The sequence below is a fragment of the Pantoea sp. MBD-2R genome (genome assembly GCF_039134845.1).
Classification (GTDB): Bacteria; Pseudomonadota; Gammaproteobacteria; order Enterobacterales; family Enterobacteriaceae; genus Erwinia.
Window position 1 is genome coordinate 3,099,925 of sequence record NZ_CP152417.1, and the last position, 115,343, is coordinate 3,215,267.

Annotated in this window: 76 protein-coding genes, 3 tRNA genes and 1 pseudogene (2 of these 80 only partly in view); 32 read left to right on the plus strand and 48 right to left on the minus strand. The window is 54.7% G+C overall.

The window, feature by feature from the left end:
* The 3 genes from AAGQ96_RS14330 to AAGQ96_RS14340 all read right to left on the minus strand — a co-directional run.
* On the minus strand, window positions 1–793 hold the 5' portion of the coding sequence (locus AAGQ96_RS14330) for an amino acid permease (protein ID WP_147198870.1). 674 nt of this gene lie to the left of the window's left edge; only the first 793 of its 1,467 coding nucleotides appear in the window; it begins with the start codon at window positions 791–793; its stop codon lies off the left edge, out of view.
* 199 nt (window positions 794–992) lie between these two features.
* Window positions 993–1,859 (minus strand): DNA-binding transcriptional regulator YeiE, encoded by an 867-nt coding sequence (yieE, locus tag AAGQ96_RS14335; RefSeq protein ID WP_147198871.1) that lies wholly within the window; start codon window positions 1,857–1,859, stop codon window positions 993–995.
* 9 nt (window positions 1,860–1,868) lie between these two features.
* Window positions 1,869–2,240: a YkvA family protein gene (locus AAGQ96_RS14340; protein ID WP_147198872.1), complete on the minus strand. Its 372-nt coding sequence runs from the start codon at window positions 2,238–2,240 to the stop codon at window positions 1,869–1,871.
* A gap of 101 nt (window positions 2,241–2,341) precedes the next feature.
* On the opposite strand from AAGQ96_RS14340, the gene AAGQ96_RS14345 reads away from it, so the two are divergent.
* Both AAGQ96_RS14345 and nfo read left to right on the plus strand, forming a co-directional pair.
* Complete coding sequence (locus AAGQ96_RS14345; protein ID WP_342753888.1) at window positions 2,342–3,382, plus strand: YeiH family putative sulfate export transporter; 1,041 nt, start codon at window positions 2,342–2,344, stop codon at window positions 3,380–3,382.
* Between the two features lie 60 nt (window positions 3,383–3,442).
* Window positions 3,443–4,285 (plus strand): deoxyribonuclease IV, encoded by an 843-nt coding sequence (gene nfo, locus AAGQ96_RS14350; protein WP_147198874.1) that lies wholly within the window; start codon window positions 3,443–3,445, stop codon window positions 4,283–4,285.
* 221 nt (window positions 4,286–4,506) lie between these two features.
* On the opposite strand, the gene fruA is transcribed toward nfo, so the two are convergent.
* From fruA to AAGQ96_RS14370, 4 genes are all read right to left on the minus strand, one after another.
* Complete coding sequence (gene fruA, locus AAGQ96_RS14355) at window positions 4,507–6,201, minus strand: PTS fructose transporter subunit IIBC (protein WP_342753889.1); 1,695 nt, start codon at window positions 6,199–6,201, stop codon at window positions 4,507–4,509.
* Between the two features lie 16 nt (window positions 6,202–6,217).
* Window positions 6,218–7,156 (minus strand): 1-phosphofructokinase, encoded by a 939-nt coding sequence (fruK, locus tag AAGQ96_RS14360; RefSeq protein ID WP_147198876.1) that lies wholly within the window; start codon window positions 7,154–7,156, stop codon window positions 6,218–6,220.
* Window positions 7,153–8,286, minus strand: coding sequence for a fused PTS fructose transporter subunit IIA/HPr protein (fruB, locus tag AAGQ96_RS14365; protein ID WP_147198877.1), 1,134 nt, complete (start codon window positions 8,284–8,286; stop codon window positions 7,153–7,155). The genes fruK and fruB overlap by 4 nt, the downstream gene beginning before the upstream one ends.
* Before the next feature lie 454 nt (window positions 8,287–8,740).
* Complete coding sequence (locus AAGQ96_RS14370; protein WP_147198878.1) at window positions 8,741–8,995, minus strand: YkgJ family cysteine cluster protein; 255 nt, start codon at window positions 8,993–8,995, stop codon at window positions 8,741–8,743.
* Between the two features lie 185 nt (window positions 8,996–9,180).
* Between AAGQ96_RS14370 and yeiP the strand changes: the two genes are divergently transcribed.
* On the plus strand, window positions 9,181–9,753 hold the full coding sequence (yeiP, locus tag AAGQ96_RS14375; RefSeq protein WP_147198879.1) for an elongation factor P-like protein YeiP: 573 nt from the start codon (window positions 9,181–9,183) through the stop codon (window positions 9,751–9,753).
* 68 nt (window positions 9,754–9,821) lie between these two features.
* Here the strand turns inward: yeiP and AAGQ96_RS14380 are convergent, their stop codons facing one another.
* Entirely contained in the window at window positions 9,822–10,127 is a 306-nt protein-coding gene (locus AAGQ96_RS14380; protein ID WP_342753890.1) for a hypothetical protein, read from the minus strand.
* A 122-nt stretch (window positions 10,128–10,249) separates the two neighbouring features.
* Here AAGQ96_RS14380 and AAGQ96_RS14385 point away from each other — a divergent pair, with 122 nt between their 5' ends.
* The 8 genes from AAGQ96_RS14385 (at window position 10,250) to yejF (ending at window position 20,543) form a co-directional block, all read left to right on the plus strand.
* Window positions 10,250–11,230, plus strand: a complete 981-nt coding sequence (locus tag AAGQ96_RS14385) for a GTP-binding protein (RefSeq protein WP_342753891.1) — start codon at window positions 10,250–10,252, stop codon at window positions 11,228–11,230.
* A 40-nt stretch (window positions 11,231–11,270) separates the two neighbouring features.
* The gene (locus AAGQ96_RS14390) at window positions 11,271–11,978 is read left to right on the plus strand and encodes a phosphatase PAP2 family protein (protein ID WP_147198882.1); all 708 of its coding nucleotides are present in this window, start codon (window positions 11,271–11,273) and stop codon (window positions 11,976–11,978) included.
* A 515-nt stretch (window positions 11,979–12,493) separates the two neighbouring features.
* The gene (gene mepS, locus AAGQ96_RS14395) at window positions 12,494–13,069 is read left to right on the plus strand and encodes a bifunctional murein DD-endopeptidase/murein LD-carboxypeptidase (protein WP_147198883.1); all 576 of its coding nucleotides are present in this window, start codon (window positions 12,494–12,496) and stop codon (window positions 13,067–13,069) included.
* Between the two features lie 254 nt (window positions 13,070–13,323).
* Window positions 13,324–14,928 carry a cyclic di-GMP phosphodiesterase gene (locus AAGQ96_RS14400; protein WP_342753892.1) on the plus strand — a complete coding sequence of 535 codons (1,605 nt, stop codon included), beginning with the start codon at window positions 13,324–13,326 and terminating at the stop codon, window positions 14,926–14,928.
* A gap of 95 nt (window positions 14,929–15,023) precedes the next feature.
* Window positions 15,024–16,832, plus strand: a complete 1,809-nt coding sequence (locus AAGQ96_RS14405) for an extracellular solute-binding protein (RefSeq protein WP_342753893.1) — start codon at window positions 15,024–15,026, stop codon at window positions 16,830–16,832.
* A gap of 11 nt (window positions 16,833–16,843) precedes the next feature.
* On the plus strand, window positions 16,844–17,938 hold the full coding sequence (locus tag AAGQ96_RS14410; RefSeq protein WP_147198886.1) for a microcin C ABC transporter permease YejB: 1,095 nt from the start codon (window positions 16,844–16,846) through the stop codon (window positions 17,936–17,938).
* Window positions 17,935–18,960 (plus strand): microcin C ABC transporter permease, encoded by a 1,026-nt coding sequence (locus tag AAGQ96_RS14415; RefSeq protein ID WP_147198887.1) that lies wholly within the window; start codon window positions 17,935–17,937, stop codon window positions 18,958–18,960. Before AAGQ96_RS14410 ends, AAGQ96_RS14415 begins: the two co-directional genes overlap by 4 nt.
* Window positions 18,960–20,543, plus strand: coding sequence for a microcin C ABC transporter ATP-binding protein YejF (yejF, locus tag AAGQ96_RS14420; RefSeq protein ID WP_342753894.1), 1,584 nt, complete (start codon window positions 18,960–18,962; stop codon window positions 20,541–20,543). Before AAGQ96_RS14415 ends, yejF begins: the two co-directional genes overlap by 1 nt.
* Window positions 20,544–20,566: 23 nt before the next feature.
* Here yejF and AAGQ96_RS14425 read toward each other — a convergent pair whose 3' ends face one another.
* From AAGQ96_RS14425 to rsuA, 3 genes are all read right to left on the minus strand, one after another.
* On the minus strand, window positions 20,567–20,908 hold the full coding sequence (locus tag AAGQ96_RS14425) for a YejG family protein (RefSeq protein WP_147198889.1): 342 nt from the start codon (window positions 20,906–20,908) through the stop codon (window positions 20,567–20,569).
* Between the two features lie 288 nt (window positions 20,909–21,196).
* On the minus strand, window positions 21,197–22,396 hold the full coding sequence (locus tag AAGQ96_RS14430) for a Bcr/CflA family multidrug efflux MFS transporter (protein ID WP_147200645.1): 1,200 nt from the start codon (window positions 22,394–22,396) through the stop codon (window positions 21,197–21,199).
* A gap of 18 nt (window positions 22,397–22,414) precedes the next feature.
* The gene (gene rsuA, locus AAGQ96_RS14435) at window positions 22,415–23,131 is read right to left on the minus strand and encodes a 16S rRNA pseudouridine(516) synthase RsuA (RefSeq protein WP_147198890.1); all 717 of its coding nucleotides are present in this window, start codon (window positions 23,129–23,131) and stop codon (window positions 22,415–22,417) included.
* A 164-nt stretch (window positions 23,132–23,295) separates the two neighbouring features.
* Between rsuA and AAGQ96_RS14440 the strand changes: the two genes are divergently transcribed.
* Window positions 23,296–25,050 carry a DEAD/DEAH box helicase gene (locus AAGQ96_RS14440; protein WP_342753895.1) on the plus strand — a complete coding sequence of 585 codons (1,755 nt, stop codon included), beginning with the start codon at window positions 23,296–23,298 and terminating at the stop codon, window positions 25,048–25,050.
* 140 nt (window positions 25,051–25,190) lie between these two features.
* Window positions 25,191–25,475, plus strand: coding sequence for a 50S ribosomal protein L25 (gene rplY / locus AAGQ96_RS14445; RefSeq protein WP_147198892.1), 285 nt, complete (start codon window positions 25,191–25,193; stop codon window positions 25,473–25,475).
* Between the two features lie 55 nt (window positions 25,476–25,530).
* On the opposite strand, the gene yejK is transcribed toward rplY, so the two are convergent.
* The gene (yejK, locus tag AAGQ96_RS14450) at window positions 25,531–26,535 is read right to left on the minus strand and encodes a nucleoid-associated protein YejK (protein ID WP_147198893.1); all 1,005 of its coding nucleotides are present in this window, start codon (window positions 26,533–26,535) and stop codon (window positions 25,531–25,533) included.
* 158 nt (window positions 26,536–26,693) lie between these two features.
* Between yejK and AAGQ96_RS14455 the strand changes: the two genes are divergently transcribed.
* From AAGQ96_RS14455 to AAGQ96_RS14475, 5 genes are all read left to right on the plus strand, one after another.
* Window positions 26,694–26,921, plus strand: coding sequence for a YejL family protein (locus AAGQ96_RS14455; protein ID WP_147198894.1), 228 nt, complete (start codon window positions 26,694–26,696; stop codon window positions 26,919–26,921).
* A gap of 21 nt (window positions 26,922–26,942) precedes the next feature.
* Entirely contained in the window at window positions 26,943–28,697 is a 1,755-nt protein-coding gene (yejM, locus tag AAGQ96_RS14460; protein WP_147198895.1) for an LPS biosynthesis-modulating metalloenzyme YejM, read from the plus strand.
* 98 nt (window positions 28,698–28,795) lie between these two features.
* Window positions 28,796–28,872, plus strand: a tRNA-Pro gene (locus AAGQ96_RS14465).
* Window positions 28,873–29,068: 196 nt separating this feature from the next.
* Entirely contained in the window at window positions 29,069–29,233 is a 165-nt protein-coding gene (locus tag AAGQ96_RS14470) for a DUF3289 family protein (RefSeq protein ID WP_342755571.1), read from the plus strand.
* Between the two features lie 346 nt (window positions 29,234–29,579).
* Window positions 29,580–30,794 carry a sugar transporter gene (locus AAGQ96_RS14475; RefSeq protein WP_147198917.1) on the plus strand — a complete coding sequence of 405 codons (1,215 nt, stop codon included), beginning with the start codon at window positions 29,580–29,582 and terminating at the stop codon, window positions 30,792–30,794.
* Between the two features lie 82 nt (window positions 30,795–30,876).
* Here the strand turns inward: AAGQ96_RS14475 and AAGQ96_RS14480 are convergent, their stop codons facing one another.
* On the minus strand, window positions 30,877–31,950 hold the full coding sequence (locus AAGQ96_RS14480) for an acyltransferase (protein ID WP_147198918.1): 1,074 nt from the start codon (window positions 31,948–31,950) through the stop codon (window positions 30,877–30,879).
* A 371-nt stretch (window positions 31,951–32,321) separates the two neighbouring features.
* On the opposite strand from AAGQ96_RS14480, the gene AAGQ96_RS14485 reads away from it, so the two are divergent.
* The 4 genes from AAGQ96_RS14485 to AAGQ96_RS14500 all read left to right on the plus strand — a co-directional run bounded on the left by AAGQ96_RS14485 (window position 32,322) and on the right by AAGQ96_RS14500 (window position 33,707).
* Window positions 32,322–32,396: transfer RNA gene (locus AAGQ96_RS14485), tRNA-Lys, on the plus strand.
* Window position 32,397: 1 nt separating this feature from the next.
* Window positions 32,398–32,471, plus strand: a tRNA-Gly gene (locus tag AAGQ96_RS14490).
* Window positions 32,472–32,654: 183 nt separating this feature from the next.
* The gene (locus tag AAGQ96_RS14495; protein ID WP_147198919.1) at window positions 32,655–32,861 is read left to right on the plus strand and encodes a hypothetical protein; all 207 of its coding nucleotides are present in this window, start codon (window positions 32,655–32,657) and stop codon (window positions 32,859–32,861) included.
* A gap of 72 nt (window positions 32,862–32,933) precedes the next feature.
* Window positions 32,934–33,707 carry a 4'-phosphopantetheinyl transferase superfamily protein gene (locus tag AAGQ96_RS14500; RefSeq protein WP_342753896.1) on the plus strand — a complete coding sequence of 258 codons (774 nt, stop codon included), beginning with the start codon at window positions 32,934–32,936 and terminating at the stop codon, window positions 33,705–33,707.
* Between the two features lie 146 nt (window positions 33,708–33,853).
* Here AAGQ96_RS14500 and AAGQ96_RS14505 read toward each other — a convergent pair whose 3' ends face one another.
* The 9 genes from AAGQ96_RS14505 to AAGQ96_RS14545 all read right to left on the minus strand — a co-directional run bounded on the left by AAGQ96_RS14505 (window position 33,854) and on the right by AAGQ96_RS14545 (window position 69,264).
* A complete protein-coding gene (locus tag AAGQ96_RS14505; protein ID WP_147198921.1) occupies window positions 33,854–35,503 on the minus strand; it encodes a multidrug ABC transporter permease/ATP-binding protein in 1,650 nt (549 codons plus the stop codon).
* A 79-nt stretch (window positions 35,504–35,582) separates the two neighbouring features.
* Window positions 35,583–36,227 carry a DNA oxidative demethylase AlkB gene (gene alkB / locus AAGQ96_RS14510; protein WP_147198922.1) on the minus strand — a complete coding sequence of 215 codons (645 nt, stop codon included), beginning with the start codon at window positions 36,225–36,227 and terminating at the stop codon, window positions 35,583–35,585.
* Window positions 36,228–36,259: 32 nt separating this feature from the next.
* Window positions 36,260–37,294: an FAD:protein FMN transferase ApbE gene (gene apbE / locus AAGQ96_RS14515; protein ID WP_342753897.1), complete on the minus strand. Its 1,035-nt coding sequence runs from the start codon at window positions 37,292–37,294 to the stop codon at window positions 36,260–36,262.
* Window positions 37,295–37,645: 351 nt separating this feature from the next.
* Complete coding sequence (gene ompC / locus AAGQ96_RS14520; RefSeq protein WP_147198924.1) at window positions 37,646–38,761, minus strand: porin OmpC; 1,116 nt, start codon at window positions 38,759–38,761, stop codon at window positions 37,646–37,648.
* A 542-nt stretch (window positions 38,762–39,303) separates the two neighbouring features.
* Window positions 39,304–40,473 (minus strand): HlyD family efflux transporter periplasmic adaptor subunit, encoded by a 1,170-nt coding sequence (locus tag AAGQ96_RS14525; protein WP_147198925.1) that lies wholly within the window; start codon window positions 40,471–40,473, stop codon window positions 39,304–39,306.
* On the minus strand, window positions 40,470–42,620 hold the full coding sequence (locus AAGQ96_RS14530) for a type I secretion system permease/ATPase (RefSeq protein ID WP_342753898.1): 2,151 nt from the start codon (window positions 42,618–42,620) through the stop codon (window positions 40,470–40,472). Before AAGQ96_RS14530 ends, AAGQ96_RS14525 begins: the two co-directional genes overlap by 4 nt.
* Window positions 42,621–42,655: 35 nt before the next feature.
* On the minus strand, window positions 42,656–44,011 hold the full coding sequence (locus AAGQ96_RS14535; RefSeq protein ID WP_342753899.1) for a TolC family outer membrane protein: 1,356 nt from the start codon (window positions 44,009–44,011) through the stop codon (window positions 42,656–42,658).
* A 68-nt stretch (window positions 44,012–44,079) separates the two neighbouring features.
* The gene (locus AAGQ96_RS14540) at window positions 44,080–49,956 is read right to left on the minus strand and encodes an Ig-like domain-containing protein (protein WP_342753900.1); all 5,877 of its coding nucleotides are present in this window, start codon (window positions 49,954–49,956) and stop codon (window positions 44,080–44,082) included.
* 561 nt (window positions 49,957–50,517) lie between these two features.
* Window positions 50,518–69,264 (minus strand): Ig-like domain-containing protein, encoded by an 18,747-nt coding sequence (locus AAGQ96_RS14545; protein WP_342753901.1) that lies wholly within the window; start codon window positions 69,262–69,264, stop codon window positions 50,518–50,520.
* 1,111 nt (window positions 69,265–70,375) lie between these two features.
* On the opposite strand from AAGQ96_RS14545, the gene rcsD reads away from it, so the two are divergent.
* Complete coding sequence (gene rcsD, locus AAGQ96_RS14550; protein ID WP_147198930.1) at window positions 70,376–73,024, plus strand: phosphotransferase RcsD; 2,649 nt, start codon at window positions 70,376–70,378, stop codon at window positions 73,022–73,024.
* 1 nt (window position 73,025) lies between these two features.
* Complete coding sequence (gene rcsB / locus AAGQ96_RS14555) at window positions 73,026–73,676, plus strand: response regulator transcription factor RcsB (RefSeq protein WP_124231344.1); 651 nt, start codon at window positions 73,026–73,028, stop codon at window positions 73,674–73,676.
* A gap of 47 nt (window positions 73,677–73,723) precedes the next feature.
* Here the strand turns inward: rcsB and AAGQ96_RS14560 are convergent, their stop codons facing one another.
* The 4 genes from AAGQ96_RS14560 to gyrA form a co-directional block, all read right to left on the minus strand.
* Window positions 73,724–74,173 carry a hypothetical protein gene (locus AAGQ96_RS14560; RefSeq protein WP_342753902.1) on the minus strand — a complete coding sequence of 150 codons (450 nt, stop codon included), beginning with the start codon at window positions 74,171–74,173 and terminating at the stop codon, window positions 73,724–73,726.
* A gap of 56 nt (window positions 74,174–74,229) precedes the next feature.
* Window positions 74,230–77,085: a two-component system sensor histidine kinase RcsC gene (gene rcsC / locus AAGQ96_RS14565; RefSeq protein WP_147198932.1), complete on the minus strand. Its 2,856-nt coding sequence runs from the start codon at window positions 77,083–77,085 to the stop codon at window positions 74,230–74,232.
* Between the two features lie 303 nt (window positions 77,086–77,388).
* On the minus strand, window positions 77,389–77,955 hold the full coding sequence (locus AAGQ96_RS14570) for a hypothetical protein (RefSeq protein WP_342753903.1): 567 nt from the start codon (window positions 77,953–77,955) through the stop codon (window positions 77,389–77,391).
* Window positions 77,956–78,120: 165 nt separating this feature from the next.
* Window positions 78,121–80,760 carry a DNA topoisomerase (ATP-hydrolyzing) subunit A gene (gene gyrA, locus AAGQ96_RS14575; protein ID WP_147198934.1) on the minus strand — a complete coding sequence of 880 codons (2,640 nt, stop codon included), beginning with the start codon at window positions 80,758–80,760 and terminating at the stop codon, window positions 78,121–78,123.
* 191 nt (window positions 80,761–80,951) lie between these two features.
* On the opposite strand from gyrA, the gene ubiG reads away from it, so the two are divergent.
* The 4 genes from ubiG (at window position 80,952) to yfaE (ending at window position 85,956) form a co-directional block, all read left to right on the plus strand.
* A complete protein-coding gene (gene ubiG / locus AAGQ96_RS14580) occupies window positions 80,952–81,680 on the plus strand; it encodes a bifunctional 2-polyprenyl-6-hydroxyphenol methylase/3-demethylubiquinol 3-O-methyltransferase UbiG (protein ID WP_147198935.1) in 729 nt (242 codons plus the stop codon).
* A 518-nt stretch (window positions 81,681–82,198) separates the two neighbouring features.
* A complete protein-coding gene (gene nrdA, locus AAGQ96_RS14585) occupies window positions 82,199–84,484 on the plus strand; it encodes a class 1a ribonucleoside-diphosphate reductase subunit alpha (protein ID WP_342753904.1) in 2,286 nt (761 codons plus the stop codon).
* Window positions 84,485–84,565: 81 nt separating this feature from the next.
* The gene (gene nrdB / locus AAGQ96_RS14590) at window positions 84,566–85,696 is read left to right on the plus strand and encodes a class Ia ribonucleoside-diphosphate reductase subunit beta (RefSeq protein WP_147198937.1); all 1,131 of its coding nucleotides are present in this window, start codon (window positions 84,566–84,568) and stop codon (window positions 85,694–85,696) included.
* A 2-nt stretch (window positions 85,697–85,698) separates the two neighbouring features.
* Entirely contained in the window at window positions 85,699–85,956 is a 258-nt protein-coding gene (gene yfaE / locus AAGQ96_RS14595; protein WP_147198938.1) for a class I ribonucleotide reductase maintenance protein YfaE, read from the plus strand.
* 50 nt (window positions 85,957–86,006) lie between these two features.
* On the opposite strand, the gene AAGQ96_RS14600 is transcribed toward yfaE, so the two are convergent.
* Window positions 86,007–87,203 carry a nicotinamide mononucleotide deamidase-related protein YfaY gene (locus tag AAGQ96_RS14600; protein WP_342753907.1) on the minus strand — a complete coding sequence of 399 codons (1,197 nt, stop codon included), beginning with the start codon at window positions 87,201–87,203 and terminating at the stop codon, window positions 86,007–86,009.
* Window positions 87,204–87,422: 219 nt separating this feature from the next.
* Here AAGQ96_RS14600 and AAGQ96_RS14605 point away from each other — a divergent pair, with 219 nt between their 5' ends.
* Entirely contained in the window at window positions 87,423–88,862 is a 1,440-nt protein-coding gene (locus AAGQ96_RS14605; RefSeq protein ID WP_147198940.1) for a catalase, read from the plus strand.
* Window positions 88,863–88,877: 15 nt separating this feature from the next.
* On the opposite strand, the gene menE is transcribed toward AAGQ96_RS14605, so the two are convergent.
* The 6 genes from menE to elaB form a co-directional block, all read right to left on the minus strand.
* A complete protein-coding gene (menE, locus tag AAGQ96_RS14610; protein ID WP_342755572.1) occupies window positions 88,878–90,242 on the minus strand; it encodes an o-succinylbenzoate--CoA ligase in 1,365 nt (454 codons plus the stop codon).
* Window positions 90,243–90,265: 23 nt separating this feature from the next.
* The gene (gene menC / locus AAGQ96_RS14615) at window positions 90,266–91,234 is read right to left on the minus strand and encodes an o-succinylbenzoate synthase (protein ID WP_342753908.1); all 969 of its coding nucleotides are present in this window, start codon (window positions 91,232–91,234) and stop codon (window positions 90,266–90,268) included.
* Window positions 91,234–92,091 (minus strand): 1,4-dihydroxy-2-naphthoyl-CoA synthase, encoded by an 858-nt coding sequence (menB, locus tag AAGQ96_RS14620; RefSeq protein WP_147198943.1) that lies wholly within the window; start codon window positions 92,089–92,091, stop codon window positions 91,234–91,236. Before menB ends, menC begins: the two co-directional genes overlap by 1 nt.
* Entirely contained in the window at window positions 92,088–92,861 is a 774-nt protein-coding gene (gene menH / locus AAGQ96_RS14625) for a 2-succinyl-6-hydroxy-2,4-cyclohexadiene-1-carboxylate synthase (RefSeq protein WP_342753909.1), read from the minus strand. The genes menB and menH overlap by 4 nt, the downstream gene beginning before the upstream one ends.
* The gene (menD, locus tag AAGQ96_RS14630; protein WP_342753910.1) at window positions 92,858–94,516 is read right to left on the minus strand and encodes a 2-succinyl-5-enolpyruvyl-6-hydroxy-3-cyclohexene-1-carboxylic-acid synthase; all 1,659 of its coding nucleotides are present in this window, start codon (window positions 94,514–94,516) and stop codon (window positions 92,858–92,860) included. Before menD ends, menH begins: the two co-directional genes overlap by 4 nt.
* A 195-nt stretch (window positions 94,517–94,711) precedes the next feature.
* Window positions 94,712–95,029 (minus strand): stress response protein ElaB, encoded by a 318-nt coding sequence (gene elaB, locus AAGQ96_RS14635; RefSeq protein WP_147198946.1) that lies wholly within the window; start codon window positions 95,027–95,029, stop codon window positions 94,712–94,714.
* A gap of 402 nt (window positions 95,030–95,431) precedes the next feature.
* On the opposite strand from elaB, the gene AAGQ96_RS14640 reads away from it, so the two are divergent.
* Both AAGQ96_RS14640 and AAGQ96_RS14645 read left to right on the plus strand, forming a co-directional pair.
* A complete protein-coding gene (locus AAGQ96_RS14640; RefSeq protein ID WP_168199641.1) occupies window positions 95,432–97,084 on the plus strand; it encodes a glucan biosynthesis protein D in 1,653 nt (550 codons plus the stop codon).
* Between the two features lie 248 nt (window positions 97,085–97,332).
* Window positions 97,333–97,860 carry a hypothetical protein gene (locus AAGQ96_RS14645; RefSeq protein WP_342753911.1) on the plus strand — a complete coding sequence of 176 codons (528 nt, stop codon included), beginning with the start codon at window positions 97,333–97,335 and terminating at the stop codon, window positions 97,858–97,860.
* A gap of 19 nt (window positions 97,861–97,879) precedes the next feature.
* Here the strand turns inward: AAGQ96_RS14645 and AAGQ96_RS14650 are convergent, their stop codons facing one another.
* Window positions 97,880–98,329, minus strand: a complete 450-nt coding sequence (locus AAGQ96_RS14650) for a GNAT family N-acetyltransferase (RefSeq protein ID WP_147198949.1) — start codon at window positions 98,327–98,329, stop codon at window positions 97,880–97,882.
* A gap of 116 nt (window positions 98,330–98,445) precedes the next feature.
* On the opposite strand from AAGQ96_RS14650, the gene AAGQ96_RS14655 reads away from it, so the two are divergent.
* Window positions 98,446–99,045, plus strand: coding sequence for a pentapeptide repeat-containing protein (locus AAGQ96_RS14655; protein WP_342753912.1), 600 nt, complete (start codon window positions 98,446–98,448; stop codon window positions 99,043–99,045).
* Between the two features lie 61 nt (window positions 99,046–99,106).
* Here the strand turns inward: AAGQ96_RS14655 and nuoN are convergent, their stop codons facing one another.
* From nuoN to lrhA, 14 genes and pseudogenes are all read right to left on the minus strand, one after another.
* Window positions 99,107–100,564 carry an NADH-quinone oxidoreductase subunit NuoN gene (gene nuoN, locus AAGQ96_RS14660; protein ID WP_147198951.1) on the minus strand — a complete coding sequence of 486 codons (1,458 nt, stop codon included), beginning with the start codon at window positions 100,562–100,564 and terminating at the stop codon, window positions 99,107–99,109.
* Window positions 100,565–100,570: 6 nt separating this feature from the next.
* The gene (gene nuoM, locus AAGQ96_RS14665) at window positions 100,571–102,091 is read right to left on the minus strand and encodes an NADH-quinone oxidoreductase subunit M (RefSeq protein ID WP_147198952.1); all 1,521 of its coding nucleotides are present in this window, start codon (window positions 102,089–102,091) and stop codon (window positions 100,571–100,573) included.
* Between the two features lie 221 nt (window positions 102,092–102,312).
* Window positions 102,313–104,151, minus strand: a complete 1,839-nt coding sequence (gene nuoL, locus AAGQ96_RS14670) for an NADH-quinone oxidoreductase subunit L (RefSeq protein ID WP_342753913.1) — start codon at window positions 104,149–104,151, stop codon at window positions 102,313–102,315.
* Entirely contained in the window at window positions 104,148–104,450 is a 303-nt protein-coding gene (gene nuoK / locus AAGQ96_RS14675; RefSeq protein ID WP_034916091.1) for an NADH-quinone oxidoreductase subunit NuoK, read from the minus strand. The genes nuoL and nuoK overlap by 4 nt, the downstream gene beginning before the upstream one ends.
* Entirely contained in the window at window positions 104,447–105,001 is a 555-nt protein-coding gene (nuoJ, locus tag AAGQ96_RS14680) for an NADH-quinone oxidoreductase subunit J (RefSeq protein ID WP_147198954.1), read from the minus strand. The genes nuoK and nuoJ overlap by 4 nt, the downstream gene beginning before the upstream one ends.
* Before the next feature lie 10 nt (window positions 105,002–105,011).
* Complete coding sequence (nuoI, locus tag AAGQ96_RS14685; RefSeq protein ID WP_147198955.1) at window positions 105,012–105,554, minus strand: NADH-quinone oxidoreductase subunit NuoI; 543 nt, start codon at window positions 105,552–105,554, stop codon at window positions 105,012–105,014.
* Window positions 105,555–105,569: 15 nt separating this feature from the next.
* Complete coding sequence (gene nuoH, locus AAGQ96_RS14690; RefSeq protein ID WP_147198956.1) at window positions 105,570–106,544, minus strand: NADH-quinone oxidoreductase subunit NuoH; 975 nt, start codon at window positions 106,542–106,544, stop codon at window positions 105,570–105,572.
* The gene (gene nuoG / locus AAGQ96_RS14695; protein ID WP_342753914.1) at window positions 106,541–109,267 is read right to left on the minus strand and encodes an NADH-quinone oxidoreductase subunit NuoG; all 2,727 of its coding nucleotides are present in this window, start codon (window positions 109,265–109,267) and stop codon (window positions 106,541–106,543) included. The genes nuoH and nuoG overlap by 4 nt, the downstream gene beginning before the upstream one ends.
* 75 nt (window positions 109,268–109,342) lie before the next feature.
* Complete coding sequence (gene nuoF / locus AAGQ96_RS14700) at window positions 109,343–110,689, minus strand: NADH-quinone oxidoreductase subunit NuoF (protein WP_147198958.1); 1,347 nt, start codon at window positions 110,687–110,689, stop codon at window positions 109,343–109,345.
* Window positions 110,686–111,201 carry an NADH-quinone oxidoreductase subunit NuoE gene (gene nuoE / locus AAGQ96_RS14705; RefSeq protein ID WP_147198959.1) on the minus strand — a complete coding sequence of 172 codons (516 nt, stop codon included), beginning with the start codon at window positions 111,199–111,201 and terminating at the stop codon, window positions 110,686–110,688. The genes nuoF and nuoE overlap by 4 nt, the downstream gene beginning before the upstream one ends.
* 2 nt (window positions 111,202–111,203) lie before the next feature.
* Window positions 111,204–113,017 (minus strand): annotated as a pseudogene (gene nuoC, locus AAGQ96_RS14710) (NADH-quinone oxidoreductase subunit C/D).
* Between the two features lie 92 nt (window positions 113,018–113,109).
* Window positions 113,110–113,784, minus strand: coding sequence for an NADH-quinone oxidoreductase subunit B (locus tag AAGQ96_RS14715; protein ID WP_147198961.1), 675 nt, complete (start codon window positions 113,782–113,784; stop codon window positions 113,110–113,112).
* Between the two features lie 15 nt (window positions 113,785–113,799).
* The gene (locus AAGQ96_RS14720) at window positions 113,800–114,237 is read right to left on the minus strand and encodes an NADH-quinone oxidoreductase subunit A (RefSeq protein WP_147198962.1); all 438 of its coding nucleotides are present in this window, start codon (window positions 114,235–114,237) and stop codon (window positions 113,800–113,802) included.
* Window positions 114,238–114,897: 660 nt separating this feature from the next.
* Window positions 114,898–115,343 carry the 3' portion of a transcriptional regulator LrhA gene (gene lrhA / locus AAGQ96_RS14725; protein ID WP_147198963.1) on the minus strand. Its footprint extends 481 nt past the window's final position, so the window shows 446 of its 927 coding nt (coding positions 482–927); its start codon lies beyond the right edge, outside the window; the stop codon is at window positions 114,898–114,900.

A 115,343-nucleotide genomic window follows, 5' to 3' on the forward strand; every position in this document is an offset into this window, starting at 1 on the left:
TAATTAAACTGATTACCAGAATCGCCAGCACGTAGAACAGCAGGATCCGCCAGAAGACCTGACGTACGGAACGCGGAATATTTTTTGCCGGATCTTCCGACTCGCCTGCCGCCACGCCAATCAGCTCGGTTCCCTGGAAAGAGAAGCCGACTATCATTGCCACGCCGATCATTGCCGAAAAGCCACCGGCAAAAGGCGCATCGCCAATCTGCCAGTTCTGCCAGCCTGCAACGTGCTCACCGCCGTGCAGAATGCCCAGGATCATCAGCACGCCAACGACAATAAAGATGACAACGGTGACAACTTTAATTAATGAGAACCAGTATTCCGCCTCGCCAAACCCTTTCACTGAAATGAAGTTAAGCAGGACGATCACGCACATAAACAAGGCGCTCCAGATCCAGCCTGGCGTGTCCGGGAACCAATAGTTCATCACCAGCTGAGACGCGACCAGGTCAACCGCGATGGTTACCGCCCAGTTGTACCAGTAGTTCCAGCCCAGCGCGAAGCCGAAGCCTTCCTCAACATAGTTAGAGCCGTAGGTGGAGAACGAACCCGAGACCGGCATAAAGGCAGCCAGTTCGCCAAGGCTGGTCATCAGGAAATAAACCATCAGACCAATCAATGCGTAGGAGAGAAGCGCGCCGCCCGGGCCCGCCTGCGAAATTGTTGCGCCTGAGGCAACAAATAAACCCGTGCCAATAGAACCGCCAATGGCAATCATCGTCAGATGACGTGCCTTTAACTCACGCCTTAAAGCAGGTTGTTGTGTTGTTTTTGTGTCCTGATCCATCTTGAAATGCTGTGCTCTGACTGAAAGAGACGCGATTGTAACAAACTCCTTCGTCAGAGATACTACTTCCGCGACGTTATAAGATAGCTTCATGATCGGCGGCCGATTATTAGCAGCAGAAGATTTTAAGCTAGTTATAAGCGGTACGGCTTATAGCATGACGAGAAGGCGGCCGACGGCTGCATGCCGCATTGGTAGATTATTCAGTGCAATAGCTCAGAAAACGCAGCAGCGCCTTGGACAGATGCTTTTGCCGGTGATGAATACGATGCAGCGTGCGCTTCAGCTTTGGCAGAGGAACCGGCACCTCTTTCAGCGTGCCTGCCGCCAGCTGCTCATCGATAACCCGGCGTGACAGGCAGCTAATCCCCATCCCGTGGCGTACTGCATGTTTAATCGCTTCAGAATTGCCCAATTCCAATGCCAGCCTGAACTGGGGCAAATGCGACAGCAGCAAATAATCAACGATTTCACGCGTGCCTGAACCGTGCTCGCGTAAAATCCACGGCGCGGCGGCAAGGCTTTCCAGCGTGATCGGCTGCTGAAAAATATCGGCATCTGCCGCAGCAAATACCACCAGTTCGTCTTCCAGCCAGGGTTCACTAACGATATCAGACACATGGCAAGGCCCTTCAATCAAGCCTATATCCACACGGAAATCCGCCACGGCATTGATCACATCCAGGCTGTTGCCCACGCTCAGTTCGAGCGGCAAGTCAGGGTAATCCCTGCGCCAGCCTGCCAGCATGCCCGGCAGCAGATAGTTACCGATAGTGCTGCTGGCAAACACTCTCAGCGCGCCGTTATCTTCCCGAAACAGCTGCTCGATTTCCGTTGCCTGTTCCAGCAGAGCAACGGTACGCGGATAGAGCAAACGGCCATGTTCATTGACCACCAGCCGCTTACCTACCCGATCAAAAAGCTGCACGCCGAGCTGGCCTTCCAGATCGGCCAGCGCTGCGCTGACCGCTGACTGAGAAAGCGACAACCCCTGTGAGGCCTGCGTGGTGGAGCCGCTTTTCAGAACTTCAGCAAAGACCTCAAGCTGCCTTAATGTAATATGCATCGCTTTTCCTTATGCGCTGTAATGCCCGATCAAAAAGACCATAATGCCTGCCCAGATCAGCAGGATTAACCCTGTCCAGCGGGTAATTTTTTTTCTGTTGGTGGATTGCTGCGTCGCCTTTTGCTGGCTGGCGAGTCGCACCTGTTGCGGCAACAAACGTAGCAGTAGCATGATGCCTGACGGCACGATGACCGCATCATCCAGCAAGCCGACAACCGGGATCACGTCCGGAATCAGATCGATTGGGCTGAAGGCATAACATACCAGACCTGCGGCCAGCGCTTTTATCCAGACGGGCGTACGCGGATCGCGACAGGCAAACCACAGCATCAGCCCGTCTTTCTTCATCACGCGCGCCCAGCGCCTTATCAGTCTGAACATTTCCGCCTCCTTATTACTTATTCAGGTTGATTATAAATATATAATCAATTTCTCTTTTAAGCCACTCTGTTTCATGCTGCCTGTAACAAAGGAGAGGCCGTATGAGTACATTATCACTTAACCTTCAAGCGCAACCGCTGCGCTATACCTGCGGCGTTGCGCTGGCTTTACTGTTGGCGGTTATGGCACTGCGACTCGGTACGCTGCCAGCGGTCGTCGCATCGGGTTTCGGCACGCTGACGCTGGCGATGGTTATGGGTATTGTGGTGGGCAACACGGTTTATCCGCGCCTTGCAGACTCGTGCGCGCCCGGCGTGCAGATAGCAAAACAACATCTGCTGCGGCTGGGCATTATGCTGTATGGTTTCCGGCTGACTTTCCAGCAAATTGCCGACGTAGGGATAAGTGGAGTGGCGATCGACCTTGCCACGCTCAGCTCAACCTTTTTTATCGCCTGCTGGCTGGGCCGGCGCGTTCTCAAGCTCGATCGCGATACTGTCTGGCTGATCGGCGCGGGCAGCAGCATTTGTGGCGCAGCGGCGATTCTGGCAACGGAACCGGTTATTAAGGCTGAAGCGCAAAAAGTTACCGTTGCTATCGCGACCGTCGTGATTTTCGGCACCGTGGCGATTTTCCTTTATCCCCTGCTCTGGCACGAATTCAGTACGTTGTTTCCGGCGATGACACCTGAAGCCTGGGGCGTTTTTACCGGTTCAACTATGCACGAAGTGGCGCAGGTTGTCGCCGCAGGGCATGCCGTTGGCCCGCAGGTGGAAAACAATGCGGTGATTACCAAAATGCTACGGGTCATGATGCTTGCGCCTTTCCTGCTGCTACTGAATGCCCGCGCCGGAAAAAGCCCTCAGCGCGGAAAAGTGCAGTTTCCCTGGTTTGCGCTGATTTTTATTGCTGTCGCATTGTTTAACTCTTTGCATCTGCTGCCACAGGCCTGGGTTTCGGCGATCGGCGAGCTGGACAATCTTTTGCTGGCAACGGCGATGGCGGCGCTGGGATTGACGACGCGTCTCAGCCAGCTCGGGCGTACCGGCTTCAAACCGATATTGCTGGGCCTGCTGCTGTTTATCTGGCTGATTGCAGGCGGTGGTGCGATAAACCTGGCAGCTCACTATTTGCTGGCGTGATTTCTGACGGTTTTTGGTTATCATGACCGGCCCGTAATACAGATATTCAGGAGAAAAGGCATGAAATATATCGGCGCCCACGTTAGCGCAGCCGGCGGCGTGGATCAGGCGGTCCTTCGCGCCCATGAGATTGAAGCCACGGCCTTTGCGCTCTTTACCAAGAATCAGCGCCAGTGGCGTGCTGCCCCGCTCAGTAAAGAAACTATTTCCGCCTTTCGTCATGCCTGTGAGAAATACCATTACCGCAGCGATCAGATTTTGCCGCACGACAGCTTTCTGATTAATCTGGGTCATCCGCTGGAAGAGGCGCTGGAAAAATCACGTCACGCGTTTATTGATGAGCTGGAGCGCTGCGAACAGCTCGGCCTGTCACTGCTGAATTTTCATCCGGGAAGCCATCTGCATCAAATCGATGAAGAAGCCTGCCTGAAACGCATTGCCGAGTCGGTGAATATCGCGCTGGACAAAACCAAAGGCGTGACTGCCGTCATTGAAAATACGGCCGGTCAGGGTAGCAATCTCGGTTTTCGCTTCGAGCATCTGGCGGCCATTATTGACGGCGTGGAAGATAAATCGCGCGTGGGCGTCTGCATTGATACCTGCCACGCTTTCGCGGGCGGCTACGATTTGCGCACGGAAGAAGACTGTGTGAAAACCTTTGCCGACTTCGATCGCATCGTCGGTTTCCAGTATCTGAAAGGGATGCACCTGAACGATGCTAAAAGCGCTTTTGCCAGCCGTGTTGACCGCCATCACAGCCTTGGCGAAGGCAACATCGGTAAAACGGTGTTTAGCTGGTTAATGAAAGACAGCCGCTTTGACGGTATTCCGTTGATTCTGGAAACCATTAATCCGGATATCTGGAAAGATGAAATCGCCTGGCTAAAGTCGGAACAGCAGTAATCTTCAGACGTAAAAAAGCGCGGTTGCCCGCGCTGTTGTTGTAAATATAGTGCTGGCACGAAGAACATGTGCCTTCCACAAAGACGCAAACAGCGGCGTCCTTGCCGGCTCGACCTGGACCGTCCATGGCCCAGGACGCTTTGTTACAGGCCCATGTTCCTCGCGCTTTACGTTTTTGCGTCGTTTAAGCGCGGTTGCCCACGCTTATTGCCTTCAGGAAATTATGCTTTCGCCATTTCCGCTTCAGGACGTTTCAGAATGGCATAGCCCAGACCCGCAACGACTGTACCCGCAATGATTGCCAGCAGATAACCCAGCACCGGGGTAATAGCGCCAGGGATTAGCAGCACGAACAGGCCACCGTGCGGCGCCATCAGCTTCGCGCCAACCCACATGGAGATTGCACCGGTCAGCGCGCCGCCAACGATACAGCATGGCAGAACGCGCATCGGGTCACGGGCAGCGAACGGGATCGCGCCTTCAGAGATAAAGCACAGACCCAGAACCAGCGCCGCTTTGCCCCCTTCCTGCTGACCTTTGTTGAACTTTTTGCGTGCAACCAGCGTCGCCAGCCCCATTGCCAGCGGTGGTACCATGCCGCCCGCCATAATCGCCGCCATCGGCGCATAGGTTTGCGAACTCAACAGGCCAACCCCGAACGCATAGGCTACTTTGTTCACCGGACCGCCCATATCGGTACACATCATACCGCCCAGGATTGCGCCCAGCAGAACCGCGTTTGCCGTGCCCATGTTAGCCAGCCAGTGCGTTAAGGCCTCCATGATTTTGGACACCGGGCCACCGACCACATAAATCATTAACAGGCCGGTGATTAAACTGGCGACCAGCGGAATGATCAGGATCGGTTTCAGCGCTTCCATACTCTGCGGCAGCTTAAGCTTCGCGCTGATAAATTTCGCCGCGTAACCGGCAATAAAGCCCGCGATTATCCCGCCGAGGAAGCCAGCGTTAATGCTGGTTGCCAGCATACCGCCGATCAAACCAGGCGTCAGGCCCGGACGGTCGGCGATGGAGAAGGCGATAAAGCCAGCCAGTACCGGCACCATCAGCGCAAAGGCGCTGCCGCCACCAATCTGCATCAGCGCGGCGGCCAGCGTGCCCTGCTCTTTAAACGCGGTAATACCAAACGCAAAGGAAAGCGCAATGCTTAAGCCCCCTGCAACAACCATTGGCAGCATGTAGGAAACGCCGGTCAGAAGGTGACGATACGCGCCCGCACTTTCTTTTTTCTCGCCCTGTTGAGAAGACTGGCTTCCGCCCTGCGGCTGGTAAGGTTTAGCTTGCGCTAAGGCCTTATCGAATTCCTGAGCGGTTTTCTTCAGCGCCAGACCGGTAGAGGTGCGATACATCGGTTTACCGGCAAATTTAGCCAGATCCACTTCAATATCTGCCGCAACGATCACCAGGTCGGCCTGCGCCACTTCTTCTGGCGTAATCGCATTTCCTGCACCCACTGAACCACGGGTTTCAACTTTGACCCACCAGCCGCGTTTTTTCGCTTCAGCGTCAATCGCTTCAGCCGCCATAAAGGTATGGGCAACGCCGGTCGGACAGGCCGTGATCGCAACAATGCGTTTCGGACCGCTGGCCGCGGCTTCGGCTGCCGGCGCGGCTTCGGTAGCGGGCGCATGCCAGGTCGTCGCTTCCGTTTGCGCGTTGGTCAGCACATCTTCAGGCTGACGCAGCAGTTCAGCAATATCAGTCTGGTAAACCGCTTTCCCCTCCAGCGCGATGCCGGCCGGCGGGTTTTTACCGGCTAAAATAATCAGATCGCTTTCAGCCGGGTTATCCGTCAGCGTCAGGCCTTTTGCGGCTGCCGCAGCTCGGGTGATATTTTTTGCCAGATGGCTGGTTGCCAGCCCCAGCGAAGGATCAATAATCAGCAGCGTTTTCATTATGCCTCTCCTGCTGTCAGTTAAAAGGTTTCAGGTCGACACGCGCCATCATCGCGGCCAACTGGGTACGATCGCTCACGCCTACGTTGCTCTGGCTAACGGCTAATGCCGCTACTGCCGTGGCAAGACGCAGCGTGTGCTCGCTGGATTCACGCATCAGCAGGCCGTAAATCAGGCCGCCGACCATAGAATCTCCTGCACCCACGGTGCTCACCACTTCACAAGCTGGTGGTTTGGCGATCCATTCGCCTGACGCATTGACCCACAGCGCCCCTTCGGCACCAAGAGAGATCACAACGTGTGCAATGCCCTGCTCGCGTAACGCATGCGCGGCAGTAATGACATCCTGTAGCGTCGGCAGCTTACGACCCGCCCAGATCTCCAGCTCGCGACGATTGGGTTTTACCAGCCATGGCGCGGCCTTAAGACCGGCCACCAGCGCTTCGCGGCTGCTGTCGAAAATGATGCACGGGCAGTGGGTGCGCAATGCACTCATCCACTCGGTGAACGCATCGGGATCGACGCCTGACGGTAAGCTTCCGCTAACGCAAACCATATCGAACTGGCCCAGCCAGGTCAGTGAATCCGTGGTAAAGCGCTCCCAGTCCTGGCCGGTAACTTCAAAACCGGAGAAATTCAGATCGGTAACTTCGCCATCTTTTTCAGTAAGCTTAACGTTGATACGGGTGCGCCCTTCTACCACCTGAAAGCGATTGGCAATGCCCAGCTCGCTAAACAGATGCTGAAAGCCATCCTGGTTTTCTTTACCGAGGAAACCGCCAACGGTAACGTCAATCCCCAGGTCTTTTAATACTTTCGCGACGTTGATGCCTTTACCGGCCGCATGCAGCCCGGTAGTTTTCACCAGGTTCACTTCGCCACGCTCAACTTCCGGCGTATAACCGACCAGGTCATAAGCAGGATTGAGGGTAATTGTTGCTACACGTCTGCTCATGATGCGCCCTCGCCCAGACCGGCTGCGATCGCTTCACCAACCGCATCCAGTGCGGCTCGTGCATCTTCACCGCTGGCGGTAAAGCGCAGGCGGTGGCCTTTTTTCACGCCCAGCGCCACAACCTTCATCAGGCTGCGCCCGTTGGCAGGTTTACCGCTGCCGTCCAGATTCGTTACGGTCATATCGCAGTTATACTGTTTGATCACGCTGACCAGAGCGGTGCCCGGACGAGCGTGCAGACCATGTTCGTTACGAATGGTGAACTCTTCGGTCAGCACATCTGCCTGCTCTGAGACTTCACTGGTCAATAATGCCAGCACGCCAGCGGCATCAGCGCTCAGCAGACGTTCGGCTTTCTGCTTAATCAGCAGGTCGCTGAGGTAGTTCAGCACGTCCAGCGGCCGATCGTCTGCAACGGCGACCGTAACCAGTAACGCGGCCTTTTCGCCCGCTACGTCAAAAGGCGCTGCGGCGCGACTGACCGCAACGGCGCTGGTCAGGTTGCCTTCGGTGCTGTCGCTCAGCCAGATGCCCTGCCCCAGGTTCAGCGGCTGAGAAGCGATAACGCGGCTGACAAAGGTACTGTCTACTGCGCCAGCCTGTTGCAGGCGGCCCGCGTTCAGCGCCTGTAACGTCATCAGATCGCCCGTGGCCACATCAAGGGTAATCAGCGAGGTGTCGAATTTGAACTCTTTGCCCTGTTTTTCGCCCATCAGCAGGCTGCGCAGCGTCTCGGCCGAGTCAGTGGTTTTCAGCTCTTCCGCCACGCTGTCATCACTCAGCACGTGAGTAAGCTGACGCAGCAAGGCCAGATGTTCGTCCGATTTGGCGGCGATACCGATGACCACATAGGCAGTTTGATCTTCGCCCCAGGCGATACCCTGCGGAAACTGATAAACCTGCACGCCGGTTTTCAACACCAGATCGCGCGTATCGGTCGTACCATGTGGGATAGCAATGCCGTTGCCCAGGTAGGTTGAGGTCTGCTGCTCTCGGGCAAGCATGCCGTTGACATACCCTTCTCCAACGTTGCCCGCAGAGGTCAACGCGGCCGCAACCTGGCGAATAGCTTCTTCTTTACTCCCGGCCGTGGCGCCGGGATGAATGGCGGTCAGTTCAAGCTGGAACATAGTTCTCCTCGCTGCTTCGTTTGAATCGTTTCAGCTAATTTTCGCGAAAAAAGGTTATCCCTGAGGTAACAAGCTGTTCAAACAACGCTGAAACGTTTCAATGAGTTTGGTCCTGAAGCCCATATGGTTGCAAGTTTTACCGTTAACGGCGTAGCAGATTTTTGAAGCCACGCACACTTCGACGGCGCATTTCAGAAAATAGCTGGCTTCCCGCTTCGTTTACTGACAATCTGATGGCACCTTACGCTTTTCTTTATCCCCGTTCAGCACCCGCCTTCCAGAATCGACAAAGCAGCCCAAACTCACGTTCAGTACCATGATTTTAAAGAAGATTATATTTTCAGTCTTTACCAAAAACCTGACATTCAGTGCCGGTATTTTTTCGACGGACACCGCGTTATAAAGCGTTAATCAGCAGGCGTCAGCTTTCAGAAAACAGAAGGACACAGAGGGATCAGGGTGCGGTTTGTCTTTCCAGCTCAAGCAGCCAGATCATCGCTTCGCTGCGGTTACTGCGACACATTTCCGCATCAGGCTTTAAGCCTGCACAGACAGCCGGCCGAAGAGGTGAAGCAAAAATTTTACAGCGCTGCTGGTCGTCCAGCTGAATACAGGGCGTATTTGCCGGTTTACCGTCAGGCATGCCAGGAATGGGAGTTGAGATAGAAGGCGCAGTGCAGCAAGCACCACATAATGAACGGCACTGCATTTTGGATTCACCTGAACTGAAAACGCGACAATAGCAGCCGCCTGAAAGAAATACTATTCTTTCCTGATAGCCCACAAATAGCGCTGGCAGGCTCGCTTTTGCGTCCTTCAGCACTTGCCTCAATCGGTGAGCAAGAGTAATTTGTCGCGAGAATTTTCACTGCCCCTTTCTATTGGAAAATCAGAATGCCAAGAGCTAACGAAATAAAAAAAGGTATGGCCGTAAATTATAACGGTAAACTGCTGTTAGTAAAAGATATTGACGTACAAAGCCCCAGCGCTCGCGGTGCGTCCACGCTCTATAAGATGCGCTTTACTGATATCCGCACCGGCCTTAAAGTCGAAGAACGTTTTAAAGGCGACGACATTATTGAGGCGATCTCGCTGAGCCGCCGTCAGGTAACGTTCTCTTATATCGATGGCGATGAATATGTCTTTATGGATGACGAAGACTATACCCCTTACGTGTTTAAAAAAGAGCAGATTGAAGAAGAACTGCTGTTTATTCCTGAAGGGGGAATTCCGGGCATTCAGGTGCTGACAATGGATGGTCAGATTCTTGCGCTGGAACTGCCGCAAACGCTGGATATGGAAATTGTGGAAACCACGCCGGGTATTAAAGGGGCTTCTGCCAGCGCCAGAACCAAGCCTGCGACGATGAGCACCGGTCTGGTTATTCAGGTGCCCGAGTATCTGAGCAGCGGCGACAAAATCCGCATCCATATTCCTGAACGCCGCTACATGGGCCGTTCTGAATAACCTGCCTTTCTGAAACGGCGTATGCAGGCTGCATCGCCGCTTTTGTTATGTTATAACAACTCAAGCGGTTACTGATAGGTTACCGTCATAATGCCCTGCTGATGCGCATCGTCCAGCCAACGAACCTCCGTACTGGCAAATTCCGGCACTGCTGTCTCGCGCTTATTAAGTGAAAGACGTGAAAGCTGGTATTGACCGTCGCGGTAACAGGTTGCGTTCACCTGATCTTGTTCTGAAGAGAGTTCACAGCTGTTTGTCACCAACGCGCCGCGGAAATAGATCGTACCTGAAGTGGCAGACGAATCCGCTGCCAGAGCATTGCTCATCCATGAGGCGAAAAGCAGGGCAGCAAGCGTAGCCTGTTTGCTAATCATAAAACACCTCATTTTTAACTAAAAGATCACCCAGTATACACAAAAAATAAACATTTAATAACCAAATCGCATAATTTGCAAAATATCCTTATCATCAGCCTTAACGTTATTAAGGAGTCACTATGACCCGGGTAAACCTGATTACCGGCTTTTTGGGCAGCGGGAAAACGACGACGCTGCTTCATTTATTGGCGAATAAGCCCGAGGGTGAAAAATGGGCTGTATTGGTCAATGAGTTTGGTGAAATAGGGATTGATGGCGCGTTGCTGGCCGAAAGCGGAGCTGTACTGAAAGAGATCCCCGGCGGCTGCATGTGCTGTGTTAACGGACTTCCGATGCAGGTCGGCCTGAATATGTTATTAAAGCAGGCTAAACCAGACCGGCTGCTGATTGAACCCACCGGCCTTGGGCATCCAAAACAAATTCTGGATATGCTCTCTTCACCGGTTTATCAGCCCTGGCTAACGCTGAATGCTTCCTTATGCCTGCTCGATCCTCGCCAGCTTAATGAGACCCGCATTCGGGAAAACGAGAACTTTCGCGATCAGCTGGCCGCAGCTGACTTCATTATTGCGAATAAAGAAGACCGCTGGGACAATAGCGCGCGTATGGCGCTGCAACAGTGGCAGACTCAGGACGCCTTATCCCGGCCCGTGGTCGTCGCCCGCTTTGGTCAGATTGCTCAGGAACTGTTGGATCAACCGCGGAAAAACGTCACGAAACTGCCGCAAAGCCCTCATCATCATTTGCACCCCGAGTCGCAGCTTTCCAAACTCGCCCTTACCTCTGCTTCGCGCTGGCGTCGTTCGATGAATCAGGGTCAAGGCTACTATTCCTGTGGCTGGATATTTGATGCCGAAACCTGCTTTGACACTATCGGGCTGCTGGAGTGGGTTCGTCTTGCGCCGGTAACGCGGATCAAAGGTGTTATGCGCACTCAGGAAGGCTTAGTCAGTGTGAACCGTCAGGGGCAAGATTTTAACATTGAGACTCGACAGGCGACGCCGCCAGACAGCCGTATCGAAATTATTCACGAAGAAGAGGCAGACTGGAACCTGCTTCAGGCATCTTTGTTGAAACTTCGTTTAACTTTGCAGGTATAATCTCCGCCGTCACGATTTCTTAAACTGTATTTAACATACAATGAATACTAAACGCTTAATGAGTATCCTGGTACTGAACGTACTGGGACTGGCGCTGTTTTTTTCCTGGTACCTGCCAGAAAACCATGGTTTCTGGTTTACCGTCGATAAAACGATTTTTTACTGGTTTAACGAACGGCTGGTCACGAACAAGGCGCTGCTATGGCTGGTTGCTATTACCAATTTTCGCCCTTTTGACGGTGTTTCACTGCTGGCGATGGGCGGCCTGTATTACAGTTTCTGGCGGCGAGAAACGCCACAGGGACGGCGACGCCTGTTCGCTATTGGCATTGCAATGCTGCTGAGTGCCGTAGTGCTTAATCAGCTGGGACATTTAATTCCGGTCTCTCACGTCAGCCCGACGAAATTTTTCCCGGATGTGAATCACGTCACAAAGCTGACCGGTATTCCCACCAAGGATGCCTCTTCCGACAGCTTCCCGGGCGACCACGGCATGATGCTAATGGTCTTTGCCTGTTTTATGCTGCGTTATTTTGGCCGGGGTGCTTTTTTAATCGCCGTCGCTATCGTGCTGGTATTTGCCACGCCGCGTATCATGATTGGCGCGCACTGGTTTACCGATGTGATGGTGGGTTCACTTTCCATTGTGCTGGTGGGACTGAGCTGGTGGTTAATTACGCCAGGCAGCGATATGTTGGTCAATGCATTATATCGTTATCTGCCAGGAAAATATAAGCCAGCTAAGTAATTTCCCTGATTACGTTAAAAGAATACCCGGGCAATGCAAAGTTCCTGATGCTTTCATTGCCCTTTTTTTTTAATTCGTATTCCGGTTAGTCGCTAACTAAAAGGTTTGGTTATGTTTGACAGCCAGCGGAATCTGCTGAACTTTGACGCTCCGCAATAAGATTAATCTGAGGGCGTGATTAACTGCCGGATTTTCAGCCTTTTTTACCTTTTTTTACTCATGTTTTTAGGGCGTTTGCCGATAAAGTGGCCATGTTACGACCTCACTGTTTCTTATCATAAAAAGCGATAAAAAAGTCGCTAAAACCCCTCGCCATGGGGCTGTTAATCGGGTAATCTCATTTTCGATTAGGCCAACCAGTAAGATATTTCCGCCATTTACACTTTTTATCGTGATCGCTGATGCGTTTTACGTTTTCAGGAATGGTCTTACCCTGTAGCGCTAATTAATCTCGTTCTGTTTCGCAATTTAGCTAGCGACTTTGTCGTTAAGGACTTCAAGGGATCACAAACATAATGGTCAAGTCTCAACCGATTCTGAGATATATTTGGCGGGTATTACCCGCAGTGGCGCTAGCCACTCTGCTTTCAGCCTGTAGCTCGACGAATACCAACAACAATGCACAAACTGATACTCATGCAGTTAAAGGCCAAAACGGTTTTTTACTGCAAGCGTCTCAGGATGAATTCGAACAGATGGTCCAGAACGTGGATATCAAATCCCGTCTGATGGATCAGTATTCGGACTGGAAAGGCGTTCGCTACCGCATGGGCGGTACCAGTAAACGCGGCATTGACTGCTCTGCCTTTGTTCAGACCACCTTCCGCGAGCAGTTTGGTCTGGATTTACCCCGTTCGACTTACGAACAGGAAGATACGGGAAAAAGTATTCAGCGTGGCAAGTTACGACCGGGTGATTTAGTGCTGTTCCGTTCAGGCTCTACCGGGCGCCATGTCGGAATTTATCTTGGCAACGATAACTTCGTTCATGCCTCTACCAGTAGCGGCGTAATGATTTCGAATCTGAACGAAGCTTACTGGAAAAATCGCTATCGCGATGCGCGTCGGGTACTAAGCCGAACGCAAAGCTGACTTTCCCTTGAGTCTGCGAAAAACGAGATAAGAAACGCTGCTTCCGCAGCGTTTTTTTTTGCGCCTGTTTAGCGCAGCAATGGGCGCCGCCATCAGGTTTGATTTCTTGAAAGAAAACAGTAAAAAATCTATCCATATCATAATAATATGAAGACAAAAGACGCTTTACCGGTATATCCTGCCGATCTGAAAACTGGAGCACTGTTGGGCAGGACAGCGCAGAAAAAAAACGGCACTCACGGGAGACACACCCAATGCCACTTTCAACCACTCTCACGCGCCATGCCCTCAACCGGCGCAGGATTGTTTATCTAAGTGCAACAGTAGGTCTGCTTTTTCTTCTGCTGTTTACCCTCACCGCCTGGGTTTTTGTCTGGCACCGACGTGCGGAAAGTCATGACAAACTGGCCCAGAATACCCAGCAGTATGTTTTAAACCTTTTTGACGAACTGCAAAAAAATCTCTTCCCGTTGCAGGGAATGACGCGTTTTAGCTGCGCCAGTATACGCAATGAGCTGACTCAGCGTGCCGCATTCACGACCAATATCCGTAATATCTTATTGGTGAGTGATAATCATGTTTATTGTTCTTCCGCGTCGGCTGAAGGTGGCCTGGAGACGACAGCGCTATTCGCTGAACTTGATACCCGCAAATCCATTGATATCAAATTGGCCTCCATTACGACCGCGGGAACTAACAAACCGGCGATCTTAATGTGGCTGGCAAACAAGCAGACGCCCGGCAGCGGTATCATTGTTACGCTAAACATTAATTTAACCCCCTGGCTACTGTTTACTGCCCGGCAGCAGGAAATCAGCGGAATGGCGATTATCACCGGTGATAAAGCGCTGACCAGCTGGGAACAGCGTGTTGTTGAGCTTGCCACGCTGCCGGACCCGCCTCTACGCACAATTACACTGCCACATTACCCGTTAAGCATGCAGCTTTATGGCGAAGAGATACCCGTACAGGATATTAATGTGCTGCTGTTAGCCGGTCTGCTATTAGGATTATTTAGCGGCGGCGGCTGTTATCTGCTGCTGATGTTGCGAATACAGCCCGGTAAAGAAATTTTGCTGGGGATCAGACGCGGCGAGTTTCACGTGCAATACCAGCCGGTTATCGAAGCGGCAACCGGTAAAGTTTATGCGCTTGAAGCCCTGATGCGCTGGACGCATCCGACTGAAGGCCCGATTCCCCCAGATACGTTTATTCGCTACGCGGAATATAAAAAACTGATTGTTCCGCTGACCCGCCACCTCTTTGAGTTGGTGGCGCGAGATTGCGAAACCTTATGCCAGACGGTGCCTGCGGGAACCGGGCTAAACCTCAATATTTCACCTGCTCATCTTACCGATCCCGAATTTTACCAGGATGTGACACGGTGGCTGGAAGGGATGCCGCAAGGGCATTTTCGCTACGTTTTTGAAATAACCGAGCGAGCGATGGTCGAGGAAAATACGGCCTTTACCATTTTTAACTGGCTGCACAATAACAATATCAGCATTGCCATAGATGATTTTGGAACAGGCCATAGCGCTTTGATTTATCTGGAAAAATACAATTTTGATTATTTAAAAATCGACCGTGGTTTTGTGCAAAATATTGCTCGTGAAACCTTGTCTTCGCCGGTACTGGACGCCGTGCTGACGCTGGCAAAGAAACTGGATCTGCATACCGTGGCCGAAGGCGTGGAAACAAGCGAACAGGCGCGCTGGCTGACGGATCGCGGTGTTCACCATATGCAGGGTTTTCTTTTTAGCCGCCCTTGTACCGTTTCGCAGCTGATTGATTATTTCGGCCGTGACAGCAAGTTGCCGCCGCTTGCCGGAAAAGAGATCGCCACTGATAATGTCTGAAAGCGTAAATACCTGTCTTAGCGCATTGCTCCATCCTTTATCTGACTGTTAGTCTGGTTATAATTGCGTTTTTTCCCTGGGAGCCTGATAACGCCATGATACTGCGCTGGTTTGCTTTGATTGTGTTCAGCCTGACTATTCAGGCAGCGCAGGCTGAGAAAATTAATGAGAGTTATGCTTTTGCCCAGTTGGGCGAGCCTAAATACGCCACTGATTTCAGCCACTATGACTATGCGAATCCCGCTGCGCCAAAAGGTGGGAGTATTACGCTTTCTGCTATTGGTACCTACGACAATTTTAACCGCTTCTCTTCGCGTGGTAACCCCGGCGTAGGCACAGATACGCTTTATGATAGCCTGTTTGTTAATTCCGAAGATGAAGTCGGCAGTTACTATCCCTTAATCGCAGAGTTTGCCCGCTACCCGGACAGTTACCGCTGGGTGGAAGTGACGCTAAACCCACAGGCACGTTTTCAGGACGGCTCGCCGATTACGGCTGAAGATGTGGCGTTTACTTTTTCTAAGTTCATGACCGAGGGCGTTCCACAATTTCGGGTATTTTATAAAGGCGTCACCGCCAGGGCTATTTCGCGACTCACCGTGCGGTTTGAGCAACCTGCATCCGATCGCGACAAAATGCTCTCACTATTAAGCCTGCCCGTTTTTCCTGAAAAATTCTGGAAAAACCATAACCTGGGCGAGCCGCTCCCTTCCCCGCCCCCTGCCAGCGGTCCGTGGCGCATCACCCGTTATAAAGTTGGTCAGTCTATTACCTATTCGCGTGTAAAAGATTACTGGGCCGCTAATTTGCCCGTCAATAAAGGGCGTTTTAACTTCGATACCCTGCGCTATGACTATTATCTGGATGACAACGTTGCTTTCGAAGCCTTCAAAGCGGGTGCGTTTGATTTTCGTTCTGAGAGCTCAGCTAAAAAATGGGCGACGCAGTATCAGGGACAGAATTTTGATAAAGGCTTTATCGTGCAGGATGAGAAGCCAAATACCGTCACAACAGCCAGCAGCTGGCTGGCCTTTAACGTGCAGAAACCCCAGTTTAGCGATCGCCGCATACGTGAAGCGATATCGTTGGTATTCGATTTTGAGTGGATGAATAAAGCATTATTTTACGGTGCTTATAAACGGACCGGCAGTTATTTCCAGAACACAGAATATGCGGCGACTGGCTATCCTGAAGCTAAAGAGCTGGAGATTCTCGCGCCCTTCAAGGGAAAAATTCCGGATGAGGTTTTCTCGCAAATCTATCGTCCTTCTCATACCGACGGTAGCGGTTACGACCGAACGCATCTTCTGAACGCCCTGAATTTATTAAAACAGGCGGGTTGGGAGTTGAAAAATCAGCAGCTGGTTAATGTGAAAACAGGCGCCGCTTTCAACTTCGAATTAATGATGCGAAGCGGGGGGAACGATCAGTGGGTACTGCCTTTCCAACACAATCTTGCCCGACTGGGGATCAAACTGAATATCCGTCAGGTCGACAGTTCACAGTATCTGGCACGGCTGCGCAAAAGCGATTTTGATATGGTGGTATCGCCCTATCCGGCGATGCCGTTCCCCGATAGCAACCTGCAAATTTACTGGGCAACGGCCTATATTAATTCCAGCTATAACCGCCCACATGTATCGAATCCGGTTATCGACGAGCTGGTTAATCAAATTAATCAGCATCAGGGCGATCAAAAGGCCTTGCTGCCGCTGGGCCGCGCGCTGGACCGGGTACTGCTGTGGAACTATTACATGATCCCAATGTGGTACAACGCCAACGATCGCTACGCTTACTGGAACAAATTCTCCATGCCAACCACGCGTCCAACCTATTCTCTGGGCTTCGACAGCTGGTGGTATGATGTTAACAAAGCCGCGCAGCTGCCGGCCCAACGTCGTTAAAGGGGGCAACTTTGGGCGCTTATCTGCTACGCCGACTTTTGTTAGTGATCCCCACTCTGTGGGCGATTATTACCATCAACTTTTTTATCGTTCAGATTGCGCCGGGCGGCCCGGTCGATCAGGCATTAGCGAATATCGAATTTGGTCAGTCCACCGGCATGCCGGGTTCGGGCGGCGCACCGCAAACGCAGGGGCGCAGCCAGCTGAATGCACAACCCGGCGATAATCAGTATCGTGGCTCGCGAGGGCTGGATCCGGAAGTCGTAGCCGAAATCACTAAACGCTACGGCTTTGACAAACCGCTTTATGAGCGCTATTTCACCATGCTGTGGAACTATGTTCGTTTCGATTTTGGCGACAGCCTGTTCCGCAGCAGCTCGGTGATCCAGCTGATAAAAGAGAGCCTGCCGGTTTCGGTCTCGCTCGGTCTGTGGAGTACGCTGATTATTTATCTGGTGTCGATTCCGCTAGGCATTAAGAAAGCGGTCAAAAACGGCAGCGCTTTTGATATCTGGAGCAGCTCAATCATCATTGTTGGTTACGCTATTCCTTCTTTCCTGTTCGGGACAATGCTGATTGTACTGTTTGCTGGCGGCAGCTATCTCGACTGGTTCCCGTTACGCGGGCTGGTTTCCGCCCAGTTTGATTCTCTGCCGTGGTACGACAAAATTACGGATTACCTGTGGCATATCACTTTACCGGTCACGGCCACGGTGATAGGCGGCTTCGCTACGCTGACGATGTTGACCAAAAACTCTTTTCTGGACGAGATCCGCAAACAGTATGTTGTCACCGCACGGGCTAAAGGGCTGGATGAGAAAAAAATTCTTTACCGTCACGTTTTCCGTAACGCCATGCTGCTGGTGATAGCCGGCTTCCCGGCCACCTTTATCAGTATGTTTTTCACCGGTTCACTGCTGATTGAAGTGATGTTCTCGCTGAACGGCCTGGGCCTGTTAGGCTATGACGCCACAATTCAGCGCGATTATCCGGTGATGTTTGGCACGCTGTATATTTTTACCCTGATCGGCCTGCTGCTGAATATTCTCAGCGATATCACCTATACGCTGGTCGATCCGCGCATTGATTTTGAGGGACGCCAATGAGCCGATTAAGCCCCGTTAATCAGGCCCGCTGGGCAAGATTTCGCCGTAACCGCCGTGGTTACTGGTCGCTGTGGATTTTTGTCGTGCTGTTTGTGCTTTGTCTGGCTTCCGAGCTACTGGCCAACGACAAGCCGTTGCTGGTGCACTACAACGATCGCTTCTATTTTCCGCTGGTTGTGAACTACAGTGAAACAGATTTTGGCGGAGAGTTAGCCACCGCCGCCGATTATCAGGATCCGTGGCTAAAATCGCGTCTCGATCGGCAAGGCTGGGCTGTCTGGGCACCGATTCGCTTCGGCGATGGCACGCTCAATTTCGCGTCAAACGTCCCCTTCCCTTCTCCACCTTCGGCACAAAACTGGCTGGGCACTGATGCGAATGGCGGTGATGTGCTGGCGCGCATTCTTTACGGCATGCGAATTTCGCTGCTGTTTGGCCTGGTGCTGACGCTGGTTTCCAGCGTAATAGGCGTGGTCGTCGGCGCCTGCCAGGGCTATTACGGCGGGCGCGTGGATTTATGGGGCCAGCGCTTTATCGAGGTCTGGTCCGGCATGCCGACGCTGTTTCTGATCATCCTGCTTTCCAGCGTGGTGCAGCCAGGCTTCTGGTGGCTGCTGGTGATTACCGTGCTGTTTGGCTGGATGCAGCTGGTTGGCGTCGTGCGTGCTGAATTTCTGCGAACCCGTAATTTTGATTATATCCGCGCGGCTCAGGCGCTTGGCGTTGGCGATCGCACTATTATGCTGCGCCATATGCTGCCCAACGCAATGGTCGCCACGCTTACCTATCTGCCTTTTATTTTGTGCGGTTCAATCACCACGCTAACCTCGCTTGATTTTCTGGGCTTTGGCTTACCGCTCGGTTCCCCCTCGCTTGGCGAACTGCTGTTACAGGGGAAAAATAACCTACAGGCACCGTGGCTGGGGATTACCGCCTTTTTCTCTCTGGCGATCCTGCTGTCGCTGCTTATATTTATCGGCGAGGCGGTTCGCGACGCCTTCGATCCCAGTAAGGTGCACTAATGTCGCTGCTCTCTGTCAAAAATTTAAGCATCGCCTTCCGTCAGGCGGGTATCGATCGCCTGGTGGTGGACAATCTTTCGCTGTCCGTCGAGGCGGGCGAAACGCTGGCGCTGGTCGGCGAGTCCGGCTCTGGCAAAAGCGTTACCGCACTGTCCCTGATGCGCCTGTTGCCTGGGCCGCCAGCCATTTATCCTCAGGGCGAGATCCTGTTCGACGGCCAGGACGTGCTGAAAGCCGATGAACGAACGTTGCGTGGCCTGCGCGGCAACCAGATGGCGATGATTTTTCAGGAACCGATGGTGTCGCTCAATCCGCTGCACAGCATTGAAAAGCAGCTGTACGAGGTGCTTTCACTCCATCGTGGCATGCGCGCGGCGGCGGCCAGGGCAGAAATTTTAAGCTGTCTGGACCGCGTAGGGATCCGTCAGGCTGCAAAACGGCTTGGCGATTTCCCACACCAGCTGTCCGGCGGTGAACGTCAGCGGGTAATGATCGCCATGGCGCTGCTCACGCAGCCTAAGTTATTGATTGCCGATGAGCCTACAACCGCGCTGGACGTCACGGTTCAGGCACAAATTCTTACCCTGCTGAAAGAGCTAAAGCAGGAGATGAATATGGGGCTGCTGTTTATTACCCATAACCTGAACATCGTGCGCCGACTGGCTGATAACGTACTGGTGATGCGCAATGGCCAGCGCGTGGAATATAATTCGACGCATCAGCTCTTTAGCGCGCCTCAGGAGATTTACACCCAAACGCTGCTCAATTCTGAGCCAGAAGGCAAGCCCGACCCCGCTGACACGCAGGCTGCGCCTCTGTTACGTGTTGAGGATCTCAGCGTCGCATTTCCCATCAAAAAAGGGTTTATGAAGCGCGTTGTTGGCCACCATCATGCGTTGAAGTCGCTTAGCTTTGAGCTTCGTCCTGGAGAAAGCCTGGGCCTGGTAGGCGAGTCTGGCTCGGGAAAAAGCACCACCGGGCTGGCTTTGCTGCGCCTGATTGCGTCACAGGGTGAGATCTGGTTTGGTGAACATCCGCTTCATCAGTGGGATCGGCGAAAAATGCTGCCGGTGCGCCGCCAGATGCAGGTTGTGTTTCAGGACCCTAATTCATCGCTGAACCCGCGACTTAACGTGCTGCAAATCATTGCGGAAGGATTACAGGTTCATCAACCTGATTTAACGGCGACACAGCGTGAAGAAAAGGTCATTGCAGCGATGCAGGAAGTCGGTTTGGATCCCGATACGCGCCAGCGCTATCCGGCTGAATTCTCCGGCGGTCAGCGCCAGCGCATTGCCATTGCCCGGGCATTGATCCTTCAGCCGCAGGTGATCGTGCTTGATGAACCCACCTCGTCACTGGATCGTACCGTACAAAAACAGATCCTGGCGCTGCTGAAAAAGCTGCAACAGGATCATCGTCTGGCCTACATTTTTATCAGCCACGATTTACAGGTGGTGCGATCGTTATGTCACCAGGTCGTGGTATTACGGCAGGGAGAAGTGGTGGAACAGGGAGAGTGTGAAACGATTTTTGCCACGCCGAAGGAAGATTATACCCGGCAGTTGATTGCGCTGGCCTGAGCAGCGCTTCCGCCTCACGGAAATCAGGCGGAAGCGTTTTTAAACGGCTCAGCAATCCCGACGCCAAAGTTTTTCAGCCGACAGGTCGTCGCGCATTCATCATGGCGTGCAACGAACAAACACGGTTCCCCTTCCCACTCCACGATAGAGCAATCGAGCTGAATTTCAGCCAGCGCTTCTTTAATGATCTTCATAATATCCCACGCCTGCATGCCCTGATGACTGAGCAGGGTAAGCCCAATCAGGTCATCTTCTGCATCCATACTGCTTAGCAGCAATGGCTCCACGCTGGCACCGATTGTGCCTGCGCCCCAACGATAGCTTTGCGGTAAACGGTGTACCACGGAATGTTGTAACGTATTCACCTGAACTCCCCAGATCGGTATCAGACGCCATCGCCTTTACTGACGATTCTTTTGCTGGTTTTGTTGGGCCAGTGAGTTGACCTGCCAACAATTTTTACCAGAGCATGGCTGTTTTTATGAGAGCTTGCTCTCAATAAAATTATATTTACCGCGTTCGCGGCGGGATAACAACCACTTTTGTTGCATAAAGGTAACTTAACGTCGAGTTATCTTTACATTAATACAACATTATAGCGAATAAAACGGAGAAGCTGAGGAAACCATGTTCCTCAGCTTTGGGGAGATAATTTAACGGGTGGCTTTTCTTCGTGGGCGGGTGGCGTAAATAAACAGCAGTACTGACAGCGTGGCACAGACAAAAATCGATCCCACCATGGGCCATGCGCTGGTAAATGTTACGGTGGAAAGCAGTGCGCCAACCAGTGCGCCAACGCCAAAGCGCAGCGTGCCGGCCAGCGATGAGGCCGTTCCCGCCATGTGGGGGAACTCTTCCAGGATGACCGCCATTGCGTTGGAGGAGACCATAGCCACACAGCCGATAAACATCGCTACGCCAAACACCAGCGGTAAAAATCCAAGGTTCAGCGCGCTAACAACCACCAGCCATACGCCCATGGTAAATTGAATCAGCAGCCCTAAACGGAACATCGCCAGCGGGCCAAAGCGCCGCACCGAGCGGCTGTTTATCAGCGTCATCAAAAACAGGAAAACCACGTTAAGCGCAAAGTAGTAACCAAAATCCTGCGGCGAAATGTGATTAAGCTCGATATAAACAAACGGCCCGGCATTGAGAAAAGAGAACAGGCCGGCAAAGGAGAAGCCGCTCGCCAGCATGTAGCTGAACACGCGTTTATGACGAAACAGCGACAGAAAATTCCCAAGCGTGGTTCGCAGATGGAATTTCTGCCGACGGTCGCGCGGCAGCGTCTCTTTGATTTGCGTCACTACCAGCACGGTAGTCACTACCGCAGCCAGTGAAATCGCCCAGAATATGGCATGCCAGCTCCACAGCAGCAGCAGCCAGCCACCGACAATCGGTGCCAACAGCGGGGCAATCGTTGTTACCAGCATGACGAAAGACATCATGCGGGAAAACTCTTCTTTTGAATAACTGTCCCGCATCAGTGCGCTGATTACCACGCTGCCGGCAGCGGCTGACAGTCCATGCAGCAGACGCATAAAAATCAGCTGCTCGATGGTCTGCGACAGCGCACAGGCGGCCGCCGCGACGGCAAAAATCAGCGTGCCCACGGCGATAACCGGCTTGCGACCAAAGCTGTCGGCCAGCGGCCCGTAGAGCAGCTGTCCCAACGCAAAGCCAAGGATGTAGAGATTCAGCGTCATCTGCACGCTGCCTGCCGACACGCCAAACTCGCGAGCAATTTGCGGAAGCGCAGGTAAATACATATCAATCGACAACGGCATCAGCATGGCCAGCAGGCCAAGGATCACCACCAGGCCCAGCGACGAATTTTTATCCTTACGCACCTTCATTGCTCACGTCCTTTATTTTGCTGAACTGCCCGGTACGCCAACGCTGGCGATTTCTTCCGCCGTTAGCGGACGGTATTCACCCGGTTCCAGATCTTCATCCATCACGATATCGCCAATACGCTCGCGATGCAGCGCAACCACATGATTTCCTACCGCCGCAAACATCCGTTTGACCTGATGATAACGTCCTTCGCTAATCGTCAGGCGCACCTGATTCTCGCTGACTACCTCAAGAGTGGCAGGTTTAGTCAGATCTTTTTCATTATGCAGCTGCACGCCCGCTGCGAACTGCTCTGCGGTATCGTCCGCCAGCGGATTTTCCAGCGTCACCAGATAGGTTTTTTCACAATGGTGGCGTGGCGAGGTAATGCGGTGCGACCACTGTCCGTCATCCGTCATCAGCACCAGACCCGTGGTATCAATATCAAGACGTCCTGCCGCGTGCAGCTTGTAAGCGGTCGGCTCTTCAAGGAAATAGAGCACCGTGGGATGATCCGGATCGTCCGTTGAGCAGACGTAGCCCTGCGGTTTATTCAACATAAAATAGCGCGGGCCAAACTGCTGCTGCAGCGGGTTGCCGTCATATTCCACTTCGCTGGTAGGGCTGAGCTTATAAGAGCCTTCGCGCACCACTTCCCCATCAACCGTGACCTTACGCGCTCGCAGCTCACGAGCGGCAATCGCCCGGCTGACTTCCAGTTGCTGAGATAAAAATTTATCAAGTCGCATTCAATCTGCACTGCCTGTTTAGTAGAAAAAATTCGACGTTCTTAAAACGCCTGAAGAGTATATCGGATGGGAGTATATCGGGAGTTCACGCTCAGGCCCAGAGGCGCAGGCGCGCAGACCCGGCTTTCGTGGCATAATGCGGCTTTGCTTCCGGATTTGAAATAATGTCGTTTACTCTGCGTCCTTATCAGCAGGAAGCGGTTGATGCCACCATCGGGTATTTCCGCCGCTCCCACCAGCCTGCCGTCATCGTTCTGCCCACTGGCGCGGGAAAAAGCCTGGTGATTGCCGAACTGGCAAGGCTTGCGCGCGGTCGTGTGCTGGTTCTGGCCCACGTCAAAGAACTGGTGGCGCAGAACCACAGCAAATATCAGGCTTATGGCCTCGAGGCCGATATCTTTGCCGCTGGCCTGCAACGTAAAGAGAGCCGCAGCAAAGTGGTTTTCGGCAGCGTCCAGTCGGTGGCGCGCAATCTGGCTCAGTTTGACAGTGAGTTTACCCTGCTGATTGTTGACGAATGTCACCGCATCAGCGATGCCGATGACAGCCAGTATCAACAGATCCTGACGCATTTACGCCTGCGCAACCCTAAGCTTCGCCTGCTGGGCTTAACCGCAACGCCCTATCGCCTCGGTAAAGGCTGGATCTATCAGTTCCACTATCACGGCATGGTACGTGGCGACGAGCGGGCGCTGTTTCGCGACTGCATCTATGAACTGCCGCTGCGTTATATGATCAAGCATGGATTTCTGGTGCCGCCGGAAAGGCTGGATATGCCAGTGGTGCAGTATGATTTCAGCCGCCTGACGGCGCGGGAAAACGGCCTGTTTAGCGAAGCCGATCTGAATCTGGAGCTGAAACAGCAGCAGCGAATTACGCCGCATATTATTCAGCAGATTGTTGAATTTGCTCAGGACCGAAAAGGCGTAATGATTTTTGCCGCCACGGTTGAGCACGCGAAGGAAGTCCTGGGGCTGCTACCCGGCAGCAAAGCACTGATTACTGCCGATACGCCCGCGGTCGAACGCGATGCGTTAATTGCCGCGTTTAAAGCCCGCGAGTTACTCTATATGGTTAACGTTGCCGTTCTGACCACCGGCTTTGATGCGCCGCATGTGGATTTAATTGCTATTTTGCGGCCAACCGAATCCGTCAGCCTTTACCAACAGATCGTCGGACGCGGCCTGCGGCTCTGTCCCGGTAAAACCGACTGCTTGATTCTGGATTATGCCGGCAATCCACATGATATTTTTACGCCGGAAGTCGGCGCGCCCAAAGGCAAAAGCGATAACAAGCCGGTCCAGGTATTTTGTCCGGCCTGCGGCTTCGCCAATACCTTTTGGGGAAAAACAACGGCTGATGGCACCCTCATTGAGCATTTTGGCCGCCGCTGTCAGGGCGTTTTTGAAGACGATGAGGGCGAACGCGAGCAGTGTGACTACCGTTTCCGCTTTAAAAGCTGCCCACACTGCAACGCCGAGAACGATATCGCTGCCCGCCGCTGTCAGGAGTGCGATGCGGTACTGGTCGATCCTGACGATATGTTAAAAGCCGCGCTCAAGCTGAAAGATGCGCTGGTGCTGCGCTGTGCCGCGATGGTGCTGGAAAGCGGTAAAGATGAAAAGGGTGAATGGCTGAAAGCACGCTATTTCGATGAAGAGGCGACGGAAGTCAGTGAACGTTTCCGCTTAAGCACGCCTGCTCAGCGTAAAGCGTTCGAACAGCTGTTTATGCGGCCTCATCAGCGCGCGCCCGGCGTGCCGCTCGGCTGGCAGAACGCAGCGGATATCGTGGCGCTGCAACCCTTGCTTCGCCATCCCGACTTTGTGGTGGCCCGTAAACAGCGTCATTTCTGGCAGATCCGCGAAAAAATGTTCGATTATCAGGGCCGCTATCGCCGCGCCAACGAGCTGCGTTAAGGGTTGAGTGGTTTAATTCGTTGCCCGTGAAGGCGAACTCAGGCTATAATGCGCCCCGCTTTTGCACATGCAAAAGCTGAACAATCCAACCTGCTGCTGGGTCGCCTGTAGCAGGATAATCACTATAAAGAGACTGAACAATGTTCACTATCAATGCAGAAGAACGTAAAGAGCAGGGTAAGGGTGCGAGCCGCCGCCTGCGTACAGCTAACAAATTCCCAGCCATCATCTATGGCGGTGAAGCAGCAGCTGTTGCCATCGAACTGGACCACGACTACGTGATGAACATGCAGGTTAAGCCTGAGTTCTACACCGAAGTTCTGACTCTGGTTGTTGACGGTAAAGAAACCAAAGTAAAAGTGCAGGCTGTTCAGCGTCACCCGTTCAAGCCAAAACTGCACCACATCGACTTCGTTCGCGCTTAATTGCTCGTCTGAAATCATGTGAAAGAAACGCCGCTTAACGCGGCGTTTTTTTTGGCTATTTTCCGCTGCTGCGGCGCTGTAGCTGGTCACGCAGGTTTGGCGGCGTGCCTTTAATCGTCAGCGTATCGGTGGTCGGATCCCAGAAGATGCGCTCACCTAACAGCAGAGCGTCAAAGTTGATGGTCAGGCCGCCGCCGCTGCCAGCGAATTTGGTTAGCTGACGCAGCGTGCTGCGATCGGCGGGGAAACTCTCTTCCAGTTCGTAACCCTGCTCCTGCGTAAACGCCTGGAAGCTCTTTTCACCCAGCGGGGCCAGCTCTTTCGACAGGCCTTCCAGCTCGATTTCTTCACCGGACTGAAGCTGTTCGTTACAGTAGCTGTAGACCTGCTGACGATAGTTTTGCCGCTCATTTTTATCGAGGCTGGCTTCGGAGCAATAATCGTCAACGGCCTGAAGCAGCCCTTTGTTCTGCGCTTTGGTATCCAGACCGACGCTTGCACCGAGGAAATCCATAAAGAAGTCCGCAACCTTGCGCCCTACTCGCCCACGCAGGAAAGTCAGGTAACGCGTTGACTCGGGGTTGGTTTCCCATTCCGTTAAGTCAATTCGGGCGACGATATCAGCATGGTTGATATCGAGATAGTGCGTGCTGCTGATATCCAGTTCTTCATTGACGCGCATGCTGTTCTGGCTGTTCAGCACGGCAATCAGCAAATATTCCACCGCCAGGTAGCGATAATGTCCGAACAGAACAATGCCGCCGTCGGCAAACGGATATTTCGCTAATTCGTCACGTAAACGCCCGGTCGCTGCACGGCTGAAGGCCAGAAAATCATCCTGCCCCTTGCGGCAATTACGCAGCGCATCGGCCAGTTCGCTCTCTTCATTAAACAGGCCATATGCTTTGCTTTTCGCACTGTAGACGCGATGCAGCTCCTCCATCATCGCCGTGACCGGCCCGTTAGCCGGCAGCAGCGATTCACGCAGCACCAGCTCCAGCGACTGCTCGTCACGTTTGATCATCTGGTGAAGGGCAATCTGGTCGATATCCAGACTCATGGTTGATTCTCCTTTATAACACAGGCGCGTATTCAATCACCGCACGTCGCTGCGATCAACAGGCAACAACATTAACCGTTCCCTCACGATAAAAGTGCAGAAAAAATCGCACTTTTACGGTAAGATGCCGCCCTTTAATACTCAATAAGTTCGACGCTATGCCACAATCATCCCGTTACAGTGACGACCGCGTGGAGAAACTCCTCGCCGAAATGGTCAACGTTCTTGAAAAAGACAAGGCCCCTACCGATCTTTCCCTGATGGTACTGGGAAATATGGTGACCAATTTGATCAACACCAGCGTATCTCCGGCACAGCGCCGCACGCTGGCACGCTCGTTTGCCGAAGCGCTGCAAGCCTCCGTGCATGAAGATAAAGCCCATTAATGTGATAACTCTGATTCTGTTATGGTAAACAACCAGCAGCGCTACCGTGAAAAAGTCTCCCAGATGATTGGCTGGGGGCATTGGTTCGCCCTGTTTAATATTATCTTTGCCTTTATTCTGGGTAGTCGCTACCTGTTTGTCTCCGACTGGCCGGCCTCGCTGGCCGGACGTATTTACGCGTTTACCAGTTGGATAGGCCATTTCAGCTTCATCGTTTTCGCTGCTTATCTGCTGATCGTCTTCCCACTGACTTTTGTGGTGATGTCGCAGCGGCTGCTTCGTTTTCTTTCCGCCATTATTGCTACCACCGGGCTAACGCTGCTGCTGGTTGACAGCGCGGTCTTCGATCGCTTTCATCTGCATCTAAATCCTGTGGTTTGGGAGCTGGTGGTTAACCCCGATCAAAGCGAAATGGCGCGCGACTGGCAGCTGATGTTTATCAGCGTGCCGGCTATTTTCCTGGTGGAAATGCTGTTCGCCACCTGGAGCTGGCAGAAGCTGCGCAGTCTGAACCGGCGCAGCTTCGGTAAACCATTGGCCGTGCTGTTTATCCTGGCCTTTTCCGCCAGCCATATTATGTATATCTGGGCCGATGCTAACTTTTATCGCCCGATTACCATGCAGCGCTCTAACCTGCCGCTCTCTTACCCAATGACCGCAAGGCGCTTTCTTGAGCGTTATGGGCTGCTGGATGCGCAGGAGTATCAGCGCAAACTGGTGCAGCAGGGGAATCCGGAAGCCGTGTCGGTTGCTTATCCGCTTAACGACATTACCTTCCGTGAGCCCGGCCATCACAATTTGTTGATGGTGACCGTTGATGGTTTGAACGAAGACACGCTGGATAAATCGCTGCCGCATCTGGCGCAATTTGCCGATGCCAACGTTAACTTCACCCAGCATTTCAGCGCCGGAAGCCACGCAGACACCGGGTTGTTTGGGCTGTTTTACGGCATTTCTCCCAGCTATATGGACAGCATTCTGGCTTCACGCACCCCTTCAGTACTCATTGATGCGCTGGCAAAACAGGGGTATCAGTTTGGCCTGTTCGCTGCCGATGGCTTTGCTTCCCCTCTTTATCGCCAGGCGCTGCTGAGTGATTTTTCCCTGCCTGCTTCGCAAAATCAGTCGAATTCACAAACGGTTGAGCAGTGGCAGCGTTGGCTGGAAGGCCAGAAAAATAATAGCGCACCGTGGTTCTCCTACCTGTCTCTTTCCGGCATGGATAAGGATAAGGCCGGCGCTACGGCGAAAGAGATTACCCGACGCTATACCCGCACGGCGGCTGATGTGGATACGCAGGTACAAAACGTGCTGGCGACGCTGCAAGAGAAAGGCCTGCTGGAAAACACCGTTGTAGTGATTACCGCCCAGCATGGCGTGGCGCTGGACGGCAATAGCAGCATGGGCGATCGGGCCAATTTACAGGTTCCGTTGGTTGTTCACTGGCCAGGGACACCGGCGCAGCAGATTACTCGTCTTACGGATCATCAGGACATCATGGCTACCCTGATGCAGCGCCTGCTGAATGTAAGAACATCGGTAGCGGACTATTCGCAGGGTGACGATCTCTTTACCCCTCAGCGCAACCGCAACTGGGTTTCCAGCATTAACGACCGTCAGTTAGTGATCACTACGCCCACGGTAACGCTGGCGCTGGATAACAACGGCAGCTATACCGCCTGGGATAGCGCCGGGCATAAGCTGAAAGATCATAAACCTCAGCTGGCCCTGCTGCTTCAGGTGCTGACGGAAGAGAAAAGATTCATCGCTAATTGATCGCCGACAAGTTCAACGGCAAGTTGGTTAAATTGTTAGCAGTCAAGACGTTAGCCGCTTGCATTCAAAGCGAAATTGCGTAGTATTAGCTGACGTGTCGGCACGTAGCGCAGCCTGGTAGCGCACTGTCATGGGGTGTCAGGGGTCGGAGGTTCAAATCCTCTCGTGCCGACCAAAATACAGAGTCTGTCAGTCATGGTCACTGATGGATACCCTACAGAAACCCGCATTCTCACTGAGTTTGCGGGTTTTTTGTTGCCTGTATAAAAATCAGGGCAAACCGGGCGGAATTCTGAATTATCTTTTCTTTGTCGGTGAATATTTACAGCTTGTTCAGGGAGAGTATGATTTCTGACGGTCTGAACAAGCTGATGGATTATCACGCACAAGGAAGCGATACCGTGCCAGCACTAAAATTCCCCTGTACCCTTTTCACGACGCAAAGACGGATGGATGATTACAGCGCCAGCGATATGCTCTGTGGCGATTTATCCGCCTCACAGTTGCTGGCAGCAGTTCAGATTCCTAACAGCTAAGGACTTTAACGAAGACTAAATCACTTCGCTACTTTCTGTGATTAGCGGCTTTTTAATGCCTAAAATTTGCCCCGGGCACGGCACTGCCCTCAACATCCTACACGTAACCCACCAGTAGGGATGACATATCAGCAAACATCATTTGCACCTGCTGCCAAATTTCAGCCTCAACCAGCGGCATCCCCTTATAAATTTATCTAATTGAATTTAATCATTTTTATTGAAATTTAGCCGCAGCTTTACCTTCAAGCTTTGTAAAAAGTGTGATAAGGATCACTTTCGGATTGAATTTTATACGCAGGCTTCTAGAATTACGCGTTTTGTAACGGGAATGGAGCTGAAGCCTATGTCTGACATGAACATCGTCTCGCGTAAAGTCGCATGGTCACGCGTTCTGGCTCTTGCGGTAGCTGCCTTTATTTTTAACACCACCGAATATATGCCGGTCGGTCTGCTGTCAGATATCGGCCACAGCTTTGGCATGGAGTCGGCACAGGCTGGCATCATGCTGACTATCTATGCCTGGATCGTGGCGCTGATGTCGCTGCCGTTGATGCTGATGACCAGCCAGACAGACCGCCGGCTGCTGCTGATTGCGATATTCAGCTTGTTTACCGTAAGCCATGTGCTGGCCTTTTTCGCCTGGAACTTTGATGTGCTGCTGCTCAGCCGCGCTGGCGTTGCGCTTGCTCATGCGTTGTTCTGGTCCATTACCGCATCGCTGGCGGTCAGACTGGCCCCGCCGGGTAAGCGTGCTCAGGCACTGAGCCTGATTGCTACGGCAACGGCTTTGGCCTCCGTACTGGGGCTGCCGCTGGGCAGAATTATTGGCCAGAGCTTCGGCTGGCGCAGTACGTTCCTGCTGATTGGTGCAAGCGCCTTTGTGCTGCTGGGTTTGATTTTAAAAATCATGCCGCGCGTACCGTCAGAACACACTGGCTCACTGAAAAGCCTGCCAGATCTGTTCCGTCGCCCGGCATTGGTGGGTCTGTATGTGCTGGCTGTCACCGTGGTGACTGCACACTTCACAGCGTTCACCTATATTGAACCGTTCGTGCAGAAAGTGGCGGGCTTTAATCAAGATTTCGCTACGCTGCTGCTGTTGATCTTTGGCATGGCGGGCATTACCGGCAGTATTATTTTTGGTAAAAGCGGCGAGAAACGTCTGTCAGGGTTACTGATTGCCTCAATCGCATTGCTGGCACTCTGCCTGATTCTGCTGTCGCCTGTTGCCGCCAGTAAGGCTGGCTTAATCGTTCTCAGCCTGCTGTGGGGCATGGCGTTTATGATGATTGGCATGGGCATGCAGATGAAGGTGCTAACGCTGGCACCCGATGCAACCGACGTGGCGATGGCGATGTTCTCCGGCATTTTTAATATCGGTATTGGTGCAGGCGCGCTGTTAGGTAATAAAGTGAGCCTGGATTTATCGATGTCATCTATCGGTTACATCGGCGCGGTTCCGGCCGTATCAGCGCTGCTGTTGGCAATTGTGGTCTTCCGTAAACGTCGTGGCGAAGAACCACAAAGCGAGACCAACGTGGTTACCGAGATCAAATAAGCCGTCATAAAATAAGAAGCAGCGGTTGATGAATTCAACCGCTGCTTTTTTTATTGCAGCAAGCAAACGCTATGGCAGGCGTTTAAATCTTTCCGCCCTGCACTACCTTGTCCTTTTCACGCATAAAAATCACGCTCTTCAGGATATTCCTGAGGAACGGCTCTGCATATTTAGTGATCAAAAAAGCGATGCAGTAGATCACTGATACCACCAGCACCGGCATAATCAACATGACATAATCATTCTGCACCAGCGCATCAATTTTTCTCAGCGAGGCAATCATCAGGTTTTCATGGATAAGATAAAGTGCATAGCTGGAAAAACCGACCGCAGTGAGCAGCTTTGTGGATAAAAAGCGCTGCACGTGGCTGCTATAGAAGCTAACGGTAAACAGGATTATTGCCAGTACCAGCGGAATGATAACCAGAGGGCCGGTGTTTTTAACGTAGTAAGCAAAGTTAATCAGCACGGCAACGCAGACCAGCGCGTAATGGAACTTTACATCCCGATTGTTCATACGTTCATAAAGCAGACAGCCGATCATAAACCAGGAATAATGGATAAAGCCAAACTTGGCGACAAAATCAGCAATTTCAGGATGCCCCAGGCTTTTAAAAGCCGAAGCGCCTGCCACCAAAAGCATCGGTAACAACAGGGATGGCAGGCAATATTTTCTGCCCGCGGTGAAATAAACTGCGCCGATAACAATATAAAATACCGCTTCAACATACAGTGACCAGAAGGAGCCTTCCAGACCGTTAATATGATAGCCAATAATATATTTCAATATCAGCGGATCGATAAACAGCAGGCCAGGGATCAGGTTTGAAGGCGAAGGGATGCCGCCAGGTCTTTCGGCGAAAAGATGCGCGGTAAAGTAGACCAGTAAGGAAACGATTACCATCGCAGGAAACAGCCTGAGCCAGCGCTTCAACATGAAGTTGACGAAACCTTTGGACTTATCCAGCGTCATAAAAATAACGAACCCGGAGATCATAAAGAACAGCGGGACGCCAAGATAACCAAAGGAGAATAAAGGGAAATTTTTAGTGATGGTAGCGAAGTTGAGCAGTGACGACCAGCGGCTGTAAGCATGAAAACCGATAACCAGCAGAATAGCCAACCCTCGCATGCCATCTAAGTGTTTAATGCGCATGGTATTTAATCCCGGAAAAAAATTTGCAGCACGCAACATAACACTTTACAAAAGCTTTACGGATGAGAGTCGTCTGATTGCGTTCCCCCTGATACCTCCTGTTTTTTAAAAATTGAAAAATCCGTTAATCTTTTGAAATAAAAGACTTTAATATCATTGTTTCCTGTCCTGCCGGCTAATTTCACTAACGTTGAATCTTAATATTTCGTCCTTGTCGTCCATTTTAAGATAAATTCTCCAGGCGTTTTCCTAAGCATAAAAACCGATAAAAGGTCTTTCTACCCAGCGATCCAGCGCTGCCTGCGGTTTTCTCCCAACGAGTTGATATTGCTCAATTCCTGATACCAGCAATATGCTATTTTGTCGCCCGTGGGTCGTTAGCTCAGTTGGTAGAGCAGTGGACTCTTAATCCATCGGTCGCGGGTTCGAATCCCTCACGACCACCATGCGGCCATCGTATAATGGTATTACCTCAGCTTCCCAAGCTGATGACGCGGGTTCGATTCCCGCTGGCCGCTCCAGTTTTTAGCGCTCTGACCGGTTCTTTAACCGCTGAAGCAAATCTGCGTCTCACTCGATAAATGACTGGCCTGTAAAATCTGGCGATAATCTCAAAACCCTGCCCTGAAACAAAAACGTCATATTACTAACATAAGCTCCCGTTACACTTTTGCAGCAAAAACGGTTTACGACAGGTAATCATAATGGCAACAATCAAGGCAAAAAATTATCGGGATGCAGAGGAAATGCTGCAATCCGGCATCAGCAGGGTAGAACTGGCCTATGATATTGACAGTGATGACTTCTTTCGCTTTGCCAGCCACTGGTGCGATCGGGGAGCAAAAATATCACGTGGCAACGAGCATTTTGTCGTGTCGTTAAAAGGTTTTACTATTCCTCCTAACGAGTAAATCATCCTGCTTTGCTATCTTGTGCCTGACCTGCTTAAATCACCGCTTCAGGAGATAAGCAGGTCAGGTCAAGTGAACAACCATTCTTTCCCCAATCTGGTGCCTTGCGCGCTGGATCTACTGCCAGTAGAACCGCTGCCAGCGCCCCACTTTCTTCATACCTTCAACTGCCTGTCACCGGCAGATCATTCGGACGTCATGTTGCTACAGGCCCGCTTCGACCTGACGCAGTTTGATAATGCTTTATTTGCCGCCTGCAAAATTCCCTTTCCCGAGTCGCTGAATAAAGCCGTTAATAAACGCCGCGCGGAGTATCTTGCCAGTCGCCTGTGCGTCAGACACGCTGTGAGTCAGTTGGGCATTGAGGACTTTTTGCTGGCCAATGATTGCGATCGCGCGCCCATCTGGCCGCAAGGCATTACCGGATCGCTTTCACATACTCATCACTGCATCAGTTTGCTGCTGGCTAAAACCACCAGTGGAAAAATACTCGGCGTGGATTGTGAACAGGTGATGAAACACCAAACGGCGCAGGAGATGCAGTCCATGATTGTAACTGCGCAAGAAATGGCGGTGTTGCGATACAGCGGTCTGCCCTTTGCAACAGCGCTGACCGTAGCCTTTTCACTAAAGGAGAGTCTTTATAAGGCACTGTTTCCGCAGTTAAGGCAGTTTATGAATTTTGATGCAGCGGAAATCGTGCGCTGCACGCCCAATGCAGAACAGGTTACTTTACGCCTGACGCACACTTTTGCCGGGGGTTTTACGGCTGGCAGAGCATTCAGCGGACGGGTGCTGGTAGAACAGGATGAGGTGCTGAGCTGGATTATCGACGCGACAACATAAAAAAACCGGCCTGAAAAAATCAGACCGGCCGTGACCATAAGTCAAGACGACGGGAAAGTCCGTGACGGCCTGCTGCCGTCACGATTACCTTACCTTTATTCGTATCTTACTGACCAATAAGACTTTCTGCATTGCTTATGCAGCCTTTAGCTAACCACGCCCGTGTCCGTTTGCTGCACTGCGTCTAGGGTAGCCTGTGCTCTCGCCTCGCCAGTCAGTTCTCTCAGTTGGCCCTCACGCATTTCCAGCAGGCGGTCAGCATGCAGGAAATAGTGATCGTCATGGCTGATAGCAAACACGGTTTTGCCCATCTCTTTCAGCCACGGCAACAGTTCACGATAGAAGATACGGCGGAAATGCGGATCCTGATCGGCCGCCCACTCATCCAGTAAAAGAATGTCTCGCTGTTCGGCCACTGCCAGCAGCAGCGCCAGACGTTTGCTCTGTCCTTTCGACAGTTTCAGATTCAGGACTTTGTTGCCTTCCAGCTTAAGCTTGTCCTGCATCTGTAAACGTTCCAGCCAAAGCTGAACCTTCGCGGGATCGGCAGCATTTCCCTGATTATCGATCAGTCGATCGAACAGATGTAGATCGGTGAAGACGGCCGAGAACAGTTGACGACAGGCAACGATATCGATCGGCTGGCCATCCAGCAGAATCAACCCGGAAACCGGCTGGTAAAGACCGGTCAGCAGCATCGCCAGCGTGGATTTTCCGCTGCCGTTGCCGCCAATCAAAAACACCAGCTCACCCCGACGCAGCGTCATATTGATTGGCCCAACCTCGAACCCGCTTTCGCCATAGTGGAAATGGAGATTACGCAATTCAAGCGTTTGCCATTCTTGCGTCACGACATGTTCGTTAAAGCTCTCCTGGTGCGCCGCCAGCTTAAACTTATGCAGCTTATTGAACGCCACCTGCGCCGTCAGTAAGGTGGGCAAAGCGCCCACGGCGGAAAGCAGCGGCGTGCGCAGGAACAGGAGCGTTAGCGAGTAGGTGGCGGCAATCGCCGTATCTGCCCAACCGAGGCTGTTAGCCATAAAAAACACCAGGCCAATAGCGCCAAGCATCATAATATTTGACCAGTTCACCGCACTCAGGTGAAAGGTATCGGCACGTACGATATGGTGCCGGTAAGCGCGGGCATCTTCCTGATAAACCGTCTCGAAGATCAGCTGCGCGCGCTGCCGGTTCAGCGCCAGCTCTTTGCGCCCTTCGATAATGGTTTGATAATCCGCATACAAGCTGTCTTCAATGTCGCGCAGCTTTGCCATATGGCGGTAAACACGCGAGACCAGCAGCCAGCCGCCCACAATAGTAATCACCAGCCAGATAACCGTTATCAACAGCATACGTGGCGAAAGCCAGGCCAGATAAGCCGCAGAACCGACGGTAAGAATGATCCCCTGAATCAGCTCCGGCAGGCGCACAAAGGCAATAGTGATATTGCGGACGTCGCTGGTCAGCGCTGCCAGCAGCTGGGCACTACCGATTTGCTCAATGCGCTCAACCTGCGTGTCGAGAATGCGTTTAATAAATTCTCCGCGCAGACGATAGACAAAATGATGCCCGAGCAGGGTCAGCGCCAGCTGGGAAGCCAGCGTGATCGCCATCAACAGCAGCAGCAGACCCAGAAATTCCGGCAAAACCAGCAGCGAAGCGTTGAGCGAAGTAATCAGTTCACGATTGATAAAGGCGATAAGGCCAATGCCCAGCGCCGCGCTGAGCAGGCTGAGAAAGATGACCAGCACAAAAGGCCAGCGATACTGGCGGTAAACGACGCGAAGCAACTCCATGACACCATCCCGGTAAAATCAGCAGCCTGCAGTTTAATGAGAAGCCGGACGATATCAATAATAATTCTCATTGGCTTTCTTAACGGAAAGCGCGCCGAAACGTCAGGTTGTAGCGAAAGGCACCGGTAGCGGGATGGATACCAGGCTTGAGCGGAAGAATACCGTGATACCTCAGGCGTGACGGACCGCCCCATACCACGATATCGCCATGTTCGAGTAAAACACGCTGCGTGGCGTCTCCGCGTTCAAATCCGCCGAACTGAAAAACTGCCGGCAGACCCAGCGAGACAGAAACGATCGGCTGCTGAAAATCCTGTTCATCTTTATCCTGATGCAGCGTCAGTTTTGCCCCCGGCTCATAGCGGTTAATCAGGCAGGCATCAGGATTAAAATCAGGAAAGCCCGCCTCGCTGGCGCAGGTTTGTGCCAGCTGGCGAAACGGTGCCGGCATTGAAGGCCAGCGCTGCCCGGTCGTGCTGTCACGCTCGCTGTACTGATAACCTCGCGAATCCGTTGACCAGCCGAAGTCGCCACAGTTGGTCATGGCCACCGACATCCGGTGGCCGCCAGGGGTAATGCGATGATGAAAAGGATTCTCAGCGGCGATCTGCTCCACCAGCGCCAGCAGCGTTTGCGCTTCATCACGCGCGCGCCGCCGCAGGATCACGGCCCCTTCCGCCAGCGGCTCTGCCCACGGCGCTTCTTCACTAAACAAATCCAGCATACCGGCTCCTCACAGGCAGCGTACTGCCCGGTTTAAGGCAGGACAAAAGCGTTAAACTGCGGCGACATCCAGGTCGTAAAGCCATTGCCCTGCCTGATAATCAGATAGACCGCCAGATGCTCACGCAGCGCCAGCGCTTTGGCTTTCTCTTCGCCCAGCACCATCAGCCCGGTATCCCAACCGTCCGCTTCCAGCGCGGTCGTCGCGATAACCGTGGCGGAAACCAGCTTGTGCTGAATGGGTCGTCCGGTTTCCGGGTCGATAATGTGCGAAATTCGTTGGCCATCCAGTTCATAATAGTTGCGATAGCTGCCGGATGTACTGATGCCATGTCCCTGTAAATCTACCCGCGCCTGTACCGCATTCTCTTTATCGGTCGGCTTCTGGATCGCCACTTTCCAGGGGTTGCCCTGCGCGTTTTTCCCACGAGTCAGCACCGCGCCGCCAACAGAAACCAGATAGTTATTGATGCCCTCTTGTTCCATCAGCCGCGCCAGATGATCGGTAGCAAAACCTTCACCGACGGTAGAGAGATCGACATAGAGATCGGGAAGATCTTTTTGCAGATATGCCCCTTCGCTGCGCTGAATCACCCGCAGATGTTGCAGCCCGGTTAACGCCCGAGCGGCATCAATCTGCGCCTGGCTGGGAATACGTATTGGCTGTTTATCTGGCCCAAAGCCCCAAAGATTGACCAGCGGCCCGACGGTGATATCCATTTCCCCACGGGTTTTTTGCCCGATCCGCAGGGAAAGCGTTACGATATCGGCCATATTGTCACTGACCGGCTGCGGCTCGCTGCCACGATAGCGGTTAAAGCGGGAAATAACCGATTCAGGTTTCCATGTAGACAGCTCCCGATCGTCATTATCAAGCCGCTGCTGCACCTGCTTTTGCAGCTTTTCTCTCCGATCGGGCGACACGCCAGCCAGGCTGACCCTCCAGAATGTTCCCATAGTGCGTCCTTCCAGAATCAGCGCTGAGTCCGCATCACGCTGGTGATTATCACAGCCTGAAAGTAAAAAAAGTGCTGCAAGCCCAATACAATAGAGCCAATTCTTTCTCATTTCGAACCTTTTTTTATAGTTAACTGTGGACCTGAATATCAATGAAATCAAAACGATGCGGTATAATCATCCTTGATCTTATGCCGTAAGCAAACCAGGATAATGGCCAGATGGCTGCCTGTGTATGGCGGCTGATTTCAGCGACAAAAGGGGGATCTTAATGATCTATTACCTGATACCTTTCATCTGCCTGGGGCTGATTATCTTTTCAGGCTACAAGCATTACAAGCAATCACATAACAGACAGCTCCATCGTCCACGTCATCGTTAAGTGGGGAGCCGGTAAGGAAGAGGTAACACGCAGGGAACGGCAGAATGAGGGAGCGCAGGCAAGCTGCGCTCCCTTCGTAATTAGAACTGGTAGACCAGACCTAACGCTACGACATCATCAGTGTTGATGCCAGCATCGTCGGTGAAGTTGTTGTCATCCAGCAGGTTGATCTGGTAGTCAACATAGGTAGACATGTTTTTGTTGAAGTAGTAAGTCGCACCAACATCAACATATTTTTTCAGGTTCTGTTTGCCATAGCCCTGGATGTCGGTGCCGCGAGAGCTGACGAAGGCCAGAGAGGGACGCAGACCGAAGTCGAACTGATACTGTGCAACCAGTTCCCAGTTATCGGCTTTATCCGCATAACCGTAAGCCGTTGAGTCATCGGTGCTGCTGGTGCCGAAACGGGTCGCGTTCAGTGAGCGTGTATACATCGCCGCCAGGTAGATGTTGTTCGCGTCATATTTCAGGCCGCCGGTGTAAGCTGTCGCTTTGTCGCCGTTGCCCAGGATGCCGTTGGTGTTGTTGTTCTGATCGTTAGTGCGATCGGAGCTAAACATTGCCGCACCAATACCGAAGCCAGAGCCCAGATCGTAAGTGGTAGACACGCCCCAGCCATCGCCGTTCGCGCCCAGCACATCACGGCCGCCGGTTTCAGTTGCGCTGCTGTTTTTGCCCTGATACTGGACTGCAAAGTTCAGACCATCAACCAGACCAAAGAAGTTGTTGTTACGGTAAGTCGCTACGCCGTTCGCACGCTGGAACATGTAGTTATCTGCGCCGTAGGTATCGCCACCGAATTCTGGCAGGACGTCAGTCCATGCGCCGATGTCGTAAACCACGCCGTAGTTACGGCCGTAATCGAAAGAGCCTGCATCGCCAAATTTCAGGCCTGCAAAGCCAACGCGAGTGTAGCTGTTTGCCGTGCCTTCATTTTCAGTGGTGTTCAGTGCCGCCTGGTATTCCCACTGGCCGTAACCGGTCAGCTGGTCGCTAATCTGGGTTTCACCTTTGAAACCAAAACGTAGGTAGGACTGGTCGCCGTCGGAGCCGTCGTTATCGGAAAAATAGTGCAGACCGTCTACTTTACCAAAGAGGTCAAGTTTATTGCCGTCTTTGTTGTAGATTTCTGCAGCACCTGCAGAACCTGCGATCAGCATCGCCGGGACCATCAGGGAAAGAACGCGAAGTTTCATTTTTATTACCCTCTTGTTATGTGCCTTATTTACCACTGCGTGCTGAACGTCGAAAATTCAGCCGGCAACCACATGTTAGTGTTCACCCAGTAATAATCTATAAAGAAAATGATACTAAATTTCCGAATGTGTTTCATTATGTAAATTAATTATTGCAAATGATTTCAAGAGGGGAACTTTTGAGCAGCACATATAGGTAAAAAATAGCGCACTTAATGTCAATAAATAAGTAAATTATTCATATTCATCAAGTTAGGTAATGTTAGTTAAGTGAGCACTGAATGATAAAAATAAGTCATCATCAGGTTATACAATGACGTCGCTATCATCATTTTATTTCATTATTATCTTCATTCACCCCGAATGTGTTGTTTTACCCTAATTCCCGCCGGACTTCGTGTTCGGCATTTTTTTTATCTGCACTAAAAATGCCTTTCACTTCCCGCTGCGACTGTCTTAATTCCGTCATCAAAAACCACCGAATAATTTATTATCTCTGACAAAGAAAGTCTCGCTAATAAACTATTCAGTGGCGTTATTTCTTACCGTTCGCGCATTGATTCTTTAACTTTATTCAGCGGCTTAATCAGATAATCCATCACCGATTTCTGACCCGTTTTAATTTCCACGTTCGCGACCATGCCCGGCACGATAGGAAACTTACGCCCGGCCTTATTGACCAGCTCCGCTTTCTGAGTGCGCACGTAAACGCGATAGTAATACTGGTCACGTTTGACTTCATCCTGGAGAGTATCGGGCGAGACGGTTTCAACTTCACCGTCCAGATTGCCGTAGATCGATGAGTCGTAGGCGGTGACTTTCACCACGGCTGGCAGGCCAGGTCGAATATAGGCAATATCGCGTGGATTGATACGGGTTTCAATCAGCAGCTGATCTTCCAGCGGAACAATCTCCATCAGCTTGCCTCCCGGTTGCAGAACGCCGCCGACCGTGGTGACCTGGATATCCTTCACAATGCCGCGTACCGGTGAATAAATGGTGGCGCGGGTGAGCTGATCCTCTTTACCGGTCAGTACCTGAAGTTGCGCATCCAGATCGGCATTATTTTTCACCTGTTCTTCGCGCGCTCTTACCGCATAGTCGTTTTTCGCCTCATCAATTTTACCGCGCAGATCGCTTACCTGACGACGCAGCCTGATCACCTCAACCTGTCCGGCAGCGCCTTTCGCCACCAGCGGCTCGGTCATCCGCAGTTCATCCTGTACCAGCTTCATCGACTGGTTGAGGTTACTCACCGTTTCGGTCAAATTGCGTCGACGCGACTGATAGAGCTGGGTTTCCCGGGCGACCAGCTCAGGCTCTTTCAGCGTTTCCGCGCTGAAGGCCAGCGGTGCCCCCGTCAGTTCAGCGCGCAGCCGCTCCGCCGAGGCGCGCAGCGTCCTGGCTTTTGCCGCCGCTTCGCCAAAGTTGGACTGGAACCGCGTGGGATCGAGGCGGGCGATGATTTCCCCTTTGTCGACAATATCGCCCTCATGCACATTCAGCTGATTAACAATACCGCCATCCAGACTTTCAATGACCTGCGCGCGGCTGGACGGCGTAACCTTACCGGTGCCGACGGTTACTTCGTCAAGGATGGCAAAGTGCGCCCAGATAAAGAAAATCACCAGCGCTGCGGTACACAGCCAGATAATGGCCGACGTTTTGCGTTCATTACGTTTCAGGCTGCGATCGACAAGTATCAGGCTCATGCGGCATCTCCTGGTGTTGTGGCCTGTTTGGCCGACTGCGCGGCGGCAGCGTTGAGGATCTCATCCCGCTTGCCGTCGGCAATGATGCGTCCGTTATCCATCACGATGATTCTGTCCACCAGCTTCAGCAGCGCCGGCCGGTGCGTCACCAGCACCAGCGTGCGGCCAGAAAGCCAGCCGTGCATCTGACGGATCACGTGATCCTCCAGCGATTCGTCCATTGAGGCGGTCGGCTCATCCATTAGCACGACCTGAGGCTGACGCAGGATCATCCTGCTGAGCATCACCATCTGCCGCTGCCCGCCGGAAAGACCGCGACCGCCCTCATTGATAATACGATCCAGGCTGGCGGCATCCTGCTGCACCAGGCTGAGCGCCCCGCTGACCCGCAGCGCCTGCAACATCTCCTGTTCGCTGGCATGAGGATTTCCCAGCATCAGATTTTGCCGAAGCGTGCCGAAGAACAGACGCGAATCCTGCGACAGCCAGCCAAGCTGACGACGCAAATCGACCGGATCGATACGACGAATATCCACGCCGTCGACGATCACTTTGCCCTGTGTCGCCGTTGCCTGCCCGGCCAGCATTCTGAGCAGCGTGGATTTCCCCGCCCCCACTTTGCCCAGTATGGCAATGCGCTCGCCCGGTTTGATTTGCAGCTGTCCGATAGTGACCACGTTTTTCACGTTTTCTTCATCGTAGCTGTACTGTACGCCACGCAGATCGTAGTGGCCGGTCAGCGTGGGACAGTGCGCCATTTCGCCCTCCTCCGGCTGATCGAGCGGTTTTTTTAGCAGCTCATCCAGACCGGCCATCGCCGTTTTTGCATGTTGCCAGCGTGAAAACACCATGGTCAGCTGCATAAGCGGCGCGATAGTCCGTGAGGAAAGCAGGCTGCTGGCAACCAGCGTACCGGTGGTGATGTCCCCTTGCAGCACCAGATACACGCCAAACACCAGCATCCCGGCATAGGTCAGCTGCTGCACGGTGGAGGCCCAGCCCGTCAGCCGCGCGCCCCATAACCTTTGCTGCATCCCAACCGTGGCGCTCACCTCATGAGTCTGCTCCCACTGCCGCTGAAAATAGGGTTCCGCCTGCAACGATTTAATGTCTTCAATGCCTTCGATAGTTTCCACCAGCACCGCGTTACGCAGCGCGCCTTCACGCAGCCCTTCTTTCGCCAGTTTCGCCATCGGGATTTGAATAAGCAGGCCCGGGATCACAATTAGCGGAATAGCCAGAATGGGGATCAGCACCAGCGGCCCACCGATAAAGGCCATGATAAACAGGAACAGCAGCACAAAAGGCATATCAGCGGCGGCGCCCACCGTGGTGGAGGTCAGCAGCTCACGCACCTGATCGATTTCACGCAGCTGAGAGATAAAGGAGCCGGTCGATTTTGGTCGTGCTTCGTTGCGAATGTTCATCGCGCGAGCAAACAGCATCGATGACACTTTTAGATCGATGCGTTTCCCCATCAGATCGGAGACCTGGGTACGCATCAGTCGAATCAGATATTCAATGGCCGCTGCAATCAACACGCCAATAAAAAGTACCCAAAGCGTTGGCACTGATTGCGCCGGAATAACGCGGTCGTAAATCTGCATTGAAAAGAGGATCCCGGCCAGCGCCAGCACGTTGCCGACCACTGAGGCAAGGGAAATCTCCATAATCCGACGGCCCATGCCGCGAAAGTTTTCCCAGAACCAGTGCTTTTTATAGGGCTGGACGAATTCGTCGATCCTTGCATCGCGGCCTCGGGCCGCCACGCCAACAATGCCCACCTGTTCCTGGCTTTGTGAAAGCAGCTGTGACAGCTCGCTCTCACGCACCACGTCGCCGCCGTCGCTTAACCAGTAGCGCGCATTGCCTTCGGCATCAATTGTTTCAACCACCACCACGCTGCCGCTTTCCATAATCAGGATCACCGGCGTCACCTCCTGCCGCCAGCGAATTTTATCGCGCGGCGTCATGGTCAGATGCAGCCCGAGCAGCCCGGCGAGTCTTTCCAACTGCTGTGCCGGGGCCAGATGCTCGAACCAGCGCATCTGCTGGCGTAGCGTGGAGCCATCCGCGGGTTTGCCAAATCTTGCCGCCACGCGCAGCATGGCGTCGATCCAGTTTTCGGTGCTAGCGGTCTTGCTCATAAAAAAACCTTATCTTGTAGGGAGTGGCTTGTGCGCTAAAGCGACGGCAGGGTTTGTCCGCTGTTCGCTTCGCGATCGATGCCCATAATGTCCAGCAGGTTATCAACGGCGGCGGCATAGCGAACCGTGGCGTCCCAGCCATCATAAAGTGCAGTCAGGCGGCTGCTGTCTGCCTGAAAAACGTCCTGCTCCACGCTCAACAGATCGTTGAGGCTGCGCTTATTGAGCTTGTATTCATCGGCGTAAACCGAACGCGTATGATCGGCGCTGCTCAGCTGCTGTTCGCCAGCGGCCTGGCGCTGCTGCGAGCCAATCATGTCGGCATACGCGGTAGAGGCGTGCTGATTGATATCCAGTTTGGCCTGTTGAATGGCGGCTTCGGCGGCTTCACGATCGCCTTCAGCCGCGCGGGTTTTTGCATTGACCAGCCCGCCCTGATACAGCGGCGCTTCAACCTGAAGCTGCAACTGGTTATCCCAGTAGGTATTGGTGTTGGCGTTTCCTTCATAACGAGTGCGACCCGCCACCACTTTGAGCGTTGGCCAGTGATTTGACGACGCCTGGCGGACGCGTTCCCTTGCTGCTTCCTGTTTGGACTGGGCGCTGCGCACGGCGGCGCTTTTTTCATAGGCAATGCGATCGAGGGTGATTTGCTGGCCCAGCAGCGATTGCGGTAAATCGGGCAGATCGTTTGAGACCACGCCGGTAAGCACCGTCAGCTGTGCCTGCGCCGAACGCTCCGAAGCGCGATACTGCTCCATGGTGGCGTGCATACCGGCGATACGGGTTTCAGCCTGCAAGACGTCCGATTGTGAACTTAGTCCGGCATCGGCGCGGTCGTGGGCAATGCTCCTGACTCGCTCAAGCGAGGCGACATTGTTGCGCGCCGCTTCCACCAGCGCGCGATAACGCTTTACCTGCAAATAAGCCTGTAGCGTGTCCTGCGCCACGGTGGTCATGGTGTCATAGAGCGCATAGCGATACGCATCGGAAAGTTTATGCTGTTCGTCAATCGCGCCATTGGTGCGGCCAAAGTCCCACAGCAGCTGACTGAGCGTGATGCCGCCGGAGCCTTTATTTTTAACGGTGCCGGAGGAGTAGGTTTGCTGTGAGCTCCCGCCGGAAGCCTGTAATGAAAGTTGCGGATACCAGGCGCTTTGCGCCGCATCCAGATCCGCTTCACCTACGCGGATCTGCGCAGCGGCTTCAGATATTTTCGGATTACGGGCAAAGGCCCGCAGGATCGCATCTCGCAAAGTCAGTGTTGAAATTTGCTCTTCAGTTGGCGCAGCGCGCCAGTTAAACGCCACCTTCTGTTGTTCCGCTGCCAGCGCGCCCGGACCCGTGCTGCATAACGTGGCCAGCCACAGGGATACCCACACTCTCTTCATCTTTACACCACTGTTTGCATCGTTTTCAAAAATGGCGCGGAGCAGAAGCCCGCCCCGCGCCACCCGAGTCAGGCTGTTTGTACCTGTAAGTTGTGTTGAATTAATACATCGGCCAGCATGCCTTGATAGCTGGCCGATGAGTTGTGGTAAATATCGTACTGCTGACCGTCAACCGTGCGATGGCCAACATCGCTCCAGACACCGCCTTCCGTGGTGCTCAGGTTTACCGTATTGCCCTCAACCCCTTTGATGGTTAGCGTTTCGCTGCCGTTATCCGTCAGCTGCAACAGGTCGGTTTTGCCCAGCGTCAGGCTGTTGGTTCCTGTCGTGCCGAGATCGAGGGTCTCAATGCTGGCGATCTTTAAACCCAGCGCAGCGAAATCCAGCGTCAGATGCGAACCGCTCAGGATCAATGTGTCGTGACCTGCACCGCCATCGAGGTGACTGAAGTCAAGCGAGGAGAGCCGGAAAGTATCGTCACTTGCCGTGCCGATAATGTTGGCGCTGCCGCTGATGCTTTCTCCGTTCAGGCTGTTTTCCGCCAGGCTGCTATCCGTCACGCTGTCATTGCTCTCCGTCGCCGTCGCCGTGGCCGTGGCCAGGCCGTTATCCGTACCGGAAACCGTTTCGCCATCGGTTGGGTTATCTTCTGCAAGCGTGGCGGTAGCCGCAGTCTCCGTTCCGTCCGGCGTGGTGAGGCTCGCCGTACTCAACGTGGTAACAAAGCCCACCTGCTGCTCTTCCCAGTTTTCAGCAATGTCCAGCACGCCAAACGTTAGCGTGTTAAAACCGTTCTGAAGCTCATTTGCCGGGATATCTACTGTCCAGCTGCCGTCTTCCGAAACGGTAGCCGTGTAGTAGGTCTGCATGATGTCGCTTTTTAGCGCGACCAGCGTAAGCGGGAAAATGGCCGCCATGGTGCCGCTGACGGTGTAATAGAGCACGCTGTCGTGATAGATGGCGTCGGCCGCGGTGATTTCGTTGGCGGTAACGGTTGGATTACTGGTGCGGGGATGGGTCAACAGCCAGACGTCGCGGCTGGCGCTGGTGCTGTTACCGTCGGCATCGGTGGCGGCCACCGTAAAGGTGTAGTATCCGTCCGCCACGGCTTTCAGGGCATTATCGTCAATCTGCACGCTCCAGCTGTTGCCATTGACGTAGCCTGAATAGGTTTGGCCATCCAGCGTCAATTCTACGCGGCTGCCAGAAGCCAGGTGCGTACTGGTTCCGGTGACTGCCATGCCGTAGACGCCTTCGCTGATGTTGATGGCGTCATCGGTGCCAACAATATCAATAGTCAGCGTCGGCAGCGCGTCGGTGGTGTAAACACTGACGTCAAGTGAAGTGCTGCTGGCATTGCCCGATCTGCTGGCGATGGTTGCCGACAGGGTGTAGTCGCCAGGTGCCATCGCCTGAACTTCCGCCGCCGACATGCTGGCCTGCCAGGTGCCGTTGGCCGCTACCGTGATTTGCCATGTGGCGGCTCCCAGCGTTAACGTCACGATATTACCCGCATCGCCGGTGCCGCTGAGCACCAGCGGATCGGTGATGTCACTGGCGTTGATGCGGTTGCCATCCGCCAGCTCGCTGAGGGTGACATGCGGCATCACGCTGTCGGTCACAAAAGTGGCGCAGGTGGTGCCGGTCTCGCCTTCGGCGTTGGTCACGGTAACGTGAGCCCAGTGCCTGCCGTCGGCAAAATTGCTGGCCGCCATCTGGGCCGGGGTCAGAAGCAGCGTCCAGCTGCCCCCTTCCGTTACCGTTGCCTGATAGGTTGTACTGCCAATTTTTACCACTACCGACTGGCCGCTGCCGGTGATGCCGGTAGTGCCGCTCAGGGTCTCATCGTGGCTTCTTTCCTGCACGTTTAACCAGTAATCAACGAACGGCGTGGTAATCGTCGGTTTTGGCGTTGCGGTTGCCGCTGCCGTCGCGGTGGCTTCAGCGGTGATGCTGTCGGCAGCGGTGGCGATGGTCGCCGCTGTGGAGAGCGTTGTTGCCGTGCTGTCGACAGGATTATCGGCAACCAGCACGGCAACAGCAGAATCCGCGACGACGCTGAGTGAGGGAGCATCGGGCGTGTTAACGTAAATCGTCTGCTCAAACCAGTTTCCCGCCCGATCCTGAATGCCAAACTCCACGCTGCCCAACTCATACGCACGAACGTCTACGCTCCAGCTGCCATCTTCATTAATGACGCCATCAAACCAGCCTTTATCGCTGCCATGAATAGAGAAGAGAGAAACAGGGAATGTGCCTTCTGCGGTGCCGCTGACCTTATACCAGAGCTGGCCATCGTGATAAACCGCATCAGCCTGTGTCACGTCATTCACCGTGACTACCGGATTGCTGCTGTTGTAATGGGTGATCAACAACAGATCGCGGCTGGTACTGGTACTGTTACCATTTGCATCCGTGGCCCTGACCGCCACGGTATAAGTTCCGTCGGTAAGGCTGGCGAGATCGGTATCACTTAGCTGTACAGACCAGCTATTGTTGCCATAAACGCCGCCGGTCCAGGTTTTGCCGTCTATGGTCAGTTCAATCGTGGTGCCGGTTGGCAGATGCGCGCTGGTGCCGGTGATTTCGACGCCATAAATCCCTTCGCGGTAGTTAACAGCATCATCCCCGGAAATGGGGTTAATCGTGAGTTCAGGCAGGGTGTCTGCGGCATAAACCTGTACGCTTTTACCCGTCGAATAGCTGTTGCCCGCCTCGTCACTGACTCTGGCTTCAACAACATAGCTGCCTTCCGCCAGCGTCTGAATGGTGCTGGCCGGGACGGTAAACTGCCACTGCCCGCCTTCGCCAATGGTACTGTTCCAACTTTCACCATTGAAAGTGACGGTCAGCGCGGCTCCCGCGTCACCCGTCCCGGAAATAACCAGCGGTTCATTGATTTCACCGGCATCAATCAAATTGTCGCCAGAGACATTATTCAGAAAAACAGAGGGAGCACGGGCATCAGCTATAAAGGTCGTGGTCGCAGTATCTGTCCGGCCCCAGGCATCCGTTACCGTAACGGCGACGGTATGCTCGCCATCCTCATAGTTACTGTTCATCATCGCGTTGAGCGAAAGCGGTACGCTCCAGATGCCGTCACCGTCGACCGTGCCACTGTAGCTGACGCCATCAATGGTTAACGCGATCTGCTGGCTGACGCCGGTGACGCCGGTCGATCCGGTCAGCGTATAAGCCTGGTAATGTTCGTCACTGTTCAGCCAGCCGTCGCCAAATGGCGCATCAATGGTGGCGTGCGGCAGCGGCGCATCGGCCGGGGCTTCGGATGCCTCCACGCTAATGGTTTTACTGGCGGTCGTCGTGCCGCCAACGCCGTTAGCAAAGCTGATGCTGATACGATTGCTGCCAACAGGCAATAACTGTAAATCCGCCGCCGGAATTTCCACATTCCAGCTGCCGTCCTGAGCCAGCGCGGTCGTGTACGTTTTACCATTGAGGCTGATGGTCAGCGTGCTTCCTGCTGCCAAATTATGCGTGATGCCGCTCAGCGTTTGCGCCGACAGTTTCTCCCCGGCCGAGACTACACCGTCGCCGGTAAAGCTGTTTACCGCCAGCGAAGGCGATCCGGTTGTCGCCGCAGGCGTATCGGCGCTGTTATCAACAGGCGTCGTGTCGCCACCGGTTGGGTTATCCGCAGACGCGCTGTCACCGTCCGTGGGATTGTCTTCTGCGGGCGTGGTGGTTCCTGCGTTACTGCCGGATTCGACTGGCGTTTCCAGATCGTAACTTACTGAAATGACTTGCTCGAACCAGTTTCCGGCACCGTCCTGCACGCCGAAAAGTAGCGTGTTGCTGCCAATGCCCGATCCCAGATCGTAAGAATTTACCTCAACGCTCCACTGCCCGTTTTCGCCGATCGCGCCATCCCGCCAGCTCATTTCGCTGCTCTGCACGGCAAACATTTGGATCGGAAGGCTGCCTGACAGGGTGCCGGTAAGCGTGTACCAGGTCTGGCCATCGCGTTCGACAGCATCGGCGAGCGTCACTTCGTTGGGGGTGACGACCGGGTTGCTGCTGCCGTAGTGAGTGATTAACAGCAGATCGTGAGTGGCGCTGGTGCTGTTGCCGTTGACGTCGGTGGCACTGACCGTCACGCTGTAGTTGCCGTCGGTAATGGCGGCCAGGTCGGTGTCGCTGAGCTGTACCGTCCAGCCGTTGTTATAAACGCCGCCGGTCCAGGTTTTGCCATCCAGCGTCAGGACGATTTGCGTACCGGAAGCCAGATGGGTACTGGTGCCGGTAATTTCGACGCCGTAAATCCCTTCCCGATAGCTCACCGCATCATCGCCGGAAATGGTGTTAAACGTCAGGCCGGGCAAGGCTTCTGAGGCGTAAACCTGTAACGTCTGACTGCTGTAGCTGGCATTACCTGCTTCATCCGACACGCTGGCGGCAACCACATAGCTGCCTTCGCTCAGGTTTTGCAGGGTGCTGGCCGGGACGGTAAACTGCCAGGTTCCGTCTTCACCGACGGCGGGCGTATAGCTTTCGCCATTAAATGTCACGGTGAGCGCACTGCCCGCTTCGCCCGTGCCGGAAATCACCAGCGGTTGGTTGATTTCGCTGGCATCGATCAGGTTATCATTTGAAAGCGTATTGATTGTAACGGGTGGATGCAGCGTATCAACGGTAAAGCTGCTGGTGGTCGTTGCGGTTCGTCCCCAGGGATCGGTGACAATGACTGAAATATCGTGCCCGCCTTCACTGAATGCGGCTTCGCGCATGGCATCCAGCGACAGCGGCACGCGCCAGTTGCCTTCGCTGTCTACGGTGCCTGCGTAGCTGACGCCATCGATAGTCAGTGTAACCTGCTGGCTGGTGCCCGCCACGCCGGTGGTACCGGTCAGCGTGTATTCCGCATAATGCTCGTTTTCATTCATCAGGCCATCGCCAAACGGCGTGTCGATGGTGGCATTGGGTAGCGGCGCATCGGCCGGTGCCTCGGACGCTTCCACGGTAATCGTCTTGCTGGCCGTGGTGGTGCCGCCCGCCTCATTGGCAAAGCTGATGCTGATTTGGTTGCTGCCCGGTGGCAGCAGTTGCAGATCGGCCGCCGGGATCGCTACATTCCAGCTCCCGTCCTGCGCCAGTTCGGTGGTGTAGGTTTTCCCATTCAAACTGATGGTGAGGGGGCTGCCCGCTGCCAGGTTTTGTGTGGTGCCGCTCAGCGTTTGCGCCGACAGTTTTTCATCCGCCGAGACCACGCCGTCGCCGGTAAAGCTGTTGACCGTCAGTGAAGGTGCGGCGGCGGTGGCCGTTGCGCCGGCATCGGCTGTATCAGGGGTTGTTAACTCGGCGGCGGTTGCAACCGTTGCGTCACTGGCTACGGCATCACTGACTGTTGCGGTCGCGGCAGTTTCTGAAGAGACGGCAGCGTCAGCTGAAGCGGTGCTGTTAGCCGCCGTTTGCCCGGACGCGTCGTTACCCCCGCCGCTACCGCCGCTGGCCGCAGCGACGCCGGCCCCTGCGCCAATCAGCCCAAGCACGCCCAGTCCCACTGCCGTCACTGGATTGCTGGCTTCTGCGGCAGGCGTTGAAGCCGAAGCTATCAGCGCGTCAACGTTTTCCAGTGGCTCATAGCCGGGCGTCAGGGCAACAATCGCTTGCGGATCGGTTTGTAACTCGGAAGCAAATAATGCCTGCTGAAGCGACTGCCCGCCTTCCTGAAATACCAGTTCACTCTGTTCGCCATCCATCACCGTAAAGAAGTGCTGATAGCGCACGGTGCTGCCATCCCGCATATGCAGGATCAAATCCTGGCCTTGCTGTTGATAAGACGCCACCAGCGAAGGGGTGCCCTGTAGCGAAATAACGCTGGGCTGGGTTAGGAAAAAACTGTGTGAATTGCCTGCTGAAAGTTGAGCCAGCGATTTGCCGCTCGCCCGCGATAAAATATCGACGTGGCCTTCGCCTGAATACGCCATGGACATCCCCTTGTGCACCGAATAAATAAGTAAAGTGATGCCGCAGAAAAGTAAAGCTTTGCTTTATTTTCTTGCAGGCATACGTTGGCCAGCGCCGAAAACGGAGCCGAGCCTGACCCGGTGCTCATCGGATTGAAAAATAATCCGTAACAAGGATAATGGTTAAAATTGGAGCCAAAAACAAAAGTGCTCAGTGCCTGACGCATACCGACTGATTCAGCCAGTAAAAACAGTACCACTCTTTGCAAGAACCCGAGCGTCAGCCCAATTTACCACTATTAACCTCAACCACTTATCGGCAGATGAGGTTAAGCGCGCAACGCTGGAGATGGATAAGCTAATCCTCGCGTACGCACTTTTCTATTGGCTAAATTCTGGAAATTGATCCAGAACAGCTTTTTTTATCATTAATGTTTCTGAAGTCACTTTACTTAAATTTAACGCTTATTTTGTCGGTCTGATTTTAGGTTTGAAACTGTCACCGTCTCGCTATTGATAATTTCCTCTTAACTTTAGACGCCCTGCGCGGGAATTTCACCCCCCGCGCAGAGAAAGTCTTTGTTACACAACGTGAACCTGAAGCGCGTGCTGGATCAGCACGTCCCCGAGCGTGTTGGTCGAAGCCAGCGCCGAGTTGTGATAAACGTCATAAACCTGCCCGTCTACCGTGCGCTGCGCGGTGGTTGCCCAGACGCCGCCATCTCCGTTGGCCAGCGTGACCTGGTCTCCTGTCACCCCTTTAATCACCAAATCGTTGCTCTGACTGTCGGTGATATTCAGCGCCTCGTTGAGATCCAGCTTGATGCTGTTGGTGCCGCTGCTGCCCAGGTTGATCACTTCGATATGCTCGACCTTCAGCCCCAGCGAGGTGAGATCCAGCGTCATATTTTCCCCGTTCAGCACCAGCGTATCGGTGCCTGCTCCTCCATCAATGTGCGTAAAGTTGGTGGTATTCAGCGTGATAGTATCGTCGCCGGTTCCGCCGGTAACGGAAGCGCCCTCTGCGGTGTGGCCATCCGCGAAGGCGATTACCAGGCCGCCGATGGTGTAGCCGCTGTCATCCGACGTTGCCGCAGTGGCGGTGGTGGTGGTGTCGTCCGTCGTCGTTGTTGAGTCAGAAGTGGTACTGGCAACGGTTGACGAATCCGTGTCGCTGGTTTCCGAGGTTGTCGCCACCCGTGCGGCCGTCGCTGCCTGCGCCGTCGTGGTATCGCTGTTATCAGCGGCGGCCACCGCGGTTGCATCATCTGCTGCAACTGCCAACAGGGTGGTCGCGGCCACGGCCGAGGTCGTCGTTGTTGGCAACAGTGAACCCAGTAACAGCGTCGTGCTGGTGTTCGCCGGGTTACCCGCCACGTCTACGGCCGTTACGGTGACAATTGAGTTAAGGCTTAAGGTGGTTAACAGCCCACCGGTAAATTTGGTGCTGTAACGCCCTAACGCATCCAGCGTTGCGGTTTGCGTGGTGCCGTTTAGCGTAACGTTGACGGTGGTGCCCTGTGCCAGATTTAGCGTGCCGCCGGAGATCGTCAGTCCGTTGACCAGCACGCTGACCAGGCTCAGCACCGGATCGACACCCACAATCGGCAGGTTATTGGTTTTCGCCGTAAAGGTATTACTGCCGGTCGAGGTGTTACCGACCGTATCAGTGACCGTTGCATTGATGGTGTAGCTGCCGTCAGCAAGAGATCGCAGCGTGGCGGAAGGGATGGTAATACTCCATGCCCCGTTGCTGCCCACGGTGGTGGTATAAACATTGCCCGCCACGTTAACCGAAACCGTGCTGCCTACCGCGTTGGTGGAGGTACCGCTGATGGTTTCCGCAACGTTTGCTTCGCTAAGGTTCAGGTAGTGATCGCCGCCGAATACCGTGCTGTTGGTGATTGCAACCGTCGGCAGCGTATGGGTTTTAATCACCACCGTATCGGTGCCAGAACCGGTATTGCCGACGTAGTTCGTTACGCTGGCCGTCACGGTGCTGGTGCCATCGGCCAGCGCCGCCAGCGTGGCAGCCGGTACGGAAACGCTCCAGGTCCCGTTAGCACCCACCGTCGTCGTTAACGTCGCCGTTCCCACCCGCACGGTAAGGATTGAACCTTCCGCATTGGTGGTTGTGCCGTTGATGGTTTGAGCCGCGGTTGCATCCACTGCATTCAGCAGGCCATCGCCAAAGATGCTGGAGATGGTGACGGATGGCGGAGTCTGAGCAATATTGATCAGCGTGCCGGTGTTGGTTGCCGTGTTGCCATAAAGACTGTCCGTCACCGAAGCGTTTACCGTCAGCACGGTATTTGGCAGCGCGCTCAAATCAGCTTTAGGTACGTTCAGCGTCCAGCCGCCGCTGCTGTTCACCGTGGCGGTGTAAGTGACGTTATTCAGCGTCACGGTCACGATTGAACCCGCCGCCACGTTCCTGGCGGTACCGCTAATGGTCTGCACGGTGCTGAGGTCGTTGGCGCTGAGCACGCTGTCACCGAACACGGTATTCACCGTCAGCGTTGGTGTGGTGTGAATACCCACTTTTAACCCAGCGCTTGTGCTGGCAACGTTACCTACCGCATCGGTGACCGAGACGCTGGCCGTCAGGTTGCCGTCCAGCAGGGTGCTAAGAATAGCCGGGGAAACCTGCGCACTATAGGCACCGTTTTGGCCGACAACTGCCGTTACCGTGGTATTTCCCAGCGCAATGGTGACGGTTGAGCCCGCAGCGACGTTGGTTGCCGTACCGGAGATCGTCTGCGTCACCAGCGATTCAGCCAGGTTAAGCACGCCGTCGCCAAACAGCGGATTCAGCGTTACCGCAGGCAGCGTATGCACCCCCACGATTGCCCCCGCCGTGGCGCTGCTGGTGTTACCCGCCGCGTCCGTAACGCTGACGCCCACCGTCAGATTGCCATCCGCCAGTCCTTTAAGGATGGCCGGGGTTAGCGCCACGCTAAACGCGCCGTTCGCGGCCGTGGTCGTCACAAACTGTGTACCGGCTACGGTGACAACCACACGAGAACCGGCTTCCGCCCCGGTGATCGTCCCGGTAACGTTTTGCCCCAGCGCGGCATCCGCCAGATTCAGCAAGCCGTCGCCAAACAGCTGGGCAATACTGACCACCGGTGCCGTGAGTTTCGTCAACAGCGCACTCGACGCGGTAGCGGTGTTGCCTGCCGCATCCGTTACGCTCGCGCCTACGGTCAGATTACCGTCGGTCAGCGTGCTGAGAATGGCTGATGTGACGGTCGCGGTGAAGGTGCCGTTTTGTCCAACGGTCGCCTGGACACTGGCATTGCCCAGCGTCAGGGTGACAATACTGCCTGCCGCCACGTTATTGACCGTGCCGCTAATGGTCTGATTAACCAGCGCATCTGCAACGTTCAGGATGCCATCGCCAAAGATTGGGCTGAGGGTAATCGTTGGCTGAGCGGTAAAGATGCCGAGCGTGGTTGAGGTGGAAGAAACGTTCCCTGCCGGATCCACCACGGTAACGCCCAGCGTCTGATTGCCGGCGGTTAGTGCGGCCAGATCCAGTGCCGGAACGCTGATGCTCCAGGCGCCGCCAGCCTGCAACGTGGTCTGATAAGACTTGCTGCCCAGCGTCACGGTCACGGTTGAGCCGGTTGTACCGTTAATGGTACCGCCGATGGTTTGCGCTACTGCCGCTTCAGCAATGTTCAGCAGGTTGTCGCCGCCAAACAGGCCGGTAATCGCGTTAATCACCGGTGCTTCCAGGATAGCCGTAACCGTTTCACCGACGGTGCGGGTATTGCCCGCCGCATCGGTCAGCACCAGATTCAGCGAGGTATTGCCATCGCTTAACAAGCCCAGCAGGCTTGGCGGCACCACCAGCGCAAAACGGCCATCCTGACCCACTGCGGCGCTAACGGTCGTTCCACCCAGCGTCAGCGAGACGGTTGCCCCAACGCCTGCCGAGCTGGCCACGCCGGTAATCGTCTGTGCAACTGCGGTATCCGCCGCATTCAGGAAGCCATCGCCAAAGACCGTATCCACCACCAGATTCAGCGCAGCGTTAACCACCTTATTCACCGTTAACGTCGCATCGGTGGCGTTGCCCGCAGCATCACTGACGCGCAGGCCAAACACCAGAGCACCATCCGTCAGGCTGCCTAACACCTCAGGCGTCAGATCCAGACTAAAGGTGCCATCGGCATTGACTATCGCCGTGGCGATTGGCGAACTGTCGCCGACATACAGGCCGATAGTCTGTCCTTCCGCGCCCGATGCCGTACCGGTTAACACCTGGGTTGTCAGGATATCCGTCGCGTTCAGCACGTTGTCACCCAGGAGCGCATCCACCTGAATCAGCGGCGCGCCGGTATCAACCGTGAAGTCGTGCGTCGTGGTGCCCACGTTGCCTGCCGCATCGGTCAGGGTCGCGGTAATGGTCTGGCCGGACTGTGCCAGCGCCTGCAAATCGCCTGCGCCAACGGTGGTAGACCAGCTGCCGTCGCCCTGCACGATCGCCGTGTAGGTTTTCGCATTCAGCGTGACGGTCACTGCCCTGCCCGCTTCGCTGACCGAGGCGGTACCGGTGATGGTTTGCGAGGTGGCCGCTTCACTGTTGTTCAGCACATCGTCACCGGCAAAGGTGTTGACGGTGACGGTTGGCACAATGCGATCCACCAGTACCTGACTGGAGGAGGTGAGCGTCGTGCCCTGATCGGTGGTCAGGGTTGCCGTGACCGTTGCCGTGCCTTCCGCAATATTCGCCGTGGTGTTAGGAACGGTAATGGTCCAGATGCCGTCAGCGGTGACAACGGCAGATGTTGCCGCTTGCGCCACACCATTAATGGTCACCGCTACGGTGCCCGTTACTGCGCCGCCGGTGGTCGGCAGATTGGCGAAGGTCCCGCTCACCGTTAGCGTCGCGCCGTCAGTGCTGTTAACAACGTTGTCGCCAGAAATTGGATTCAGCGAGAGCAGCGGCGTCGGAGGTGGGGTGAGATCGACAGTTACGTCGGTGGTAGCCGTACCGGCATTGCCCGCAATATCAGCGATCGAGGCGGTAATAGTACCGGTATCGCCTGTCGTCCCGAGCTGCGCCAGCTGCACTGGCGTCAGGTTCACTGACCAGCTGCCGTCAGCCGCTACCACGCCCTCAACGGATGCGGTACCTATCGTTACCGTGACGATCTGTCCTTCACTGGCTCCGGTTGATGTCCCGGTCAGCAGCTGCGTGGTGAGACTTTCAGCGTAATCCAGCGCATTATCTCCGGTGAACGGATCGATGTTAACCACTGGCGCAATCGTATCAACCGTGAAGCTGCCCGCTACCGTTGCCGAGTTACCTGCCGCATCGGTCGCCACAACCGTGACGTTCTGCAATCCTTCGCCCAGCGCGTTGAGCTGCGCCGTATTGAGATCCAGCGTCCATGCACCGTTAGTGGCAACCGTTGCCGGATAGTTAGTGGCTCCGATGGTGACGATGACGGTCTGTCCATCGCCCGCCACGCCAGTGGTTCCCGTTAGCGCAGCGCCTGCTGCCACATCGTCACCGTTCATATAGCTGTTATCGAACGGCACGGCCAGCGCAGGGACTGGCGGCGTCAGCAGAGAGGTGAAATCCAGACTGCTGGTATTGGTGTTACCTGCGGCATCGATGACCGTCACGTTAACGCTGTGCGCGCCATCGTCGAGGCTATTTAACGCGCCGGCAGGCAGCGGCACCGCCCAGGTTCCGTCTGCCGCAACCGTTCCGGTATAGACAATACCGTCCAGGTCAATTTGCAGCTGAACGCCCTGGTTCGCGCCGGTAACGCCGGTTGTCCCGGTCAGGGTAATCGCCGCGCCCGCCTCGGCAATATTCAGGAAGTTGTCGGTAAACAGCGGTCCGTCAACGGTAGGCTGTGGCAGCGTCAGCAAGGCATTGAAATCAAGGGTGGCCGTACTGGCATTGCCCGCGCTGTCCGTGGCGGTAACGGCAAAGGTATGGGTGCCATCGCTCAGTGCCGTCAGCTGGTCAGTGGTCAGATCCAGCGTCCAGTTACCGTTGGCATTAACCGTTGCCGTTAGCGGTGCGCCGCCATCAATAGTCACCGCTACCGTTTGACCGGCACCGGTGATGCCGGTGTTGCCGCTAACCGTCTGGGTGATGGCTGCTTCCGCCACGTTGAGCTGGCCATCGCCAAAGGGCAGATCGATGGTGGTGGCAGGCAGCGTATTTACCGCGACAACCAGATTATCGGTAGCCGAGGCCACATTGCCGACGGCATCCGTTACCGTAACGGTAATCGGCAAGGTGCCGTCCGGCAGCGTAGTCAGCGTGCCCGCCGGTAAATCGAGACTCCATGCGCCGGTGGCAAGATCAACCACTGGCGTATAGGCCGTGCCGTTAATGTCCACGGTGACAGTTTGTGCGCCGGTAATGCCGGTGGTGCCATCCAGCGTGCCGCCCGCGGCTGCTTCTGCCGCATTCAGTACGCCATCGGTAAATGGCTGAACCAGCGTTGGATCAGGCAGTCCGGTGACGATGGCGGTATAGACCAGCGAATCGGTGCTGGTATTACCCGCGCGGTCGGCAACGTTAACCGTAATAGTATGGTCGCCGTTGCCCAGCGTTGCGGCCAGCGTTGGCGTTAGCGTAGCGCTCCAGACACCGCTTTCGTCTACGGTGGCCGTAATGTCGTTACCGTCAATGTTTAGCGTAACCGTCTGGCCCGCTCCGGTAATCCCCGTATTGCCGTTGATAAGCTGATCGACACCCGCTTCGGTGGCATTCAACAACCCATCAACAAATGGCGTGGCGATGGTAATGGCCGGCAGCGGCGCAACCAGCAGTTCGATACTGCCGCTGGCACTGGCCGGGTTTCCGGCTGCATCGGTGGTGGTAATGGCAAGCTGATAAGCGCCGTCTCCCAGACCGGTCAACGAACCTGCCGGGATGGTTGTGCTCCAGGTGCCGTCCGCGTTTACCACACCGGCAAAAGTCAGCCCTTCAACGGTAACGGTAATGGCCGTGCCTTCAGCAAGGTTGGTCGCGCTACCGGTCAGAATCTGATCGGCTCCTGCTTCTGCCGCGTTGACCAGACCATCGGTAAACGGCGTATCCAGCGTCAGCGTTGGCAGAGCATTGATGGCCACACCCAGGCTGAGGTCACTGGTGGCGGTATTGCCGCTGGCATCCGTTACCGCGACGGTTAGCGGTGTCTGCCCGTCCGCCAGCGCCAGCAAATCGCCGCTGTCGATGGTCAGACTCCATGTCCCGTCGGCGGCTGCCGTCGCGGAATAGGTTTTGTTGTTCAACGTGACGGTAACAGGCAGTCCGGCGTCGGTAGTGCCGCTGACCACCAGCCCGGCTTCCGCTTCAGAAACGTTCAGCACGTTGTCGACACCGGCGCTGGTAGCGACACTCAGCACTGGCAGCACCGTATCGACGGTGAAATCAACGGTAGAGGTGGCGACGTTGCCCGCCACGTCATTCCCGCTGGCCGTTACGGTGTTGGTTCCCTGCGACAACGCCTGCACATCAGCCGCCGGAACGGTCGTGGTCCAGTTGCCATCGGCATCTACTGTTGCCACATAGGCATTCCCATTCATCGTGACCGTGACGGTATCGCCAGCAGGAATACGCTGGCTGGTTCCGCTAATTTGCAGATCGTCCTGCGCTTCCTGATTATTGACGACGTCATCGCTGGTAATCGGATTGATAGTGATGGCAGGCAGATCGGCGGCCTGAGCAATGACGGTAATTTGGCTGGTAACGCTCGCCGGATTACCCGCCGCATCGGCAACTGCGGCACTGATATTCTGTGCGCCATCAGGCAGCGTGGCGAGGTCAGCAGCCGGGATTGTCGCGCTCCATGTTCCATCTGCCTGCACCAGTGTCGTGTACGTCAGGCTGTTGAGAGTCACCGTGACGGTCTGTCCCTCAGTGACGTTCGTGACATTACCCGTGACGATCAGATCCTGTCCGGCTTCAATCTGATTAATGTAGTTATCGCCCGTTACGGCATCCAGCGTAATCACTGGCAAACTTGCCGCAGCAGCATCAACGGTGACCGTTAGATCCTGAGTCGAGACGTTACCTGCGCTGTCGGTCAGGCTCACGGTGACCGGATAAGCGCCATCCGCCAGCCCCTGCACCACGTTGGACGGCAGATTGATCAGCCAGCTGCCGTCGTTCTGCACCGTCTGCTGATAGGCGGTACCGTTAAAGGTGACAGTCACCAGCTGGCCCACTTCGCTCAGCGAAGCGGTGCCGCCAATGGTGACCGGCTGTAAGCTTTCTGCCGCGTTAATGATGTTGTCGCCCGCGACCGGATCGACAGTTAGCGTTGGCGCCGTGTAGTCAACGGTAATCGACGTGGAGGCCGTGCCGGTGTTGCCCTGCGCATCCGCAGCGGTTACGGTCACGGTCTGAATGCCTTCGCCAAGCGCTTGCAGCGTTGCGGCTGTCACCGGTAGCGTCCAGCCGCCGTTCGCATCCACGGCGGCCGAATAATCAATGCCGCCAATATTCACCGTGACCGTCTGGCCTGCCCCTGTCGCACCGGTGGTGCCGCTCAGCGTTTGGTCGGCCTGCGCTTCTGCGGTGTTCAGATAGTTATTGGTAAACGGCGTATCCAGCGTTGGCTGTAGCGACACGGTCGACAGCGTAATATCCGATGTTGCCGTGGTACTGTTCCCTGCGGCATCGCTGAGGGTCGCCGTCAACGGATACGTTCCGTCGACGGCTGTCTGCAACAGGCCCGCCGGGAGCTGAAGCGTCCAGCTGCCGTCTGCGGCAATCGCCGTGGTGTAGTTTTGTCCGGCAAGCGAAACGGTAACCAGCTGGCCCGCTTCCGCATCGGTGCTGGTGCCGCTAACGGTGATTTCCGCTGCGGCTTCACCCGCATTCACTATGCCATCGCCCGCGATGGTGTTCAGCGTCACGGTTGGCGCAACGGTATCCACGATGACCGGCACGCCCAGCACATTAGTATTGCCCGCCGCATCCGCGACCGTAACCTGCAACGTGTTGCCGCCCTGCGGTAATGCCTGGAGATCGGCGGCCGGAACGCTAACGCTCCAGTTGCCGTTTGCGTCAACCACGCCGGTATAGGTAATGCCACCGACGACGACCGTCACAATCTGCCCATCGCCGGTCAAACCGGTGGTGCCGGTCAGCGTTTGCGCGGTTGCCGCTTCGCTGCCGTTCAGTACGCCGTCATTAAACGGTGCGTCGGCAGTCGCCAGAGGCAATTGATTAACCTGCACATTAAGCGTGCCATCGCTGGTGATTGTCGTGCCGCCAGCGTCCGTCACGGCAACGGTTAGCGTCGTCGCGCCATCCGGCAGGCCTGCCAGAGAAGAGGCTGGAATAATGGCGTTCCAGGTACCGTCTGCGCCCACTGCACCGGTAAAGGTCTGCCCGTTAAAGGTGACAGTGACCGGCGTGCCCTGTGCAATATTCACGGTTGTGCCGGTGACGATTAACGCATCCTGTGCTTCGACCGCATTCAGATAACCATCGGTGCTGAGCGGATCGATACTGATACCGGTCGCGCCTGCATCAACGGTGATGTCGCGAGTGGTGGTCACCGGATTGCCTGCCGCATCCGCCACGGAAATGCTGAAGGTCGAGGTTCCATCTTCCAGTGCAGCGAGCGCTGTAGAAGGAATAGCAACCCGCCACGCCCCGCTCGCCAGCACGCGGGTAAAGTAAGCCACGCCGTTGAGCGTTACCGTCAGCTGTTGGCCCGCTTCAACATTAGTGGTGGTACCCGTCAGGTATTGCGTAGTTTGCTGCTCGGCACCATTGATCGTATCGTCGCTGGCAAACGGATCGACGCTGATAGTTGGCAAGCCAGCCGCGCTGGCCTTGACCGTCAGCGGCGACTCAACCGTCGTGCTGTTGCCTGCCGGATCGGTCGCGGTGGTATTCACCACGTAATCGCCATCCGCCAGGTTCGCCAAATCGGCAGCCGGAATGGTCAACGTCCACTGGCCGTCACCCCCAACCGTAGCGGTGTAATTCACGCCATTGAGTGAGACGACAATCGCGGAATCCGCTTCACCCGTCCCGCTAAGTGGCAGATCGCTGCCCTGTTCAGCCGCATTGAGGGTGTTGTCTCCGGCAATATCCGCCACCGTGACAGCCGGTGGCAGCGTATCAACGCTGAGCGTCAGATCCGAGGTCGACGTATTGCCAGCCGCATCGCTGACCGTGACCAGAGCCGTGGTATCGCCCTGCGGCAGAGATTGCAGCACGCTGGCTGGCAGCACCAGGCTCCAGTTGCCGTCGCCATCCACCGTCCCGGTGTAAGTCTGACCGTTAATCACCACGCTCACGGCTTGTCCATCGCCCGTGACGCCCGTGGTGCCGGTCAGCGTCTGTGCCGTCGCCGCTTCGTCAGCATTCAGGGTTCCGTCAGTGAATGGCGTTGCTGCAACGGCCGTTGGCAGTGTGGCAATGGCAACATTGAGCGTCGCGTCGCTGGTCACCGTATTATCACCGGCGTCTGTGGCACTGACGGTCACTGTCTGCACGCCATCAGGTAATGCCGCGAGATCCGCTGCCGGAACCACCAGGCTCCAGGCGCCGTTTTGAATCGTCGCGGTGTAATCTACGCCGTTCAGCGTGACCGTCACGGTATTCCCTTCCGGCAGATTCGACGCGGTGCCACTGAGGGTTAAATCGCTTTGCGCTTCAATGGCATTGAGATAGCCATCTTCGCTGATCGGATCGAGTGCGATAGCACTCAAATCGGTGTTGACATCAAAACTTCCCGATACCGTGGCCGGATTGCCTGCCGCATCGCCTACGGAAACCACATAGCTTTGCGTACTGCCGGAAGGCAGGTTAACCAGGTCCGCTGCCGGAACAGTGATGCTCCATGCGCCGCTGGCCTGTACCGTGCCGATATAGGTCACGCCATTCAGCGTCACGCTAACCAGCTGGCCTGGCTGTACGTTAGTGGTGGTTCCGCTAAGCTCCTGATTAACTTGCTGTTCTGCACCATCAAGAATATTGTTGCCCGCAAAGTTATCCACCGTCAGCACCGGCAGCGTGTTGGCGTCCGCCACCACGGTGAGCGTACTGTCCTGCGTGGTGGTATTGCCCGCCGCATCCGTTGCCGTCACGGTTAGCGTATAGTCGCCGTTGGTTAACGCCAGCAGATCGGCCGTTGGAATTGCCACGGACCACTGCCCGTTGGCGGCGGCAGTGGCAGTGTAGTCAACGCCTTCCAGCGTGACGGTAATCGCCGCGCCGTTTTCAGCCGTACCGCTAACCGTCAGTGGCTGCGACTGCTCTTCGGCATTGAGGATATTATCGCCGCTCAGTGGGTTGACCGTGAGCAGCGGTGCGGTGAGATCGACCGCCAGCGTGCTGCTTTGCGTAGCGGTATTGCCCGCCGGATCGGTGACGGTAACGTTAAGCGGATAGCTCCCGTTGGTCAGCGCGATTAACGCCGTATCCGGCACGGTGACTGTCCAGTTGCCGTCGGCATCGACAGTCGCGGTGTAGACGGAGCCGTTAAGCGTGACGCGCACGCTGTCGCCTGCCGTACCTGTCCCGGTAATATCCAGAGGCTGCCCTTGTTCGGCCGTATTCAGGAAGCCATCGCCGGAAACTGCCGCAACGGTAAAGGTTGGCAGAGCGGTATCAAGCGTGATGGTCGCCGGTACGGTAATCGCGCCGCCCGTTGCTGGCGTTGCGGTCACCGAGACCAGATAATCGCCATCGGCCAGACCGCCCAGTGCGCTGGCCGGGATCGCAGCGGTCCACAACCCGTTTGCGCCGACTGTCGCCGGATAGCTTGTGCCGTTGAACGTTACCACCACGGCGGTCGTCGCATCCGGCACGCTGCCCGTGACGTTAAAGCCCTGCGCCGCTTCGGTCGCGTTAACAATATCATCGCCCGCCACGGTGTTGACGATCAGGCCGACATCAATCGCGGTATCCAGTACAACGGTTGTATCCTGGCTGGCGGTATTGCCCGCCGCCGAGGTGGCCGACACGGTGACGGTGTTGTCGCCTTCAGTCAGGTTGGTCAGCGTGTTAGCCGGAACGCTTACCGTCCACACGCCATCTGCACCGACGGTGGCATTAAAGGTATCGCCTCCCAGCGTAACGGCAATGGTATCGCCTGCGGTGCCCGTACCGGTAACATCAACGCCCTGACCCTGTTCAGCCAGATCGATGATGTTGTCCGTCGCAATCGGATCCACGGTAAAGGTTGGCGTTGCGGTATCCACCGACAGCGGCAGGTTCTGCGTAGTGGTATTGCCGAAGGCGTCCGTGACGCTCAGCTGCAACGCGTAAGGACCATCTGCCAGCGCCGCCAAATCCGCCGCCGGAACGGTGATTGTCCAGCTGCCGTCATCGTTGACGGTAGCGGAGTACTGTTCGCCATTCAGGGTGGCATTCACCGTATCGCCTGCCGTACCTGTCCCACTGACTGTCAGTGGATTTCCCTGCTCATCAGCATTAATGATGCCGTCGCCGCCCGCCAGCGGATCGACCGTTAACGCAGGTAAGGTGGTGGCAACGGTGATGGTGGGGGTAGGCGTAATAGCAGAGGTGTTGCCCGCCACGTCAGTCACTGTCACCGTTACAGCGGATTGCCCCTGCGGTAGCGCCTGAAGAATGGCCGGAGAAAGATCGAGGCTCCACAGGCCGGAGCTGTTCACCGTGGCGGTGTAATCTGTGCCGCCAATATTGACCGTGACCGTTTGGCCATCGCCCGTTTGTCCGGTGGTGCCGTTCAGCGTTTGCGTAATGCCCGCTTCGTCGTTCGTCAGCGTGCCGTCAGTAAATGGCGTCTGAAGCGTTGGATCCGGCACGCGATCGATATACACGTCCAGCGTGCTTTCGCTGGTGACCACACCGCTGTTCGCCGTGACGCTGGCAGTGGCCGTTTGCGGCCCTTCCGCCAGCGCCTGCAAATCGGCCGCAGGCACCGTCACCGTCCAGCTGCCGTCTGCCGCCACTGTGCCGGTGTAGGTCTGGCCGCCGAGGGTAAAAGTAACGGTGCTGCCTTCGGCAACGTTGGTGGTTGTCCCTGTCACCGACAGATCGGTTTGCGCTTCCTGCGCGTTCAGATAACCATCGGCGCTTAATGGATCGAAGGCAACGCTGCTCAGCGTGTTATCGACGGTAAAGGCTTTATCAACGCTGCTGCTATTGCCTGCCACATCGGTCACGCTTACGGTGAGGGTTTGCGCACCATTCGCCAGCCCCGTTAGCGCGGCTGCCGGGATCGTCACCTGCCAGCCGCCGCCGGCAAGGATCGCGGTGGTGTAATCGACGCCATCCAGCGTCACGGTAATTTGCTGACCCACTTCAACGTTAGTCGTTGTACCGCTGATGATCTGGTCGGTTTGCTGCTCCGCACCGTCGACCACGTTGTTGTCGGTGACGTCGTTAACGTTAATTACCGGAACCGAGGTGCTAACGGTCAGCGGCGTGGTGGTCACCGTGGTGTTGCCAGCCTGATCGCTGGCCGTCACGTTTAGCGTATAGCTACCGTCCGCCAGACCATTAACCGCCGTATTAGGAACGGTCAGCGTCCACTGGCCGTTAGCCCCTACTACGGTGGTATAGGTGACGTTGTTTAAATCCACGCTAATGGTGCTGCCCGTCTCACCCGTGCCGCTCACCACCAGCGGCTGATTGCTCTCTGCCGCGTTAAGATAGCCGTCGCCGGAAACGGTGTTGACCGTCACCGCTGGCGGCGTCAGATCGACATCCAGCGTACGGATCACCGTACTGACGTTGCCCACGGCATCGGTGACGCTCACCGTCACGTTATAGCTGCCCTCAGCCAGATCCAGTAACGCCGCAGACGGGATATCAATGTTCCAGCTGCCGGTGCCCGTTACCGTGCCGGTATAGGTATTGCCATTGAGCTGTACGCTAACGGTATCGCCTTCCTCGCCGTTGCCGCTCACCGTCAGCGTTTGGTTTTGCTCAGCCAGATTCAGACGATTGTCCTGCGCGATCGCATCCAGCGTCAGGGTAGGTGTCAGCGTGTCGACGGTAAAGGTGGTCGTCAGGCTGGTGGCATTACCTGACGGATCGGTCACGCTGATATTGAGAGCGTTGCTGCCCTGCGGCAATGCCTGAAGCACCGCATTCGGCAGTAATACTGACCAGTTACCGTCCGTATCTACCGTGCCGGTGTAGGTGATGCCGCCCAGCACCACGCTGACGGTCTGGCCGGTGCCCGTTACGCCCGTGTTGCCCGAAAGTTGCTGATCGCTGGTGGCTTCAATGCCGTTCAGTGAACCATCAACAAACGGCGGATTCAGCGTCAGGTTGAAATCAGGCGTAACTGCCGAATCCAGTGCCTGCGTGGTGGTAATGGTGTTGCCGTTGATATCAGTCGCGGTGGCGGTAATGGTCTGGCTGCCGTTAGCCAGGCCCGCTAATGCGCTGGCCGGTACGGTCACGCTCCAGCTGCCGTCGGCGTTGGCGGTTGTTTCATAATCCACGCTGTTGAAGCGCATCAGAATGCGCGCGCCAAACGCGACGAAACGGCTGCTACCAGAAATCACCAGCGGCGTTTGCGCTTCGGCTGCGCTCAACATATTGTCATTGCTGACAATGCCGATAGCGATGGCGCTAAAGGTGTTATCAACAGTAAAGGTGCTGCTTGTCGTGGCAGGATTCCCTGCCGCATCGCTGACCGCCACCGTATAGTTTTGTGCCCCGTTCGCCAGCGCGTAATAAGCGGTGGCCGGAACGACGATACTGTAGCTGCCATCGCTCTGAACCGTGCCGGTATATTGCTGACCATTTAGCGTTAGCGTGACCGGCTGCCCGGCGGTGACGTTGGTGGTAGTGCCCGTGACCAGCTGATTCAGTCCTTTTTCGGCACCGTCCAGCACGTTATCCCCCGCGAAGGCGGCTACGGTGATGGTCGGCTGGGAAGCGGCCTGCGCCACAACGGTGAGCGGCTGGAGCGTGCTGCTGCTGTTTCCTGCCGGGTTAGTTACCTGTACGTTAACGCCATAGGTGCCGTCGGTTAAGGCATTGACCGCATCGGCAGGAACCTCAACGCTCCAGTTTCCTGCTGCATCAGAAACGGTGTTATACGTGACGCCGTTCAGCGAAACGACCACGGCTGAACCCGCATCGGCCGTACCGGCAACGCTAAGTGCGGCGGCATGTTCGGCGGCGTTCAGATAACCGTCACCCGAAACCGGCGCGACCGTCACTACCGGCGCAACCGTGCTGATGGTAATGGGAACCAGTGAACTGGTCTGGTTGCCTGCGGCATCCGTTGCGGTGACGGTAACATCATATTTTCCGTCCGGCAGCGATTGCAGCGTCGACGGAGAAATGTTCAGGCTCCAGTTACCGTTGTCATCAGCGCCCGTGAGATAGGTGACGCCATCCAGCACCACACTGACGGTGCTGCCTGCTTCTGCCGTCCCGCTCACTGCCAGCGGCTGGTTTTGCGTCTGGCTGTTAATGGTGCTGCCGTCGCCCACTGTTACTGCGTCCAGCGCTGGCGGAGCGGTATCCACCGTCACCGGCGTGGTACTGTTAACCGTGTTGCCAAGCGAGTCGGTGACGGTAACGATAATATCGCTGCTGCCGTTCGGCAGAGATTGCAGCACCTCTGGCAGTAACGTCAGGCTCCAGTCACCCGTGGTGGCATTAACGGTTGCCGGGTAATCGACTCCGCCAATATTGACCGTCACGGTCTGATCCGCTGCGGTGGTACCGCTGTTGCCACTTAACGTTTGCGGCGTCGCTGTTTCCGCTGCATTCAGGGCGCCATCGCCGAAAGGTGAGTTCAGGGTGATATCTGCCGGAGTCGGGAAAGTTGTACGGATAGCCAGCTGGCTTTCACTGGTCACAGGATTATTGCCTGCATCGGTACCGGTAACGGCCACGGTGTAGTTTCCGTTAGCCAGCCCCGTCAGCGCCGCAGCGGGGACCGTAACGGTCCAGGTGCCGTCGGCATTCACTACCGAGGTATAGTCAACACCGTTAAAGGTAACAGTGAGCGGCGTCGTTGCTGCCAGACCGGCGCTGCTCCCGCCGATCACCAGATCGGACTGCGCTTCAGTGGCGTTCAGCGCGTTATCGCCGCTGATGGGTCCGACGGCCAGCGTGGCAACGCTGTTGTCTACCGCCACGTCAAAACTGCCGGTCGTGTTGCTGGTATTTCCTGCTGCATCACTCACGGTAACGCTATAGCTTTGCGTGCCGTTAGCCAGCGCCGATAGCGTGGCCGCCGGTAAGAGAATGCTCCAGCCTCCTCCCGCTTCTACCGTGCCGGTGAAGGTCGAGCCGTCGGCCAGCGTTAAGGTGATTTCTCTGCCTGCCTGCACGTTAGTTGCCGTACCGGTTAGCGTTTGAGCAACGGTCACCTCTGCGCCGTTGAGAATCCCATCGGCTGTTAACGCATTTACCGTAACAATCGGTTGGGTCGTGGCGAAGGTGACAGAAGAATAGATTTCGCTGCTGTTACCTGCCGCGTCAGTGGTGACCACGGTGACAACATAGGTGCCATCCGCAATGGCGGCTTTAATGTCATCGGTCAACGCGGCCGTCCATGCGCCGGTAGTTGGATCAACGGTGGCAGCAAGATCCACGCCGTCCAGGCGGACAACAACCGTATTGCCTGGCTGAGTGGTGCCGGTGAAGTTTAACGGCAGGTCAAATTCCCCGGCGTTAACGTAGCCATCGCCAGAAATGGTATCAACCGTCGCGGTCGGTGGCGTGGTGGCAATCGAAAGCGTGCTGGTTTGCGTATTGCTGTTGCCATAGCTGTCGGTGTTTGTCACGGTAACGGGGTAATCGCCGCTGGCAATCTGTTGCAGATCGGAGGCGGGAATATTCACGCTCCAGCTGCCGTCAGGATTGACCGTGGTGGTATAGGTAATGCCATTCAGCGTAACGGCAATATTTTGACTGCCGTCACTGACACCGCTGATAGTGAGCGGTTGCGTAACGTCCGTTTGATTCAGCGGCGCATCCGGCAGCAGAACAGTTGATGCAGGCGCCACCGTGACAACGTTTACAGGTGTGGTCGAGGTAGTGCTGTTACCTGCCGGGTCGGTGACCACGACCGTGATATCAGTACTGCCCTGCGGTAAACCTTGCAGCGCTTCAGGCGGGATGGAAACGGTCCAGCTGCCGTCATTATTCACCGTACCGGTATAATCCGTGCCGCCAACCGTGGCAACAATCGTTTGTCCTGGCCCGGTAACGCCCGTGTTCCCGGCCAGCGTTTGCGCCATACCCGCTTCGCTACTGTTTAATACCGCATCGCCAAACGGCACGTTCACATTGGCATTCGGCTGAGTGGTGATGACCTCAAGCGCGCTGGCCGTACTGTTCTGTACCAACGTGCCATCGGCCAGCGTCGCAGTCGCAATGACTAAATTCGAACCCTGTGGCAAATCCTGGAGATCTGCCGCGGGAATGGTCGTGCTCCAGCTGCCATCATCGTTGACGGTGGTACTGTAAAGACGCCCATGCAGAGTTAACCGGATTACCGTCCCTGCCGGGATCCCGGTGGCAAAACCGGAAACAGTCAGATCGGACTGCGCTTCAGTGATATTCAGATAACCATCACCGCTGAGCTGATTAATACTAATGCTACTGAGATCGGAAGACTCGACGGTGAAATCGTGCGTCGCCGTTGCTGGCGTACCGGCAACGTTGGTCACGTCTGCGGTAATAGTGGCTGTTCCCGCCGCCAGCGCCTGTAAGGCCGTAGCCGGTACCGCGACGCTCCACGCACCGTTAGCATCAACGGTAGCGGTATAAGTGACGCCATTCAACGTCACGGTAACGGTTTGACCTTGCTCAACGTTGGTGGTGGTACCGCTGAGGGTCTGTTCCTGCAATTTCTCTGCGCCATCCAGCAGGTCGTCACCGGCAAAGGCGTCAATTGCGACTGTTGGAACACCGGCAGCCGCGACCGTAAAATCATGCGTGGTCGTGACCGTTGCGCCTGCGGCATCCGTTATGCTGGCATTGATTGTGGTTGTCCCCGCCGCCAGCGCCTGAAGTGCAGTAGCCGGCACCGATACGCTCCACGTACCATCTGCGCCCACGGTTGCGGTGTAAGTCTGACCGTTTAAGGTCACGGTAACGGTTTGCCCCTGTGGAACGTTGGCGGTTGCCCCGCTGATGGTCTGCGCCGCCTGCTGCTCGGTGGTATCCAGTACGTCATCGCCAGCAAAGGCGGCGATGGTAATGGCCGGGGTGCCTGCCAGTGCTTCCACCGTGAAGTTGTGTGTCGCATCTGCTGAGACGCCAGCGGTGTCCGTCACGGTCGCACCGATCGTTGAAGCGCCCGCCGCCAGCGCCTGAAGTGCTGTAGCCGGTACCGCTACGCTCCACGTACCATCTGCACCCACGGTTGCGGTGTAAGTCTGACCACCAAGGGTTACGGTAACGGTCTGGCCCTGCTGGACGTTGGTCGTCGTCCCGCTTACCGTTTGCGCCGTTTGCTGCTCGGCGGCATTCAGCACATCATCGCCCGCAAAAGCGGCAATCGCGATGGTCGGTACACCCGGTTGTACGGTACTCGCTTCCACCGCGATCGTGTCGCTGGTGGTCGCCGTGGTGCCTGCGTTATTGGTCACGCTCAGTGAAAGGGTATTGTTACCGGTTGGCAGCGCGGCCAGATCGGCTGCTGGAATGGTAACGTTCCAGGTGCCGTCTGCGGCAATGGTCGTGGTATACGTCACGCCATTGAGCACGATGGTGATGGTGTTACCGGCTTCCGTGCCCGTTGTCGTGCCGCTCAGCGTTTGAGCAACGCCTTTCTCTGCTGCCGAAACAATGTCATCACCGGCAAAGGTATTCACACCGATAGTTGGCCTGACCAGTGCGGTTCCGCCACCGCCGCCACCGCCGCCGCCGCCACCGCCATTTGCCAGTGCACCGATGCCGAGGCCTGCCAGACCAAGCGCACCGATACCCGCAGCGGTGATAACACCCGTTCCCGCCCCGGTATCAGCAAGCAACAGCGGATCGAGTCCGCCCAGAGATTCATATTCCGGCGCGATCGCCATGGCCGTTTGCGCATCGGCAAACTCGCTGGTAACAGGGAATAACGCATGTTCAGGAGGATTTACGCCATCATCGAAAACCAGCTCGCTGTGGTCGCCATCGACGTCATCAAAGAAGAACTGCTGATAGCGGACGGTCTGGCCGTCGCGCATGTGAACAATAAGATCGTTACCCTGTCGCTCAAACTCGCTCACCATCGCCCGGGTGCCGTGAATTCTAACTACGCTGGGTTGATTGAGGAGAACCGTATTTGAGTTCCCTGCTGCGGCCTGTGAAAGGATTCTGCCATCGTCGCGAGAAAGAATATCCACGCTGCCGTCAGTAAGCTGAGCCATAGTAACCTCTTGTGCGCCAAAGTATGCATTAGTGTTTCGCGCGCAAAAGTGAAGAAAAACTTCAGGTTTGCGCACAAAGTAATGAATAGCCAGACCCGGTTAAGGGAGTGGTTTTTACCCGGTGCGTAAGCGATCCCAATGGGAGCTAATTTGTTAAAACAAGTTAAAAAACCAAACTGAATGGTTAATCTTTTTTAAATTTTTCTTTTCTGATAGTAAGAAATATCCGGATACATAACTTGATTAATATTTATCGAAAAGATAAAAAAAATTAATCATATGATGTAGCTTATAATTTATCGAATTACCAAAATGATGCAGGTTACCCGGCTGCATACGCGGTAATCTTTTGATTTAACTTAAAGAAAAACTTTAAGATTCTGTAAGTAAACCGCAGGGAAAGCGTAAAAAAAGGACGAGTGTCCATAAGATATGTCAGGATTTATTTAGCGAAAATTTATATTCTGTCACGGAATCTGGCAAAAGATACCCATCGAAAAACTGCCTGTTTTTTACACAACCCAATGAAAACTGCATTTCCCGGAGCGGGTAATTTTCCTCTGCTGCCAATGATTTGAGTTAAGGTGAGATTTCCACCGTTTCGCCAGGAGTTATCTGGAAAATAGCACTTAAGGACAAATATTCATTAACAAGCGCGTTTTTCGAGGTTAATAACGTCAGCGGTAGCGCCAGCCAAGGTTTTAACCTTGATGAAAAATGATTTTTTTCATCGGGTTTTCTTCGTAAATCTGGCTAAATGTGATAAAAAGTAGTGCTAATGGAGCCTGGCTTTGAACAGGAAATATGACAATGCAGGATGCCCAACCTGTAATGGCCTCTGCGGCGGAAACGTGACCTGAGATATACGCAATTTGCTTAACTATTCCAATAGGGGTGATGCTATGAGCCTGTTGATACTGCCGCCTGTCAGGTCCATTTCCTCCATGACAATCCACACTTATACAGGTATTCTGGCAGGCTCGATCCTGACAGGGTTGCTTGCATTAAAGTACAGCCTGAGCGTAGCCTTTCGCGCTATTACCGTTCTGCTGCCAGTCGTCGCTGCCAGCGCCCGGCTGCTTACACGTTAACTGGGGTCTTAAGCTACGCTATGTTGCCATACAAATTTCCTCTGACTTCGGGTAATGTCACTCGCTTCTTTGTGATGTTTATTCTGGTCCTGCTGCTCGCGTCAGGGTTTATGATCCACAATGCCGTCAATGCCTGGCTGACGGAGAAACGCTACGCCATGGCCGATATCGCCCATGCCATGCAGAAGCGTATCGATACCTATCGTTTTGCTACCTGGCAGATTTACGAAAATCTGGCCGCTAATGCCGCAGGTACGCCGCCAAACAGCTTGCAGGAAACTCGCCTGCGTCCTGACGTTTACTATCTGGAAAAAACGCGCCGTAAGACCGAAGCGCTGATCTTTGGCTCGCACGACAGCAGTACGCTGGATATGACCCTGCGGATGTCCAACTATCTTGATACCCTGTGGGGCGCTGAAAACAGTACCTGGTCGATGTATTTCCTCAACGGTCAGGACAACAGTATGATCCTGGTCTCTACCCTGCCGCTAAAGGATATGGCCACGCGTTATAAAGAGAGCGCGATTAGCAATATCGTCGACGCACGGCGGGCAGAAATGCTTCAGCAGGCGAATGCGCTGGACGAGCGGGAAAGTTTCTCTCCTCTGCGGCGCTTTACCTGGCAAAACGACCATTACTTCACCGTACGCACCACCTTTAACCAGCCGGGCCACCTGGCAACGGTTGTGGCTTTTGATCTGCCGATTAACGATCTTATTCCACTCAATATGCCGCTGGAAAATTTCCAGCTTAAGCAGGACAACACCGTCTCCGGTAACAGCACCGATGTGGATGACGGCACGCATACCACCACGGTTACGCTGCTCAACCCTAACGTGGAGATTGCGGCTTCGTTAACCAGCACCCCGCTCCAGCTGGTTTATCGCGTACCCGTGCTGGGGCTTATCGTTGATACATTACGCAACCTGATGTGGCCGCTACTGGCAAACTTTGTTCTGCTGCTGCTCTCACTGGGCGGGCTGTTTATGCTGCGTCAGCAGTCGCTTCGCCCGAGTGAAAACCAGAGCGCCGAGCTGGAATCGCTGCGTATTCTCAATGATGAGATCGTTGCCAGCATGCCGGTCGGTCTGCTGGTGTATGATTTTGCCAACAATCGCACTATTATCAGCAACAAAATTGCCGAGCACCTGCTGCCGCATCTTAATCTGCAAAAGATTATCAATATGTCCGATCAGCATCAGGGCGTATTACAGGCGACGGTGAACAACGAGGTTTATGAGATCCGCCACGCCCGCAGCCTGCTTTCCGCTAATACCCAGCTGTTTATGATGCGCGATCAGGATCGTGAGCTGCTGGTGAACAAAAAGCTGCAAAAGGCGCAGCAGGTTCTGGATAAAAGTCATCAGACTCGCCAGCAGCTACTGCAAAATCTGGGGCATGCTCTGAATGCGCCACTGGCCAGCGTTATCCATCACCTGCAAGCCATCAGCGAAGCGCAGCCGGCTGAATCGCTCAACGATGCGCTGGAAGAGTCGCATGCTTTACGGCGTCTGGTGGACGATATCGTGCTGCTTAACCGTCTTGAAACGCATGACTGGGCACCCGATGCTGGCGCATTTAATTTGCAAAGCGTGCTGGATGAGCTGGTGACAGAAGCCCTGCCCTCCATGCGCCGCAAAGGCCTGAAGCTGGTCGTCAGTAATCGCCTTAACAGCGATGAGAACCGCTTTGGCGACCGTCGCGCACTCTATAAAATTTTGACTACGCTGCTGCATTATTCGATTACCAGCACCAGCTGGGGTCGGATCAGCATTGAGGTGAGTCATCCCGCTGATCGGCCAGACAGGCTTGCCATTGAAATGGTGGATACCGGTGCCGGCCTGACCGTAGATGAGATGGGAAATACTGATTTCCCGTTCCTCGGAGAAACCAGTCAGGATCGCTTCGGCCAGGCTTCTGGACTGGCCTTCTTCCTTTGCAAACAGCTTTGTAAGCAGCTTGGCGGGCACCTGGAAATCGTGGCGCGACCGGATATCGGCACTCGCTACAGCATCCAGATCCACGCACCGCAGGAGCATTTGCAGGTGCAGGAAGAGAAGCTGCTGGAAGGCCTGACAACGTTGATTGATATCACCGTGGATGAAGTCAGAAAGATTGTCGTTCATCAGCTTGAAAACTGGGGTGCCAACTGTATTACGCCTGATGAGCGTTTTTCCGGACAGGATCATGATGTGCTGGTAACGGACGATCCGGCGAACCTGACACCGTGGGCGCTGTTGCTCGCGGATGACGAAACTGGCTACAGTGCGCTTTCTCGTGACCAGTTCAGGGTCAATTTCAATATCAGTAGCGCAATGCAGGATGCGCTGTTACAGCTTATTGAGCTCCAGCTGGCCCTGGACGAGACGGAAGAAGAGCAGGACACGGCGCAGCTTTTCGCGCCGGGGTACTTCCAGCTCTTCGTCGATACAGTACCAGATGATGTAAAGAGATTGTATAATGAGGCCGCAGAAAGCGATTTGAGTTCGCTTGCTCAGACTGCGCATCGCCTGAAGGGCGTGTTTGCCATGCTTAATCTGACACCAGGCAAGCAGCTTTGTGAAACGTTAGAACAGCACATTACAGAGTGTGACAATTCAAACATTAAAAATACCACCAGTGAAATTGACCGCTACGTCAACGAACTGCTGCAGCAAGGTAACCAATAATATGAACAACCTGAATGTAATTATTGCCGATGATCATCCCATTGTTCTGTTCGGCATTCGTAAATCACTCGAACAAATTGAATGGGTCAACGTTGTCGGTGAGTTCGAAGATTCCACAGCACTCATCAACAGTTTGTCCAAGCTGGACGCGAATGTCCTGATCACCGATCTTTCCATGCCTGGCGAAAAATATGGCGACGGTATTACGCTGATCAAATATATCAAGCGTCACTATCCGGACCTTTCTATTATTGTTCTGACGATGAACAATAACCCGGCAATCCTCAGCGCCGTTCTGGATCTGGATATTGAAGGGATTGTGCTGAAACAGGGCGCGCCTACTGATTTACCAAAAGCACTGGCTGCTTTGCAGAAAGGCAAAAAGTATACGCCTGACAGCGTGGCGAAACTGCTGGAGAAAATCAGCGCAGGTGGCTACGGCGATAAGCGTCTGTCACCGAAAGAGAGTGAAGTTCTGCGGCTGTTTGCGGAAGGCTTCCTGGTGACTGAAATTGCCAAGAAACTGAACCGCAGCATTAAAACTATCAGCAGTCAGAAAAAATCAGCAATGATGAAACTGGGCGTGGATAACGATATTGCGCTGCTGAATTACCTTTCTTCCGTCAGCACGATGCCGGTAGATAAGGACTAAGCTTCCATTCTGATAAAAAGGGTGAATAGATATTCACCCTTTTTTTTTTAATTATTAATCGCAATGACTTTGATCGTAAACTTGCTGCAATCCTGCGAGTGACAAATACCGCTGTACCAAAGCTCGCCGTGTTCACCCACCATGATGCCCATATCTCTGGCAAACACATCCGCGTATTGCTGATCCACAATACTTTTACGATAAGAGGGCGTGAACACCCGATCGTAGATCTGGATAAAGGCCCTGGGGGTGTTGATCTTCCGCTTTTTCTGGTTGACCGTGACGGTTATCGGATAGCTAACCATCCCGGCAACAGCATGCTTATCGCCCTTCGCCACGGCCTGCTGCAAATCAGTCAGGAACTGATGATATTGTTGATGCGTTCCCTGCCCCATCAGGCTGTCGATTCTTGCATCGGTTGCCGTATCCGATCCGCCCAGGGCGGTTCCCGTTAGCACCAGCGACAGCAGCATTGCACCGATCATTTTTTTAAGCATTCTACCTTCCCTCTGCGCAAGCGGGTTGCTGATTAATACCCGAATTTCACTCTGTTTTATACTTCCCGGCCTTTTCTGACCCGCTCGGCATAAAACGCCAGCGTCTGTTGCAGCGTATTCAACGTAACCGGCTTCGACAAACAGTTGTCCATTCCCGCTTCCATACAGCGCTGTTTCTCTTCTGCCAGCGCGTTTGCCGTGACGCCTACCACCGGGAAGGTTAGCCCCAATTGACGCAGGCGCTGCGTCAGACGATATCCATCCATATTAGGCATATTCACATCGGTCAGCACAATATCGATCTCGCTGCGGCTGAGCACATTTAGCGCGTCTACGCCATCCTGTGCCGTTTTCACCCGATAGCCTAACGAACCGAGCTGGTCGGAGAGCAACATCCGGTTAATTGGATGATCGTCGACCACCAGGATCAGGATATCTTCATTACTGACCCCTTTCTCCTCGGCTTCCGGCATGGCTGGCGTGGCATTCGGCATATCCACTTCCACGCGATAGATACGGCCCAGCAGCGCAGGCAGTTCGTGAGGCGTTGTGGTGCCGTAAACCCAGCGCCCAGGCGACAGCTCCTGCGGCCCGTCATTATGACTGCCGTCAAAGCGAATAGTCGCCCGATGCGCCTGCGGATTTTGGTAATCGTAATCGGTGACGATAACATCATCCGGTTCCAGGCTGATGCCTTCCTGGAAACGCTGTACGGTAATGCCATGTTCGCTCAACAGCGTGATGAGGAAAGTAGCCAGTGCATCGTTGCGCAGCTCAAGCCAGCATTGCTTTCCTTGCAGACCATCTTGCATAACCGGGATCATCACCTGGCTGTTGTACAGCGGAATTCGCACCACAAACTGGCTGCCCATACCCGGTTCAGAATCGACCTCGATATCGCCATCCATCATATTGATCAGTTTTTCACAGATTGCCAGCCCCAGCCCGGTACCCTGGAAATTGCGCTGCACGCCCGTCCCTACCTGGAAGAAAGGATCGAACAGTCGGGTGATTTCTTTCGCCGGTATGCCTACGCCGGTATCGCGGACGCGGAAAGCGAGATAACCGTCTTTCACAAAAGCCTGCAGGACAATGCCGCCGGTATGGGTAAATTTAATGGCGTTATTGAGCAGGTTGGAAATCACCTGCTGCAAACGCAGCGGATCGCCATCCAGCGTGACCGGCACGTCGCTGTCGATAAAGCACCACAGCGTCAGCCGCTTTTTCACCACCATCGCCAGATAGTTGGAAGCGATGTGGGTGATGACTTCGCGCGGCGAGAACTGGCGCGGTTCAATGCGCAGCTGCTCGGATTCAATCTTCGAGAAGTCGAGAATATCGCTGATGATTTTTAGCAGCAGGCTGGAGGAGTTATTCATTGCCGTTACCAGCGATTCCACGCCTTTCGGCAGTGAGCGGGTCTGGAGCAGATCGAGGTTTCCGATAATGCCATACAGCGGCGTGCGCAGTTCATGGCTAACCGTGGCAAGGAACATCGATTTCGACTGGCTGGCCTGCTCTGCCGCCTGAGCCATTTCCTGCAATGACTCTTCCATCTTCACGCGGGCGCTAACATCGACCAGTACGCAGATCGCCACGTTCTCGTTACGATAGCGCGAGTGAACGAAGCTGATCTGAAGATTAGTATTGCTGCCGGTCAGGACATCAACAAAATTCACCTGCTGGCCGCAGATGATTTCCGTAAGCCGCTGGCGGTCTTCCTGCGTCAGCATGCTCAGGTAGTTATGCGCCAGCTCGTTACTGAGAATGTTAGTCCCGTCGCTGGTTCGCAGAATGCAGATGCCTACCGGCGCAGAGGCGACAATTTTACGGTTAAACTGCTCGTGCTCTTCCAGACGGTGCGCATTATCTTCTGCGGGCAGGAACATACGTCGTTCAAACAGCCACGCCAGGGTAAACAGAATTAATGCGCTGATCACATTTAACAGGATGGCATTGATGATCAGCATTTTCAGCTTTTCAACCATCTCGTTGGTCTGGACTGAGTAGACCACGGTCAGTGAAGAAGGCGTCAGCGTTTTCTTCAGCACCAGCTGCTTATAGCCATTGATGTAGCCGAACCAGGCATTGTCATCAGGCAGATCGTCCAGTGAGATTCTGGCCGCCATTCGTGAGGAAGACATGACGCGCTGGTTGTTCGAATCCAGAATGGTTGCGTTAACCGGGAAGCTGCCCGGAAGCACAAAGTCTTCCAGACGGATAGTCTGCTCAATGCCCAGCAGCGCCGCCATTTTGTTGGCGATATAAACCGGCGTGACCATATAGTAATAACTCACGCCCGGCTGGTTAGTCGGTGCAATCCAGAAGAAGCTGCTTTTACGCTCTTCATCATTGCCATTACGGTATTTAAGAATGCGCTCGTGCAGCGACTTCATCGTGCGCTCACGATCGGCGGAGGCGTGACCAACGCCAAAGTCTGCCAGGCACAGGCTTTCGCCACCGATAAAGAAGACCCGGTTTAATTCATAAGCCGTGGCAAAGTTCTCTTTCCAGTAGCGCAGGAAATAGCTCAGCGATTCCAGAGAATTACGCCAGGTATCACTCATCGCGCTACAGTCAGAATCGGAATACAGCGGATAAAACTGAGGCAGCGAGGTTTTCCCGGGAAAAACACCGTTCAGTACGTCCAGACCGTTAGCTGAAGCATTTAGCCGGTTTTCAGCGATATATTTCAGCTCGCGGGTAATATCAGCAGAGTGACGTACATACCACTGCGCCTGTTCAAAGTTGGCGTTGAACTCCTGGCGAACCTGGGCTTCTTTCTCGTGCAGGACATTAATGATATAGAACGTCGTCAGCAATGCGCCCAGCGTCCAGAGCATTAGCGCCAGCGCCCGGAACAGATAGCGGGAAATCCTTAACGTGGTTCTGAACGAGACTAAATATTTCAAGCGAAACCTACAGTGGCAGCGGGTATGGGGTAACTCATTTTGATCCCGCTACAGTACCGCCAGAACGGTAAAAAAGCCAGTTACCCCTTCGTTTCCTCGCTTACTTTGCGCAGATAAAGCGATTCCCTGCTGATTGATACAATTGCGATTAATTATCAGCCTGCAAAACAACAACCTTAGCGGTGTTATCCGGCTGAGTCAGCTTGCTGTCGAAGCGTTCAGGGTTTTATTGCCGGATGCAGCAAAACATATTTGCCTAATCCGTCCTGCGACTGCGCCAGTGCGGCAAGCTGCTCCGCTCTTTCATGCAGGCAAGCCAGCGACAGTGCGATAACCTCTTCGCGGGATGATTTTATTGATGAGCCCCTGGGGATGGGCGCTTTTCCTTTTGATTTCGAGTACATATAAAGCCTCCTGCACATATGTTTGATGGTAAATATATCCGGCACCAGCCGCGTGTCGGACTAAAAGACGATGGTACAGCCTGCCCAGATTCTCGCGTATGGCGACGGCAACCAACAGCGCGGGCTGATGACGTTGCATAAAATCGTCTATCGCACCGCCAATACCCTCGATCATCAGGCTTTCCAGTTCCCGGCGAGTAAACGCCATCCTGCTGTCAGATCCGAAACGCCCGGACTGATTGAGGGAGAATAACGCATCATGTGGATAAAAACTAATCATCCAGATGAAATTTTCCACATAAAATTGCGGCCAGTCATTATTAAATAAAAAATGCATTGCCGAATGGAGTCGATTGATTTCAACCAGATATTCACGCTTCCTGCCGTCGGCTTTCACTACCCCAATAAGATAATTTTCCCGGCTCCCTGACCACGGGGAAGGATAACGTCCAACCTTGATTTGCATGGCCACCTCCTTTGTGTGCCCTGCCTGTATAGCAAGCCTCCTGCCCGACGTCAGCTATCGCATTTTAAAATGCGTAACGGCTTCCAAAATATTTTCTCCGCTCGTTTCGGCATAAAAAAAGGCCGGTTCACTGAACCGGCCTCTGGCACTTTTTAACGATGACGTTTATTCGTCTTCATCGCCTTCAGGTGCATCATCTTCATTTTCCACTTCTGGAGAGATATCTTCATCCCCTTCCGCAACGCTACCGTCAATAGCATCCAGCTCTTCTTCAGCAACCGGCTCCGCAACACGTTGCAGACCCACGACGTTCTCATCTTCCGCAGTACGGATCAGAATAACGCCCTGAGTGTTACGACCAACCACGCTCACTTCAGATACACGGGTACGCACCAGCGTACCGGCATCGGTGATCATCATGATCTGATCGCTGTCGACAACCTGCACCGCACCAATCACCGGTCCGTTACGCTCGGTCACTTTGATCGAGATAACGCCCTGCGTTGCACGCGATTTGGTTGGGTATTCGCTGTTAGCAGTACGCTTGCCGTAGCCGTTCTGCGTGACCGTCAGAATAGCGCCGTCATCACGTGGCACAATCAGTGATACCACGCGATCGCCCTCAGCCAGCTTGATGCCGCGTACGCCCGATGCGGTACGACCCATCGCGCGCACAGCGCTTTCTGCAAAGCGCACCACTTTACCGGCGGCTGAGAACAGCATTGCTTCGTCGCTGCCGTTGGTCAGTGAGACGCCGATCAGCTCGTCATCTTCACGCAGGTTGACGGCGATAATACCGGCACTGCGCGGACGGCTAAACTCGGTCAGGGCGGTCTTCTTCACGGTACCGCTGGCGGTGGCCATAAAGATGTTCCAGCCTTCCGCGTACTCACGTACCGGCAGGATTGCGGTAATGCGCTCGTTGGCTTCCAGCGGCAGCAGGTTGACGATAGGACGTCCACGCGCGCCACGGCTCGCTTCCGGCAGCTGATAAACCTTCATCCAGTACAGGCGACCACGGCTTGAGAAGCAGAGGATCGTATCGTGGGTGTTGGCCACCAGCAGGCGATCGATAAAGTCTTCTTCTTTGATACGCGCGGCCGATTTGCCTTTACCACCGCGACGCTGCGCTTCGTAATCCGTCAGCGGCTGATACTTCACGTAGCCCTGATGAGAAAGCGTAACGACAACATCTTCCTGATTAATCAGGTCTTCGATATTGATATCGGCGCTGTTGGCCGTGATTTCGGTGCGACGCTTGTCGCCGAACTGATCGCGGATCAGCTCCAGCTCTTCACGAATCACTTCCATCAGGCGCTCAGCGCTTTCCAGAATGTGGATCAGTTCAGCAATCTGCTCCAGCAGCTCTTTGTACTCGTCCAGCAGTTTTTCATGCTCAAGGCCGGTCAGTTTCTGCAAGCGCAGATCCAGAATCGCCTGAGCCTGCTGCTCGGTCAGATAGTACTTGCCATCACGGATGCCGAACTCTTCTTCCAGCCATTCAGGACGCGCAGCGTTATCACCGGCACGCTCCAGCATGGCAGAAACGTTACCCAGCTCCCACGGGCTGGCAACCAGACCCGCTTTGGCTTCCGATGGCGTGGCCGCACGACGGATCAGCTCGATAATCGGATCGATGTTTGCCAGCGCAATGGCCAGCGCTTCAAGGATGTGAGCACGATCGCGCGCCTTGCGCAGTTCAAAGATAGTGCGGCGCGTTACCACTTCACGGCGGTGACGCACGAAGGCTTCCAGAATATCCTTCAGCGGCATAATCTTCGGCTGGCCCTGATGCAGCGCAACCATGTTGATGCCGAAGGAAGTTTGCAGCTGGGTGAGCGAGTAGAGGTTGTTCAACACCACTTCGCCAACCGCATCGCGCTTCACTTCAACCACAATACGCATGCCGTCTTTATCAGACTCATCGCGCAGTGCGCTGATGCCTTCCAGACGCTTCTCTTTCACCAGTTCAGCCATTTTCTCAATCAGGCGAGCTTTGTTCACCTGATAAGGAATTTCATGAATGATGATTGTTTCGCGGCCGGTTTTGGCGTCGGTTTCCACTTCGCCACGCGCACGGATATAAATTTTTCCGCGCCCGGTACGGTAAGCTTCTTCAATCCCACGACGGCCATTGATGATGGCGGCAGTTGGGAAATCCGGCCCTGGGATGTGCTCCATCAGCCCTTCAATGCTGATGTTTTCATCTTCGATGTAGGCCAGGCAGCCGTTGATCACTTCCGTCAGGTTGTGTGGCGGAATGTTGGTCGCCATACCTACTGCAATCCCTGACGCACCGTTCACCAGCAGGTTGGGGATTTTGGTCGGCATGACTTCCGGGATCTGCTCGGTGCCGTCATAGTTCGGCACAAAGTCTACGGTCTCTTTTTCCAGATCGGAGAGCAGTTCGTGGGCGATTTTGGACATGCGAACTTCGGTGTAACGCATTGCGGCAGCAGAGTCGCCGTCAACGGAACCAAAGTTACCCTGCCCGTCTACCAGCATGTAGCGCAGCGAGAAAGGCTGCGCCATACGCACAATGGTGTCATACACGGCGGTGTCGCCGTGAGGGTGATATTTACCAATTACGTCGCCGACGACACGGGCAGACTTTTTATAAGGTTTGTTCCAGTCATTGCCCAGCACGTTCATGGCAAAGAGTACACGACGGTGTACTGGCTTCAGGCCATCGCGAACATCTGGCAATGCGCGGCCAACGATGACCGACATGGCATAATCGAGGTAAGAGTTCTTTAACTCTTCTTCGATATTGACCGGTGTGATTTCTCTGGCCAGGTCACTCATTGAGGCACTTTCCTTCTAATTATACCCGGATTCAAAGGTGCGAAAGTATATCACCTTTCGCCCTGGTGGTGAATGGAAAGCGTCGTTCAGGCTGCTTAAATCAGGGCAGAATGCCACCGCCAGGTCAGCACTGCCCTTACTTATGCGGAAAGATGTATACTGACGGCAAACGGGTATGGGAGTTATTAATCATGAAGTCAGAGCAAAACGGCACCACCGCGAACGTGGATCATAATGAAATTGCTAAATTTGAAGCGGTCGCGTCCCGCTGGTGGGATCTGGAAGGCGAGTTCAAGCCGCTGCATCGGATCAATCCCCTGCGCCTCGGTTATATTGCTCAACACAGTGACGGCCTGTTTGGCAAAAAGGTGCTGGACGTTGGCTGCGGCGGTGGCATTTTGGCAGAAAGCATGGCGCGTGAAGGCGCTAACGTCACCGGCCTGGATATGGGCGCTGAACCCTTGCAGATCGCTCGCCTGCACGCGCTGGAAAGCGGCGTAAAAGTGGATTATGTCCAGCAGACGGTAGAAGAGCATGCCGAACAGTTTGCGGGTCAATACGATGTCGTGACCTGTATGGAGATGCTGGAGCACGTGCCGGATCCGCGTTCAGTGGTTCACGCATGCGCGCGCCTGGTCAAACCTGGCGGTGAGGTATTCTTTTCTACTCTGAACCGCAACAGCAAATCCTGGCTGATGGCCGTTATCGGCGCTGAGTATGTTTTACGTATGGTGCCGCGCGGTACGCATGATATTAAGAAGTTTATTCGCCCGGCCGAGTTGCTCAACTGGGTTGATGAGACGCCGCTGCGTGAACGCCATATGATCGGTCTGCATTATAATCCGCTGACCAACAAGTTTAAGCTGGCCCCCGGCGTGGATGTTAACTACATGGTGCATACGCATTCTGTTGCCGGGTAAATCCACGGCTTAAGTAACGTATCAGGCAGGCCCTTCGCCTGCCTTGTTGTTACCTAAGGGAAATTTTTTCTCGCTACGCTGCCGAACCTGCGCATCAGACCGCTACTCTTTCCGGCAATATAAATTTTAATTCTTTCATCACGCTTTTTTGTACTTGTCCGACGTTGCTTTTTTAGCTACCTGGCGCACAGAATTCAGGCAAAAAAAATCCTGATTTATTTGTACTGAACAAGAATCCCGCGCTCAATAAAAAACTTAAAAAAAATCTTAAGCTGTTGACATGGCTTCAGAGCCTTGAGAAACGCGGACTTAGGAAAAAGCCTGGCGTCAGATCAGTAAAAGTGGGTCGCCGTCAAGCCTTGTTAAGCGCTGATAAATTACTAGAATACTCACCATATAGTTACCCACACTTCCCTTACCCCCTATATATAGTGTTTATCCACAGAGTTACTCACACTTGAGTATGCTGTGCATAAACGGGGGATATTTTTGACTTCACGGACAGGATTAACCGCCACATGAATCAGAGCCTACTGGTCACTAAACGCGATGGCCGCACCGAACGCATCAATCTGGATAAAATCCACCGCGTGCTTGACTGGGCTGCAGAAGGACTGCAAAACGTCTCCGTCTCGCAGGTTGAACTACGTTCACATATCCAGTTCTACGAAGGCATCAGAACCTCTGATATCCACGAAACGATCATCAAATCTGCCGCCGACCTGATCTCCCGCGACGCGCCGGATTATCAGTACATGGCCGCACGTCTGGCCATCTTCCACCTGCGTAAAAAAGCCTACGGCCAGTTTGAGCCGCCTAAGCTTTACGATCAGGTTAAGCAGATGGTCGACCTGGGTAAGTACGACCGTCATTTGCTGGAAGATTACAGCGCAGAAGAGTTCGAGCAGATGGACGGCTTTATCGACCACTGGCGCGACATGAACTTCTCTTATGCCGCCGTGAAGCAGCTGGAAGGGAAATATCTGGTACAAAACCGCGTGAGCGGTGAGATCTACGAAAGCGCGCAGTTCCTGTACATTCTGGTTGCTGCCTGCCTGTTCTCCGGCTATCCGCGTGAAACGCGTCTGGATTACGTGAAGCGTTTCTATGACGCAGTATCCACCTTTAAAATCTCACTGCCGACGCCAATCATGTCCGGCGTGCGTACCCCTACCCGCCAGTTCAGCTCATGCGTTTTGATTGAATGCGGTGACAGCCTGGATTCCATCAATGCGACTTCCAGCGCCATTGTGAAATACGTTTCCCAGCGTGCCGGTATCGGCATCAATGCGGGTCGTATTCGTGCGCTGGGCAGCCCGATCCGGGGCGGCGAAGCTTTCCACACTGGTTGTATCCCGTTCTACAAACATTTCCAGACCGCCGTAAAATCCTGTTCGCAGGGTGGCGTGCGTGGCGGTGCGGCGACGCTGTTCTACCCGATGTGGCATCTGGAAGTCGAAAGCCTGCTGGTGCTGAAAAACAACCGTGGCGTTGAAGGCAACCGCGTTCGCCATATGGACTACGGCGTACAGCTCAACAAACTGATGTATACCCGCCTGTTAAAAGGTGAAGATATCACGCTGTTCAGCCCGTCTGACGTGCCTGGCCTGTATGATGCGTTCTTCGCCGATCAGGCTGAGTTTGAGCGTCTGTATACTAAATACGAAAAAGACGACAGCATTCGTAAGCAGCGCGTAAAAGCGGTAGATCTGTTCTCTCTGATGATGCAGGAACGTGCTTCTACCGGTCGTATCTACATCCAGAACGTTGACCACTGCAACACCCACAGCCCGTTCGATCCGGCTATCGCGCCTGTGCGCCAGTCTAACCTGTGCCTGGAAATCGCGCTGCCGACCAAGCCGCTGACTGATGTTAACGACGAAAACGGTGAGATTGCGCTTTGTACGCTCTCTGCGTTTAACCTTGGCGCGATTGAAAGCCTGGACGATCTGGAAGAGCTGGCGACCCTCGCCGTTCGCGCGCTGGATGCGCTGCTGGATTACCAGGATTACCCAATCCCTGCGGCAAAACGCGGCGCGATGGGCCGTCGTACCCTGGGTATAGGCGTGATCAACTACGCCTACTACCTGGCGAAGCACGGCGTACGCTACTCCGACGGCAGCGCGAACAACCTGACGCACAGGACCTTTGAAGCCATTCAGTTCTATCTGCTGAAAGCCTCAAACGAGCTGGCAAAAGAGCAAGGCGCCTGTGCGTGGTTTAATGAAACCACCTATGCACAGGGCATTCTGCCGATCGACACCTATAAGAAAGATCTGGACGCGATCAGCAACGAGCCGCTGCACCTGGACTGGGAAGCGCTGCGTGAAGAGATCAAAACGCACGGCCTGCGTAACTCCACGCTTTCTGCCCTGATGCCGTCTGAAACCTCTTCGCAGATTTCTAACGCCACCAATGGGATTGAACCGCCGCGCGGTCATATCAGCATCAAAGCGTCGAAAGACGGTATCCTGCGCCAGGTAGTGCCAGAATACGAGCGCCTGAAAGAGAGCTATGAGCTGCTGTGGGATATGCCGAACAACGACGGCTACCTGCAACTGGTCGGGTTGATGCAGAAGTTCATCGACCAGGCAATTTCATCCAACACCAACTACGATCCAACGCGTTTTGCTAACGGTCGCGTGCCGATGAAACAGCTGCTGAAAGATCTGCTGACCGCCTATAAGTTCGGGGTGAAAACGCTTTATTACCAGAACACCCGTGACGGCGCGGAAGATGCGCAGGATGACCTGGCACCTTCCATTCAGGATGATGGCTGCGAAAGCGGCGCCTGCAAGATTTAACAATTAGCGGGGCGAAGCGATTCGCCCCAGCCAATGTGTCGGGCCGGGTTTACCCGGCCCACCCTCACTGGATTAGAATTCATGGCTTACACAACGTTCTCGCAGAATAAAAACAACCAGCTGGACGAACCAATGTTCTTCGGTCAGCCGGTTAACGTCGCGCGCTACGATCAGCAAAAATACGGCATTTTCGAAAAGCTGATTGAAAAGCAGCTCTCTTTCTTCTGGCGCCCGGAAGAAGTGGACGTCTCCCGTGACCGTATCGACTATCAGGGTCTGCCGGATCATGAGAAACACATCTTTATCAGCAACCTGAAATACCAGACGCTGCTGGATTCTATCCAGGGACGTAGCCCGAACGTGGCGCTGCTGCCGCTGATTTCGATTCCCGAGCTGGAAACCTGGATTGAAACCTGGGCGTTCTCCGAGACGATCCACTCACGTTCCTATACCCATATTATTCGTAACATCGTTAACGATCCGGCGATCGTATTTGACGATATCGTGACCAACGAACAGATCCTTTCCCGTGCGAAAGATATTTCGGGCTACTACGACGATCTGATCGAGATGACCAACTACTGGCATCTGCTGGGTGAAGGCACGCATCAGGTTAACGGTAAAAGCGTTACGATTAATCTCCGCGCCCTGAAAAAACAGCTCTATATCTGCCTGATGAGCGTTAACGCGCTGGAAGCGATCCGCTTCTACGTCAGCTTTGCCTGTTCCTTCGCCTTCGCCGAGCGCGAACTGATGGAAGGCAATGCGAAAATCATCAAGCTGATTGCACGCGACGAAGCGCTGCACCTGACCGGCACTCAGCATATGCTGAACCTGCTGCGCAGCGGCGAAGACGATCCGGAGATGGCGGAGATTGCTAAAGAGTGCCGTCAGGAGTGCTACGATCTGTTCGTGCTCGCCGCACAGCAGGAGAAAGAGTGGGCAGAATATCTGTTCCGTGACGGCTCGATGATCGGCCTGAACAAAGACATCCTCTGCCAGTATATTGAGTACATTACCAATATCCGTATGCAGGCTGTCGGCCTCGATCTGCCGTTTAAAACGCGTTCAAACCCCATCCCATGGATCAATTCCTGGCTGGTGTCTGACAACGTGCAGGTTGCGCCGCAGGAAGTCGAGGTCAGCTCTTACCTGGTGGGTCAGATTGACTCAGAAGTGGGTGAAAACGACTTCGACGACTTCCAGCTGTAACAATGCGCCAGTTTGTTACTCTCAGCGCCTGCGGCACCCGGCTGGAGTGCGCTGAGGATCATCCCAATTTGCTCACCACGCTGGAAGCGCATCAATATCAAATTGAGTTTCAGTGTCGTGAAGGCTATTGCGGCTCCTGCCGCATACGCCTGGTGAAAGGTGAAGTCAGCTACGCGGAGAAGCCGCTGGCCTTTATTCAGCCGGGAGAGATCCTGCCGTGCTGCTGTAAGGCGAACGGCGATATCGAAGTGGATATTTAAAAAAAGGCACTTTATTTTTCAATAACGTGCCTTTTGCTTTACAGCCCTTTTCAGCCGCGCAATGTCTCAACCACATCAATCCAGCCGTGGCCGCCTGAAATTTCCAGGCCATCCATCCAGCGCCTGAGCATATTCAGCGTCATCATCGCTACCACGTCCTGGCGGGCTTTTAAGCCGTGGCGGTTGACGTTGAACTTCACTTTTTGTCCCCAGCTTCCGCCCGGCGTATGTAAGGCAATATTCAGATGCTCGTCCTGGATGCTGCCGACCGCCAGCGCCAGCTCGCTCTGGCTGGTTTGCGCAAGTGACTGGCTACGGGCGACCAGCTCTGCCAGCGTTTCTTCACTGGCTGGCAGCACGCTTCCCGCAGCCAGCGGCGCTTCTGCCGACGCCAGCTGCCAGTGCAGCAGTCCGGCAGTAAACTGTTCGCTGATGGCCAGCTGGTAGCCCGCTTCCTTTAGCCGACGTGACAGCTGAGCGGGCAGCCCTTCAGTGCCTTCAAAAATAGTACTTTCACCGGCAATTTCCCGCACCTGCTGCCAGAACTGCTCCATCTCGGGCAGCTTAGAGGCCGGGCCGTTCAGCTTCAGCTCTATAATCGGCATTGAGGCGCGATAGCCCATCACCACGCCTTCAGGCAGCGGCAACGGCTCAATTTCCGAGGCCAGATCGCTTTCGCCCCGGCCAAAAGTGGTCAGGCGCAAACAGACCGGCGGATCTGATACCGGGAAGCGCGCTTTAAGGCGAGGAAGAATTTGCTGTTCAACCATCACTTTATATTCGGACGGCACGCCAGGCGTAAAGAATATCCAGCAGCGGTTCAGCTTGAGCGCAAAGCCGCAAGCGGTGCCCACCGGGTTATCCAGCATTTCTGCGCCACGCGGGATTTCCGCCTGTTTACGATTGCTGTCCGCCATTTTTCGCCCGCGCCCGGCGAAGAAGGCTTCCATTTTCGCCAGCCACGCTTCGTGCATCACCAGCTCAACGCCTGCTGCCATCGCCGCAGCCTGCGCGCTTAAATCATCACTGGTTGGACCCAACCCGCCGTTCACGATCAATACATCAGCAATTTTGCTACGTTCAGTGAGCACCGTCACCAGTTCGTTGATGTCATCGCCGACTGTCTGTCGACTGGTCATCGGCAATCCGTGCTGGAACAACACCTCAGCCAGCCACGCGGCATTGGTATCGACAATCTGTCCATGCAGTACTTCATCGCCGGTGGCGAGCATTTCCACTCTGATCATTTTGTTCTCCGGGTCGTTCAGTATTCGTTAACTGTATGAAGCCTGGGGAATAAACACAATGTCATTTTGCCGTTGCGTTTGTTTTGGGTATGGCAGCGATAGCCAGCACCAGATTGCTGAGGTCGCCGGTTAGCGGGCAAACTAGCGGCATACAATAGCTTGTACCAATTAAAAACAGATTTTTAATAATAAAACCCCACTCATGCAGAGAGATTTCCCATGACAAAAAAAGGACTCACCACCGCTTCCGGCGCGCCCGTTGCCCATAATAATAATGTGATGACCGCAGGTCGCCGTGGGCCAATGCTGTTGCAGGATGTCTGGTTTTTGGAGAAGCTGGCCCACTTCGATCGCGAAGTGATCCCCGAGCGTCGCATGCACGCCAAAGGATCCGGCGCTTACGGCACCTTCACCGTAACCAAAGATATTACCCGCTTCAGCCGGGCCAAAATCTTTTCTGAGGTGGGGAAAAAAACCGATCTGTTTATGCGCTTTTCCACCGTGGCCGGCGAGCGCGGCGGTGCGGATGCCGAGCGCGATATCCGCGGCTTCTCAATGAAGTTCTATACCGAAGAAGGCAACTGGGATTTGGTAGGCAACAACACCCCGGTGTTTTATCTGCGCGATCCGTTAAAGTTTCCGGATCTTAACCACGTCGTTAAGCGCGATCCGCGCACGAACCTGCGTAATCCCACCTATAAATGGGATTTCTTTTCGCAGCTGCCTGAATCCCTGCACCAGCTAACCATCGACTTCAGCGATCGTGGCCTGCCCACTTCCTATCGTCATATCCATGGCTTTGGCAGCCACACCTACAGCTTTATCAATGACCAGCAGGAACGCTTTTGGGTGAAATTCCATATGCGTTGCGAACAGGGCATTGAGAACCTGATGGATGATGAAGCCGCGCTGCTGATTGGTCGCGATCGTGAAAGCTCGCAGCGCGATCTGTTTGACGCTATTGAACAGGGTAATTTCCCACGCTGGAAATTCTTTGTGCAAATTATGCCTGAAGCGGAAGCCTCAGCGACGCCCTATAACCCGTTTGACCTGACCAAAGTCTGGCCGCACGCCGACTATCCGCTGATTGAAGTAGGTGAATTTGAGCTAAATCGTAACCCGGACAACTATTTTGCTGAGGTGGAACAGGTAGCGATGAGTCCGGCAAACGTGGTGCCCGGCATTGGTTTCTCGCCCGACCGCATGTTGCAGGGGCGTCTGTTCTCTTATGGTGATGCGCATCGTTACCGTCTGGGCGTCAACCATCATCAGATCCCGGTTAACGCGCCGAAATGCCCGTTCCATAACTATCATCGCGACGGCGCAATGCGGGTCGACGGCAACAGCGGCAATGGTGCGACTTATGAACCGAACAGCTTCCATGTTTTTCAGGAACAGCCGGATTTTAGCGAGCCGCCGCTGTCACTGGAAGGCGCGGCCGACCACTGGAACCATCGTGAAGATGACGACTATTTCTCCCAGCCTCGCGCCCTGTTTAACCTGCTTGGCGAAGAGGAGCACCAGCGCATGTTCAAACGAATTGCCGGTGAGCTGATTCAGATCCCGGAATTCATCCAGCAACGCCAGCTTGCGCTTTTCTATCAGGTGGATCCGGCTTACGGCGCGGGCGTTGAAGAAGCGTTGAAACAAGCGAAATAATCAGATCCGGGCGGATTACCGCCCTTTTTCCTGCTGCGCTACCCAATTTATCAACTGTCGGCGGGAAATCTTAATACCACCGCTGTCCAGCTCCGGTAGCAGATACCACCTTACCGGCCGCTGGAAACCCGCCAGCCTGGGCGCCGCCCAGGCTTCTAAAGCGCTTAACGACAGTTCCGGCTTTATCGCTACCAGCGCGACCGGCCGATGACCATATTCTTCGTCCTTTTTCGGCACAATAAATACCTGATCAACAGCGGGATGCGCTGCCAGCACCGCTTCCACCTGCTCTGGCTGAATGCCTTCGCCCGCGGAAAAAAACTGGTTATCCAGCCTGCCGGTTAGCTGAAGTTCACCTGCCACCCAGTGGCCACCATCACGAGTATGAAACCAGCCGTCCTCATCCACCAACGGCAGCAGCTCGCCATTTTGCCAGTAGCCACAGGCCAGCGCGGCCGACTGGAGCTGCACCTCGCCCGCCACCAGCCTGATGCGATGCCCTGCCAACGCCGTCCCCACGCCGACCGTTGCGCTGGCACGCTTAGCCGCGATGGTCGAGGCGGTTTCCGTCATGCCATAGCCACACCAGCAGGCAATGCCCTGCGCTTCTGCCTGCTGGGTAAGCGCTGGGGAAATGGCCGCACCGCCTAACAAAACCGTGCGCAGCTGTGTCGGGAGAGGTTGTTGCAACAAGCGCCAGAGCTGGGTCGGTACCAATGACGCAAAGCTGCACCGCGCCAGCGAGGCTGACAGCGTTGCGCCATCTGTCAGCGCCAGCCCGCCGCCAACGCTCAGCCAGCGCCAGAGGATCCCCTGACCGGAAACGTGATACAGCGGTAGCGAAAGCAGCCAGCTGTCCGCTGCGGTAAAACCCATCTTTTCTACCACGCCCTGCGCGCTGGCCAGATGCGCTTTAAAAGTATGGGCCGCTGCTTTTGGCCGCCCGGATGAGCCGGAGGTCAGCGTCAGCGTGGCGATAGTCTCCACCTGCCACTCATGCCTGACCGTTCCGCTTCGCGGCTGGCGCTGTAAGGCGGCTATCCCCGCAGGCGGATCGCCTTTTAACGTCAGGGCAAAATCGATATTCAATGAAGGCAGAAAATCTGTCTGGCTGGCAGGAAGCTGGGGATTTAGCGGCAACAGGCGAGCCCCACACTGCAACAAGGCAAGATACGCCAGTACGGCCTGCTCGCTGCTGTCTGCCTGTAGCACCACGCCACAGCCAGCATGAATGCCCTGACGGATAAAGCCTGCGGCGAGCTCGTCAATTTGCCGCGTCAGCTGCGACCAGCTAAGTGTACGCTGGCCTTGTCGGAGCGCACACGCTTTCGCTCTCTGCCGTGCCCAGTGCCGCCATGGCCAGTCGCTAAATGTTCGCATTTGGGTTTCTGATAAACCGTTATTCAGCGCTGCCATACCGTTACCAAATCGTCTGCCGTTAGCAGCGGCAAAGAAGAGTGCGGCCAGCGGCGAACCAGCTGCTGCTGCATCAGCGCCAGCGTATCCAGGCCGGGCGTGACGCCAGGCGTTAGCCATTCAGCCACGCGCGCCAGCTGCGTCAGGCCAAGGCTGGACTCCACCGACGAGCTGATGACTGCCGTCAGGCCTGCACGCTGTGCTTCAGCAATCAGCGTGCGTACCTGACTCAGGCTGCCTGTTAACATCGGTTTAATCACCACTGCACGCAGATGCGGTTCAGCGAGGGGCAAAAAATTTGCTTCACGTACGCTTTCATCCCACGCAAGCGCCAGGCCGGTTTCCCGGGCAAAAGTTCTGGATTCCTGCTGCGTGCGGCAAGGTTCTTCAATAAACGCAATGCGTGAACGCAGCTGTTCGGGTACTTTGCGGGCAAACTGATGTGCTTTCTCCAGGCTCCACTGCCGGTTGGCATCCAGCCGTAAGGTCAGGGTCGGTAACGCTTCCAGCAGCAATGCGGCGATCATGCCGTCACGCACCGGCTCATACAGGCCCACCTTCATTTTTGCTACTGGTGCTGACTGCTGAGAAAGCTGGCTGAACAGTTCATCGGGATCGCCCACGCAAAGCGTCGCGCTCTGATAGTTCCCCGCCTCAGGCAGTTCATCGTTCAGCTCGGCCAGCGCGCAGCTCACCCCAAATGCGACCGAAGGGAGCGGGCTTTCAGCCGGATTTTCTCCGTTACACCAGCTTTCCAGCCAGCAGGTCGCCGCCGCCAGCGCAGCATCCGGCGTTTCCTGGCTGAATCCGGGGAGCGGCGCAATCTCGCCCCACCCGACGGCCCCGTGGTCATTCAGCCTGACCAGCCAGCCACAGCGCGTTGTTACCCGACGATCGCGCAGCACCGTCCCGGCCGCCAAAAGTATGTTGTAACTAAGAAGCGTAGCCTGGCGCATTATGGATTACGCTTAAATCGACTGAAGTCGGGCTGGCGCTTCTGATTAAACGCATTACGTCCTTCCTGGCCCTCTTCAGTCATATAAAACAGCATGGTGGCGTTACCGGCCAGTTCCTGCAAGCCTGCCTGGCCATCACAGTCGGCATTCAGCGCGGCTTTCAAACAGCGCAGCGCCATCGGGCTGTTTTGCAGCATCTCGCGGCACCAGCACACCGTCTCTTTTTCCAGTTCGGCCAGCGGGACAACGGTATTGACCAGCCCCATATCCAGCGCCTGCTGAGCGTTGTACATCCGGCACAAGAACCAGATTTCGCGGGCTTTTTTCTGCCCGACGATGCGCGCCATATACGCCGCTCCCCAGCCGCCATCAAAAGAACCGACTTTTGGCCCGGTCTGGCCGAACTGCGCGTTATCAGCAGCAATGGTCAGATCGCACATCATATGCAGCACGTGCCCGCCGCCCACCGCATAACCCGCCACCATTGCCACAATCGGTTTAGGACAGGTGCGGATTTGCCGCTGGAAATCCAGCACGTTGAGATGATGAACGCCAGATTCGTCACGGTAACCGCCATAGTCGCCGCGAATTTTCTGATCGCCTCCGGCACAAAAAGCCTCGCTGCCTTCGCCGGTCAGGATAATTACGCCAATCTGTTCATCGTGGCGGGCATCGTTTAGCGCCAGCAGCATCTCCTTCACCGTCTGCGGCCGAAAGGCATTACGCACCTGCGGACGGTTGATGGTAATTTTGGCGATGCCGTCCAGCGATTTATGAAAACGTATATCGCTAAAACCGGCATCACACGCCTGCCATTCTACTGGCGCATAAAGGGTCGCTTCATCGGGATAGATCATGTTGATTCCTCAAGAGAGAGTTTCTGTGCCAGCAGCCGGCCAAAGGCGCCTGGATTAGCGCGATGCGCGTTATGACCCGCGGCAGGAATCGCGTCGCAGGGCAAGGCAGCCTGTCGGGCGAGCTGGCTAAACTTCGCGTCCTGCTCGCCGCATAGCGAATAAACCGGACAAGGCAGCCGCTGTAGTTCAGGCAGTAAATTGGGTTGCTTCGCCAGCGAGGTCGCCAGCAGCATGGAAGCCAGCGCCTGCGGATGATTATGGCTGCGCAGTGAAATCAGCTGCTGCCGCTGCGCTGCGCTGAGATCGGCAAAGACCGGCTGCCGATACCATTCGTCCAGCGTCTGGTGCAGCGGCTGCTGGCAAAAGCGTGTCGCCCAGCGCCGATCCACCGCCAGCCTGTGCGCTCTGTCGTCTGCGTTCAGGCCGTGGTGGGCGCTTTCTACCACCAGTCCGGCCAGTTCGGCTCCGCTGTGGCGGCAGGCATGAAACATGGCGATGCGCCCTCCGAGTGAATAACCGATCAGCCAGTAACGCCGGATGCGATGATGATGCAGCGTGGCAGTCAGTCGGGCTGAAAGCTGGTCAAAATCGCTAATCTGCTGCGCACGGGAACCGCCGTGGCCAGGGAGATCGATGCTGAGCTGCGGCCAGTCGCTGAATCCGGACTGAACAGGCAGCCAGTCCGCGCTGCTGCCCAAAAAGCCATGCAGCCAGACCAAAACCGGTCGGCTGCTGCGATGAGATCCCTGCCAGTGAGCATGCAAAATCATACGTCCCCCTTCACGGCAGCCGCCAGCAGGCTGGCGCCCTGGCAATCCTCAACCCGTAATTCAATCAAGGTGGCTTTTTCACTTAGCCAGGCTTGCTCAACAGCGGAAAGCAACGATGTCCAGTCCTGCGGCTGGTGATAGCGCAACGCAAACATCGCCGCCGCTGCGGAAAAATCCACCTGCTGCGGCATGGCAAAAAACCGCTCGCGCTGTTCGAGGGGCGTAGGGAGCAGTGAAAATATCCGGCCGCCATTGTTGTTTACTACGATCAGCACCAGCGGCGCAGTGACCTGCCTGAGTAACGCCAGGCTGTTGAGGTCATACAGTGCCGAAAGATCGCCGATCGCCGCCAGTAACGGTTTTTGGCTGGCGCGCTGGATACCTGCTGCGGTGGAAATTAATCCGTCGATGCCGCTGGCTCCCCGGTTAGCGAAAACGGGATAGCCCGCGGGAAGCTGAGCAAAGGCATCGACCAGGCGAATAGTCAGGCTGTTGCCGAGAAACAAACTGCCTTCTGGCGGCAACAGCGCTGGCAACAGCGCGGCCAGCCGGGCTTCGCCAAACTGCGTCAGTTTGCGTCTGAGCCGGGTTTGCGTCTCATTCGCCAGCGTCGTTAAGGAAGGCGCCCAGCAGGGCTGGGCAACGGCAGGATGCGCGGCCAGCCAGGCGGCAATACCGGCCTTAATACGACGGCTGCGATGATGGGCAGGATCGAGGCGGCCCGGCAGCGGATCGATCAGCCACCAGGCATCCGGCTGAGCGGCTGCCAGCCAGGAGGTGACGTTTTTACCGGTCAGATGGCCACCAAACTGCACGATGATTTGCGTCTGCGATAACGTTTCCCGCGCATGGGGTTCACGCAGCCAGACTTCCGCGCAGGGCAACGGCATGCCGGTTTGCGACTGCACATCTGCCAGTAAAGGCCAGCCCAGTTCAGCCGCCCATGCTGCCAGCCGCTCGCCCTCTTCGGCACTCATTTTGCCCGCAACGATGAGTCCACGCCTCTGCCGCCAGCTGTGCCAGTCACTCGCTACAGGCGTACTTTGACTTTCATCCAGCGTTAGCCAGCGCTGGTCATCATGCCACCAGCGGCCAAGCGGGTCGTACCAGCGCTGAAACGTCTCGCCTTCTTCGCCATACAGCGGCTCTGCCAGAGGACAATTAATATGTACCGCTCCTGACGAATGCCGTTGCAAAAGCGCATCGATGGCGGAGACCAGCCAGCGAGCCGGAATATCAGGCGAAGGACGAGGTAAATTCAGGGAACCACTGATATGTGAGGCAAAAATGCCGGTCTGACCGATAGCCTGATTCGCGCCGCAGTCAATCAGCTCTGGCGGCCGATCGGCGCTGATAACAATCAGGCGTTCCCCGGTCAGGCTTGCTTCAATAACCGCAGGATAAAGGTTGGCGACGGCAGTCCCGGAAGTCACAATAATCGCTACCGGTTGACGGCTCGCTTTTGCCAGGCCAAGTGCGAGATGTCCAAGGCCGCGCTCGTCGAAATGCGTATGGCAAATCATGCGTTTCCCGGCTTCAAGCGTCAGCGGTGCAGAGCGCGAGCCTGGCGCGATGCAGATGTGCTCCACCCCGTGGCGGGTTAAGGCATGAAGGATCACGGCAGCCCAGCTGCGGTTGAAGATACTGTGTGACATAACCCACTCCAGATCAAACAAGCAGCGGGCAGTATAAAAGAGCCTTCAGCGGCTCATTTTGATTTAAGCCAGGATTAACGCGCTATTTCCAGTTTTGTAACAAAAGCATCTTTCCGGCGCAGAACAGGCGCGCACCAGGCGTAATAAAACAAAACGGGCGCCCCGAAGGACGCCCGTCTCTGCACAACGCAATGATTAGCGACGTGCTAGCAGTAAACCGACAACCAGACCCAGAGTGGCACCAACGCCGATACCCTGCCATGGTTTTTCGTGTACGTATTCATCGGCACGGCTGGCGACCTGCTTAGCGCGATAGTAGTAGGTGTCGGAAGCATTGCTGACGCGAGCTTTAACGTCGTTCAGCGACTTCTCAGCCTTCGCTTTCAGCTCAACATACTTCTGATCGGCCGGATCGCCAGAGGATTTCAGCACCTCTTCCAGCGTTTCGGTCAGCAGCGCCAGATCGTCATCGAGACGGGTATCTTGTGGATCGATTTCAGTTGCGTTAGCCATAACATCTCCTTGTGCGAATAATATTCTTCAATAACTATAGACACTTTCCACCGCTTTGCTTCCCGTGCAGGCCAGGAATCGCCTGATAATGCATTATTATTTTGCGCTGTCCCAAACGTTGCATTAGGGTTGCGTGCTTCAGGGCTGTTGCGTTAAACCCGTGTGAAGTCCTTTTTCAGCGGACGATCGTAAAACGCGTGAAAGCAGATGAAATCACTGCTTTTATCGGATTTATCTGTTAAGTTTTTGCCTGACTGAATTTCTGACGCCACATGCTGTCGTAAAACCCTGTGACCCGCTCACAATTCAGATTAAATGACGACCTGCTTGCAGGTCAGCCCTGAAAGTGCAACAGCACAACAGTCACTACAAACTCCGTTCAGCAAAGGAAATGACTCTGGCATGAATCGAAGAATGTTTATGAAAGCGTCAATGGCTTTCGCTACGGTAAGCGGGATGTCCGGTTTATCGACTTTATTTGCGCAGGCCGCCTGGGCAGATACCGATATCGCCGACGGCACGGCGAAAAATTTTGATTACGACGTGCTGAAGAAGATGGCCGCAGACCTTGCGAAAAAGCCTTACGGCGGCGCGCCAGCTCCCCTGCCGGAAACGCTGGCGACGATGACGCCACAGGCTTACAACGAAATTCAGTACGACGCCAGTCACTCGCTGTGGAACGACATTCCCAATCGCGAACTTGACGTCCAGTTTTTCCATGTCGGGATGGGCTTTAAACGCCGCCTGCGCATGTTCTCAGTTGATAACAACCGTCAGGCGCGCGAGATCCATTTCCGCCCGGAGCTGTTCAACTACAACAATGCCAAAGTGGACACCAAACAGCTGGAAGGCAAAACCGATCTGGGCTTTGCTGGCTTCCGCGCCTTCAAAAAGCCTGAACTGGCAAGCAAAGACATCGTTTCCTTCCTCGGTGCCAGCTACTTCCGCGCCGTCGATGAAACCTATCAATACGGCTTGTCCGCTCGCGGCGTTGCGATTAATACTTTCGGCAGTAAAGAAGAGTTCCCGGACTTCACCGCCTTCTGGTTTGATACGCCAAAAGCGGATGACACCACCTTTACCGTCTATACATTGCTGGATGGCGAAAGCTGTACGGGCGCATTTAAATTCATCATCCACTGCGAAGAGAAACGCGTGGTGATGGAAGTGGAAAATCATCTGTATGCCCGCAAAGATATCGATCAGTTGGGTATTGCGCCGATGACCACCATGTTCAGCTGCGGCAATAACGAACGTCGTATGTGTGACACCATTCATCCGCAGATCCACGACTCCGATCGTCTGGCAATGTGGACCGGCAACGGCGAGTGGATCTGCCGTCCGCTGAACAATCCGCAGCGTCTGACATATAACGCTTATCAGGATGAAAACCCGCGCGGCTTCGGCATGTTGCAGCTTAATCATGATTTCCAGGATTATCAGGACGTGATTGGCTGGTACAACAAGCGTCCCAGCCTGTGGGTTGAGCCGGTTGGTAAATGGGGCAAAGGGGCCATCAACCTGATGGAGATCCCGACGACCGGCGAAACGCTGGATAATATTGTCTGCTTCTGGCGTCCGGCTGACGCGATCAAGGCGGGAAGCGAGCACAGCTTTAGCTATAAGCTCTACTGGAGCGGTCTGCCACCGGTACGCAGCGGCCTTTCTCGTGTTAACGCAACCCGTACCGGCATGGGCGGTTTCCCGGAAGGCTGGGCGCCGGGTGAGCATTACCCGGATGTCTGGGCGCGTCGTTTCGCCGTTGATTTTGTCGGTGGCGATCTGAAGGCGGCTGCACCGAAAGGCATTGAGCCGGTGATTACGACGACGTCAGGCACGATTAAGCAGGTTGAAATCCTCTACGTCGAACCGATTGACGGCTATCGCATCCTGTTTGACTGGTATCCGAACAGCCCGTCAACCGAGCCGGTGAACCTGCGTCTGTTCCTGCGCACGAAAGATGAAACGCTGACTGAAACCTGGCTGTATCAATATTTCCCACCCGCGCCAGACAAGCGTAAATATGTCGATGACCGCCAGATGACGGCGGGCTAACACGACAAGGGCGAAGATATTCTCAGCTGGGGTTAGTGACTTACAGCAAGCGGAACATGGGCGAAGAGATCTTCGCCCATTTTTTTATCTGTCATACTATTTTGAACACGCCAGGGGTTCACTATTCAGCGAAAGCCATATGCCAGATCTCCAGCGTGCTCAGGTAATCAACCGGGTTACGAGAAGTATGACCTCACTCGCGGTTGAAAGCCTTGATGGGTACAGTAATTAAATAACAGCAGGTAAAAATGTCCGATCCCGTTCAGTCATCTTTACGACTATTGCAAATGTGCTGCGAGCTTCATCGCATGGGCTACCAGGAGCTGCAAATTTATCCGGCGATGTCACCTTCTGGCGTTCACTGGCGCCTGACGCTTGCGCCGGCTGCGATATTTAGCAACTGGCACAGCTGTCCTGACGAGCGTTCAGAATTGCGGGTTCATTATGGCAGTGGCGACGGTGATGCGCCTTTTGGTTGGGAGGCAAGCAGAAGCCTTACCCCTCTGCAACTGGCGCAGAAGTTTATTCAGCACTGGCCCGAGCTGGCGAAATGCTGCAAAGGCAACAATGAATCTTATCGCGCCTGGCTGGCTGAATTAACCACTTTTTGCTTGAAAAACAAAGCGTTACCATATTTTCAGGCTGACTGGCCTTGCGATTTTACTCAGGGTATTCCGTTAACCAACGGACAGTTTTTTCCACAGCTTCCGGAGACAAAACGGAGAAAAAGAAGCAGCCGCCTGCTGCGACTGCTAAAACGATTACCTTTTATCTGATACGTGCAATAAGGCCCGTTTACTTCTCCATATCCACATGCGGAATATTATCTTCCAGATAAACATCGCTCACCGTTTTAAAGCCAAAGTGGCCATAAAACGCCTGCAAATGCGCCTGAGCAGAGAGCTTGATTTTATGCTGAGGCCAGTGTTCTTTGCAGAGATCGACAGCCTGCTCCATTAAACGATTGCCGAGACTCAATCCACGCGCCTCGCTGGAGACGATGACCCGGCCAATTTTCACCGGCTGACTGTGTTCTTCAGGCGAAAGAATGCGGGCATAGGCCAGTAGCCGATCGTCAAACCAGCCCAGCAAATGACGATTTTCATGCGCCAAATCGGCGCCATCAATATCCTGATAGGCGCAGTTCTGCTCAACAACAAATACCGCATTACGCAAAGCCAGCAGCTGATAAAGCAGCGGCGCGCTTAGCTCGCTATGATGTAAATCCTGCCAGATAATATTCATTTTTTCCCTCGGTTGCCGCAAAGGATCCTGCTACGCTTTTCAAAAAAGTCTCGCCCTGTCTGGTTCTTTATCATCAGCGCGCGACGTCGGCCTGTCGATTCTGAAAGAGGTTATGCATGATCCCGCTCGCCAGTAACAGTGACTATTTCGACCAATCTTTCAGTAAGCTGGATTTTTCGGCCTCGCGTTTAGAAGGCACCAGCTTCGAAGAGTGTGAATTCAAACACTGTAACTTTACCTCAGCACGCCTGACCCGATGCAAATTTATTAACTGCACCTTCAGTCATTGTAATCTTAGCGTGATGGAGATCATCGGTTCGCGTTTCACTGAAATCAGTTTTGACGAGTGCAAACTCAGCGGTATTGACTGGACCCGGGCGCACTGGCCAGCATTCAGTCTTGCTCCTGAGCTGCAATTCACAAAGTCGATTTTGACTAATGCTTCTTTTTTTGGCCTGACGCTACGCGGCCTGAAACTGGAAGAGTGCCGGCTGAACGAGGTCGATTTCAGAGAGTGCGATCTCTCTTCTGCTGAAATTATCCGCTGCGACCTGGCAGGGAGTTTGTTCGGTAATACGAATCTCCGGGAAGCCGATTTTACCGATTCCTGGGACTTTCAAATCGATGTGCTGAACAACGCTGTCGCCCGCGCAAAATTTTCCCGTCTTGAAGCGGTAAGCCTGCTGGAAAGTCTGGGTATTGAGCTGGTTGATTAACGGCGGGTTAACCGAGCGGCAGATGAAAAAAACGGGCTCCAGAGAGCCCGTTTTCCATCAACTACATCAGCGGCTGGGCCATCTGCACCAGTGAGATCAGCGGCTGAGGATAGATACCCAGCAGCAGGACCAGAATGGCTGAAATCAGCACCACCACACCGCCCGCGGTAAATGCCCAGTTGGCTGGCGTATCACGCTGTAACAGCTCCGGCGGCGTCAGATAAAGGCTGACGGTGACGCGCAGATAGTAGTAAAGGCCAATGGCGCTCCCTACCACTACCGCACCGGTCAGCCACCACAAATTGGCGCTCACACCCACCGCGATAACGTAAAACTTACCGATAAAGCCTAACGTCATCGGGATCCCCGCCAGCGACAGCATCATCACGGTCATCACCGCCGACAGGATTGGGCGATGCCAGAACAGACCACGATACGAATACAGGGAGTCTGCATCCGGGCCGCGGTACGGGCTGGACATCAGGCTTACCACGCCAAAGGCACCCAGGCTGCTAAACAGATATCCCGCCAGATAAACGCCTACCGCTTCCAGCGACAGCTGATGCGTCTGAATGGCAATCAGCGCCACCAGCAGATAGCCCAGATGCGCAATCGACGAATAGCCCAGCAGACGCTTGATATTGCTCTGCGAAATCGCCATCAGGTTGCCGAACAGAATCGACGCAACGGCAATAATCGCCAGCACCAGACGCACAGCCTCGCTGTCAGCCGCTGGCGCGTACAGGAACAGACGCATCACCACGCCAAAAATGGCGATTTTGCTGGCGGTGGCGAGGAAAGTTGAGACCGGCGCAGGCGCGCCCTGATAGACATCCGGCGTCCACAGGTGGAAAGGCACCAGCGAGAGCTTAAAGCCAAGCCCAACGATCATCATCCCCAGGCCGGCCAGCAGCAGCGGCTGATGCAGCATACTGTCGTTCAGGCTGTGACCGAGCGCGACAAAGCCCAGATTGCCGGAGTCGGCGTAAAGTAGCGCCATACCAAACAGCAGAAACGATGAAGCCACTGCCGACATAATGGTGTACTTGATGCTGGCTTCCAGCGAGCGTTTTTGCTGGAAGGCATAACCGACCAGGCCAAACAGCGGCAGAGAAATCAGCTCAATACCGATAAACATGGACGCCAGATGATTCGCGCTGGCCAGCACAATGCCGCCCAGCGCCGCAATCAGCACCAGCAGATAGAACTCTTCCCGGTTATCCGGGTAAGTCTCCAGCCACGGGTAAGCAAAGGTACAGGTCGCCAGGCTGGCAAGGATCACCAGCCCGGTATAGAGCATTGAAAAACCATCGACCCGCAGCAGCGGCGTGACGTCCATTGGCGCGGCCTGCCCGACAAACCAGAGCGAGAACAGCGCCAGGTTAAGGCCAACTACCGCCAGCGTGGCGTTGACGAAGTGGTTGCGTCGCCACGCAATGGACAGCATCACCACGACTACCGTCAATCCGACGATCAGCATCGGCAGAAGCGCGATCAATTGTTGAGGAGTTATTGTCATGGCGAGTTACGGCCTTGTAGTTGAAATTGAAGCGGTGTACCACTGCTGAATATTGCTCATGGCAGCATGTGAGGTATCCAGAATCGGCTGCGGATAAACGCCCAACAGCACCAGCAGAACCACCAGCACCATAATCATCAGGAACTCACGCGGCGACATCCCGCGCAGCGGCGTTTCTGACTTTGGCGCACCGTAATAGGCGCGCTGCATCATGATCAGCGAGTAAACGGAAGCGAAAACCAGGCCAAATGTCGCAACAACGATAATAACCGGTACCGACTGGAAGCTGCCGGTGAGGATCATAAATTCCCCCACGAAGTTCCCGGTGCCCGGCATGCCAAGGTTGGCAACGGCAAAAAATAGCGACAGACCCGGTAGCCATTTAATGCGCGACCACAGACCGCCCATCTGGCGCATATCGCGGGTATGCAGGCGTTCATAAAGCTGGCCGCACAGAATAAACAGTGCCGCAGCAGACAGACCGTGAGCAATCATCTGTACTACCGCGCCCTGGAACGCCAGCTGGCTGCCGGTGTAGATGGCGATCAGCACAAAGCCCATATGCGAGATAGAGGTATAAGCGATCAGGCGCTTGATATCGTACTGCGAGAACGCCATCCACGCGCCGTAGAAAATACCGATAATCCCCAGCCACATCGCAATCGGCGCAAACTCTGCCGATGCATTGGGGAACAGCGGCAGCGCAAAGCGCAGCAGGCCGTAAGCTGCGGTTTTCAACAGGATCCCCGCGAGGTCAACCGAACCTGCCGTTGGTGCCTGACTGTGCGCATCGGGCAGCCAGCCATGCAGCGGCACAACCGGCATTTTCACCGCGAAAGCGATAAAGAAGCCGAGCATCAGCATATATTCAACGCTGTTCGACATCGGCGTTTTCAGCAGATCTTCGTAGTTGAAGGTCCACACGCCGGTGGCGTTGTAGTTGACGAAAACCAGCGCCAGAATGGCAATCAGCATCACCAGGCCGCTGGCCTGCGTATAGATAAAGAATTTGGTCGCGGCGGTAATACGTGTCTTCCCGTCCGAGGCTTTATGACCCCAAAGTGCGATGAGGAAATACATCGGCACCAGCATCATTTCCCAGAAGAAGAAGAACAGGAACATGTCGATGGCAAGGAACACGCCAATCACGCCGCCGAGGATCCACAACAGGTTAAGGTGGAAGAAGCCCTGCCATTTTTCAATCTCGTTCCATGAACAGAGAATAGCCATCACGCCAAGCAGGCCGGTAAGCACGACCATCAGCAGCGACAGACCGTCCAGCGCCAGGTGCACGCTAATGCCAAAACGTGGGATCCACGAATGCGAAAATTCAGACTGCCACTGTGGCAGGCCCACAGCCTGCGTTAACGAATAGCCGCCCTGCAACCAAAGTTGCAACGATAGCGCCAGCGTCAGTCCCATTGCGATCAGCGCGATCCAGCGCGGCAGCTTGACGCTAAAGCGTTCCAGCTGCCAGCACAGCAGGCCACCGATGAACGGGATTAATATTAGCCAGGGTAATAACATGGCGATCTCTTCCCTTCTTTAGTCCCCGTTTGGGCTATCTTGCTCGGTATTTCGTTTTCCGGCAGTGCTCGCAATCCTCACATACCAAAGTATGCTGCGGTTGCTCCGCGCTGGCGGTAAACGAACTCCCTTCGCCGATTACGCCCGTTGTTCCGGGGAATATTTTTAAAAATATTTTTATTGGGATGAAGCAGCCTGCCTCATCCCCCGCTCACAAACCTTTAAACCACCATCAGCAGCGCCAGCACGACCACTGCACCAACGCTCATGGAAGCGACATACCAGCGCAGATAGCCGTTCTCGCTGACTACCAGCCCTTTGTTCGCCAGACGGGAGAACAGCGCCGGGATATTCATCAGCCCGTTCAGCGGATCGCTTTTCAGTACCCAGGCGACAAACAGGTAAGGCTTGACGAAAACCTTGTCATACAGCCAGTCGAAGCCCCAGGCAGCAAACCACCAGGTAGAGAAGAAGCGTCCCGGTGCGCTGCTGGCGATACTGTTTACCAGTGAGCGTTTACCCAGCCACAGGAACGCCGCGAGCAGGATGCCGACAATCGCTACCACGCCCGAGGTGATTTCCAGTGTCAGCACGCTGCCGTGCGCCAGTTCCGTCGTTTCTGGCAGTACGCCTCTGAGCGGTGGAACAATCAGTGCACCAATAAAGGTTGAGAGGATCAGCAGCACGATTAGCGGCAAATGATGCGTAATGCCTTTGCCCGCGTGCGCGTGAATTTTTTCTTCGCCATGGAAGGTAATAAAGATCATACGGAAGGTGTAGAGCGAGGTCATAAATGCGCCGACCAGACCCGCAACCATCAGGTTAATGTGTCCATTTGCCAGCGCGCCCGCCAGGATCTCATCCTTACTGAAGAAGCCCGCGGTAATCAGCGGTAACGCTGACAGCGCCGCGCCGCCCACCAGGAAGCAGACATACACCAGCGGAATGCTTTTACGCAGGCCGCCCATCTTGAAGATGTTCTGCTCATGATGGCAGGCAAGGATCACCGAACCGGAAGAGAGGAACAGCAGCGCTTTAAAGAACGCATGGGTCATCAGATGGAAAATGGCCGCGTCCCACGCCTGAACGCCCAGCGCGAGGAACATATAGCCAATCTGACTCATGGTTGAGTAAGCCAGCACGCGTTTGATATCGGTCTGCACCAGCGCGGCAAAGCCTGCCAGCACCAGCGTTATCGCACCAATAATCCCCACCAGATGCAGCACTTCCGGCGTCAGCAGGAACAGACCGTGACTGCGGGCAATCAGGTAAACGCCTGCCGTCACCATGGTTGCGGCGTGGATCAGCGCGGAAACCGGCGTTGGGCCTGCCATTGCATCGGCCAGCCAGGTTTGCAGCGGCAGCTGAGCAGATTTACCTACCGCGCCACCCAGCAGCATCAGCGTCGCCCATTGCAGCATGTGGTTATCCGCCGCGAAGTGCGCAGGCGCCAGCTCAACCATCTCGCGGAAGTTCAGCGTGCCCAGTTCGTTGTAGAGGATAAACAACGCAAACGCCAGGAACACATCGCCCACACGGGTGATGATAAAGGCTTTCATGGCCGCCGCGCCGTTTTTCGGATCGGTGTAGTAGAAGCCAATCAGCAGGTAGGAGCAAAGCCCCACCCCTTCCCAGCCCAGATACATTAGCATCAGGTTATCGGCCAGCACCAGAACCACCATGCTGGCGATAAACAGGTTGGTATAGGCAAAGAAGCGCGAATAGCCCTCTTCTCCCCGCATATACCAGGAGGCAAACATGTGGATAAAGAAGCCCACGCCGGTAACAACCGACAGCATGGTCAGTGATAAACCGTCCAGCGTCAGGTTGACCTTGATATCAAAGTTGCCAACGTGCATCCAGGTCCACAGCGCCTGATTAAATACGGGCTGTCCCTGGCTGAAGAAGTCTATACCGACCCAGATCGTGACCAGCGCCGCCAAACCGACGGAACCCATTCCCACCGTTGCCGACAGGTTTTCTGACCAGCGGCCGCGGGAAAAAGCCAGCAGCAAAAAGCCAATCAGCGGGAACAAAATGGTTAAATAGAGAAGATTCATCCGCGCATCTCACTCACTTTGTCAATGTTGAGGTTCTGGCTACGACGATGCAGCTGCAGCAACAGCGCCAGGCCGATACTGGCCTCCGCTGCGGCAAGGCTGATCGCCAGGATATACATCACCTGGCCGTCGGCTTGTCCCCAGTAGCTCCCCGCCACCACGAACGCCAGCGCTGCCGCGTTAATCATGATTTCGAGGCTAATCAGCATAAACAGCAGGTTACGACGAATAATCACGCCAGTGAGGCCGAGGACAAAGAGAATAGCCGCCAGAATGAGGCCATGTTGCAAAGGGATCATGCGTGTTCCTCCTTCTTGCTTTTTGCTGCATCCGCAGGACGGTTACTCAGGACTTCGCCAGCACGCTGCTCGCGGCCAATGTGGTAAGCCACCACCAGACCCGCCAGCAGCAGCATGGAAGCCAGTTCCACCGCCAGCACGTAAGGACCAAACAGGCTGATACCCACGGCTTTGGCATCAATCATGGTGCCGTCAATGCCCTGATCGTTGATTGAGCGAATGGCGTAAACCACTACGCCCAGCAGCAGCAACGAGAGCAGCCCCGGCCCAAACCAGACGCCGGGCTTGAGCCATTCGCGCTCCTGAGCCTGAACGCTGTCGCCCAGGTTGAGCATCATCACCACGAACACAAAAAGCACCATAATCGCCCCGGCATAGACGATGATTTCCAACGCACCGGCGAAATAGGCGCCCAGCGTGAAAAACACCCCGGCAATCGCCAGCAGGGAGATAATCAGATACAGCAGTGCGTGGACCGGGTTAGTGTGGGTAATAACGCGCAACGTCGTTAGCACCGCCACCAGTCCGCAAAGATAAAATGCAAATTCCATGCCTGGCTCCTTAAGGTAACAAGCCCTTGACGTCGATGGGTTTGGCTTCATTGGCCGCTTCGCCTTTGTCCTTGCCATCAATCGCCATACCCGCCATCCGGTAGAAGTTATATTCCGGATATTTGCCCGGACCGGAAATCAGCAGGTTTTCTTTTTCATACACCAGATCCTGACGCTTGAACTCACCCAGTTCGAAGTCTGGGGTAAGCTGAATCGCAGTGGTCGGGCAAGCCTCTTCACACAGGCCACAGAAAATGCAGCGCGAGAAGTTGATACGGAAGAATTCGGGATACCAGCGGCCATCGGCCATTTCCGCTTTTTGCAGCGAGATACAGCCTACCGGACAGGCTACTGCGCAAAGGTTACAGGCGACGCAGCGTTCCTGACCATCGGGATCGCGTGTCAGCACAATACGCCCACGGTAGCGCGGCGGCAGGTAAACCGGCTCTTCCGGATACATCATGGTTTCACGCTTAGCAAACGCGTTAGAACCAATCAGCACGATACTGCGTACCGTTGTGCCAAATCCCACCAGAATGTCTTTAATATTCATCGATTAACCCCAAACTCACGCGTTGTACAGAATCACTGCGGCGGTCGCCAGCAGGTTCAACAGCGTCAACGGCAAACAGACTTTCCAGCCAAACGACATCACCTGGTCATAGCGCGGACGCGGTAGCGCAGCACGAATCAAAATGAACATCACCATGAAGAACGCCGTTTTGATGGCGAACCAGAAAATCGGCGGCAGCCACGGACCGTTCCAGCCGCCGAAGAACAGCGTCACAATCAGAGATGAAACGGTGACGATACCGACGTATTCACCCACAAAGAACAGACCGAACTTCATCCCGGCGTATTCAATATGATAACCGTCGGCCAGTTCCTGCTCCGCTTCCGGCTGGTCAAAAGGATGACGGTGACAGACCGCAACGCCCGCAATGGCGAAGGTGATAAAGCCAAAGAACTGCGGAATAATGTTCCACAGATGCTGCTGGCTGTTAACGATATCCACCATATTGAACGAGCCTGCCTGCGCCACCACGCCCATCAGCGACAGGCCAAGAAACACCTCATAGCTCAGGGTTTGCGCCGACGCACGCATCGCGCCCAGCAGGGAGTATTTGTTGTTACTGGACCAGCCCGCGAACAGCACGGCGTAAACAGCCAGGCCAGCCATCATCAGGAAGAACAGGATGCCGATATTTAAATCGGCCCCCATCCAGGTCGAAGTGACGGGCACAATCGCCATCGCCAGCAGCAGCGAGGTAAAAGCGATCATTGGCGCGAGGGTAAAGATCACCCGGTCGGTAAACGGCGGCGTCCAGTCCTCTTTAAAGAACATTTTGATCATATCCGCCACCAGCTGAAGCGAGCCGCCCCAGCCGACGCGGTTAGGTCCATAGCGGTTCTGGAACAGCCCGAGCAGGCGACGTTCGCCAAAGCTCATAAACGCGCCACAGCCCACTACCACAAACAGGATCACCAATGCTTTAACGACGGCAATAATCACATCAGTAACTTCCGGTGTTAACCAACTCATTGCGCCGCCTCCCGCAGATTGTCAATATTGGCACCCAACAGGAATGGCGGGATGCCCGGCATGCCTAACGGCAGTCCTACCTGCCCCGCCTGCAACGTTGCCGAGAAACGTACCGGCAGACGCAGGGTTTCTCCTGAACAGCCAAACTCCACAAAGGTGCCGGCATTCACGCCCAGCTTCTCGGCATCAGCCGGATTGACCACCACATAAGGCGTAGCCATACGCTGTTGGAAAACGGGCGAGCGCTGACTCATCTCTTCACTGCCGAACAGCTGGAAATAAGGGGCGACACGCCAGTTGTCCGCCTGACCGGTAAAGGCAACGGGCACGTTATCAAACCAGCCCAGGTGGCTGTCGCCTGCTTCAAACAGGCGCACACCCGGATCGCCGTTACGCAGCTTGCCGCCCACTTCATCCTGGAATTTGTTCCAGGCCTGCGGGGAGTTCCAGCCCGGCGCCCAGGCAAACGGGATCTGCGAACGGGCAGCGCCCGGCTGGTTGTTCCCTTCCATTGAGAAGGCGAACATGGTGTCTTTGTCCTGCGGCTGGCGCGGCTCATGCACGCTGATGTTTGCACGCATCGCCGTACGACCACTGGCACGTGCTGGTGAACGCGCCAGTTTCTGACCACGGATACGGAAGCTGGCATCCGGCGCGGCCTCTTTGATTCCGGCCAGCTGAGGGAAGGCGGCTATACAAGCATCGATAACGTGGTCGAGCTGTGTCCAGTCCACTTCGCGGCTGCTGATGGTGCTCTGGAGCGAATGCAGCCAGCGCCAGCTTTCCAACATTTCCACTTTGTCGTCGTAGTAAGCAGGATCGTAAACCTGGAAGAAACGCTGCGCGCGACCTTCCTGATTGACTACCGTGCCGTCGCTTTCGGCAAAGCTTGCGGTGGAGAGGATCAAACCGGCTTTTTCAACAGTGCGGGTGCGCTGATGATCGATAACGATGACGTTTGGCGTATTGCTTAGCGCCGCATCTACCTGAGCGGCAGGCGCGTGACGATAGAGATCGTTTTCCATAATGATCACCGCATCTGCCGAACCCTCTTTCAGCTCGCCCAACACGGCATCCAGCGATTTCCCGCCAATCATGCCCAGTCCAACGCTGTTGGCGGCACCCGCCAATAGCGTAATCCCGACCTCTGCGCCGCGACCTTTCAGCGCTTTAGCCACGTTGGCAGCAGCCTGAATGGTGGCTTCGCTACCGGCATGAGTGCCGGCAATAATCAGCGGCTTTTTCGCACCGGCCAGCGCCTGAACAACCACATCGATTTTGCCGCTGAGGGCGCGATCGATGCCCTCAACTGCCGGTGCAGTCTCATCCAGCGCGTGAGCAATCGCGAAACCGACGCGAGCCTGATCTTCAACCGGCGCGCGATAGCTCCATGCGGCAATATCATCGAGGCGAGTGGCATCAACGTGGGTGACAAACAGCGGATGTTTGGCGTGCTGACCAATATTCATGATGGCGGCAATCTGCCAGTCGGACACTTTCTGCGCGGCGGCCATGTCACGCGCTTTGCCTTTCACGGCCTGCCGTACGGAAAGCGCCACGCGGGCACCGACCTGCGTCAGGTCTTCGCCCAATACCAGTACCGCATCATAGCTTTCGATTTCACGCAGCGCAGGCGTATGCACACCGCTGTCGCGCAGAACCTTCAGCATCAGCTCCAGCCGCGACTGCTCGCCCGATGGAATGCCAGTAGAGAAGTTTTCCGCACCGACCAGCTCACGCAGTGCAAAGTTGCTTTCGACGCTGGCGCGAGGTGAACCAATGCCGATCACTTTTTTCGCCTGGCGCAGTACGTCAGCCGCGCCCTGCATCGCCTGTTCAGCGTTCAGGGCAATCCAGTCATTGCCACGGCGCTGCATTGGCTGGCGAGGACGATCTTTAAGATTGACGTAGCCGTAACCGAAACGCCCGCGGTCGCAAAGGAAGTACTGGTTTACGGTGCCGTTATAGCGGTTTTCAATACGACGCAGTTCGCCATAGCGCTCACCCGGGCTGGTATTACAGCCGATGCTGCACTGCTGGCAGATGCTTGGCGCATACTGCATGTCCCATTTACGGTTATAGCGTTCGGAGTGCGTTTTATCGGTGAATACGCCGGTCGGGCAGATTTCCACCAGGTTGCCGGAAAACTCGCTTTCCAGCGTACCGTCTTCCGGGCGGCCGAAGTAGACGTTATCGTGCGCGCCGTACACGCCAAGATCGGTGCCGTCCGCGTAATCTTTGTAGTAGCGTACGCAACGGTAACAGGCGATACAGCGGTTCATTTCGTGAGAGATGAACGGGCCAAGGTCCTGGTTACGGTGGGTTCGCTTGGTAAAGCGATAGCGACGGAAGCTGTGGCCAGTCATCACGGTCATATCCTGCAAATGGCAGTTACCGCCTTCTTCACAGACCGGGCAATCATGCGGGTGGTTGGTCATCAGCCACTCCACCACGCTTTCACGGAATTCTTTTGCCTCGCCATCATCAATAGAGATGAAGGTGCCGTCAGACGCTGGCGTCATACAGGACATCACCAGGCGGCCACGCGTATCTTCGGCATTTTGGAATTGCTTCACCGCACACTGGCGGCAGGCACCGACGCTACCGAGCGCCGGGTGCCAGCAAAAATAAGGAATATCAAGGCCAAGAGAGAGGCAAGCCTGTAGCAGGTTGTCCGCTCCATCGACATCGTATTCTTTACCGTCTACATGAATTGTAGCCATAGTGAACTTGCTCAAGTAAGGCCCGGGGTTAATCGGGCGTTAAACATAAACTGTTATCTGCGCGTAAGCGTCGTTTTACCAGCGAGCCTTCAGCAGGTTGGCCTGAATACCGGCGATCGCATGCGCGTTGCTGTAAACCTGCGGCGCAATGCCTGCTTCGAATTCTTCGCGGAAATATTTGATTGCGCTTTGCAGTGGCTCGACTGCACCTGGCGCATGCGCACAGAACGTTTTACCCGGGCCAAGCTGGCGGCAGAGCTGCAACAGGGTTTCGATATCGCCCGGCTGCCCTTCTTTACGTTCCAGCGCGCGCAGAATTTTTACGCTCCACGGCAGGCCATCACGACAGGGCGTGCACCAGCCGCAGGATTCACGGGCGAAAAACTCTTCCAGGTTACGCACCAGCGAAACCATATTGATTTCGTGGTCGACGGCCATGGCCAGCGCGGTGCCCAGACGACTGCCCGCTTTGCCAATGCTGGCAAATTCCATCGGCAAATCGAGGTGGGATTCGGTCAGGAAATCGGTTCCTGCCCCGCCCGGCTGCCAGGCTTTAAACTTCAGGCCATCACGCATGCCGCCGGCATAGTCTTCGAGGATTTCACGCGCGGTGGTGCCAAACGGCAGCTCCCAAACGCCCGGATTTTTTACCCGACCCGAGAAGCCCATCATTTTGGTGCCGGTATCGTCGCTTTTGGAGATGTTTTTGTACCAGTCGACGCCGTTAGCCAAAATTGCCGGAACGTTAGAAAGCGTCTCAACGTTGTTTACGCAGGTTGGCTTGCCCCATGCACCCGCAGATGCCGGGAACGGCGGTTTCGAACGAGGATTCGCGCGACGGCCTTCCAGCGAGTTGATCAGCGCCGTTTCTTCGCCGCAGATATAACGACCTGCGCCGGTATGCACGATCAGCTCAAAATCAAAACCGGTACCGAGGATGTTTTTCCCCAGATAACCGGCCTCTGTCGCTTCAGCAATAGCGCGACGCAAATTGACAGCGGCTTCAATATATTCGCCGCGCAGGAAGATGTAGCCACGGTAGGCTTTTAGCGCAAACGCACTGATCAACATGCCTTCCACCAGTTGGTGTGGCATTTGCTCCATCAGCAAGCGGTCTTTGTAGGTGCCTGGTTCCATCTCATCCGCGTTACACAGCAGATATCGGATGTTCATGGATTCATCTTTCGGCATCAGGCTCCACTTCAGTCCCGTGGAGAAACCTGCGCCGCCACGGCCTTTCAGACCTGAATCTTTCACCGCCGCCACAATCTCATCCTGAGACAGAGTTTTCAGCGCCTTATCGGCACCTGCGTAGCCATTTTTGCTGCGGTATTCGTCAAAGAAAACCGGCTGTTTGTCGTCGCGCAGACGCCAGGTAAGCGGATGCATTTCCGCAGTACGAATGATCTGTTTGGCTGTCATTGATACTGCTCCAGTAAATTGACGATGTTTTCCGGCGTAAGATGAACGTGCGTATCTTCATCCACCATCATCGTTGGGCCTTTGTCACAGTTACCGAGGCAGCAGGTTGGCAGCAGCGTAAAGCGGCCATCCGCCGTGGTCTGGCCGGGTTTAATTTGCAAGTTTTCCTCCAGCGCCGCCTGAATGCCCTGGAAACCGGTGATATGGCAAACCACGCTATCGCAGTAGCGGATTACGTGGCGGCCAACCGGCTGACGGAAAATCTGACTGTAAAAGGTGGCTACGCCTTCCACATCGCTGGCCGGAATGCCCAATACATCGGCAATGGCATGGATAGCGCCATCCGGCACCCAGCCGCGCTGTTTCTGAACGATTTTCAGCGCTTCAATCGACGCCGCGCGGGCATCTTCGTAATGATGCTTTTCGTGCTCGATGGCATCATGTTCTGCCGCACTCAGCACAAAAGCCTTGTTATCTTCGATCGTTTCGATCGCAATTCGTTGATCGTGCATAATTAGCGGTCCACGTCTGACATAACAAAATCAATACTGCCGAGATATACGATCAAATCGGATACCAGGCTGCCGTTGATTACCGAAGGGATCTGCTGCAGATGTGGGAAGCTCGGCGTACGCACGCGGGTGCGGTAGCTCATGGTGCTTCCGTCACTGGTCAGGTAGTAGCTGTTGATCCCTTTCGTCGCTTCAATCATCTGGAAGGATTCGTTGGCCGGCATTACCGGTCCCCACGAAACCTGTAGGAAGTGAGTGATCAGCGTTTCGATATGCTGTAGCGTGCGCTCTTTTGGCGGCGGCGTGGTTAACGGATGATCGGCCTTGAATGGGCCTTCCGGCATATTTTTCAGGCACTGCTCAAGGATGCGCATACTCTGGCGCATCTCTTCCATTTTCAGCATCACGCGCGTGTAGGCACAGCTGACGCCATCGCCGATTGGCACTTCAAAATCGAAGTTTTCGTAACCTGAATAAGGGCGCCATTTACGCACGTCGAAGTCCAGCCCGGTTGCACGAAGCCCCGCACCCGTGGTTCCCCACGCCAGCGCCTCATCCATGCCATAGGCGGAAACCCCTTTCGCACGGCCGATCAGCACCGAGTTTTTCAGTGCGGTTTGCTCATAGGCTTTCAGGCGTTTTGGCATCCAGTCGAGGAATTCACGCAGCAGACGATCCCAACCTTTCGGTAAATCGTGCGCCACGCCACCAATGCGGAACCAGGCCGGATGCATACGGAAACCGGTGATAGCTTCCACAACATCGTAAATTTTCTGGCGATCGGTAAAGGCAAAGAACACCGGAGACATCGCCCCAACGTCCTGAATAAAGGTAGAAATATAGAGAAGATGACTGTTAATGCGGAACAGCTCGGAAAGCATTACGCGGATCACATCCACGCGCTCAGGCACTTTAATACCGGCCAGCTTTTCTACCGCCAGCACGTAAGGCATTTCGTTAACGCAGCCACCGAGGTATTCAATACGATCGGTATAGGGGATATAGCTGTGCCAGGACTGACGCTCGCCCATTTTTTCCGCGCCGCGATGGTGATAACCCACATCCGGGACGCAATCCACAATCTCTTCACCATCCAGCTGCAAAATGATGCGGAACGCACCGTGCGCAGAGGGGTGGTTCGGACCGAGGTTCAGGAACATAAAGTCTTCGTTAGCCGTGCCGCGCTTCATGCCCCACTCTTCCGGCTTGAAGGTCATCTGCTCCATCGCCAGATCTTCCGTTTGCTTTGTCAGCTGGAACGGATCGAATTCTGTCGCACGCGCCGGATAGTCTTTACGTAGCGGATGGCCGTCCCAGTCCTGCGGCATCATGATCCTTGTCAGATGCGGGTGACCATCAAAGGTGATGCCAAACATTTCCCAGGTTTCACGTTCATACCAGTTGGCATTTGGAAATATTTTGGTGATGGTCGGAACGTGCAGATCTTTTTCAGACAGCGCCACTTTGAGCATAATATCGCGGTTACGCTCAATGGAAATAAAGTGGTAGAACACGGAAAAATCGGCCGCAGGCAGGCCCGCGCGATGCGTTCGCAAGCGCTCATCCATACCGTGCAGGTCGTACAACATCACATAGGGTTTCGGCAGCTTGCGCAGAAACTCAATTATTTCCAGTAATTGTTCGCGCCTGACCCAGACTACCGGAATGCCGGTACGGGTTGGCTGAACGGTAAAGGCATCAGGCCCAAAACGGTTACGCAACTCGCCGATCACCGGGTCATCCTGGTGATCCCGGGTTTGCCATGCTGGCTGGGCGAGATCTTGCGTGGTCAAATCTGTCATAAATTATTCACCATGTGGGCCTGCAAAGCCCTCAGTATTGGCGTCACGACAGGCCGTGCGCGTATTTTGTTTTTTATGCGCCGGGTAAGCCCGTCGGTTAACTGCTTTAAATTTCGTCAGGCGTGCGCAGGTTAGTCACCGCAATGCGTTCGCCCTGCTTTCTTTCACGCTCGGACGGCATATTGGCACGGTAAACGCCCTGATCGCCGACGACCCAGGAAAGCGGTCGACGTTCTTTACCGATAGATTCCTGCAACAGCAGCAGTGCTTGCATATAGGCTTCCGGGCGCGGCGGGCACCCTGGAATATACACATCTACCGGCAGGAATTTATCCACGCCCTGCACTACGGAATAGATGTCGTACATCCCGCCCGAGTTGGCGCAGGCTCCCATCGAAATGACCCATTTCGGCTCCAGCATCTGGTCATACAGACGCTGAACAACGGGGGCCATTTTGGTAAAGCAGGTACCGGCAACGACCATAAAGTCTGCCTGGCGAGGCGAGGCACGAATAACTTCCGAACCAAAGCGGGCAACGTCATGCACTGAGGTGAATGAGGTGGTCATTTCGACGTAACAACATGAAAGGCCAAAGTTAAATGGCCAAAGGGAGTTTTTCCTTCCCCAGTTCACCATGTCGTGCATAGCCGTTTCGAGCTTGCCCATGTAAACGCTTTGATGAACGTGCTTCTCCAGAGGATCGGTGACGATCTCTTGTTTCTGCAGCGGATAACGGTCGTTCTCACCGTTCGGATCTGCGCGGGTAAGCGTGTAGTCCATTTTTATGCCTCGCTGTTACTGCGTGTGACGATTGGAATGCGAAATGGTTGTTGGCTTAACCACGACACGACGAGGTGCCGGAGCCCAGTCCAGCGCGCGAATACGCACCAGATAAACCAAACCAGCAAGCAGTACCAAAATGAAGATGGCGGCTTCGATAAAGCCAATCCACCCGCTTTCGCGAATGGCGGTCGACCAGGCGTACAGGTAGAGGGCTTCTACATCGAAAATGACGAAGAACATGGCGACCAGATAGAATTTGGCGGACATGCGCAGCTTGGCGGTACCGACCGGAGCGGCTCCGGACTCAAAAGGCGTATTTGTATATCTTCCACGGGCTTTTCCGCCCAAAAACCATGCTCCAGCTAACATTGCGCAGCACAGACCGATGGCTGTGATCAGAAATACAGCAAACGCCCAGTGGTGGGCGATAACTTCAGTGGTTGTTGACATACACTCTGCTTAATTCAATAACGTGGCGTCAGGCGTCTGCTCTGCTAGTCGGCAGTTAACCCACCACATCGATTCAAGGGAAAAATAAAAAACCGGATAAACTTTACTGTCTTTTCAGAGTAAGCAGCAATTTTATGTGGTTTTTTACTCCTTTCTATAACCTTTTGTCAACTTTGACAAAAGTATCCACAGATTATTTTACACCCGCAGCATTTATTTAACATTTTATGCTCAAATACTGCGCTAAATCGAGTCAGTTTACCCTTTCAGGTAAAGTGTAGCGGGTATTTCCCTGCATGGATCGCGGATTTAACAAAGACTATTTTGGCAGGAAATGTGGGCTTTTCCTTCCCCTGAGCAGGGTTATTTTTTTGATCCAGAACAGACTTTTGTAACTTATGCAGAAAAAACAGACGATGCAGACTGAGCAAAATCAAGTCAGCTGCATTATTTTTGCACTTCTGCATTAAGACGAAGGGGTATATCAGAGGGGTGACGGTTTTAACATCAACACAGCAAAAAAAGGAGGACAAACCCCCTGTCATTTATTAAAAAAACATCATAAAAAAAGCCTCATGGCGCACAGGGCTGCCATAAGGCTTTTTTTTCTCTTTTCTGCTGATTATTTATTTAAAAATCAGCAGGTAATACAGAGTTTTTTTATTCTTCTTCGTCGGAGAAGGCGCCACTGTCCTGACCGTTAACGGTCAGATTGTAAGGATCGCTGCTCGATTCCATCGCGTTGAAGATAGCCAGCGCCAGCTCGTTATCGCTTTCCGGGTTACGGCACAGCAGATATTCGGTGTCTGGCAGAACCGGCAAGCCTTCCGCCGCTCCCATCACACGCAGCTCGGGGCTCATCATCTCTACCGGACGCGCGGTGACGCCAAGACCGGCTTTTACCGCCGCACGCACGGCTGCCAGCGTGGACGCTACGTACGAAATACGCCAGGGGATGCCGGCCTCGTTAAGGTGATCAATTGCCATATCACGATAAGGGCTTGGTTCGTCCAGCAGAACCAATGGAATCGCTTCCCCACGCTGGAAGATATAATCAGCAGCACAATACCAAAGCGTTGGTGAGGTACGCAGAACCTGCCAGGTAA

Bases quoted from the DNA above. Each gene is read 5' to 3' on its own strand.
- yieE (WP_147198871.1), bottom strand. From the start codon at position 1,859: ATGCATATTACATTAAGGCAGCTTGAGGTCTTTGCTGAAGTTCTGAAA.
- AAGQ96_RS14340 (WP_147198872.1), bottom strand. From the start codon at position 2,240: ATGTTCAGACTGATAAGGCGCTGGGCGCGCGTGATGAAGAAAGACGGG.
- AAGQ96_RS14345 (WP_342753888.1), top strand. From the start codon at position 2,342: ATGAGTACATTATCACTTAACCTTCAAGCGCAACCGCTGCGCTATACC.
- nfo (WP_147198874.1), top strand. From the start codon at position 3,443: ATGAAATATATCGGCGCCCACGTTAGCGCAGCCGGCGGCGTGGATCAG.
- fruA (WP_342753889.1), bottom strand. From the start codon at position 6,201: ATGAAAACGCTGCTGATTATTGATCCTTCGCTGGGGCTGGCAACCAGC.
- fruK (WP_147198876.1), bottom strand. From the start codon at position 7,156: ATGAGCAGACGTGTAGCAACAATTACCCTCAATCCTGCTTATGACCTG.
- fruB (WP_147198877.1), bottom strand. From the start codon at position 8,286: ATGTTCCAGCTTGAACTGACCGCCATTCATCCCGGCGCCACGGCCGGG.
- AAGQ96_RS14370 (WP_147198878.1), bottom strand. From the start codon at position 8,995: ATGCAGTGCCGTTCATTATGTGGTGCTTGCTGCACTGCGCCTTCTATC.
- yeiP (WP_147198879.1), top strand. From the start codon at position 9,181: ATGCCAAGAGCTAACGAAATAAAAAAAGGTATGGCCGTAAATTATAAC.
- AAGQ96_RS14380 (WP_342753890.1), bottom strand. From the start codon at position 10,127: ATGATTAGCAAACAGGCTACGCTTGCTGCCCTGCTTTTCGCCTCATGG.
- AAGQ96_RS14385 (WP_342753891.1), top strand. From the start codon at position 10,250: ATGACCCGGGTAAACCTGATTACCGGCTTTTTGGGCAGCGGGAAAACG.
- AAGQ96_RS14390 (WP_147198882.1), top strand. From the start codon at position 11,271: ATGAATACTAAACGCTTAATGAGTATCCTGGTACTGAACGTACTGGGA.
- mepS (WP_147198883.1), top strand. From the start codon at position 12,494: ATGGTCAAGTCTCAACCGATTCTGAGATATATTTGGCGGGTATTACCC.
- AAGQ96_RS14400 (WP_342753892.1), top strand. From the start codon at position 13,324: ATGCCACTTTCAACCACTCTCACGCGCCATGCCCTCAACCGGCGCAGG.
- AAGQ96_RS14405 (WP_342753893.1), top strand. From the start codon at position 15,024: ATGATACTGCGCTGGTTTGCTTTGATTGTGTTCAGCCTGACTATTCAG.
- AAGQ96_RS14415 (WP_147198887.1), top strand. From the start codon at position 17,935: ATGAGCCGATTAAGCCCCGTTAATCAGGCCCGCTGGGCAAGATTTCGC.
- yejF (WP_342753894.1), top strand. From the start codon at position 18,960: ATGTCGCTGCTCTCTGTCAAAAATTTAAGCATCGCCTTCCGTCAGGCG.
- rsuA (WP_147198890.1), bottom strand. From the start codon at position 23,131: ATGCGACTTGATAAATTTTTATCTCAGCAACTGGAAGTCAGCCGGGCG.
- AAGQ96_RS14440 (WP_342753895.1), top strand. From the start codon at position 23,296: ATGTCGTTTACTCTGCGTCCTTATCAGCAGGAAGCGGTTGATGCCACC.
- rplY (WP_147198892.1), top strand. From the start codon at position 25,191: ATGTTCACTATCAATGCAGAAGAACGTAAAGAGCAGGGTAAGGGTGCG.
- yejK (WP_147198893.1), bottom strand. From the start codon at position 26,535: ATGAGTCTGGATATCGACCAGATTGCCCTTCACCAGATGATCAAACGT.
- AAGQ96_RS14455 (WP_147198894.1), top strand. From the start codon at position 26,694: ATGCCACAATCATCCCGTTACAGTGACGACCGCGTGGAGAAACTCCTC.
- yejM (WP_147198895.1), top strand. From the start codon at position 26,943: ATGGTAAACAACCAGCAGCGCTACCGTGAAAAAGTCTCCCAGATGATT.
- AAGQ96_RS14470 (WP_342755571.1), top strand. From the start codon at position 29,069: ATGGATTATCACGCACAAGGAAGCGATACCGTGCCAGCACTAAAATTC.
- AAGQ96_RS14475 (WP_147198917.1), top strand. From the start codon at position 29,580: ATGTCTGACATGAACATCGTCTCGCGTAAAGTCGCATGGTCACGCGTT.
- AAGQ96_RS14480 (WP_147198918.1), bottom strand. From the start codon at position 31,950: ATGCGCATTAAACACTTAGATGGCATGCGAGGGTTGGCTATTCTGCTG.
- AAGQ96_RS14495 (WP_147198919.1), top strand. From the start codon at position 32,655: ATGGCAACAATCAAGGCAAAAAATTATCGGGATGCAGAGGAAATGCTG.
- AAGQ96_RS14505 (WP_147198921.1), bottom strand. From the start codon at position 35,503: ATGGAGTTGCTTCGCGTCGTTTACCGCCAGTATCGCTGGCCTTTTGTG.
- alkB (WP_147198922.1), bottom strand. From the start codon at position 36,227: ATGCTGGATTTGTTTAGTGAAGAAGCGCCGTGGGCAGAGCCGCTGGCG.
- apbE (WP_342753897.1), bottom strand. From the start codon at position 37,294: ATGAGAAAGAATTGGCTCTATTGTATTGGGCTTGCAGCACTTTTTTTA.
- ompC (WP_147198924.1), bottom strand. From the start codon at position 38,761: ATGAAACTTCGCGTTCTTTCCCTGATGGTCCCGGCGATGCTGATCGCA.
- AAGQ96_RS14525 (WP_147198925.1), bottom strand. From the start codon at position 40,473: ATGAGCCTGATACTTGTCGATCGCAGCCTGAAACGTAATGAACGCAAA.
- AAGQ96_RS14530 (WP_342753898.1), bottom strand. From the start codon at position 42,620: ATGAGCAAGACCGCTAGCACCGAAAACTGGATCGACGCCATGCTGCGC.
- AAGQ96_RS14535 (WP_342753899.1), bottom strand. From the start codon at position 44,011: ATGAAGAGAGTGTGGGTATCCCTGTGGCTGGCCACGTTATGCAGCACG.
- AAGQ96_RS14540 (WP_342753900.1), bottom strand. From the start codon at position 49,956: ATGGCGTATTCAGGCGAAGGCCACGTCGATATTTTATCGCGGGCGAGC.
- AAGQ96_RS14545 (WP_342753901.1), bottom strand. From the start codon at position 69,264: ATGGCTCAGCTTACTGACGGCAGCGTGGATATTCTTTCTCGCGACGAT.
- rcsD (WP_147198930.1), top strand. From the start codon at position 70,376: ATGTTGCCATACAAATTTCCTCTGACTTCGGGTAATGTCACTCGCTTC.
- rcsB (WP_124231344.1), top strand. From the start codon at position 73,026: ATGAACAACCTGAATGTAATTATTGCCGATGATCATCCCATTGTTCTG.
- AAGQ96_RS14560 (WP_342753902.1), bottom strand. From the start codon at position 74,173: ATGCTTAAAAAAATGATCGGTGCAATGCTGCTGTCGCTGGTGCTAACG.
- AAGQ96_RS14570 (WP_342753903.1), bottom strand. From the start codon at position 77,955: ATGCAAATCAAGGTTGGACGTTATCCTTCCCCGTGGTCAGGGAGCCGG.
- gyrA (WP_147198934.1), bottom strand. From the start codon at position 80,760: ATGAGTGACCTGGCCAGAGAAATCACACCGGTCAATATCGAAGAAGAG.
- ubiG (WP_147198935.1), top strand. From the start codon at position 80,952: ATGAAGTCAGAGCAAAACGGCACCACCGCGAACGTGGATCATAATGAA.
- nrdA (WP_342753904.1), top strand. From the start codon at position 82,199: ATGAATCAGAGCCTACTGGTCACTAAACGCGATGGCCGCACCGAACGC.
- nrdB (WP_147198937.1), top strand. From the start codon at position 84,566: ATGGCTTACACAACGTTCTCGCAGAATAAAAACAACCAGCTGGACGAA.
- yfaE (WP_147198938.1), top strand. From the start codon at position 85,699: ATGCGCCAGTTTGTTACTCTCAGCGCCTGCGGCACCCGGCTGGAGTGC.
- AAGQ96_RS14600 (WP_342753907.1), bottom strand. From the start codon at position 87,203: ATGATCAGAGTGGAAATGCTCGCCACCGGCGATGAAGTACTGCATGGA.
- AAGQ96_RS14605 (WP_147198940.1), top strand. From the start codon at position 87,423: ATGACAAAAAAAGGACTCACCACCGCTTCCGGCGCGCCCGTTGCCCAT.
- menE (WP_342755572.1), bottom strand. From the start codon at position 90,242: ATGCGAACATTTAGCGACTGGCCATGGCGGCACTGGGCACGGCAGAGA.
- menC (WP_342753908.1), bottom strand. From the start codon at position 91,234: ATGCGCCAGGCTACGCTTCTTAGTTACAACATACTTTTGGCGGCCGGG.
- menB (WP_147198943.1), bottom strand. From the start codon at position 92,091: ATGATCTATCCCGATGAAGCGACCCTTTATGCGCCAGTAGAATGGCAG.
- menH (WP_342753909.1), bottom strand. From the start codon at position 92,861: ATGATTTTGCATGCTCACTGGCAGGGATCTCATCGCAGCAGCCGACCG.
- menD (WP_342753910.1), bottom strand. From the start codon at position 94,516: ATGTCACACAGTATCTTCAACCGCAGCTGGGCTGCCGTGATCCTTCAT.
- elaB (WP_147198946.1), bottom strand. From the start codon at position 95,029: ATGGCTAACGCAACTGAAATCGATCCACAAGATACCCGTCTCGATGAC.
- AAGQ96_RS14640 (WP_168199641.1), top strand. From the start codon at position 95,432: ATGAATCGAAGAATGTTTATGAAAGCGTCAATGGCTTTCGCTACGGTA.
- AAGQ96_RS14645 (WP_342753911.1), top strand. From the start codon at position 97,333: ATGTCCGATCCCGTTCAGTCATCTTTACGACTATTGCAAATGTGCTGC.
- AAGQ96_RS14650 (WP_147198949.1), bottom strand. From the start codon at position 98,329: ATGAATATTATCTGGCAGGATTTACATCATAGCGAGCTAAGCGCGCCG.
- AAGQ96_RS14655 (WP_342753912.1), top strand. From the start codon at position 98,446: ATGATCCCGCTCGCCAGTAACAGTGACTATTTCGACCAATCTTTCAGT.
- nuoN (WP_147198951.1), bottom strand. From the start codon at position 100,564: ATGACAATAACTCCTCAACAATTGATCGCGCTTCTGCCGATGCTGATC.
- nuoM (WP_147198952.1), bottom strand. From the start codon at position 102,091: ATGTTATTACCCTGGCTAATATTAATCCCGTTCATCGGTGGCCTGCTG.
- nuoL (WP_342753913.1), bottom strand. From the start codon at position 104,151: ATGAATCTTCTCTATTTAACCATTTTGTTCCCGCTGATTGGCTTTTTG.
- nuoK (WP_034916091.1), bottom strand. From the start codon at position 104,450: ATGATCCCTTTGCAACATGGCCTCATTCTGGCGGCTATTCTCTTTGTC.
- nuoJ (WP_147198954.1), bottom strand. From the start codon at position 105,001: ATGGAATTTGCATTTTATCTTTGCGGACTGGTGGCGGTGCTAACGACG.
- nuoI (WP_147198955.1), bottom strand. From the start codon at position 105,554: ATGAATATTAAAGACATTCTGGTGGGATTTGGCACAACGGTACGCAGT.
- nuoH (WP_147198956.1), bottom strand. From the start codon at position 106,544: ATGAGTTGGTTAACACCGGAAGTTACTGATGTGATTATTGCCGTCGTT.
- nuoG (WP_342753914.1), bottom strand. From the start codon at position 109,267: ATGGCTACAATTCATGTAGACGGTAAAGAATACGATGTCGATGGAGCG.
- nuoF (WP_147198958.1), bottom strand. From the start codon at position 110,689: ATGACAGCCAAACAGATCATTCGTACTGCGGAAATGCATCCGCTTACC.
- nuoE (WP_147198959.1), bottom strand. From the start codon at position 111,201: ATGCACGATCAACGAATTGCGATCGAAACGATCGAAGATAACAAGGCT.
- AAGQ96_RS14715 (WP_147198961.1), bottom strand. From the start codon at position 113,784: ATGGACTACACGCTTACCCGCGCAGATCCGAACGGTGAGAACGACCGT.
- AAGQ96_RS14720 (WP_147198962.1), bottom strand. From the start codon at position 114,237: ATGTCAACAACCACTGAAGTTATCGCCCACCACTGGGCGTTTGCTGTA.